At 71.5% G+C, this 98999-nt stretch carries 106 protein-coding genes and 3 pseudogenes; 63 read left to right on the forward strand and 46 right to left on the reverse strand.

Annotation, left to right across the window (positions count from 1 at the left end; translation table 11 throughout):
* The first annotated feature begins 170 nt into the window (after nt 1-170).
* Entirely contained in the window at nt 171-1055 is an 885-nt protein-coding gene (locus tag VQ03_RS06445; RefSeq protein WP_048450053.1) for a LysR family transcriptional regulator, read from the forward strand.
* 23 nt (nt 1056-1078) lie between these two features.
* Here the strand turns inward: VQ03_RS06445 and ftsY are convergent, their stop codons facing one another.
* A complete protein-coding gene (ftsY, locus tag VQ03_RS06450) occupies nt 1079-2509 on the reverse strand; it encodes a signal recognition particle-docking protein FtsY (RefSeq protein ID WP_048450054.1) in 1431 nt (476 codons plus the stop codon).
* A gap of 83 nt (nt 2510-2592) precedes the next feature.
* Between ftsY and VQ03_RS06455 the strand changes: the two genes are divergently transcribed.
* Entirely contained in the window at nt 2593-3285 is a 693-nt protein-coding gene (locus VQ03_RS06455) for an RluA family pseudouridine synthase (RefSeq protein ID WP_048450055.1), read from the forward strand.
* Nucleotides 3286-3462: 177 nt separating this feature from the next.
* Here VQ03_RS06455 and mtaB read toward each other — a convergent pair whose 3' ends face one another.
* A complete protein-coding gene (gene mtaB / locus VQ03_RS06460) occupies nt 3463-4695 on the reverse strand; it encodes a tRNA (N(6)-L-threonylcarbamoyladenosine(37)-C(2))-methylthiotransferase MtaB (RefSeq protein ID WP_048450056.1) in 1233 nt (410 codons plus the stop codon).
* On the reverse strand, nt 4695-5597 hold the full coding sequence (gene dapF / locus VQ03_RS06465) for a diaminopimelate epimerase (RefSeq protein ID WP_048450057.1): 903 nt from the start codon (nt 5595-5597) through the stop codon (nt 4695-4697). The genes mtaB and dapF overlap by 1 nt, the downstream gene beginning before the upstream one ends.
* Nucleotides 5598-5806: 209 nt before the next feature.
* Here dapF and VQ03_RS06470 point away from each other — a divergent pair, with 209 nt between their 5' ends.
* Complete coding sequence (locus tag VQ03_RS06470; protein WP_048450058.1) at nt 5807-6580, forward strand: GyrI-like domain-containing protein; 774 nt, start codon at nt 5807-5809, stop codon at nt 6578-6580.
* A gap of 25 nt (nt 6581-6605) precedes the next feature.
* Here VQ03_RS06470 and VQ03_RS06475 read toward each other — a convergent pair whose 3' ends face one another.
* The 3 genes from VQ03_RS06475 to VQ03_RS06485 are packed head-to-tail and all read right to left on the reverse strand — an operon-like array spanning nt 6606 to nt 8126.
* A complete protein-coding gene (locus VQ03_RS06475) occupies nt 6606-7205 on the reverse strand; it encodes a DsbE family thiol:disulfide interchange protein (protein WP_048450059.1) in 600 nt (199 codons plus the stop codon).
* The gene (gene ccmD, locus VQ03_RS06480) at nt 7202-7354 is read right to left on the reverse strand and encodes a heme exporter protein CcmD (protein ID WP_048450060.1); all 153 of its coding nucleotides are present in this window, start codon (nt 7352-7354) and stop codon (nt 7202-7204) included. Before ccmD ends, VQ03_RS06475 begins: the two co-directional genes overlap by 4 nt.
* 4 nt (nt 7355-7358) lie before the next feature.
* The gene (locus VQ03_RS06485) at nt 7359-8126 is read right to left on the reverse strand and encodes a heme ABC transporter permease (RefSeq protein ID WP_048450061.1); all 768 of its coding nucleotides are present in this window, start codon (nt 8124-8126) and stop codon (nt 7359-7361) included.
* A gap of 163 nt (nt 8127-8289) precedes the next feature.
* Here VQ03_RS06485 and VQ03_RS31610 point away from each other — a divergent pair, with 163 nt between their 5' ends.
* The 4 genes and pseudogenes from VQ03_RS31610 to VQ03_RS34985 all read left to right on the forward strand — a co-directional run bounded on the left by VQ03_RS31610 (nt 8290) and on the right by VQ03_RS34985 (nt 9633).
* Nucleotides 8290-8463 carry a DUF1328 domain-containing protein gene (locus VQ03_RS31610; protein ID WP_048450062.1) on the forward strand — a complete coding sequence of 58 codons (174 nt, stop codon included), beginning with the start codon at nt 8290-8292 and terminating at the stop codon, nt 8461-8463.
* Between the two features lie 46 nt (nt 8464-8509).
* Complete coding sequence (locus VQ03_RS06495) at nt 8510-8965, forward strand: GNAT family N-acetyltransferase (RefSeq protein ID WP_048450063.1); 456 nt, start codon at nt 8510-8512, stop codon at nt 8963-8965.
* Nucleotides 8966-9080: 115 nt separating this feature from the next.
* Nucleotides 9081-9326 (forward strand): annotated as a pseudogene (locus tag VQ03_RS06500) (BrnT family toxin); the annotation flags it as partial.
* Entirely contained in the window at nt 9313-9633 is a 321-nt protein-coding gene (locus VQ03_RS34985) for a BrnA antitoxin family protein (RefSeq protein ID WP_053078430.1), read from the forward strand. The pseudogene VQ03_RS06500 and the gene VQ03_RS34985, both read left to right, overlap by 14 nt.
* 3 nt (nt 9634-9636) lie before the next feature.
* Here VQ03_RS34985 and ccmB read toward each other — a convergent pair whose 3' ends face one another.
* Entirely contained in the window at nt 9637-10305 is a 669-nt protein-coding gene (gene ccmB / locus VQ03_RS06510) for a heme exporter protein CcmB (RefSeq protein WP_048450065.1), read from the reverse strand.
* A complete protein-coding gene (gene ccmA / locus VQ03_RS06515) occupies nt 10305-10952 on the reverse strand; it encodes a heme ABC exporter ATP-binding protein CcmA (RefSeq protein ID WP_048450066.1) in 648 nt (215 codons plus the stop codon). The genes ccmB and ccmA overlap by 1 nt, the downstream gene beginning before the upstream one ends.
* Before the next feature lie 367 nt (nt 10953-11319).
* Here ccmA and acnA point away from each other — a divergent pair, with 367 nt between their 5' ends.
* From acnA to VQ03_RS32775, 10 genes are all read left to right on the forward strand, one after another.
* Nucleotides 11320-14019, forward strand: coding sequence for an aconitate hydratase AcnA (gene acnA / locus VQ03_RS06520; RefSeq protein ID WP_048450067.1), 2700 nt, complete (start codon nt 11320-11322; stop codon nt 14017-14019).
* Nucleotides 14020-14165: 146 nt separating this feature from the next.
* Nucleotides 14166-14471, forward strand: coding sequence for a hypothetical protein (locus VQ03_RS06525; RefSeq protein WP_048450068.1), 306 nt, complete (start codon nt 14166-14168; stop codon nt 14469-14471).
* A 279-nt stretch (nt 14472-14750) separates the two neighbouring features.
* Nucleotides 14751-15449 carry a metal ABC transporter permease gene (locus tag VQ03_RS06530; RefSeq protein WP_245291988.1) on the forward strand — a complete coding sequence of 233 codons (699 nt, stop codon included), beginning with the start codon at nt 14751-14753 and terminating at the stop codon, nt 15447-15449.
* 271 nt (nt 15450-15720) lie between these two features.
* Nucleotides 15721-15933 (forward strand): NepR family anti-sigma factor, encoded by a 213-nt coding sequence (locus VQ03_RS06535; RefSeq protein WP_048450069.1) that lies wholly within the window; start codon nt 15721-15723, stop codon nt 15931-15933.
* Between the two features lie 171 nt (nt 15934-16104).
* Complete coding sequence (locus tag VQ03_RS06540) at nt 16105-17304, forward strand: dienelactone hydrolase family protein (protein WP_053078431.1); 1200 nt, start codon at nt 16105-16107, stop codon at nt 17302-17304.
* Between the two features lie 163 nt (nt 17305-17467).
* Nucleotides 17468-18073 (forward strand): glutathione S-transferase family protein, encoded by a 606-nt coding sequence (locus VQ03_RS06545; RefSeq protein ID WP_048450070.1) that lies wholly within the window; start codon nt 17468-17470, stop codon nt 18071-18073.
* Nucleotides 18074-18342: 269 nt separating this feature from the next.
* Nucleotides 18343-18549, forward strand: coding sequence for a hypothetical protein (locus tag VQ03_RS06550; RefSeq protein ID WP_048450071.1), 207 nt, complete (start codon nt 18343-18345; stop codon nt 18547-18549).
* Between the two features lie 119 nt (nt 18550-18668).
* Nucleotides 18669-19457: an SDR family NAD(P)-dependent oxidoreductase gene (locus tag VQ03_RS06555; RefSeq protein WP_048450072.1), complete on the forward strand. Its 789-nt coding sequence runs from the start codon at nt 18669-18671 to the stop codon at nt 19455-19457.
* 238 nt (nt 19458-19695) lie between these two features.
* Nucleotides 19696-20586, forward strand: a complete 891-nt coding sequence (locus VQ03_RS06560; protein WP_048450073.1) for a DUF3313 domain-containing protein — start codon at nt 19696-19698, stop codon at nt 20584-20586.
* A 344-nt stretch (nt 20587-20930) separates the two neighbouring features.
* Nucleotides 20931-21086, forward strand: coding sequence for a hypothetical protein (locus tag VQ03_RS32775; RefSeq protein WP_157063982.1), 156 nt, complete (start codon nt 20931-20933; stop codon nt 21084-21086).
* Nucleotides 21087-21291: 205 nt separating this feature from the next.
* Here the strand turns inward: VQ03_RS32775 and VQ03_RS06565 are convergent, their stop codons facing one another.
* Nucleotides 21292-22476: an amidinotransferase gene (locus VQ03_RS06565; RefSeq protein ID WP_048450074.1), complete on the reverse strand. Its 1185-nt coding sequence runs from the start codon at nt 22474-22476 to the stop codon at nt 21292-21294.
* A gap of 309 nt (nt 22477-22785) precedes the next feature.
* Here VQ03_RS06565 and VQ03_RS06570 point away from each other — a divergent pair, with 309 nt between their 5' ends.
* The 11 genes from VQ03_RS06570 (at nt 22786) to VQ03_RS06620 (ending at nt 33816) form a co-directional block, all read left to right on the forward strand.
* Nucleotides 22786-23874, forward strand: a complete 1089-nt coding sequence (locus tag VQ03_RS06570) for a lysylphosphatidylglycerol synthase domain-containing protein (RefSeq protein ID WP_048450075.1) — start codon at nt 22786-22788, stop codon at nt 23872-23874.
* A 4-nt stretch (nt 23875-23878) separates the two neighbouring features.
* The gene (locus VQ03_RS06575) at nt 23879-24529 is read left to right on the forward strand and encodes an MlaC/ttg2D family ABC transporter substrate-binding protein (protein WP_245291989.1); all 651 of its coding nucleotides are present in this window, start codon (nt 23879-23881) and stop codon (nt 24527-24529) included.
* 135 nt (nt 24530-24664) lie between these two features.
* Nucleotides 24665-25849, forward strand: coding sequence for a bacteriohopanetetrol glucosamine biosynthesis glycosyltransferase HpnI (gene hpnI / locus VQ03_RS06580; RefSeq protein WP_048450076.1), 1185 nt, complete (start codon nt 24665-24667; stop codon nt 25847-25849).
* Nucleotides 25850-25925: 76 nt separating this feature from the next.
* Nucleotides 25926-27362 (forward strand): hopanoid biosynthesis associated radical SAM protein HpnJ, encoded by a 1437-nt coding sequence (hpnJ, locus tag VQ03_RS06585; protein ID WP_048450151.1) that lies wholly within the window; start codon nt 25926-25928, stop codon nt 27360-27362.
* Nucleotides 27363-27453: 91 nt separating this feature from the next.
* Nucleotides 27454-28314: a hopanoid biosynthesis-associated protein HpnK gene (gene hpnK / locus VQ03_RS06590; RefSeq protein WP_048450077.1), complete on the forward strand. Its 861-nt coding sequence runs from the start codon at nt 27454-27456 to the stop codon at nt 28312-28314.
* A gap of 141 nt (nt 28315-28455) precedes the next feature.
* The gene (locus tag VQ03_RS06595) at nt 28456-28881 is read left to right on the forward strand and encodes a DUF2852 domain-containing protein (RefSeq protein WP_048450078.1); all 426 of its coding nucleotides are present in this window, start codon (nt 28456-28458) and stop codon (nt 28879-28881) included.
* Nucleotides 28882-29041: 160 nt separating this feature from the next.
* Entirely contained in the window at nt 29042-30292 is a 1251-nt protein-coding gene (locus VQ03_RS06600) for a GTP cyclohydrolase II (protein WP_048450079.1), read from the forward strand.
* Between the two features lie 33 nt (nt 30293-30325).
* On the forward strand, nt 30326-31561 hold the full coding sequence (locus tag VQ03_RS06605) for a URC4/urg3 family protein (RefSeq protein ID WP_048450080.1): 1236 nt from the start codon (nt 30326-30328) through the stop codon (nt 31559-31561).
* Nucleotides 31562-31599: 38 nt separating this feature from the next.
* Nucleotides 31600-32262 (forward strand): uracil phosphoribosyltransferase, encoded by a 663-nt coding sequence (gene upp / locus VQ03_RS06610; protein ID WP_048450081.1) that lies wholly within the window; start codon nt 31600-31602, stop codon nt 32260-32262.
* A gap of 108 nt (nt 32263-32370) precedes the next feature.
* The gene (locus VQ03_RS06615) at nt 32371-33378 is read left to right on the forward strand and encodes an NAD(P)H-quinone oxidoreductase (RefSeq protein WP_048450082.1); all 1008 of its coding nucleotides are present in this window, start codon (nt 32371-32373) and stop codon (nt 33376-33378) included.
* 111 nt (nt 33379-33489) lie between these two features.
* Nucleotides 33490-33816, forward strand: coding sequence for a hypothetical protein (locus VQ03_RS06620; RefSeq protein WP_048450083.1), 327 nt, complete (start codon nt 33490-33492; stop codon nt 33814-33816).
* A gap of 75 nt (nt 33817-33891) precedes the next feature.
* On the opposite strand, the gene VQ03_RS06625 is transcribed toward VQ03_RS06620, so the two are convergent.
* The 10 genes from VQ03_RS06625 to lptM form a co-directional block, all read right to left on the reverse strand.
* Entirely contained in the window at nt 33892-34773 is an 882-nt protein-coding gene (locus tag VQ03_RS06625; protein WP_048450084.1) for a 3-hydroxybutyryl-CoA dehydrogenase, read from the reverse strand.
* Between the two features lie 150 nt (nt 34774-34923).
* On the reverse strand, nt 34924-35874 hold the full coding sequence (locus VQ03_RS06630; protein WP_048450085.1) for an electron transfer flavoprotein subunit alpha/FixB family protein: 951 nt from the start codon (nt 35872-35874) through the stop codon (nt 34924-34926).
* 41 nt (nt 35875-35915) lie between these two features.
* On the reverse strand, nt 35916-36665 hold the full coding sequence (locus VQ03_RS06635; RefSeq protein WP_048450086.1) for an electron transfer flavoprotein subunit beta/FixA family protein: 750 nt from the start codon (nt 36663-36665) through the stop codon (nt 35916-35918).
* Between the two features lie 151 nt (nt 36666-36816).
* Nucleotides 36817-37392: a cob(I)yrinic acid a,c-diamide adenosyltransferase gene (locus VQ03_RS06640; RefSeq protein WP_048450087.1), complete on the reverse strand. Its 576-nt coding sequence runs from the start codon at nt 37390-37392 to the stop codon at nt 36817-36819.
* A gap of 164 nt (nt 37393-37556) precedes the next feature.
* Nucleotides 37557-38156 carry an acyloxyacyl hydrolase gene (locus VQ03_RS06645; RefSeq protein WP_048450088.1) on the reverse strand — a complete coding sequence of 200 codons (600 nt, stop codon included), beginning with the start codon at nt 38154-38156 and terminating at the stop codon, nt 37557-37559.
* Nucleotides 38157-38291: 135 nt separating this feature from the next.
* The gene (locus tag VQ03_RS06650; protein WP_048450089.1) at nt 38292-38477 is read right to left on the reverse strand and encodes a twin transmembrane helix small protein; all 186 of its coding nucleotides are present in this window, start codon (nt 38475-38477) and stop codon (nt 38292-38294) included.
* Between the two features lie 277 nt (nt 38478-38754).
* A complete protein-coding gene (locus VQ03_RS06655) occupies nt 38755-41367 on the reverse strand; it encodes a TIGR02302 family protein (protein ID WP_048450090.1) in 2613 nt (870 codons plus the stop codon).
* An 87-nt stretch (nt 41368-41454) separates the two neighbouring features.
* The gene (locus VQ03_RS06660; protein WP_048450091.1) at nt 41455-41652 is read right to left on the reverse strand and encodes a hypothetical protein; all 198 of its coding nucleotides are present in this window, start codon (nt 41650-41652) and stop codon (nt 41455-41457) included.
* 101 nt (nt 41653-41753) lie between these two features.
* The gene (gene lysA / locus VQ03_RS06665; protein WP_048450092.1) at nt 41754-43025 is read right to left on the reverse strand and encodes a diaminopimelate decarboxylase; all 1272 of its coding nucleotides are present in this window, start codon (nt 43023-43025) and stop codon (nt 41754-41756) included.
* A 213-nt stretch (nt 43026-43238) separates the two neighbouring features.
* Entirely contained in the window at nt 43239-43610 is a 372-nt protein-coding gene (gene lptM, locus VQ03_RS06670) for an LPS translocon maturation chaperone LptM (protein ID WP_053078432.1), read from the reverse strand.
* Nucleotides 43611-43924: 314 nt separating this feature from the next.
* On the opposite strand from lptM, the gene VQ03_RS06675 reads away from it, so the two are divergent.
* Nucleotides 43925-46033 (forward strand): hybrid sensor histidine kinase/response regulator, encoded by a 2109-nt coding sequence (locus VQ03_RS06675; RefSeq protein WP_048450094.1) that lies wholly within the window; start codon nt 43925-43927, stop codon nt 46031-46033.
* Nucleotides 46034-46067: 34 nt separating this feature from the next.
* Here VQ03_RS06675 and VQ03_RS06680 read toward each other — a convergent pair whose 3' ends face one another.
* The 3 genes from VQ03_RS06680 to VQ03_RS06690 form a co-directional block, all read right to left on the reverse strand.
* Nucleotides 46068-46316, reverse strand: a complete 249-nt coding sequence (locus tag VQ03_RS06680; RefSeq protein ID WP_048450095.1) for a hypothetical protein — start codon at nt 46314-46316, stop codon at nt 46068-46070.
* Between the two features lie 254 nt (nt 46317-46570).
* The gene (locus VQ03_RS06685) at nt 46571-47443 is read right to left on the reverse strand and encodes a hypothetical protein (RefSeq protein WP_048450096.1); all 873 of its coding nucleotides are present in this window, start codon (nt 47441-47443) and stop codon (nt 46571-46573) included.
* Nucleotides 47444-47603: 160 nt separating this feature from the next.
* Nucleotides 47604-48278 carry a DUF1134 domain-containing protein gene (locus tag VQ03_RS06690; protein ID WP_048450097.1) on the reverse strand — a complete coding sequence of 225 codons (675 nt, stop codon included), beginning with the start codon at nt 48276-48278 and terminating at the stop codon, nt 47604-47606.
* Nucleotides 48279-48380: 102 nt separating this feature from the next.
* Here VQ03_RS06690 and VQ03_RS06695 point away from each other — a divergent pair, with 102 nt between their 5' ends.
* Complete coding sequence (locus VQ03_RS06695) at nt 48381-48866, forward strand: hypothetical protein (protein ID WP_048450098.1); 486 nt, start codon at nt 48381-48383, stop codon at nt 48864-48866.
* A 6-nt stretch (nt 48867-48872) separates the two neighbouring features.
* Here the strand turns inward: VQ03_RS06695 and VQ03_RS06700 are convergent, their stop codons facing one another.
* Complete coding sequence (locus VQ03_RS06700) at nt 48873-49724, reverse strand: 3'(2'),5'-bisphosphate nucleotidase CysQ family protein (protein WP_048450099.1); 852 nt, start codon at nt 49722-49724, stop codon at nt 48873-48875.
* A gap of 200 nt (nt 49725-49924) precedes the next feature.
* Here VQ03_RS06700 and chpT point away from each other — a divergent pair, with 200 nt between their 5' ends.
* From chpT to VQ03_RS06730, 6 genes are all read left to right on the forward strand, one after another.
* Nucleotides 49925-50608, forward strand: coding sequence for a histidine phosphotransferase ChpT (gene chpT / locus VQ03_RS06705; protein WP_048450100.1), 684 nt, complete (start codon nt 49925-49927; stop codon nt 50606-50608).
* A 262-nt stretch (nt 50609-50870) separates the two neighbouring features.
* Entirely contained in the window at nt 50871-53639 is a 2769-nt protein-coding gene (locus tag VQ03_RS06710; protein ID WP_048450101.1) for a hybrid sensor histidine kinase/response regulator, read from the forward strand.
* A gap of 85 nt (nt 53640-53724) precedes the next feature.
* Entirely contained in the window at nt 53725-54225 is a 501-nt protein-coding gene (locus tag VQ03_RS06715) for a chemotaxis protein CheW (protein ID WP_048450102.1), read from the forward strand.
* Nucleotides 54226-54241: 16 nt separating this feature from the next.
* Nucleotides 54242-54607 carry a response regulator gene (locus tag VQ03_RS06720; RefSeq protein ID WP_048450103.1) on the forward strand — a complete coding sequence of 122 codons (366 nt, stop codon included), beginning with the start codon at nt 54242-54244 and terminating at the stop codon, nt 54605-54607.
* A gap of 156 nt (nt 54608-54763) precedes the next feature.
* Nucleotides 54764-55966, forward strand: a complete 1203-nt coding sequence (locus VQ03_RS06725; protein ID WP_048450104.1) for a protein-glutamate methylesterase/protein-glutamine glutaminase — start codon at nt 54764-54766, stop codon at nt 55964-55966.
* A 40-nt stretch (nt 55967-56006) separates the two neighbouring features.
* Nucleotides 56007-56930: a CheR family methyltransferase gene (locus tag VQ03_RS06730; RefSeq protein ID WP_083467817.1), complete on the forward strand. Its 924-nt coding sequence runs from the start codon at nt 56007-56009 to the stop codon at nt 56928-56930.
* Between the two features lie 608 nt (nt 56931-57538).
* On the opposite strand, the gene ctrA is transcribed toward VQ03_RS06730, so the two are convergent.
* The gene (gene ctrA / locus VQ03_RS06735; RefSeq protein ID WP_048450105.1) at nt 57539-58240 is read right to left on the reverse strand and encodes a response regulator transcription factor CtrA; all 702 of its coding nucleotides are present in this window, start codon (nt 58238-58240) and stop codon (nt 57539-57541) included.
* Between the two features lie 433 nt (nt 58241-58673).
* On the opposite strand from ctrA, the gene fliI reads away from it, so the two are divergent.
* Together fliI and fliJ are read left to right on the forward strand one after the other, a co-directional pair.
* Nucleotides 58674-60014 (forward strand): flagellar protein export ATPase FliI, encoded by a 1341-nt coding sequence (fliI, locus tag VQ03_RS06740; protein ID WP_048450106.1) that lies wholly within the window; start codon nt 58674-58676, stop codon nt 60012-60014.
* Between the two features lie 92 nt (nt 60015-60106).
* A complete protein-coding gene (gene fliJ / locus VQ03_RS06745; protein WP_048450107.1) occupies nt 60107-60514 on the forward strand; it encodes a flagellar export protein FliJ in 408 nt (135 codons plus the stop codon).
* 160 nt (nt 60515-60674) lie between these two features.
* Here the strand turns inward: fliJ and VQ03_RS06750 are convergent, their stop codons facing one another.
* Nucleotides 60675-61295 carry a GNAT family N-acetyltransferase gene (locus tag VQ03_RS06750; RefSeq protein ID WP_245291991.1) on the reverse strand — a complete coding sequence of 207 codons (621 nt, stop codon included), beginning with the start codon at nt 61293-61295 and terminating at the stop codon, nt 60675-60677.
* A 183-nt stretch (nt 61296-61478) separates the two neighbouring features.
* On the opposite strand from VQ03_RS06750, the gene VQ03_RS06755 reads away from it, so the two are divergent.
* The 5 genes from VQ03_RS06755 (at nt 61479) to VQ03_RS32780 (ending at nt 66113) form a co-directional block, all read left to right on the forward strand.
* A complete protein-coding gene (locus tag VQ03_RS06755; RefSeq protein ID WP_048450108.1) occupies nt 61479-62366 on the forward strand; it encodes an alpha/beta hydrolase in 888 nt (295 codons plus the stop codon).
* 140 nt (nt 62367-62506) lie between these two features.
* A complete protein-coding gene (locus tag VQ03_RS06760; RefSeq protein WP_048450109.1) occupies nt 62507-63556 on the forward strand; it encodes a lysylphosphatidylglycerol synthase domain-containing protein in 1050 nt (349 codons plus the stop codon).
* A complete protein-coding gene (locus VQ03_RS06765) occupies nt 63553-64398 on the forward strand; it encodes a class I SAM-dependent methyltransferase (RefSeq protein ID WP_048450110.1) in 846 nt (281 codons plus the stop codon). The genes VQ03_RS06760 and VQ03_RS06765 overlap by 4 nt, the downstream gene beginning before the upstream one ends.
* Nucleotides 64399-64808: 410 nt before the next feature.
* Nucleotides 64809-65705: an ATP-grasp domain-containing protein gene (locus tag VQ03_RS06770; RefSeq protein ID WP_157063983.1), complete on the forward strand. Its 897-nt coding sequence runs from the start codon at nt 64809-64811 to the stop codon at nt 65703-65705.
* 72 nt (nt 65706-65777) lie between these two features.
* Complete coding sequence (locus VQ03_RS32780) at nt 65778-66113, forward strand: hypothetical protein (RefSeq protein WP_157063984.1); 336 nt, start codon at nt 65778-65780, stop codon at nt 66111-66113.
* Here VQ03_RS32780 and VQ03_RS06775 read toward each other — a convergent pair.
* The 4 genes from VQ03_RS06775 to VQ03_RS06790 form a co-directional block, all read right to left on the reverse strand.
* Nucleotides 66106-66360, reverse strand: coding sequence for a hypothetical protein (locus VQ03_RS06775; RefSeq protein WP_048450112.1), 255 nt, complete (start codon nt 66358-66360; stop codon nt 66106-66108). The genes VQ03_RS32780 and VQ03_RS06775 overlap by 8 nt on opposite strands.
* Before the next feature lie 96 nt (nt 66361-66456).
* A complete protein-coding gene (locus VQ03_RS30890) occupies nt 66457-67359 on the reverse strand; it encodes a phasin family protein (protein WP_053078433.1) in 903 nt (300 codons plus the stop codon).
* 331 nt (nt 67360-67690) lie between these two features.
* The gene (locus tag VQ03_RS06785) at nt 67691-68077 is read right to left on the reverse strand and encodes a phasin (protein WP_048450113.1); all 387 of its coding nucleotides are present in this window, start codon (nt 68075-68077) and stop codon (nt 67691-67693) included.
* 133 nt (nt 68078-68210) lie between these two features.
* Entirely contained in the window at nt 68211-69461 is a 1251-nt protein-coding gene (locus tag VQ03_RS06790; RefSeq protein WP_048450114.1) for a pilus assembly protein, read from the reverse strand.
* Between the two features lie 255 nt (nt 69462-69716).
* On the opposite strand from VQ03_RS06790, the gene VQ03_RS06795 reads away from it, so the two are divergent.
* Nucleotides 69717-70127 (forward strand): hypothetical protein, encoded by a 411-nt coding sequence (locus VQ03_RS06795; RefSeq protein ID WP_048450115.1) that lies wholly within the window; start codon nt 69717-69719, stop codon nt 70125-70127.
* Between the two features lie 255 nt (nt 70128-70382).
* On the opposite strand, the gene VQ03_RS06800 is transcribed toward VQ03_RS06795, so the two are convergent.
* The 3 genes from VQ03_RS06800 to VQ03_RS06810 form a co-directional block, all read right to left on the reverse strand.
* On the reverse strand, nt 70383-70730 hold the full coding sequence (locus VQ03_RS06800; protein WP_048450155.1) for a hypothetical protein: 348 nt from the start codon (nt 70728-70730) through the stop codon (nt 70383-70385).
* A gap of 347 nt (nt 70731-71077) precedes the next feature.
* Complete coding sequence (locus VQ03_RS06805; RefSeq protein ID WP_048450116.1) at nt 71078-71962, reverse strand: HpcH/HpaI aldolase/citrate lyase family protein; 885 nt, start codon at nt 71960-71962, stop codon at nt 71078-71080.
* Between the two features lie 156 nt (nt 71963-72118).
* Nucleotides 72119-73009, reverse strand: a complete 891-nt coding sequence (locus VQ03_RS06810; protein ID WP_048450117.1) for an N-formylglutamate amidohydrolase — start codon at nt 73007-73009, stop codon at nt 72119-72121.
* Nucleotides 73010-73249: 240 nt separating this feature from the next.
* Here VQ03_RS06810 and cpdR point away from each other — a divergent pair, with 240 nt between their 5' ends.
* The 4 genes from cpdR to VQ03_RS06830 all read left to right on the forward strand — a co-directional run bounded on the left by cpdR (nt 73250) and on the right by VQ03_RS06830 (nt 75417).
* Nucleotides 73250-73606, forward strand: coding sequence for a cell cycle two-component system response regulator CpdR (cpdR, locus tag VQ03_RS06815; protein WP_048427828.1), 357 nt, complete (start codon nt 73250-73252; stop codon nt 73604-73606).
* 70 nt (nt 73607-73676) lie between these two features.
* Nucleotides 73677-73934 carry a glutaredoxin 3 gene (grxC, locus tag VQ03_RS06820; protein WP_048450118.1) on the forward strand — a complete coding sequence of 86 codons (258 nt, stop codon included), beginning with the start codon at nt 73677-73679 and terminating at the stop codon, nt 73932-73934.
* A 66-nt stretch (nt 73935-74000) separates the two neighbouring features.
* Nucleotides 74001-74840, forward strand: a complete 840-nt coding sequence (locus VQ03_RS06825) for a carbon-nitrogen hydrolase family protein (protein WP_048450119.1) — start codon at nt 74001-74003, stop codon at nt 74838-74840.
* Between the two features lie 97 nt (nt 74841-74937).
* Complete coding sequence (locus tag VQ03_RS06830) at nt 74938-75417, forward strand: DUF1178 family protein (RefSeq protein WP_048450120.1); 480 nt, start codon at nt 74938-74940, stop codon at nt 75415-75417.
* 21 nt (nt 75418-75438) lie between these two features.
* Here VQ03_RS06830 and VQ03_RS06835 read toward each other — a convergent pair whose 3' ends face one another.
* Together VQ03_RS06835 and VQ03_RS34500 are read right to left on the reverse strand one after the other, a co-directional pair.
* Nucleotides 75439-77616 carry a cation:proton antiporter domain-containing protein gene (locus tag VQ03_RS06835; RefSeq protein ID WP_048450121.1) on the reverse strand — a complete coding sequence of 726 codons (2178 nt, stop codon included), beginning with the start codon at nt 77614-77616 and terminating at the stop codon, nt 75439-75441.
* A 158-nt stretch (nt 77617-77774) separates the two neighbouring features.
* Nucleotides 77775-78068 (reverse strand): hypothetical protein, encoded by a 294-nt coding sequence (locus tag VQ03_RS34500; protein ID WP_048450122.1) that lies wholly within the window; start codon nt 78066-78068, stop codon nt 77775-77777.
* A 167-nt stretch (nt 78069-78235) separates the two neighbouring features.
* Here VQ03_RS34500 and VQ03_RS06845 point away from each other — a divergent pair, with 167 nt between their 5' ends.
* On the forward strand, nt 78236-78565 hold the full coding sequence (locus tag VQ03_RS06845) for a hypothetical protein (protein WP_048450123.1): 330 nt from the start codon (nt 78236-78238) through the stop codon (nt 78563-78565).
* 44 nt (nt 78566-78609) lie between these two features.
* Here the strand turns inward: VQ03_RS06845 and VQ03_RS06850 are convergent, their stop codons facing one another.
* A complete protein-coding gene (locus VQ03_RS06850; RefSeq protein ID WP_048450124.1) occupies nt 78610-79137 on the reverse strand; it encodes a disulfide bond formation protein B in 528 nt (175 codons plus the stop codon).
* 10 nt (nt 79138-79147) lie between these two features.
* On the reverse strand, nt 79148-79729 hold the full coding sequence (locus VQ03_RS06855) for a YqaA family protein (RefSeq protein ID WP_048450125.1): 582 nt from the start codon (nt 79727-79729) through the stop codon (nt 79148-79150).
* Nucleotides 79730-80044: 315 nt separating this feature from the next.
* Here VQ03_RS06855 and VQ03_RS06860 point away from each other — a divergent pair, with 315 nt between their 5' ends.
* Nucleotides 80045-80341: a hypothetical protein gene (locus VQ03_RS06860; RefSeq protein ID WP_048450126.1), complete on the forward strand. Its 297-nt coding sequence runs from the start codon at nt 80045-80047 to the stop codon at nt 80339-80341.
* A 265-nt stretch (nt 80342-80606) separates the two neighbouring features.
* On the opposite strand, the gene tyrS is transcribed toward VQ03_RS06860, so the two are convergent.
* Nucleotides 80607-81881, reverse strand: coding sequence for a tyrosine--tRNA ligase (gene tyrS, locus VQ03_RS06865; protein WP_048450127.1), 1275 nt, complete (start codon nt 81879-81881; stop codon nt 80607-80609).
* A 129-nt stretch (nt 81882-82010) separates the two neighbouring features.
* On the opposite strand from tyrS, the gene VQ03_RS06870 reads away from it, so the two are divergent.
* The 3 genes from VQ03_RS06870 to trhA all read left to right on the forward strand — a co-directional run bounded on the left by VQ03_RS06870 (nt 82011) and on the right by trhA (nt 85194).
* Nucleotides 82011-83150: an anhydro-N-acetylmuramic acid kinase gene (locus VQ03_RS06870; RefSeq protein ID WP_208605480.1), complete on the forward strand. Its 1140-nt coding sequence runs from the start codon at nt 82011-82013 to the stop codon at nt 83148-83150.
* A gap of 131 nt (nt 83151-83281) precedes the next feature.
* Entirely contained in the window at nt 83282-84376 is a 1095-nt protein-coding gene (locus VQ03_RS06875; RefSeq protein WP_048450128.1) for a COX15/CtaA family protein, read from the forward strand.
* Between the two features lie 92 nt (nt 84377-84468).
* A complete protein-coding gene (trhA, locus tag VQ03_RS06880; RefSeq protein WP_048450129.1) occupies nt 84469-85194 on the forward strand; it encodes a PAQR family membrane homeostasis protein TrhA in 726 nt (241 codons plus the stop codon).
* Between the two features lie 20 nt (nt 85195-85214).
* Here the strand turns inward: trhA and VQ03_RS31615 are convergent.
* Nucleotides 85215-85666 (reverse strand): annotated as a pseudogene (locus tag VQ03_RS31615) (GNAT family N-acetyltransferase).
* Nucleotides 85667-85681: 15 nt separating this feature from the next.
* Nucleotides 85682-85930, reverse strand: a complete 249-nt coding sequence (locus VQ03_RS06885; protein ID WP_048450130.1) for a hypothetical protein — start codon at nt 85928-85930, stop codon at nt 85682-85684.
* Between the two features lie 254 nt (nt 85931-86184).
* On the opposite strand from VQ03_RS06885, the gene VQ03_RS06890 reads away from it, so the two are divergent.
* Entirely contained in the window at nt 86185-86400 is a 216-nt protein-coding gene (locus VQ03_RS06890; protein WP_048450131.1) for a hypothetical protein, read from the forward strand.
* 33 nt (nt 86401-86433) lie between these two features.
* Here VQ03_RS06890 and VQ03_RS06895 read toward each other — a convergent pair whose 3' ends face one another.
* Nucleotides 86434-86925: a DUF192 domain-containing protein gene (locus VQ03_RS06895; protein ID WP_048450132.1), complete on the reverse strand. Its 492-nt coding sequence runs from the start codon at nt 86923-86925 to the stop codon at nt 86434-86436.
* Nucleotides 86926-87046: 121 nt separating this feature from the next.
* Nucleotides 87047-87685 carry a cold-shock protein gene (locus VQ03_RS06900; RefSeq protein WP_048450133.1) on the reverse strand — a complete coding sequence of 213 codons (639 nt, stop codon included), beginning with the start codon at nt 87683-87685 and terminating at the stop codon, nt 87047-87049.
* A 256-nt stretch (nt 87686-87941) separates the two neighbouring features.
* On the opposite strand from VQ03_RS06900, the gene VQ03_RS06905 reads away from it, so the two are divergent.
* Entirely contained in the window at nt 87942-88976 is a 1035-nt protein-coding gene (locus tag VQ03_RS06905) for a heparan-alpha-glucosaminide N-acetyltransferase (protein WP_048450134.1), read from the forward strand.
* 113 nt (nt 88977-89089) lie between these two features.
* Here the strand turns inward: VQ03_RS06905 and efp are convergent, their stop codons facing one another.
* On the reverse strand, nt 89090-89659 hold the full coding sequence (gene efp, locus VQ03_RS06910) for an elongation factor P (RefSeq protein ID WP_048427843.1): 570 nt from the start codon (nt 89657-89659) through the stop codon (nt 89090-89092).
* A gap of 154 nt (nt 89660-89813) precedes the next feature.
* On the opposite strand from efp, the gene epmA reads away from it, so the two are divergent.
* From epmA to VQ03_RS06935, 5 genes are all read left to right on the forward strand, one after another.
* Entirely contained in the window at nt 89814-90881 is a 1068-nt protein-coding gene (gene epmA, locus VQ03_RS06915) for an EF-P lysine aminoacylase EpmA (RefSeq protein WP_048450135.1), read from the forward strand.
* Nucleotides 90878-91948, forward strand: coding sequence for a lysine-2,3-aminomutase-like protein (locus tag VQ03_RS06920; RefSeq protein ID WP_048450136.1), 1071 nt, complete (start codon nt 90878-90880; stop codon nt 91946-91948). Before epmA ends, VQ03_RS06920 begins: the two co-directional genes overlap by 4 nt.
* Entirely contained in the window at nt 91924-92541 is a 618-nt protein-coding gene (locus VQ03_RS06925; RefSeq protein WP_048450137.1) for a glutathione S-transferase family protein, read from the forward strand. Before VQ03_RS06920 ends, VQ03_RS06925 begins: the two co-directional genes overlap by 25 nt.
* Before the next feature lie 91 nt (nt 92542-92632).
* A complete protein-coding gene (locus VQ03_RS06930; RefSeq protein WP_048450138.1) occupies nt 92633-93337 on the forward strand; it encodes a ribonuclease activity regulator RraA in 705 nt (234 codons plus the stop codon).
* 27 nt (nt 93338-93364) lie between these two features.
* Nucleotides 93365-94168, forward strand: coding sequence for a YdcF family protein (locus VQ03_RS06935; RefSeq protein ID WP_048450139.1), 804 nt, complete (start codon nt 93365-93367; stop codon nt 94166-94168).
* On the opposite strand, the gene VQ03_RS06940 is transcribed toward VQ03_RS06935, so the two are convergent.
* The 4 genes from VQ03_RS06940 to VQ03_RS06955 all read right to left on the reverse strand — a co-directional run bounded on the left by VQ03_RS06940 (nt 94138) and on the right by VQ03_RS06955 (nt 95937).
* Nucleotides 94138-94437: a DUF3253 domain-containing protein gene (locus tag VQ03_RS06940; RefSeq protein ID WP_208605481.1), complete on the reverse strand. Its 300-nt coding sequence runs from the start codon at nt 94435-94437 to the stop codon at nt 94138-94140. The genes VQ03_RS06935 and VQ03_RS06940 overlap by 31 nt on opposite strands.
* Nucleotides 94427-95134 (reverse strand): DUF599 domain-containing protein, encoded by a 708-nt coding sequence (locus VQ03_RS06945; protein ID WP_048450141.1) that lies wholly within the window; start codon nt 95132-95134, stop codon nt 94427-94429. The genes VQ03_RS06940 and VQ03_RS06945 overlap by 11 nt, the downstream gene beginning before the upstream one ends.
* A gap of 11 nt (nt 95135-95145) precedes the next feature.
* Nucleotides 95146-95442 carry an acylphosphatase gene (locus VQ03_RS06950; protein WP_048450142.1) on the reverse strand — a complete coding sequence of 99 codons (297 nt, stop codon included), beginning with the start codon at nt 95440-95442 and terminating at the stop codon, nt 95146-95148.
* Between the two features lie 84 nt (nt 95443-95526).
* Entirely contained in the window at nt 95527-95937 is a 411-nt protein-coding gene (locus VQ03_RS06955) for a hypothetical protein (RefSeq protein ID WP_048450143.1), read from the reverse strand.
* A 266-nt stretch (nt 95938-96203) separates the two neighbouring features.
* On the opposite strand from VQ03_RS06955, the gene VQ03_RS06960 reads away from it, so the two are divergent.
* From VQ03_RS06960 to VQ03_RS06970, 3 genes and pseudogenes are all read left to right on the forward strand, one after another.
* Complete coding sequence (locus tag VQ03_RS06960) at nt 96204-96515, forward strand: hypothetical protein (protein WP_048450144.1); 312 nt, start codon at nt 96204-96206, stop codon at nt 96513-96515.
* A 9-nt stretch (nt 96516-96524) separates the two neighbouring features.
* Nucleotides 96525-98459: an AAA family ATPase gene (locus VQ03_RS06965; RefSeq protein ID WP_048450145.1), complete on the forward strand. Its 1935-nt coding sequence runs from the start codon at nt 96525-96527 to the stop codon at nt 98457-98459.
* A pseudogene (locus VQ03_RS06970) lies at nt 98456-98999 on the forward strand (hypothetical protein); the annotation flags it as partial. The gene VQ03_RS06965 and the pseudogene VQ03_RS06970, both read left to right, overlap by 4 nt.

Genomic DNA, 98999 nt, shown 5'->3' on the forward strand with positions numbered 1-98999 from the left:
CCGGCGGCGAGGCGCCGCGCCACCGCACCGCCCACCCCGCCCGTCGCGCCCAGCACCAGGGCTGTCCTCGTCGTCATCGCGCTCTCCTCGGTCGGTGACGGCCGGAGATCTGCCAGGATGAGAGCATCGCGAAAATTGCCGAAGCGCGGCGATCGGCTATACGGTTTTGCATGACCGAACCGAGCTGGGACCATTACCGCGCCGCCCTGGCGGTGCTGGAGGAAGGCTCGCTCTCCGGCGCCGCGCGGGCGCTCGGCCTCACGCAGCCGACCCTCGGCCGGCAGATCGCGGCCCTGGAGCAGGTTCTGGGCGTCGCGCTGTTCACCCGCTCGCCCACCGGCCTCGCGCCGACCGAGGCCGCCCTGACCCTCGCGCCCTACGCGCGGTCCCTGAAGGCGACCGCGGACGCCCTGCGCCGGGCGGTGACGGCGGAAGCCGAGGGCCTCACCGGCCGGGTGCGGATCACCGCCTCCGAGGTGGTCGGCGCCGAGGTGCTGCCCGCGATCCTGGCCGCCCTCCACGCGCGCCATCCCGGCCTCGCCCTCGACGTGGTGCTCTCCGACCGTATGCAGGACCTCCTGCGGCGGGACGCCGACATCGCGGTGCGCATGGCGCCGCCGACGCAGGAGGCCTTGGTGGCGCGCCGGGTCGGCACCGTCCGCCTCGGATTGTATGGGCATCGCCGCTACCTCGACCGGCGCGGCATGCCGGAAGGCCCGGGGGACCTCGCCCGGCACAGCGTGATCGGCTTCGACGCCGAGACACCGTTCCTGCGAGCGATGATGCGGGCGGCGCCGGCCCTCTGCGAGGCGCCCTTCGCCTGGCGCAGCGACAGCACGCTGGCGCAGCTCGCGGCTCTCCGGGCCGGGTTCGGCCTCGGGGCCTGCCACACCGCCCTCGCCGCCCGCGACCCGGACCTGATCCGGGTGCTGCCGGACATCGTCTGGGAGCTGCCGACCTTCGTGGCGATGCACGAGGACCTGCGCGCCCTGCGCCGCTGCCAGGTGGTGCTCGACGCGCTGGCGGAGGGGATGGCGGCCTATTGCGCCGGGTGAGGGGGCCGGACGGCCCCCGGGCTTCAGCCCTTGTCGAGCCCCGCGATCGCCCGGGCGAAGTCCCTCGCCGCGAAGGGCTCGAGGTCGTCCACGCCCTCGCCGACGCCGATGAAGTGGACCGGCAGGCCGAACTTGGCGGCGAGCGCCACCAGGATGCCGCCGCGGGCGGTGCCGTCGAGCTTCGTCATCACCAGGCCGGTGACGCCGGCGGCCTTCTGGAAGATCTCGACCTGGCTCAGGGCGTTCTGGCCCACCGTGGCGTCGAGGACGAGGAGGACGGCGTGGGGCGCCTCCGCGTCGAGCTTGCGGATCACCCGGATCACCTTCTCCAGCTCGGCCATCAGCCCGGCCTTGTTCTGCAGCCGGCCGGCGGTGTCGATCATCAGGATGTCGGTGCCGGCGTCGCGGGCGGCCTGGAGGGCGTCGAAGGCGAGGCCGGCCGCGTCCGACCCTTGCGGGCGGGCCACCACCGGCGCGCCGGTGCGCTCGCCCCAGACCCGCAGCTGCTCGATCGCCGCGGCCCGGAAGGTGTCGCCGGCGGCCAGCATCACGCTGTGCCCCTGGGCCCGGAATTTTTGGGTCAGCTTGCCGATCGTCGTGGTCTTGCCGGCGCCGTTGACGCCGATCATCAGGATCACGAACGGCTTCTTCGTCGCGTCGACGACGAGCGGCTGGGCCACCGGATCGAGGGCGCGCTCGACCTCCGTCGCCAGGATGGCCCGGACCTCGTCGGGGGCGATGCCCTTCTCGTAGCGGCCCTTGCCGACGGCGTCCGCGATCCGGGCCGCGGTGTCGAGGCCGAAATCGGCCTGGATCAGCGCGTCCTCCAGCTCCTCCAGGGTGTCGGCGTCGAGCTTGCGCTTGGTGAACAGGCCGGTGACCCGGTCGGACAGGGCCGAGGAGGTGCGCTTGAGGCCGCCGGTCAGCCGGCTCCACCAGCCGCGCTTCTCGGCGGCCGCCTCGGGCTCCGCCGGGGGCTGGTAGACCACGAGCGGCGCTTCCTCCGCCGTCACCGCCTCGACGGGCTCCGCCTCGGCTTCCGCGACGGGCGCCGCCGGCTCGGATACGACGGGCTCGGGCTGCGCCGGCTCTGGCTCGGGCTCGGGCTGCGCCGGCTCGGGCTCGGGCGCCGCCGGCACCAGGCCTTCGGGCTGCACCCCCTCGACCGGCTCGAGGTCGGCCCCGGCCAGCTCGTCGGGCAGGTCTTGCTTCGGCTCGGTCTCGGGAGAGGCTTCCGTCACGGTCGGCGGGGCCGGAAGCACCTCGTCGGCGCCGGTGGCGAAGTCCGGCACACCCTCCGACAGGGTGCCGGTCGGCTCCGTCGGCATCGTCCCGGCGGGATCGGAGCTTGGTGCGGGAGCCTCGGCGGGCGTCTCGGCAGGGGTCTCCGTCGGCGTCTCGGCCTTCCGGCCGAACAGTCGGCCGAACCAGCCCGGCTGTTTCGTCTCACTCATCCGCACTTGCTCCAGACCCTGTGGACGATCTAGGGCGGCCTGCCCCGAACTTCGCCCGCATCCGCCGCCACCGCGACAGGCTCATGATCGTTGACGACATACTCTCGCGGCTCCTCTACCGCGATGCCCTCGTGCTCGTCATCGACAAGCCGGCGGGATTGCCGGTGCATCCGGGGCCGAAGGGCGGCGAGACGCTGACCCAGCACCTCGATGCCCTGCGCTTCGGCCTGCCGCGCCGGCCCGAGGCCGCTCACCGCCTCGACCGCGACACCTCGGGCTGCCTGGCGCTGGGGCGCCATGCCAAGGCGCTGGCCCGGCTGAACGCCCTGTTCGCGCAGGGCCGCGCCGAGAAGACCTACTGGGCCCTGGTCGAGGGCGGCCCCGCGGAGGAACTCGGCGAGATCGACCTGCCGTTGATGCGCCGCTCCGACGATCCCCGCAGCTGGTGGATGAAGACCGATCCCGCGGGCGACCCTTCGCTCAGCCGCTGGCGGGTGCTGGGGCGCGATCCCGCCTCCGGACGGACCTGGCTGGCCCTGACGCCGGTGACCGGGCGCACCCACCAGCTGCGCGTCCATTGCGCCGCCATGGGTTGGCCGATCCTCGGCGATCCGATCTACGGCAGCGCCCCGCGCCAGGGCGGGCCGGGACTGCATCTCCACGCCCGGGCGCTCGCCCTGCCGCTCTACCCGAAGAAGCCGGCGATCACCGTCGAGGCGCCGGCGCCCGGGCACATGCGGGAGGGGTTGCGGGCCTGCGGGATGGTGGAGGGGTGACGATGCGATCCACCCTCATCACCGCATCGCAAATTTGACTCGGAAGACGACTCATACCATCGGCCTAAGATGCTGACGCATCAGGCCGCTGACTCATCTCGAATTTTCGATGCCAAACCATAGGCCCGGCGAAAATTCGAGAACGGAACCAAAGGTCGTTTTCAACGACCGTTGGTATCACGCCGCCTGCAAGACCCGTCCGTCATGCGAGGCGATACGCAGATCGACGAGCGTCCCCGCCTCCACCCCCTCCGGCAGCCGAACCGGCAGGAACCCTTCCGTCCGCCCGATGCCGCCGCGCTCGGCCAGCACCCGGTGGGTCTCGCCGATCTCGCGGTCGAGGCGGCGGGCGAAGGCGGCGGCGCCGGCCTCGCGCAGGCGGGCGGCGCGCTCGCGGATCGCCGCGGGGGCGACCTGGGGCATCCGGGCGGCCGGCGTGCCGGGACGGGGCGAGTAGGGGAAGACGTGGAGCTGGGCGAGGCCGCATTCCTCGACGAGATCGAGGGAGCGGGCGAACTGCGCCTCGGTCTCGGTCGGGAAGCCGGCGATCAGGTCGGCGCCGAACACAGCATCCGGCCGCAAAGCGCGGATCTCGGCGCAGAACCGGATGGCGTCGTCGCGGCCGTGGCGGCGCTTCATGCGCTTGAGGATCAGGTCGTCCCCGGCCTGGAGCGAGAGGTGGAGATGCGGCATCAGCCGCGCCTCCTCGCCGAAAGCCGCCACCAGCTCCGGATCGGCCTCGACGGAATCGATCGAGGACAGGCGCAGGCGGTCGAGGGCCGGCACCTCGCGCAGGATCGCCCGCACCAGGGCGCCGAGGGTGGAGCCGCCGAGGTCGCGGCCATAGGCCGTGAGGTCGACGCCGGTCAGCACCACCTCGCGGGTGCCGGCCTCCACCAGGGCGCGGACCTGCGCCACGACGGCGGCGACGGGCACCGAGCGCGAGTTGCCGCGGCCGAACGGGATGACGCAGAACGTGCAGCGGTGGTCGCAGCCATTCTGCACCGGCAGGAAGGCGCGGGTGCGCGCCCGCATCGGCGTCGCGTCGGGCAGGGGATCGGCTTCCGGAGCCATCACGTCGTCGATCCGCACCCGCTCGGGAGACGGATCGGTCCAGATCCCCGGATCGAGCTTGCGGCGGTTGCCGAGGATCTCGGCCACTTCCGGCATGGCGGCGTAGGCGTCGGTTTCGACCTGCGCACCGCAGCCCGTCACCACGACCCGCGCCGCCGGGTTCGCCCGCGCGGCGGCCCGGATCGCCTTGCGCGCCTGCCGGCCGGCCTCCGCCGTGACCGCGCAGGTATTGACGAGGAGAAGGCCGGTCCGGCCCGCCCCTTCCGCCTGCCGGCGCATCGCCTCCGATTCGGCGGCGTTGAGGCGGCAGCCGAAGCTCAGGACCTCGACGCCCATCACGCCGCCCCGGGCGGGGCGCAGACGCCGAACAGCGACGGCGCGAAGGTGCCCTCGTGCTCCAGCTCGGTCGGGCCGGTCATGCGCACGTGGTCGTCCTCGCCCCAGGCGATGCGCAGGTCGCCGCCCGGCAGGGTCACGGTGGCCTCGCGGCCGGTGAGCCGCAGGCGCGCGGCCGCGACCAGGGCGGCGCAGGCGGCAGTGCCGCAGGCGCGCGTCAGGCCGGCGCCGCGCTCCCAGACCCGCAAACGGATGCGGGACCGGTCGATCACCTGGGCAAGCGAGATGTTGGCCCGGTCCGGGAAGATCGGGTGCGATTCGAGCAACGGGCCGATCCGGGCGAGGTCGTAGGTCTCCGGGTCGCGCTCGACGAAGAACACCGCGTGCGGGTTGCCCATGCTGACCGCGCCCGGCGAGTGCAGCACGGGATCGTCGATCGGCCCGACCTGCAACTCGATGCGGCGGGTATCGGGGAACGGCTCGGCGAGCGGGATCTCGTCCCACTTCAGGCGCGGCGCCCCCATGTCGACGGTGAAATCGACGGGGGACACGCGCACGACCTCGAGGAGACCGGGCCGGGTCTCGAGGGTCAGGTGCTCGCCCCGGACCGGGCGGGCCATGACCGGGTCGTCCAGCATCGCCCAGGCGACGCAGCGGGTGCCGTTGCCGCAGGCGCCGGCCTCCGAGCCGTCGGTGTTGTAGATCCGGACATAGGCGTCGGTGCCCGGGGTGACCGGATCGTGCAGCACCATCATCTGGTCGAAGCGCGAGGCCGGGTCGGCCGCGATGGCGCGGGCCTCCTCCGGCTGCACCCGCACGTCGCTCCCGCGCAGGTCCAGCACCACGATCTCGTTGCCGAGCCCGTTCATCTTCAGGAAGCGGCGATGGGCGAGGGGAGACACGGGCAGGATTCTCCGGGCCGGTACACGGTTCAGGTGGGGATCGGGCGGTGTATGGACCAGAACCGGCGCGCAGGCGAGCCGGCAGGGCGCCGAGACGAGAGCCGTGTCCTCACGCTCTCGCGATGGGCCCGCAACGGCTTTGCGCTTGACGCGTTCGATCCGGCCGGCGATGCCGGCCCTCGCTTGAAGCCCGGAGCGCTCCGCCCGTGATGAAGACCCGCCTCCCGACGATCGCGATCGGCCTCGCCGCGTCCCTGGCCTGCGGGGCCTCGGTCCTGGCGCAGCAGCCCGCCCCGGCACCATCGCCCGCACCCGCACCCTCACCGGCCGCGCCCCCGGCCGGCACGCCCTCGCCGGCGCAATCGACGCCGCTGCCGACCACCACGGCGCCGGGTCCCGGCCCGGGAGCGAACCAGGCGCCGATCCCGCCCGCGCCCGAGAAGGCGCTGCCGCCCGCGACCCCGGTTCCGCCGACCGCCGGGCGCGTGCCGCTCGTCGCCAATCCGGGCGATCCCTCGGATGTCGACGAGGTGACCCTGCCGGCCAAGCCCGCCGCGATCCTGTCCGGGACGGCGAAGTGGGATCAGGCGGTGCCGAGCCTCAAGGAGGCGATCGCCAAGGCCGAGGCGGCGCTCGCGCAGGCCGGCATCAAGGCGACCGGCAAGCCGATCTCGGTGTTCACCCGCACCGACGACGACGGCTTCCAGTACGAGGTGATGGTGCCGGTGGAGGCCGCCCCGAACCCGCGTCCCGCCGGCCTGCCGGATGACCTGCGCTTCGGCGCCACGCCGAGCGGCAAGGCCCTGCGCTTCACCCACAAGGGTCCCTACGAGAGCATCGACCAGACCTACGAGACGGTGACGGCCTATCTCGACGCCAAGGGCATCATCGTCCAGGACGCCTTCGTCGAGGAATACCTGACCCCGCTCAACAGCCCGTCCGACGAGGCGCTGGAGGTCAACATCTACGCGCTGCCGAAATAGGGTTTCGAGGCGTCAGCCTCGCCCCCTACTTCATCGCCCGGACCCGAGCCAGGAAGGCGTCGTAGTTCTCCGGCGTCAGGATGCCGACGAGCTTCTCGCGGATCCGCCCGTCCGGCCCGATCACGAAGGTCTCCGGCACGCCGTAGACCCCGAGATCGATGCCGACCCGGCCGGTCTCGTCGGCGCCGACGGCCTTGAACGGGTTGCCGTGGCGGCCGAGGAAGCGGCGGCCGTTCTCCGGCTGGTCCTTGTAGTCGATCCCGACGAGGTTCACGCCGTCGCGGGAGAGCCGCACCAGCATCGGGTGCTCGATCTGGCACGGGGCACACCACGACGCCCAGACGTTCAGCACCGTCACCTTGCCCTTGAAGTCGGCGGCGTTGAGGCCCGGCACCGCGACGCCGCCTTCCGTCAGGCCGGGCACCGGCGGCAGGGCGAAATCCGGCACCTGGCGGCCGATCAGCGCCGAGGGGATGGCGGAGGGGTCGTAGCCGGTGGTGAGGAGCTTGCCGAGGAAGATCCCGGCGAGGCCCGCGAAGGCGAGGAGCGGCAGCAGGAACAGGAGCCGGCTGCGGCGCGGCGCGTCCTCGGTCTCCTCGACCGGGTGAACGGGGGCGTCGCTCACCGACGGCCCCGCGGTTCCCGTGCGAGGCGGGCGAGCGCCCGCTCCTGCGCCCGCCGGTCGAGGATCGCGTGGGCGACGAGGCCGAGGATCACCAGGGCGGTGAAGCCGTAGGCGCCGAGGATGAAGGCGGCGTGGGGGCCGAGATCCATGATCTTACGCCGCCTGCGGGGCCAGCAGGGCGGCGTCGAGCCGCTCGGCTTCGAGGATGGTCAGGGTACGCACGCGCCGGCGCAGGATCTCGGTGCGCATCGCCTGGAGGTGGAGGGCGACGCCCAGCACCGAGGCGGCGGCGATCATCGCGAGCAGCGGATAGAGCATGGTCGGGTGGATGGTCGGCCCACCCATCCGCAGGATCGAGGCCGGCTGGTGCAGGGTCGACCACCAGTTCACCGAGAACTTGATGATCGGCAGGTTGACGGCGCCGACGAGGGTGAGGATCGCGACCGCCCGGGCGGCCCGGTTCGGGTCCTCGATGGTGCGCCACAGGGCGAGCAGCCCGCAATAGATCAGGAACAGCACCAGCATCGAGGTCAGGCGCGCGTCCCAGACCCAGTAGGTGCCCCACATCGGCTTGCCCCAGAGCGAGCCGGTGACGAGGCAGATCAGCGTGAAGGCGGCGCCGATCGGGGCCGCGGCGCGTTGCGCCACGTCGGCGAGGGGATGGCGCCAGATCAGGGTGCCGAGGGCCGAGACCGCCATGGCGCCGTAGAAGAACACAGCCATCCAGGCCGCCGGCACGTGGATGTACATGATCCGGACCGTCTCTCCCTGCTGGTAGTCGGGCGGGGCGACGAACCAGGTCAGGTACTGGCCGACGGCCAGCAGCACGAATGCGAGGCCCGCCACCCAGGGCAGGAGAGCCCCGGACCAGCGCATGAAATGGCCGGGCTGCGCCAGCCGCGTGAGACGACCCATCGACATGCCGCCGGTGTAGCGCGCGGGCGTCCCCCGGGGCAATGCGGACGAACGGCGCAGAGGGGCGCGGGCGACGGGGGCTGGCACGGGGGCTGTGGACCGGGCGGAACGAAGCGTGGCGGTGACGGTTATCGCTGCGACTTTTCGCGGCGACCGGAGTGCTCCCGCCATGTTGAAATGGGCGATCATCTTCTTCGTGATCTCGCTGGTGGCCGGTGCGCTGGGCTTCACCAACGTGGCGTCAGGCGCACGCGGTATCGCGCGGCTGCTGTTCGGCCTGTTCCTGGTGATCGCGGTGGTGATCGTGATCGCGGCGGTGCTGCTGGGTCAGGCGGTGTTCTAGGCGGCGAGCGGGCCTCCCCCGGCGCCGTGGGCCGGGGGAGGGGGTGATGAAGGGTACGATACGCTTGGCGACGAAGGACGATGCGGCGGAGGTCAGCCGCGTCGTCCTTTCGGCATTGCACGAGAGCAATGCCCGTGATTACGGCCCGGACACCATCGCCCGGGTCGCGCGGGGCTTCATGCCGGACGGGATCGCCGCGATGATCGCGGGGCGTCAGGTCTTCGTGGCGGTGGACGACGAGAGGATTCTCGGCACAGCGAGCCTGGACGGCGGTGTCGTGCGTGCCGTCTTCGTCGCGCCCGACGCACAGGGGCGCGGCATCGGCCGGGCCTTGATGGCCGAGATCGAGCGGACCGCGCAGGGGGCGGGCGTCGCGACGCTGACCTTGCAATCCTCTCTGACTGCCGTTGGCTTCCACGACAGGCTCGGGTTCCGGACGGTGCGGGAGCACCATCATGGCGATGAGCGGACGATCGTCATGGCACTGCAACTGGAGTCGTGACGGCCGGAACCCCGCGCATCCGGGTTTGCGCCGACTTGCCATCGTGCCATTACTGTATATACTCAAATCATGAGGTCATGAACCATGAGGTTCATGTGGGGGTGAGCCGAAACGGCAGGCAAACCTGAAGAAGCATGGCTTCGACTTGGCGGCTTTCGAGGAATATTTCAGCTTCGATCGGTTCATCACCCTCGATGCCGAACCGAGCAAGACGGGTCGAGCCCGGTTCAAGCTGATCGGCTCTTGGTGCGATGAAGTCGTTGTCGTCGCGATCGTCTCTCCGCTCGGATCGGAGGCGATCGACATCGTCAGCGTCCGTCGCGCCTACAAGAACGAAAGAGCTCTCTATGCCAGTCACTAAGCACGCGCCCGGATATGTCCCAAATCCGCTCTACTCCCAGGAAGATTGGGATGAAATCTCCGACAATCCACCCCTGACGGACGAGGAGTTGGCTCGCGCCCGTCCCGGAACCGGGAACATGCCCCCCGAGATGGCGGCCGCCTTTACGAGCCGCGCCGGCCGGCCGAAAGCGGACATGAAGCGCGTACCGATCTCGCTGCGGATCGACCCGGACGTTCTGGAGACCTTCAAGTCGACCGGACCCGGCTGGCAGACGCGCATGCACGATGTCCTGGCCGAGGCGGCGCGGAAGCTGAAGGCAGCCTGAGCCCTACTCCCCCCACCGCAACGCCGCCGCCGCCGCCAGCGTCCCGACCACCCCGGCCGCCAAGCTGAGTGCTCCCAGGATCGCCAGCGGCGTCGCGAACGGCACGGTGCCGCCGAGTGCCGCATCCGCCGCCGAGACGCCGAAGATGAGGGTCGGCACCATCAGGGGCAGCACCACCACGGCGAGGATCAGGCCGCCGCGGCGGATCGAGGCGGTGAGCGCCGCGCCGACGGCGCCGATGAAGGTGAGCGCCGGGGTGCCGACGAGGAGCGTCAGGCTGGTCGCCGCCATGCCGGTGGGACTCAAGGCGACGAGAAGCCCGAACAGCGGCGTGGCGAGCGCCAGCGGCAGGCCGGTGGTGAGCCAATGCGCCGTGACCTTGGCGAGCACCAGGAGTTCGAGCGGGGCGGGGGCGCCGGTGAGGAGATCGAGGGAGCCGTCCTCCTCGTCGGCCTGGAACAGCCGGTCGAGGCCGATCAAGGTCGCGAGCACGGCGGCGATCCACAGGATGCCGGGGCCGATCCGGGCGAGCAGGTTGAGATCGGGCCCGAGGCCGAACGGCACCAGGGCGACGATCATCAGGAAGAACACCAGGGACAGGGCGCCCGAGCCGCCGATGCGGCCGGCGAGCCGCAGGTCGCGGGCGACCACCGCCAGGAAGGCGCGGCCCATCAGACACTCTCCGCGAAGGGATCGGCCGCGGTCTCGGCCCGGGCGGTGCGGAAGGCCTCCACGGACAGCTCCCGGGCGTTCTCCAGCCCGAGGGCCTGGTGGGTCGCGGCGATGACGAGGCCGCCCCCTGCCAGATGCCCCCGCATCAGCCCGGCGAGCGCGGCTTGCGAGGCGACGTCGAGGGCGGCGGTCGGCTCGTCGAGGAGCCAGAGCGGCCGGCGGCAGACGAGCAGCCGGGCGAGCGCCACCCGCCGGCGCTGGCCGGCCGAGAGATAGGCCACCGGCAGCCCCGCCGCGTGGGCGAGGCCGAGGCGGGCGAGCGCCGCACGGGGTTCGAGGTCGGCATCTCCCAGGAGGTCGCGGGCGAAGATCAGGTTCTCCTCAGCCGTGAGCGCCCCTTTCAGCCCGTCGCGATGGCCGACGACGTGGAGGCATTCGGGGATCGTGCGCTCCCCCACATCCTCGGCCGCGAGGCGCCCGGCCTCGGGCCGCAGCCGCCCGGCGAGGATCGCCAGCAGCGACGACTTGCCGGCCCCGTTGCGGCCGGTGACGGTCAGCGCCTCCCCGGCCTCCAGGGTGAAGGAGAGCCCGGCGAAGATGCGGCGGCCGGAGCGCCGGCAGGCGAGGTCCTCGGCGATCAGGCGCAAGGGCAGGGGGTCTCCGCGGGGTCCAGGGGCGATGCCCGCGTTTACGCTATGCCTGCCCCGGCGAGAATGACCGAATCCGCGGCCACCAGACCCGTAGCGGCCAGTTTCGAAGTGTTCTATACGCATCCCCGGCTGCGCCGCGCGACCTTCAGAGGCGTCCAAACCGTCCTTCGCGCATCCCAGTCCGGGCACCCCCGGGGCGGCGCGCGCACCGTTCGATTCTCAGCCGGCAGGCGAGGACGGGCGGCAGACGGGCCCGTTCCTTGCGTCAAGCAGGACCGACCCCGCAGCGCATCCGGCCGAACACTTCGTAGTGGCGCAGGCGCTGCCTGTGCCGTGTTCGACAACCCCTCGCGAGGACCACGCCGTGGCATCGATCGACAGCTTCAAGGCCCGCCAGACGCTCCAGGCCGGGCAGAAGACCTACACCATCTACGCGATCCCCGAGGCCGAGAAGAACGGCCTGCCGGATGCGAGCCGCCTGCCCTTCTCGATGAAGGTGCTGCTCGAGAACCTGCTGCGCTACGAGGACGACCGGTCGGTCCGCAAGGCCGACATCGAGGCCGTGGTCGGCTGGCTCGAGAACCGCGGCAAGACCGAGGTCGAGATCGCCTTCCGCCCCGCCCGCGTGCTGATGCAGGACTTCACCGGCGTGCCGGCGGTGGTCGATCTGGCGGCGATGCGCGACGCCATGGTGGCGCTCGGCGGCGACCCGCAGAAGATCAACCCGCTGGTCCCGGTCGATCTCGTCATCGACCACTCGGTCATCGTCGACGAGTTCGGCACCCCGAAGGCGCTGGCCGACAACGTCGCCCTCGAATACGAGCGCAACGGCGAGCGCTACACCTTCCTGAAGTGGGGCCAGTCGGCCTTCGACAATTTCTCCGTCGTGCCCCCGGGCACCGGCATCTGCCACCAGGTCAACCTGGAATACCTGTCGCAGACCGTCTGGACCAAGCCCTTCGAGGGCTCCGAGGTGGCGTATCCGGATTCGCTGGTCGGCACCGACTCGCACACCACGATGGTCAACGGCCTCGCCGTGCTCGGCTGGGGCGTCGGCGGCATCGAGGCCGAGGCCGCGATGCTCGGCCAGCCGCTGTCGATGCTGATCCCCGAGGTCGTCGGCTTCAAGCTGTCGGGCAAGCTGCCCGAGGGCACCACCGCCACCGACCTCGTGCTCACCGTCACCCAGATGCTGCGCAAGAAGGGCGTGGTCGGCAAGTTCGTGGAGTTCTACGGCCCCGGCCTCGACGACATGTCGGTCGCCGACCGCGCCACGATCTCCAACATGGCGCCGGAATACGGCGCGACCTGCGGCTTCTTCCCGGTCGACCAGAAGACCATCGACTTCCTCAAGGTCACGGGCCGCGCCGACGACCGCATCGCCCTCGTCGAGGCCTATGCCAAGGCGCAGGGCATGTGGCGCGACGCGAAGACCCCGGACCCGGTCTTCACCGACACGCTCGAGCTCGACATGGGCGACGTGAAGCCGTCCCTCGCCGGTCCGAAGCGTCCCCAGGACCGGGTGCTGCTCGACGGCGCCAAGACCGGCTTCGCCCAGTCGATGGAGACCGAGTTCAAGAAGGCGGCCGACATCGCCAAGCGCTATCCCGTAGAGGGCGCGAACTTCGACATCGGCCACGGCGACGTGGTGATCGCCGCGATCACGAGCTGTACCAACACCTCGAACCCGAGCGTGATGATCGGCGCGGGTCTCCTCGCCCGCAACGCCGTCGCCAAGGGCCTGCGCTCGAAGCCGTGGGTGAAGACCTCGCTCGCCCCCGGTAGCCAGGTGGTGGCCGAGTACCTGGAGAAGGCCGGCCTGCAATCGAGCCTCGATGCGCTGGGCTTCAACCTCGTCGGCTTCGGCTGCACCACCTGCATCGGCAATTCCGGCCCGCTGCCGGCGCCGATCTCGAAGGCGATCAACGACAACGACGTGGTCGCCGCCGCGGTGCTCTCGGGCAACCGCAACTTCGAGGGCCGGGTGAACCCCGACGTGCGGGCGAACTACCTCGCCTCGCCGCCGCTCGTCGTCGCCTACGCGCTCGCCGGCTCGCTCCAGGTCGACATCACCTCGGAGCCGCTCGGCACCGGCTCGGACGGCAAGCCGGTCTACCTGAAGGACATCTGGCCCTCGACCGCCGAGGTGCAGGAGTTCATCGAGGCCAACATCACCTCGGCCCTGTTCAAGTCGCGCTACGCCGACGTGTTCGGCGGCGACCAGAACTGGAAGGACGTCGAGGTCACCGAGGCCGAGACCTTCGCGTGGAACGGCGGCTCGACCTACGTCCAGAACCCGCCCTACTTCGTCGGCATGGAGAAGACCCCGAAGCCGGTGGAGGACGTGGTCAATGCCCGCATCCTCGGCCTGTTCCTCGACTCCATCACCACCGACCACATCTCGCCCGCCGGCAACATCCGGGCGGCCTCGCCGGCCGGCAAGTACCTGCAGGACCACCAGGTCCGCGTGCAGGACTTCAACCAGTACGGCACCCGCCGCGGCAACCACGAAGTCATGATGCGGGGCACCTTCGCCAACATCCGCATCAAGAACCAGATGGTGAAGGACGAGTCCGGCAACGTGGTCGAGGGCGGCTACACCCTCTACCAGCCGTCGGGCGAGCGGATGTTCATCTACGACGCGGCGATGCGCTACGAGCAGGAGGGCACCCCACTGGTGGTGTTCGCCGGCAAGGAATACGGCACCGGCTCGTCGCGCGACTGGGCGGCGAAGGGCACCAAGCTGCTCGGCGTCCGCGCGGTGATCGCCGAGAGCTTCGAGCGCATCCACCGCTCGAACCTGGTCGGCATGGGCGTGGTGCCGCTGGTGTTCCAGGGCGACACCTCCTGGGCCTCCCTCGGCCTGAAGGGCGACGAGACCGTGACGATCGAGGGCCTGGCCGGCGAGCTGAAGCCGCGCCAGACGCTCGTCGCCAAGATCACCTCGGCCGACGGCTCGGTGAAGGAGGTCCCGCTGACCTGCCGCATCGATACGCTCGACGAGCTCGAATACTTCCGCAACGGCGGCATCCTGCCCTACGTGCTGCGCCAGCTCGCGGCGTAAGGCACCGGAACGGCCTCACCCTCCGGGCATCCTCGGAGGGCGGGGTTTCGGAACACCGGGAGTCCTGACAGGCTCCCGGGAACCGCCAGCATCATGGGGGCCTTTCCGGCGGGAAGGGCCCCCTTCCTGTTCTCGGGAGACGCGCGATGAGCCCGGACGACAAGATCAACGGCCTGACCACGCTCTCGGCCCGCCACGGCGAGATGATCGCCCGGCTCTCCGAGGCGCAGTCCGACGTCGCCGCCAAGCAGGTGGCGCTGCAGATGGCGGTGCGCTTCCTCGCCGGCATCCTGCGGGGGATCGATTCCGACCATTACCGCCACCAGCTCGGCGGCTTCCTGGCCATGCTGGAGGATGCCCTGACCCGCGAGGACCCGGATTCCGACCTCGCCCGGCGGGTGCTCGACACGGTCAAGGCGACCCTGGAGCCGGAGGAGGAGGAAGACGCCTGAGACCGACGGTCGAAAGACAACGACCTTTGGCTCCGTTCTCGATTTTTGCCAAGGCTCTGGCTTAGCATCGACAATTCGAGATGAATCCATGGCACCGTGCGCAAGCATCTTGGGCCACGGGCGAGCATCTTGGGCCATGGGCAAGCATCTTGGGCCATTGGTACGACGCACGGCGTCCCGCGCGATCACGTGTGCGCGAGACGATTGGCCGGCATCTCGGGCATGGACCATAACGGCCGGGGCGCCTCCGATCCTGGAGGCGCCGATCCGGAGTCGCCCATGCCCCTTCTCAGGACGATGTCCCGCCTCAGGACGATCGCGGCTGCCAGCGTGACCCTCGCGGCCGGCATCGCGGCCGTCGGCACCGCCTGGGCCGCGCCGCAGGTCGAGCGCCTGCGCGGCACGATCGAGCGCGTCGAGGCGGACACCGTCACCATTCGCACCCGCGCCGGCACGGTGGAGGCCATCCGTCTCGGACCCGGCACCCGGGTGGCGCAGCTCGCTCCGGCGAGCCTCGATCAGGTCAAGGATGGCAGCTTCATCGGCACCGCCGCCAAGGCCGGCGAGAAGCCCGGGGATCCGCCGGTCGCCCTGGAGGTGCTGATCTTCCCCGAGGCGATGCGCGGCACCGGAGAGGGCCACTACCCTTGGGACCGGCTGCCCGACGGCGCCGGCCCGGTCGAGACCAGCATGACCAACGGCACGGTCAAGGTTCCCGAGGTCGAGACCAGCATGACGAACGGCACCGTCGCGGGCGGTTCCAGCGTCGGTGGCGGGCGCACCCTCACGGTCTCCTACAAGGGCCAGAGCCTCGCGGTCGCAGTGCGGCCGGGCACGCCGATCGTGATGCTGGAGCCGGCTGACCGGACGGTGCTGGTGCCGGGTGCCAAGGTCTTCGCCTCGGCGGTCCGGGACGGGGAGCGGCTCGACGCGCGCAGCATCTCGGTCGGCAAGGACGGCCTGACGCCGCCGATGTAGGCGGGCCTTCGCCGCGCCCGGTCGGGCCGCGTGGCGTAGCAGGACATCGAAGGCGGCCCCGTGCGCCAGCGCACAGGGCCGTACTGGTTCCGGGGATGTGCCCGAAAATCGGGCGCAACTGCCCCCCCGGAAGCGCGTTGTTCATGTCGAGGCGGCGATCCGACGCGAATCGTCGCCCGCAAGTTCATCGACCCCGTGGGCGCCTTTCCGCGCCGCAAACCCGAACCCTCGTCTTGTCGGAGCCGGGAACCCCCGTTCCCGTAATCGTGCCATGAAGCTGATCCCGAGCAATCACGCCGCGAGCTTCGGCCAGACGCATTCCAACGCGTCGTCGCTGGCCGATGCGCTGCTGCTCGCCAAGCTCGGGCACGATCTGCGGGCGATGTATACTGACGTGACCGACGAGCCGGTGCCACAGGAACTCGACGCCCTGGTCACCCAGCTGCATGCCGTGCTGGGGACCGATCCGGAGGGGCGCAGCTAGACCTTGCCCGGGACCGCCCCAGTCTCGACCTCTGCCCCCGAATGCGGCAGCGTGACTGTACCGCGGAAGTGACAAGCCGGGCGAACGGATTCGCGCGCGCGCGATCATGCCTTGAGTGCAGGCGAGAAACAGTGTGGGGTGCGCCTCCCGAGCCGCCAGCCCCCCAGCCTCATGCCTTCGCTCTCCCGCACCCGCCTCGCCCTTCCGCTCGCCCTGGCCCTCGCGGTCTTCGGCGGCGCGCCCGGCGCGGGGGCCGCCACGCCGCCCGCCCAGCCGAAGGAGGGACCGGGCGGCCAAGCCTACATGGCCGCGAGCGTGGTGAAGCGGGTCCTGGGCCGGGCCGGCGCAGTGACCCTGGCCTATTACGGCAACGGCGCCGCCCCTGCCCAGGGACGGCCGGTGGCGGTTTTGCTGCATGCCTGGGGCGCCGTGAACCCGCAGGCCTACGGCGCCTGGATCGAGCACCTCGCGCGCTCCGGCTACCTCGTCCTGTTCCCGCGGTTCCAGGAGGTGGGCCGCACCCGGCCGGCGGATGCGAGCGGCCTCGCCGCGACCCTGATCAAGGACGCCCTCGCGGAGCTCGCCGGCGACCAGGAGGCCAAGCCCGATACGAGCCGGGTGGCGCTGATCGGCCATCTCGCCGGGGTTCCCCTGGCGGCGAACCTCGCGGCCCATGCCAAGGAAACCGGCCTGCCGGTGCCGCGGCTGATCTTCGGCGCGATGCCGGGGGGCATCGCCCGGGACGACAAGTCCCGCGGCATCGCCCTGCACGACCTCAACGACATCGATCCGGCCACGCTGATCGTCACGGTGATCGGCGACCGGGACGCCCGCGCCGCCGACATCGCCGCCCGGCGCGTGATGCGGGATGCGAGCGCGGTGCCGACCGACCACAAGCTGATGGTCCGCGCACTCTCCGACGACCACGGCTTCCCGGCCCTCTCCGCCACCCTGGCCTCGCCCGCCGGCGGCAACCCGGCCTACGATATAGGCCAGCTGAAGCTGCCGACCCCGGACCCGAAGCAGAAGCCGGCCCCGTTCAAATGGTCGGCCGACATGACCCTCACCGGCGAGCAGACCGTCCTCGTCGGCCAGATCAATGCCGCCGGCACCGACAGCCTCGACTATCTCGCCTTCTGGAAGACCTTCGACATGGCGGCGACGGCGGCGTTCTCGGGCCAGACCGCCTCGAGCCTGAAGAGCAACCCGCGTTTCATCGACATGGAGCGCTGGAGCGACGGCTGGCCGGTGCGGCGGCTCTCCGTCGAGACCCCGCGTCCGCCGGCCCCGCCCAAGCCGGTGGCACCGGGCGCCGCGCCGGCGGCTGCAAAGCCGGCTGCCAAGCCGGCGGCGTCCGGGCGGGTGCAGTGATCGGCCAGGCGGGGCCGCGTGCCGGGGTGCCGCCTGCGGCCACGCTCCACCACCGTTGTACCGGGGCCACGCCTGGCGGCGAACCCGGGTGACGACCAGCGTATGAATCCGGCGTTCGGATCGAAAAACCTCACGCCATAATCAATATAATCGGAGGAACCCCATGAAGCTCTTCTACGCCAAGACCTCACCTTTCGTGCGCAAGGTTCTGGTCGTCGCCCACGAGCTCGGGATGTTCGAGCGGCTGGAGCTGCTGCCGGCGGCCGCCCACCCGATCAACCGCGACGCGAGCATCCGGGCGCAGAACCCCCTCGCGCAGGTGCCGACCCTGATCCTCGACGACGGCACGGTGCTCGCCGACAGCCGGGTGATCTGCGAATACCTCGACCATCTGGGGCAGGGCGGGTTCTTCCCGGCTCCCGGCCCGGCGCGCTGGGCGGCGCTCGCCGCGCAATCGACCGGTGACGGCTTGCTCGATGCGGCCTTGCTCTGCGTCTACGAGACCCGGGTGCGCCAGGAGAACGAGCGCTCGCCGGCATGGGTCGCCGGCCAGCGGGAGAAGATCGTGGATGCGCTGGCGCGGATCGAGGCGGCGGCGCCCGGCTTCGGCGAGCGGGTCGACATCGCCACGATCACGTATGGCTGCGCGCTCGGCTATCTCGACCTGCGCCTGCCCGACCTCGGCTGGCGCGAGCGCGCTCCGGCGGCGGCGGACTGGTATGCGCGCTTCGGGGAGCGTCCCTCGATGCAGGCGACGCGGCCGGAGTAAGACCAACGGTCGACAGGAAACGACCTTTGGTTCCGTTCTCGAACCGTCGTGAAGCCTGCAGCATGGCACCGACGGATCGGGATGCATCGACGGTCGATGCGTCAGAATCCCAGGCTGTCGGCGCACGGCGCCGCCGACCTGGCGCGACTCTTGCTCCGCTCGGGGCAGGCCGGCCTCGGGCAAGCCTGCTCAGGCTCCATGATCGCGCCTCGCTCCGCCGCCCGGCGGGACGGGGCGGTCGCGGCCTCGCCCGCGGGGGGTTCTCGCTCATGAACGACTTCGTCGCACTCCTCCTCGCCGCCCTGGCCTTCTGCCTCGGCTACGGTGCGGCGGGTCTCGCCGTGCGGTTCGCCGTGCAGCTCGGGCTCGGCCACGCCCATCTGAGCGAGGGCAGCCTGGCTCAGGTCGCCCTTGCGCTGGCGGTGGGGCTGGCGACCTGGCGCTGGGCGAGGAGCCCCGGGCCCGCCCGGGCCTGAAGCCGCAGGGGAAGCCGCCTGCCTGATCCATGCGGGCGAATAATGGCGGCCCTGCTTCCCCGCCCGTTGCGCGGTCGGGGCATTTGTCGCGAGTCTCCTCCGAGCACGGAGGCCGGGCCATGTCGACACGCCTGCTAAGCAAGACCGCGATCGTGTTCGGGGCGGGCTCCGCCGGGACCGGCTGGGGCAACGGCAAGGCGGTGGCGGTCGCCTTCGCCCGCGAGGGTGCCCGGGTGATCTGCGTCGACCGCCTGCTGGCCGCCGCCGAGGAGACGGCGCAGATCATCGCGGAGGAGGGCAACGAGGCCGAGGCGCTCCGCGCCGACGTCACCGATTACGACGCGGTGGCGCAGGCGGTCGCCACCGGCGAGGCGCGCTTCGGCCGCATCGACATCCTGCACAACAATGTCGGCCTGCCGGAGGCCGGCGGGCCGGAGGATCTCGACGAGGAGAGCTGGCGGCGGGCGATCGAGGTCAATGTCGGCGGGGTCTGGCGCACCTGCAAGGCGGTGCTGCCGGGGATGCGGGCGCGGCGGTCCGGCGCCGTGGTCAACATCTCGTCGGTCGCCTCCCGGCGCTGGACCGGGTCGCCGGCCTTCGCCTACGCGGCCGCGAAGGCGGCGGTGAACCAGGCGACCCTCTCCGTAGCGATGCAGTATGCCCGCGACGGCATCCGGGCCAACGCGATCCTGCCGGGCCTGCTCGACACCACCGTGGCCGACGAGTGCCGCGGCGCCGGCACCCTGGAATCCGGCCGGGACCGCCGGGTGCCGCTCGGCCGCCTCGGCGAGGCCTGGGACATCGCCCATGCGGCGGTCTTCCTCGCCTCCGACGAGGCCCGCTTCATCACCGGCGTCTGCCTGCCTGTGGATGGCGGCCAGAGCTGCAGCATGGCGGCCCTGGCCTGAAAGGTCGCGTTAGGTGCTCACCGTTAGAAACAATGTGGCCGAAGCGTTACAGCCAGGGCCGAAGCGCCGCTCAAGGCCAAGCTCGGCTTTCCCGGCCGTGCGGCGACGGTTAGGCTTGTTGGCATAACGGCGCGGCGAGCCCGGACAGGCCCGCCCTTGCGCCGCCGGAAGCCGGCCTCCGGGAGCCCTCGCAGGGCTTCCGTGGGTGCGGTTTCGCGCGATCCGGGAAAGCGACCGAATGCGGACGACACTCGAGGCTGCCTTGAACGCGCGGGCCGCCCGCCGCGTCGCGGCCGTGGCAACCTTGGCCCTCCTCGCCGGCTGCGCCACGCCGGTGCTGACCCAGACCGGCCTGCTGACACGCTACGACCACCTGACGCCGAGCGAGGCCACCGCCACGAAGTCGCGGATCTTCATCGACAAGGCGGCGATGGCCGGGGTGCGGACCGTCCGCATCATCCCGACCACCTTCTCGGCGGCGGTCTCGGGCCCCGGCGTGACCGAGCAGGAGCGCCGGGTCGTCGCCAACGCGGCGGACCGGGCGCTCTGCTACGAGCTGTCGCTGCGCTACGACGTGGTCTCGTCCGGCCCGGCCGACCTGACCGTGAGGGCGAACATCACCCGCGCCGGCCTCACCAACGTGCCGGCCTCCGGCGTCGCGGTCGGCGCGTCGGCGGCGATCACGATCGCCGCGCAGGTCGGCGTCGGCTTCGCCGATACCGTCGGCAAGGTGCCGGTGCCGCGGCTGCCGATCGGGCTGGGCGACCTCACGGTGGAGGCCGAGGCCCTCGACGCCCGCCGCCAGCAGCGCGCCGCGATGGTGTGGGCCGGTGGCGCCAACTCCTTCACGAACCAGGCCCGCTTCTCGCCCGTCGCGGACATCTACGATCTCGCCGGCGATTTCGGCCAGGATTTCGGCTCCTATCTCGCGACCGGCCAGGACCCGTTCGAGTCCGAGCTCACCATCCCGACCTACGACCGCGTCCGCGTGACCGTGCTGGGCGAGATGCCTCGCGATCCCGACTGCCAGGCCTTCGGCCGCGCCCCGGGCGTCGACGGCATCATCGGCGATTCCCTCGGCCTGCCGCCGGACTGGAGCGACAAGGGGGCGACGGCCGGGCGGCCGTGAGGTTCAGCCCAGGGACGGCTCGGCGATCGTGAGGCAGTGGACCGCCACATCGTTCCAAGAGTCGGCCAGCCGCGGGCGAACCAGATCTGACAAGATCCGGTCGTAGGCCGCCGCGTCTCAGCGGCGGCTGCCCGTGCGAGATCGCGCATCCGCAGTTGGATCGCCATCACCAGCCGTCAGACGGAAAAGATCCGATCGAGGCAAGGAGACAGCCCTCGCCCTGTGGCCCGTCGACGAGGCGGGCGAGGGCGAGCCGGTCGATGGCTGCGCCACGGCGGCAGCGAACCCAGCATCGGCGATCACCATCGATGCCGGCCACCTGCGCGACGGGACCCGGATCGCGGATGCAGCGCGCCACCCTCCATGAGGACGGCGCGGCCCGCGCCGGTGGCGACGCGCCATCGGCATTCCGGCGCTACGATCGCAAGATTTGGATCGATGATGTCAGGCGTAAAGCCCTGACGCTCTCAGGTGCCGCGTCTATTCAGCGACAGCCTTGACAGCCGTCACGTCGTACCAGGGCGCGCAGCGGCGCCAGGAACCTCGACGCTCAGGCGGGAGGGAATGAAGCGGAAACGCCATCCGCCGATTTTTTATATCACCACCGGATCGGGATCCCGGGCTCTCGCATGCGGCGAGCCTCGGGACACCGCGATGCGGCGGTCGCGTCAGCGACCGCCGGACCGATCTCGTGCGACCGAGATCCTAGAAATACGACTTCAGCGGGCCACGCCGGCGCACGTCGAGCGTGGCGCAGTGGAAGGAGCCGCCGAACGGTCCGTAGGACAGGAACGGCGTCGGGATCGGGTCGAAGCCCCAATCCTTGAGCGCCTTGATCAGCGTCGGCTGGCTCGAATCGACCACGATCTTCTTCTCGTCGATGGCGAGCACGTTGATCGAGGTCCAGGGCGAGCACATCGAGATCTTGCTCATGAAGCCCTCGACGGGGTCGGGGCGGGGCGCGATCAGCACGTCCCACTTCTTGAGCACCGCCGGCAGCTTCTCGACGTCGATGTAGTCGGGGTTGACCAGCACCTTGCCGGGGGCGAGCGGCATGAACGACGAATCGATGTGCATCGGCTGCGGGCAGCGGCTCTCGATCTCGTGGATGCGGAAGCCCGGCCCGAGGTGGCGGCGCAGCCACTCGATGCCCATCAGGTTCGTCACGTTGGAGCGGGTGACGAACAGGTCGCGGCCGCAGCGCACGAAGTCGGCCGCGTCGAAGACGGGCTCGAACTCGTTGACGGTGAACTGCATCGGCTCGCCGGCCTTCAGGTTCGGCACCCGGTAGTCGTAGTTGTAGAGCTCGTCGGTGAGCTGCGGCCGCGGCGCCGAGGTCCAGCGGGCGCCGGCCCGGAAGTACTCCTTGAACAGCGAGCGATAGGCGTCGCCCTCGAAGTAGCGCGAGCGCCAGCACATCGGGCTCTCGATGATCTCGTCGCCGATCACCAGGTACGGATCGCGCGGGCAGGCGACGCAGAAGCCGCGCGAGGACCAGCGCGGCGCCTTGAACTTCTTCGAGAAGTCGACCGAATCCGGGCGGCGGATCTTCACGCCCTCGCCGGCCAGGATCTTGATGAAGCCGTCCAGCTCCTGCTGGGCGAGCTTCTTCATGAATTTCGGGTATTTCCAGCCGGAGGCGAGCCGGTAGAACGGCTGGGCGGCCCGCGGCAGGTTGAAGATCACCGTCAGGTGATGGGTCGGGATCGTGGCGCCGTCGAGCGAGCCGACGATCACCTCCTCCAGCGGATCCCACTCGTTCCAGGCCATGACGGGCGATTGCGGCGCCGGCGCGCGGCCGGGCGCGTCGCCCCCGAACGCCGTCAGGTCGTGCGCAGCCGTCTCGTCGAGCGCGCCACGCTCGGCCTCGAAGGTCGTCTCCCGGTCCATGCTGTTCATCCCCTGACGGCCGTCACGAGCGGCCTTCTTTCGCGGTCCCGGCCCCCGCCGGCCGAATCGGGGCGGGGAGGAAGGTGCGCCGTAACATAGGCTTGCGGCGATGCTTGGGTTGCCATGCTTTGGGCGGGCCCGCCGCGCCGGTGGAGCGTGCCGGTTTCGCCGGCACTGTGTCCGGGCGGTGATAGACAGGGCCCATCAAAGCTGCAACGTGCCGAGACGCAACGGCGCTGCTTTGTTTCGACTCCGTTGCCGGAATGGCGCGCCCCCTAGGGCCGCCTCCGCTGCGACAGAAAGAGGGTCATGAAGCGACTGACGACACTGGGCCTGATCGCCGGCCTGTGCACCGTGATCGGCCTGTTCGTCTCTTCGGGGCCGGAGGCGGTCGCGGCGGCCCTGTGGGCGTCCGGCTGGGGCGCCGTGCTGGTCGTGGCGGCGCGCTTCGTGGCCGTCGCCTGGGCGGGCTTCGGCTGGTGGATCGTGTTTCCCCGCGGCGAGAGGCCGCTGCTGCGCGCCTGCATCGGCGTGCGCTTCGTGCGCGAGGGGGTGAACACCCTCCTCCCCGTCGCGCAGGTCGGCGGCGACCTGATCGGCGCCCGGCTCCTGACGCTGCACCGCGTGCCGGGCGCGCTGTCGGGCGCCAGCACCCTCGTCGACCTGATGGTCCAGGCGCTCACCCAGTTCCTGTTCACCGTCGCCGGCCTCGGCATCCTGGTGGCTCTCGGCGGCGACGGACCGATCGTTCATTATGTCGGCCTGGGCCTCGTGGTGGCGGCCCCGGCGCTCCTGGCCTTCTACCTGGTGCAGCGCCGCTTCGGCCAGAGCCTGCTCCAGGCGGCGATCAACCGCTTCGCCGGCGGACGCGAGTGGCGGATCTTCGGCGCCGTCGACGTGCTGTTCGAGCGCCTGCGCGGCCTCTACGCCGCCCGCGGCCGCATTCTCACCGCCATCGGCACGCATCTCTTCGGCTGGGTGATCGGCACCCTCGAGGTCTGGATCGCCCTGCGTTTCATGGGCTACGAGGTCGGCTTCCTCGAGGCGATCGTGATCGAGAGCCTGGCGCAGGCCGTGCGCGGCGCCGCCTTCGCGGTGCCCGGCGCGCTCGGCGCCCAGGAGGGCGGCCTGATCGCGCTCTGCGCGGTGTTCGGCATCCCGGCCGAGGCGGCGCTGGCCCTGTCCTTGATCAAGCGCCTCGCCGACCTCGCGGTCGGGCTGCCGAGCCTGATGCTCTGGCACGCCATGGAGAACGACGCCGATCGGAGCCGCAACCCGGCGGCCGGGATCGGCGCGGCCCTGCGGGCGTGGCTGCGTCCGCGCCAGGCCCCGTTGGGCCAGGCCCACATGCCGGCCTACGGCTACGCCGCGGCGCCCGTCGACGGCAAAGGAGAGTAACCTGGTGCAGACCCGACGCGACACCCTGCGCAGCCTGATGATCGTCGGCCTCCTGACGGCCGCGCTGCCGGCGCTGGCCCAGACAGCCGCCGCACCCGCGGCCGGGGAGGGCGACCCGGCGGTCGCCACCGTGCGGCGCATGACCGACGCCCTCGAAGCCGCGCTCAAGGCCGGCGACGTGCGCGCCCGCTCCGAGATCCTCGCCGGCCCGATGAAGGAGAACTTCGACCTGCCGGCGATGCTGCGCCTCGGCGTCGGCACCCGCTGGAAGGAGATCCCGGCCGACAAGCAGGAAGCCCTGGTCGCCGCCTTCGGACCCTACCTGACGGCGACCTACGCCACCCGGCTCAGCGCCGCGGCCGGCAGCAAGTTCGCCATCGACCCGAAGAGCGAGCCCCGCGGCAACGGCCGCATCGTGCACGTCACCGTGACCGATTCGGGCGGCGACACCTCCCCGGTCGACTACGTGCTGAACGGCGAGAACCGGATCACCGACGTCTTCCTGCAGGGCACGGTGAGCGAAGCCGGGACCCTGCGCACCGGCTTCTCCGAGCCGCTCCAGGAGGGCGGCGCCGACGGCCTGCTCGCCCACCTGCGCAAGTCCACCGAGACGATGCTGGCGGCGCCGGCCCCCAAGGCGCCTGCGGCCAAATAGTCGAAGACGGCGCTGCCGCCGGCCTCCGACGGCCGGCGGTAACGAAAAGCCCATCCTCCGCCCGCAGCCTCAACCCACAACACAACCCGCCGCGCCCCCGCGCGGCCAACTCCTCCCAGGGATCGCCGCCCCGCCATGGAATGGACCTGGATCTCCGCCCTACTGCTCGTCCTGGCGCTCGCCGGCTGCGTGTACGGCCTGACCACCGCGTGGCTGGCCGGGCGCCTCGCCCGGCGCCCGGCGCCGTGCCTCCCCGCCGGCGCCGCCCGCCCCTCCGTGACCCTGCTCAAGCCGCTCTGCGGCGACGAGCCGAACCTCTACCTGAACCTCACCACCTTCTGCACCCAGGCCTATGCGGGTGCCGTGCAGGTGATCTTCGGGGTGCAGACCGCGACCGACCCGGCGATCGCCGTGGTGCACCGGCTCCAGGCCGAGCATCCCGGCTTGCGCATCGACCTCGTCATCGATGCACGCCAGCACGGCTCGAACCGCAAGGTCTCGAACCTCATCAACATGGCCGGCCTGATCGCCCACGAGGTCGTGGTGCTCGCCGACAGCGACATGGTGGTGGCGCCCGACTATCTCGAGCGCCTCGTCGCCGAGCTGAGCCAGCCGGGTGTCTCGGGGGTCACCTGCCTCTATCATGGCGTCCCGGCGAACCGGGGCGTGTGGGCGCATCTCTCGGCGCTCGCCATCGACACCCAGTTCCTGCCCAACGTCTTGATGGGGACGGGGCTCGGGCTCGCCGATCCGTGCTTCGGCTCCACCATCGCGTTCCGCACCGAGATGCTCGCCCGCATCGGCGGCTTCGAGGCGATCCGCAACGATCTGGCCGACGACTACACCCTCGGGGCGGCGTTGCGCGCGCAGGGCGGCATCGTGGCGATCCCGAACTTCACCATCGGGCACACCTGCGTCGATACCTCCCTCGCCGGCCTGTGGCGGCACGAGACCCGCTGGAACCGCACGATCCGCAACGTCGACCCGGTCGGCTATGCCGGCACGCTCGTCACCCACGCCTTCCCGCTGGCGCTGATCGCGGCGCTCCTGCCCGATTCGGGCCCCTACACGCTCGCCGCCGCCGCCCTGGCGCTGGCCTGCCGGATCGTGCTGTGCATGCGGGTCGAGCGGGCCTTCGGCCTCGAGCCGCATCCCTACTGGCTGCTGCCGATCCGCGACCTCCTGTCCTTCGCCGGCTTCGTCTGGTGCTTCATGTCCGGCGCCGTGACTTGGAAAGGTCATGATTATCGGGTCGTTGCGGACGGTACGCTGATCCCGGAATCCGGCCTCGCCCGCGAGTCCGGCGCTCCCTCGACTTGAAAACTCATCGGGCCGCCCGGCGGCCTCACCGGCCGCGTCCGCGGCCTCCTCTCCTCAAGAGACGATCCTCCCGATGATGCGGACCCTCTTCCTCCAGGCCCCCACCTTCGACGGCTTCGACGGCGGCGCCGGCTCGCGCTACCAGGCCAAGCGCGAGATCAAGTCGTTCTGGTACCCGACCTGGCTCGCCCAGCCGGCCGCCCTGGTGCCGAACTCCAAGCTGATCGACGCGCCGCCGCACGACATCAAGCTGCCGGAGATCGTGGCCCAGGCCAACGACTTCGACCTCGTGGTGCTGCACACCTCGGTCCCGTCGTTCAAGTCGGACGTGAAGACGATCGAGGCGCTGAAGGCCAAGAACCCGAAGCTGATCGCCGGCCTGATCGGCGCCAAGGTGGCGGTGGACGCCGCGGGCTCGATGGCCCAGGCGCCGGCGGTCGATTTCTGTGCCCGCAACGAGTTCGACTTCACCGTCAAGGAGGTCGCCGAGGGCGTGCCGATGGCGGAGATCAAGGGTCTCTCCTACCGGAACGCCGAGGGTGTCGTGGTCCATAACGAGGACCGCGAGATCATGACCGACATGGACCAGCTGCCGTTCGTGACCTCGGTCTACAAGCGCGACCTGGAGATGGAGAAGTACTTCATCGGGTACCTGAAGCACCCCTACATCTCGTTCTATTCGGGCCGGGGCTGCAAGTCGCGCTGCACCTTCTGCCTGTGGCCGCAGACGGTCGGCGGCCATACCTACCGCACCCGCTCGGTCGCGCACGTGATCGAGGAGATCAAGTACTGCCTGAAGGAATTCCCGCAGACCAAGGAATTCTTCTTCGACGACGACACCTTCACCGACAACCTGCCGCGCGCGGAGGAGATCGCCCGCGAGCTCGGCAAGCTCGGCGTGACCTGGTCGTGCAACGCCAAGGCCAACGTCCCGCGCAAGACCCTCGAGGTGCTCAAGGCCAACGGCCTGCGCCTGCTGCTCGTCGGCTACGAGTCCGGCAACCAGCAGATCCTGAACAACATCAAGAAGGGAATGCGGGTCGAGGTGGCCGAGCGGTTCACCAAGGATTGCCACGAGCTCGGCATCGCCATCCACGGCACCTTCATCCTCGGCCTGCCGGGCGAGACCAAGGAGACGATCCAGGAGACGATCGCCTTCGCCAAGCGGATCAACCCGCACACCATCCAGGTCTCGCTCGCCGCGCCGTATCCGGGCACCTTCCTGTACAAGCAGGCGGTGGAGAACGGCTGGCTCGACAAGGACAACGCGGAACTGGTCGACGAGAACGGCGTGCAGATCGCGCCGTTGCACTACCCGCACCTGTCTCACACCGAGATCTTCAACTCGGTGGAAGAATTCTACAAGAAGTTCTACTTCCGCGCCCCGAAGATCGCCTCGATCGTCAGCGAGATGGTGCGCTCGCCCGACATGATGAAGCGGCGCCTGCGCGAGGGCGTCGAGTTCTGGCACTTCCTGCGCGAGCGCCAGGGCGTCGCCAAGAAGGCGGCGTAAGCTTTTACGCCTGACATTCCCGCCTGAAGCGCGGGTGCGAGCCTCCCCGTCCGGCCGGACGGGGAGGCTCTTTCACGTCACGAGACAGACCATGACCCCAGTCGCTCCCCGGAAACGCCTCGTCGTCACCTCCGACGATTTCGGCCTCTCGACCGAGGTGAACGAGGCGGTCGAGCGGGCGCACCGCGACGGCATCCTCACCGCCGCGAGCCTGATGGTCTCCGCGCCCGGCGCCGCCGACGCCGTGGCCCGCGCCCGCGCCCTGCCGTCCTTGCGGGTGGGCCTGCATCTCGTGATGGTCGAGGCGTGGCCGACCCTGCCGGCCTCCGACCTGCCGGATCTCGTGGATGACGCCGGGCTGCTGCGGGCCGACCAGGCGAAGCTCGGGCTCGACCTGGCGCTCAAAGGCAGCGCCCGGCGCCAGCTCGAAGCCGAGATCCGGGCGCAGTTCGAGGCGTTTCGCGCGACCGGGCTGCCCCTCGACCACGTCAACGCGCACAAGCACTTCCACGTCCATCCGATCATCGCCGGGATGGTGCTGGGAATCGGGCGCGACTACGGGATGCGGGCGATCCGGGTGCCGCGGGAATCGCGCGAGGCGTTGCGCCGCGCCGAGCCGGGGGCGAAGACCGGCCTCGCCCTCGACACCGCCCCCTGGGCGGCCCTGCTGCGCGCCCGGGCCCGGCGCGCCGGCCTCCTTACCCCCGATGGCGTGCTCGGCCTCGCTTGGTCGGGTGCCATGACGCCTGCCCGGGTCGCAGGCCTGCTGCGCCACCTGCCGGACGGGCTGACCGAACTCTACCTGCATCCCGCGACGGGTGGCGGCTTCCCCGGCGAGGCGCCGGGCTACGCCTATGCGGATGAACTGGCCGCCCTGGTGGCGCCGGAGAGCAGGGCGGCGCTGTCGGCGTCGGGGGCGGCGTCCGGCGGCTTCTCGGACTTCCTGCGTTGAGGCCCGGCCGGATCGGCGACCGATGGGGGCGGGACGCGGCGGCGTCCCGCCCCTTTTTCTGCACCGTCCCCTCCTTGAAACCGCCCGGTCGACCCCGCATGTAAATGTCGTTCACATTCACATCCTGCGGGAGATCGTGACGTGTCGTATTCCTCTGCCCCCTGGTCGAGCGGCCGCGCCTGCCGCAACGGGCCGTTCCCGCGCCGTTCCATCGAGATCGGCGCGATCGTCCTCGGTTTCATCTATGCGTGGCCGTTGGCCGCGGCCTACGTGGTGTGGAAGCTCATGGGTTATCCGGCTCTGAACGAGATGAAGTCCTTCGCCGAGCGGTCCTTCCGGAATGGCTTCTCGGGCTTCTCGGGCTTCGGCGCCGCCCGGCACGACAGCGGCAACTGGGCCTTCGAAGAGTATCGCCGCAAGGAGATCGAGCGTCTCGAAGAGGAGCGCCGCCGCCTCGAGGAGGAGAGCCGCGCCTTCACCGAATTCGTCGACGAGCTCAAGCGCGCCCGCGACCGCGAGCAGTTCGACGCCTTCATGGCCCGCCGCCGCGCCGGCTCGAACTTCTGAGTGGGGGTTGTCCCGCTGCCCCGACAATGGGCGGCGGGCGCCTCCGGCTTGAGCTTGACGGGCCGAATCGCACGGGGATACGCTCCACCCAGTCAAGCACTCGACAGGCTCTCCGCGGCCCCCGCGGGGAGCCTTCTCCGTTGAAGGACGGCGCGGCCGCATGAGCAGTTCCAACCGCTCGACGCATATCCGGCTCACCTCGCATCCGGAGCCGGGCGCCGCCCGCTGGCCGATCCGCTGGGGCGCCGCCGACCCGCGCGAGCGGGGGCCGATCATCGGCACCGTGACCAACCCGGCCGACCGCAACGTGATCGGCGCCAATGGCGGCGCCTACTCGCTCTACCGGGCGCTGGCCATCGCCGGCCGGGCGATGAACCCCCTGGCGCGGCCGGACCTCACCAACACCCATCCGGTGGTCGCGATCGGCCCGCACCCGCAATGGGCGGACCCGGACACGATCGTCTCCCTCGATCCCTGGGGGCACATGCCCGGCGAGGTCTTTCGCGAGGCGATCACCTCCGGCACCGACATCCGGCCGACCATCGCGGTCACCAAGGCGCGGTTGAGCCTGCCCGAGATCCTGGCGGCGATGGGCGCCCATCGGCTGGCCGCCGACGGCACGGTGCTGCACACGACCGGCGACATCTCGGTCACCAAGATCGCGGTCGATCCGGTCTGGTACCTGCCGGGCGTCGCCGCCCGCTTCGGCACCAGCGAGACGGCGCTCCGGCGCACGCTGTTCGAGCAGACCGGCGGCATGTTCCCGGAACTGGTCACCCGGCCCGACCTCCAGGTCTTCCTGCCGCCGATCGGCGGCTGCACCGTCTACGTCATGGGCGACGTGGCCGGCCTGTCCGATCCGCGCCGGCGCATCGCCTGCCGCGTCCACGACGAGTGCAACGGCTCGGACGTGTTCGGCTCCGACATCTGCACCTGCCGGCCCTACCTCACCCACGGCATCGAGGAATGCGTGCGCGAGGCGCAGGCCGGGGGCACCGGCGTCATCGTCTACAACCGCAAGGAGGGGCGGGCGCTCGGCGAGGTGACCAAGTTCCTCGTCTACAACGCCCGCAAGCGCCAGGAGGGCGGCGATTCCGCCGCCACCTATTTCGAGCGCACCGAATGCGTCGCCGGCGTCCAGGATGCCCGCTTCCAGCAATTGATGCCCGACGTGCTGCACTGGCTCGGCATCCGCCGCATCGACCGGCTGATGTCGATGTCGAACATGAAGTACGACGCCATCACCGGCTCGGGCATCGAGGTCGGCGAGCGGGTGCCGATCCCGCCGGAGCTGATCCCGCCGGACGCCTCGGTGGAGATGGAGGCCAAGAAGGCCGCTGGCTACTACGCGCCGGACGGCGTCACCGAATCCCTCGACGCCGTGAAGGGCCGCGACCTCGAGCGGTTCTGACACCCCACGCCGCGCCGCGAACGACCCTTGGAGATGCCCGTGCCTGAGTTCTCGACCGCCAGCAGCCTGCTCTCGGCCCGGGCGGTGCGCGCCCGCGCCGAAACCCTGCTCGAGGCCGGGCTCGACGGGCGCCTCGACCATTTCGTCGTCGACCTCAAGCGCCTCGAGCCTTGCGCCGATGCGGTGGTGGAGACCATCCGCGAGGCCTATCCGGACCTCGCGATTCCCTATCATGCCCGCTGGCGCCACTTCTCGGTCGGCGGGTTCGAACGCTGGGGCTCGCTCGTCCACGCCGCGCCCTTCGAGGACCCGGCCGAGCAGGCCCGGGCCGCCTTCGACCTCGTGGTGGTGAGCGTGCTCCTCGATGCCGGCGCAGGCCCGACCTGGCGCTACGAGGAGGGCCGCACCGGGGAGACCTATGCCCGCTCTGAGGGGCTGGCGGTGGCGAGCTTCGACATGTTCGTGTCGGGCCTGTTCTCGTCCGAGCCCGAGGACCCGTTCCGCGCCGATGCGCGGGCGCTGGCGAGCCTGACCGAAGCGGAACTCGCCGACGGCTTCCAGGCCTCGCCGACGAATCCCCTCGTCGGCCTGTCCGGACGCACCGCGCTCCTCAACCGCCTCGGCCAGGTCGCGGCGGCGGATCCCGAAGGGTTCGGGCCGCAGGCGCGGCCGGGCGGCCTGTTCGACCGCATCAAGGCCAGGGCTCAGGACGGCGAGGTCTCGGCGGAGGCGGTGCTGGAGGTCCTGCTGACCCATCTCGGGCCGATCTGGCCCAGCCGCATCGTCCTCGACGGCGTCGATCTCGGCGATACCTGGCGTCACCCGCTCGCCGGCGGCACCGGTCCGACGGAGGGTCTGGTGCCGTTCCACAAGCTGTCGCAATGGCTGGCCTACTCGCTGCTGGAGCCGCTGGAGGAGGCGGGCCTGACCGTGACCGGCCTCGACGCCCTGACCGGCCTGCCCGAATATCGCAATGGCGGCCTCTTCCTCGATACCGGCGTGCTGGCCCTGCGCCGGCCCGAGGAGGCCGCGCAGGCCCACCCGGTGGACTCGCGCCTCGTCGTCGAGTGGCGGGCGCTCACCGTGGCGCTCCTCGACCGGCTGGCGCCGCTGGTGCGCGCGCGCCTGGGGATCACGGACCCGGCCGACCTGCCGCTCGCCAAGGTGCTGGAGGGCGGCACCTGGGCCACGGGCCGGCGCCTGGCCAGATCCTTGCGGCCGGAAGGCGCGCCGCCGCTGGCCATCGCGAGCGACGGCACCGTATTCTGACGATATCTGAGAGCGTGATCGTGAGCGGGGAGACAGCGATGCAGGGTGCGGGTGCGCGCGGGGAGACGGGGGTGGCGCCGGTCACGGTGGTCGATCACCCGCTGGTGCAGCACAAGCTGACCCTGATGCGGGACAAGGCCCGCTCCACCAAGGGCTTCCGCCAGCTCCTGAACGAGATCGGGACGCTGCTCGCCTACGAGGTCACCCGCGACCTGCCGCTGGAGCCGGTCGAGATCGAGACGCCGCTGGTCAAGATGCAGGGCGCGCAGATCGCCGGCAAGAAGCTCGTCCTGGCCCCGATCCTGCGGGCCGGCGTCGGCTTCCTCGACGGGATGCTGTCGCTCCTGCCCTCCGCACGCGTCGCCCATGTCGGGCTCTACCGCGACCCGGACTCGCTGGAGGCGGTGGAGTACTACTTCAAGGCCCCGTCCGACCTCGCCGACCGCACCGTGCTGGTCCTCGACCCGATGCTGGCGACGGCGAATTCGGCGGTCGCCGCGGTGGACCGGCTGAAGGAGCGCGGCGCCCGCGACCTGCGCTTCGTCTGCCTGCTGGCCGCCCCGGAGGGGATCGCCAAGTTCCAGGGCTCCCACCCGGACGTGCCGGTCTGGACCGCCTCGATCGACAGCCACCTGAACGAGCACGGCTACATCCTTCCGGGCCTCGGCGATGCCGGCGACCGGATGTACGGGACGCGGTGACCTCTTTGCAGGTCACCCCTTGCAGGTCACCCCATGCCAGTGGCCCCTTGCCGGTGACGCTCCCGCGCGGCAGGTAAGGGCGCTCACCCGCTACCCCGGAGCCGTCCCATGCCGTCGATCCCCGCCACCATGCGCCAGGTCCGCTTCAACGGGGCCGGCGGGCCGGAGGTCATCGGGATCGAGACCGTGCCGGTGCCGCGGCCGGGCCCGAACCAGGTGCTGGTCGAGGTCGTGGCGGCGGGCGTGAACCGGCCCGATTGCCAGCAGCGCGCCGGCAAGTACCCGCCGCCGCCCGGCGCCACCGAGGTGCCGGGACTCGAGATCGCCGGCCGCGTCGTCGCCGTCGGGGAGGGCGTCACGGCCTTGCGCGAAGGCCAGGAGGTCTGCGCCCTGACGATCAGCGGCGGCTATGCCGAATACTGCGTCGCCGACGCGGCGCTCTGCCTGCCCAAGCCCGGACCGCTCTCGCTGGTCGAGGCGGCCGGCCTGCCGGAGAATTACTGGACGGTCTGGACCAACGTGTTCGAGCGCGGCCGCCTCCGACAGGGCGAGCGCTTCCTGGTCCATGGCGGGTCGAGCGGCATCGGCTCGACGGCGATCCAGCTCGCCAAGCAGTTCGGCGCCACGGTCTACGCCACCGCCGGCTCGGCCGAGAAATGCGCGTTCTGCGAATCTCTCGGCGCCGACCACGCCATCAACTACCGCGAAGCCGATTTCGCCGCGGAGGTGAAGCGCCTGACCGACGGGCAGGGGCTCGACGTGATCCTCGACATGGTCGGGGCCGCCTATCTTGAGCGCAACCTGAAGTCGCTGGCCCTCGAAGGCAGGCTCGTCATCATCGCCTTCCTGCAGGGCTTCCTGGCGGAGAACGTCAACCTGACCCCGGTGATGATCCGGCGCCTCACCGTGACCGGCTCCACCCTGCGACCCCGCACCGTGGCTCAGAAGGCCGCCATCGCCGAGGGTCTGCGCCGGGAGGTCTGGCCGCTCCTCGAAGCGGGCACCGTCAAGCCGGTGATCCACGCCACCTTCCCGCTGGAAGAGGCGCGGGCGGCGCACGCGCTGATGGAATCGAGCGCCCATCTCGGCAAGATCATGTTGCTGACCGGCAAGTAGAGCCCCTGCCTCGGGGGCGGCCCGGAACCTCGGCCGATCGGTGACGTTGCCCGACACGACGATCACCGCTCGGCGCGACCCGCCGTCGAGCCGCAACCCGAGGGCTCCCTCATGGAAACCAACCGCCCCGTCGAGACCCCGACCGCGGCCCGCCAGGGCGCGAAGGGCCGTCCCGTCCTCTACGTGCTGCTCGGCAGCCTCGCCCTCCTCGCCGTCGCCATGGTGGCGCTCCTCGGCTGGAACGGTGCCAACGCCCCGAAGGACTACGCCAGCCAGAGCCAGGACGCCTCGCGCCAGCAGATCACCGGATCGCCCAATGGCAGCGGCGGCACCTCGTCGGCGAACAGCTCGGGCGTGCCGGCCGGCAACCCGGCCTATCCGGCCCCGGCCGAGCCGAAGTCGACGGGTTCGACGAACAGCTCGACCACCAACAAGTAAGCAACCCGGCAGACGCGCGAAGGGCCGCCCCTCGGTCGAGGGGCGGCCCTTCGTCGCTTGGACCGGCACCTGCGATCAGCGGGTCGGCACCGGCTCCGCGCCGCGGTAATCGTAGAAGCCGCGCTTGGTCTTACGGCCGAGCCAGCCGGCCTCGACGTATTTCACCAGGAGCGGGCAGGGGCGGTACTTCGAATCGGCCAGGCCCTCGTAGAGCACCTGCATGATGGACAGGCAGGTATCGAGGCCGATGAAGTCGGCCAGCTGGAGCGGGCCCATCGGGTGGTTGGCGCCGAGCCGCATCGCGGTGTCGATCGAATCGACCGAGCCGACGCCCTCGTAGAGGGTATAGATCGCCTCGTTGATCATCGGCAGCAGGATGCGGTTGACGATGAAGGCCGGGAAATCCTCCGACACCGTCACGATCTTGCCGAGACGCTTCACGAACGCCTTGGCCGATTCGTAGGTCGGATCCTCGGTGGCGATGCCGCGGATCAGCTCGACGAGCTGCATCACCGGCACCGGATTCATGAAGTGGATGCCGATGAAGCGCTCCGGCCGGTCGGTCGAGGCGGCGAGCCGCGTGATCGAGATCGACGACGTGTTGGTCGCCACCATCGTCTCGGGCCGCAGCGACGGGCACAGCGCGCTGAAGATGCTGCGCTTGATCGCCTCGTCCTCGGTCGCGGCCTCGATCACGAGGTCGCAGGGGCCGAAATCGTCGAAGGAATCGACCGGCAGGACCCGCTCGATCGCCGAGCGGCGCTGATCCTCGGTGATCGCGCCCTTCGAGACCTGACGCTGCAGGTTGCCGTTCACGGTCGCCAGGCCGTTCTTCAGGCGCTCGGGATCGCGGTCGTTCATCCGCACGTCGAGCCCGGCCAGGGAGCAGACATGCGCGATGCCGCTGCCCATCTGACCGGCTCCGATGATGCCGACCGTCTTGATCTCGATGCCCATCACACCCTGCCTTCCCGCCTCGCCGTCCCGAGCGTTCTTATCACCGCGCCTTCGCGGATGCGAAGAGTTCCGGCGGAGCCCGGATGGTTCTCTATGCCGCCCCTCGCGCGGCCTCGCGCGAGGGGCGGACCGCCGTCAGCCCTTGGCCCGTCAGCCCTTGGCCTTGGCGATTTCCTGCTGCAGGTCCGGCACGACCTGGAACAGGTCGCCAACCAGGCCGTAATCGGCGACCTGGAAGATCGGCGCTTCCTCATCCTTGTTGATCGCGACGATGACCTTCGAGTCCTTCATGCCGGCGAGGTGCTGGATCGCCCCCGAGATGCCGACCGCGACGTAGAGGTCCGGCGCCACCACCTTGCCGGTCTGGCCGACCTGCCAGTCGTTCGGCGCGTAGCCCGCATCCACCGCGGCCCGCGAGGCGCCGACCGCGGCACCGAGCGAATCCGCCAGCGGCTCGATCAGCTCCTTGAACTTCTCGGCCGAGCCGAGCGAACGGCCGCCCGACACGATGATTCGCGCGCCGGCCAGCTCCGGCCGGTCGGACTTGGCGATCTCCTCGCCCTTGAACGACGACTTCGCCTCGGGGGCCGCGCCGGCCGACACCGCCTCGACCGGGGCGGCGGACCCGCCCTCGGGGGTGGCCTGGAAGGCGGCGGTGCGCACCGTGATCACCTTCTTGGCGTCGGTGGCCTGCACGGTCTGGATCGCGTTGCCGGCGTAGATCGGCCGCTCGAAGGTGTCGGGGCCCGCCACCTTGATGATGTCCGAGACCTGGGCGACGTCCAGGAGGGCGGCGACGCGCGGCAGCACGTTCTTGCCCTCGGTGGAGGCGGCGGCGACGACCGCGTCGTAGGAGGCGGCGAGCTCCGCCACCAGGGCGGCGGTCGGCTCGGCGAGCAGGTGGTCGAAGGCGGCGTCGGAAGCCACCAGCACCTTCTCGATCCCGTCGAGCTTGGCGGCGGCCTCGGCCGCCCCTTGCGCGTCGGCGCCGACCACGAGGGCATGGACCGGGGCGCCGAGCTGCTTGGCGGCCGTCAGGGCCTTGGTGCTGGCGTCCTTGACGGCGCCGCCGGCATGCTCGACCAGCAGGAGGGTGGTCATGGCGTAAATATCCTTCCGTTCGAGGGAAGCCTGAGGTCTCGTCAGAGAACCCCGGCCTCGACCTTCAGCTTGTTGACGAGCTCGGCGGCGCTGGCGACCTTGACGCCGGCCTTGCGGCCGCCCGGCTCGACGGTCTTGAGCACCTTCAGGCGCGGCGCGACATCGACGCCGAGCGCCTCCGGCTCGACCGTGTCGAGGGGCTTCTTCTTCGCCTTCATGATGTTGGGGAGCGACGCGTAGCGCGGCTCGTTGAGGCGCAGGTCGGTGGTGACGATCGCCGGCAGCTTCAGGTTCAGGGTCTGAAGGCCGCCATCGATCTCGCGGGTGACGTCGAGGCTGCCCTCGGACACCTCAAGCTTGAACGCGAAGGTGCCCTGCGGCCAGCCGAGCAAAGCGGCGAGCATCTGACCGGTCTGGTTCGAGTCGTCGTCGATCGCCTGCTTGCCGAGGATGACGAGGTCCGGGCTCTCCTTCTCGACCAGCGCCTTGAGGAGCTTGGCGACGGCGAGGGGCTCGACGGCGGCGTCGGTCTTGACCAGGATGCCGCGGTCGGCGCCCATGGCGAGCGCAGTACGGATGGTCTCCTGGGCCTGCTGCGGACCGATCGAGACGGCGACGATCTCGGTGACCTTGCCCTTCTCCTTGAGGCGGATCGCCTGCTCGACGGCGATCTCGTCGAAGGGGTTCATCGACATCTTGACGTTGGCGAGCTCGACGCCCGAGCCGTCCGGCTTGACCCGGATCTTGACGTTGTAGTCGACCACCCGCTTGACGGGCACCAGGACCTTCATGATCGTCGCTTCCTTCAGAGGCGAAGGGACGATCGTGGTCGGGCCCTCCCACGGCCGGCCCGCGATCATCCCCGATGGAGCAAGGTGGCGCGGACCGTAGCGGCCGATTTTCCAGATTGTCAACGCGCGCCGAAAGCCCGCCGCCCCACCGTTAGGTGCGGGTCTTGCCCGGCACCCACAGCACGTCCGCGCTGCCGCCGTCATTGGCGACCCGGGCGGCGACGAAAAGGAAGTCGGACAGGCGGTTCAGGTACTGGATCGCCACCGGCGAGACGGTCTCGCCCGGGGTCCCGGCCAGCGCCACCGCCAGGCGCTCGGCCCGGCGGCAGACCGTGCGGGAGAGGTGGAGCGCCGCCGCCGCCGGCGAGCCGCCGGGCAGCACGAAGGAGCGCAAGGGGGTGAGCCCGGCATTGAGCGCATCGATCTCGCGCTCCACCCGCTCGACCTGTGCGGCGACGATGCGCAGCGGCTCGTAGGCCAGGGGCTCGCCGGTCTCCGGCGTCGCGAGGTCGGCGCCGAGATCGAACAGGTCGTTCTGCATGCGCCCCAGCATCGCGTCGAGCTCGCCCGTCGTGTGCAGGCGGGCCAGCCCCAGGCAGGCATTGGTCTCGTCGACGGTGCCGTAGGTCTCGACGCGGAGATCCGCCTTCGAGCGCCGCTCGCCGCTCGCGAGCGCGGTGGTGCCGGAATCGCCGGTGCGGGTGTAGATACGGTTGAGGACGACCACGGGCAGGCTCCCTTGAGGCAGGCTCCTCGGGCAAGGATCCCTTCACGAAGGACCCTCTGGCAAAGGATCCTCTGGCAATGAGCCGATCCGCCCGGGCCCGCCTCGACGGCGATGTTCTAGCGGCCCCGGGCCGAAGCGCCAGACCCGCCGCCGTCAGGCAGCCGTCAGAACGTGTACGCGATCTTGCCGCCGTAATTGGTCAGGCCGCGATTCTCGACGCACAGGCCGGCATTCGACATGTGCTCGATCGTCGCCATGACGCTCCAGTGCTCGTTGATCCGGAAGCCGATGCCGGCCGCCTCGCGGAACAGCGGCGAGCAGCCGAGGGCGTTGTAGGTCTTCGGGACGAAGAGCTTCGGGCCTGTATAGCCGTCGTGGAAGCCGGCGCCGAAGAAGCCCTCGACGAAGATCCGGTCGGTGATGTCGAAGGTCCAGGTCGCGCCGAGATAGGCGTAGCTGGTGCGGCCGTCGAAGTTGTAGCTGCCGCCGACGGTCGGGCGGGGCACGAAGGCGGCCCAGAATCGGTCGAGGCCGGTGACCGGCTTGGCGAACAGCAATTCGCCGTTAATGTTGCCGGTGTTCTTCTCGTTGCTGCCGGGATCCTGGGCGGAGCCGCCGATGCGGAACTCCGAGACGATGCTGAGGGGCTGAACCGGCGGCCGGTAGGACGGGACCAGGGCCGACGGATCGGCGGCCTGGGCGGCCGGTGCGGCCGGTGCGGCCAGGACGACCACCGCGGCGAGGCTCGGAAGGGTTACGCGCATCTGTCGAACGGTCCACCGCCCCGTTGCTGGGGCGGGGTTTATCCTATCCACATGGCTCGCGGTCCGTCTCGCCGCGCAATCCGTCTCGCGGCGGTTTTCCACCCCGTGCGGCCACCTCGCCACAGTCTCGCTGCGTCAGGCGCCCCGCCACCACAGCACCCCCATGATGACCAGGATGGCGACGAACTGGAGCAGCACCCGCAATCGCATCAGGCGTTGCGAGACGTTGGCGCTGCCGCCGCGCAGCATGTTGGCGAGGCCGAACAGCAGCACCACGGCGACCGCGAGGCAGGCGATGAGGACGAGGGTGTTGCCGGACATTCGGGAAGGCTCGCGAGGTGGAACGGCCTGATAGGGCGGATCAGGACCGTGCGGGGAGGCGGCCCCGCGACGCAGGAGGCCGCTTTCCCCTCACGCGATGTCCGATCGACCGCCCCGGACGTTCCCTGCGGGACCGCATCGCGACGCGACGCTCGGCGCCGCTCCAGCGCGCGGAGCGCCGCTCCGCCGCTGCGGGTCGATGGAACAGGATCCGGAAGCGATCGTCCGGATCCCGTGGCGCATCCGGTCCGCGGAGGCCGCGTCGCCTCCGTCGAGTTCAGTTCCGCCGCAGCAGGCGCTCGAAGTAGTCCAGCTCCTCCGCCGGGCGGCTCGGGTCGCCGAGCTTGCGCCGCAGCTCCTCCAGGATGCGCCGGGCCCGCTCGACGCCGGACTCCTCGGCGGTCGGCACGCGCACGCGGCCGTCCGAGAAGTCGCGGCTGCGGGTCGGGCGGCCGAGGGGATCGTTGTCGCGCGCGCCCTGACGGCCGGGCTGGTTGGGGTTGCCCTGGCCCTGCTGCCCGTCCGCGGATTGCTGGCCCTCGCCCTCCTGGCCCATCTGCTGCATCTGCTGGGCCATGCCCTGCGCACCGCGCTGGAGCCCTTCGAGGGCGCGCCCCTGCGCGTCGACGGCGGAGCCGTCCTGCCCCTGGCCGATCGCGTTCTCGGCGTCGCGCATCGCCTGCTCGGCGTCGGACAGGCCCTGCTCGCCCTGCATGCCGAGCTCCTTCATCCGCCGCTGCAGATCCTCGAGGCGCTGGCGCAGGGCCTGCTGGCGGTCACCCAGGCCTCCCTGCTTCTCGCCCTGCTGGCCGCGCTGACCCGGCTGCTGGCCGTCCTGTCCCTGCGGGTCGCCGCCGGGCTGGCCCTGCTGGCCGCGCTGGCGCTGCCCCTGCTGGCCCGGCTGCTGCGGCTGGCCGCGATTGCCGAAGCGGCGCTCCTGGCCCTGGCGGAAGGTCTCGTCGCGCAGGCCCTGCTGCTCGCGCGCCATGGCCTCCAGGTCCTGCATCTGGCGGTTCATCTCGCGCGCCGTCGGGTCGCTCATGCGCGAGCCGGGCTGGGCGGTCTGAAGGTTCTCCAGGATGCCGCGAAGCTGGTCGAGCAGGCGCTGGGCCTCGGCGACGTCGCCGCGCTTCATCGCCTCCTGCATCTGGTCGAGCATCTTGGAGAGGTCGTCCGGCGTCACCGTACGGTCGGCCTGCTGGCTGTTCTGGCCGGGATTCTGCGGATTCTGCTGCTGGCGCTGGGCGAACTCCTTCAGGAAGCGGTCCATGGCCTGGCGCAGCTCCTCGGTGAGCTTGGCGATCTCCTGGTCGGAGGCGCCCCGGTCGAGGGCGTCCTTGAGCCGGTCCTGGGCGGCGCGCAGAGCCTTCTCGGCGTCCGAGAGGTCGCCCTCCTCGATCTGCAGCGCCATGGTCCAGAGAAGGTCGGCGACCTCGGTCAGGGCCTCGTCGGTCCTGGCCGCGCGCAGGCGCCGCGACGCCTCCTTGAGGCCGAGGAAGACGCCCCATTGCGGCGTGAAGCGCTCGGGCGCGATCAGCAGCGCGTCGAGGGCAGTCTCGACCCGGGTCCGGCCCCCGTCCGGATCGAGGACGAGGCGGCGGCGCTCCTCGGCGAGGGAGCGCGCCAGGGGCTTGGTGAAGAACCGGCCCGGCAGGGTGAAGGCGAGGGGGGCCGAGCGCCCCTCCTGCCCGGCCTCGTCCTTGGCCACCAGGGTCAGCAGCACCTTGGCGCCAGCCCAAGGGTTGTCGGTGAGGTCGATCAGGGTGCGGGTGTCGCTGGTGCCCTGCGCGTCGGACGGCAGGCTCAGAGTCAGGCGGGGCGGCGGCACCAGGCTGCGCCCTTTCGTCTGCGGCTCGACCACGCCCTCCGCCGAAGCCAGGCCGTAATCGTCCTTGGCCCGGTAGACGAGGGTGAAGGTGCCGCGCCCGTTGGTCTCCGGCTGGCCCGCGAAGGCGATCTCCGGCGGCCGGTCGGGGATCGTCTCGACGGTGAGGCGGTGGGTGCTGGCGAAGCCCGTCTGCACCGCGAGCTCGGCGGTGCCGCCGGTCAGGGTGAAGCGCTCCTCGCGCAGGTCGGGCCGGGCCGGGGTCGTGGCGGGCAGCGCCTTCAGCCCGGCGCCGGGCGTCACCGTCGCGTCGCTGGCGCCGGCGATGCGCACGACGAGCGTCGCGTTCACCGGCGCCCGCAGACGCTGGCCCGCTTCCGCGAGGGTGACGATGAGGGGCGGCATCCGGGTGTAGAGCGGCGGGTCGATCCAGCCGTCGACCCGGAACGCGGGCGCGGCCGAGACGGGCCCGCGCCAGTCGAAGGCCGCGCGCAGCCGGTCACCGGCCTCGGGGCCCGCCACGAAGGCGCCGGCCACGGCGGCCAGGATCGCGCCGGCCCGCAGCGCGAAGGGGTCGCGCCCGGCCATCCCGGGACGCGGACCGGACACCGTGAGGCGCGCCAGCGTCGCCGCCGCGCGGCGGCGGTGCAGGGCCCAGAGGGCCTGGGTGCCGGGATCGTCCCGGCCCAAAGCCAGATTGTCCTCGAGCGCCCGGGCCGGGCGGTGACCGAGACCCGCATCGCGGTCGATGCGTGCGAGGGCCTGCGTGCGGGCGATCCGCCGCAGGCGCAGGAGCGGCAGCAGCACGGCCACGAGGGCGAGCCCGAAGAGCCCCACCCCGGCCATGCGCAAGGTGGGCCCGGCATCGAGCCACAGCCCGAGCCATGACGCGGCGAGGAAGACCAGCACGACCGCGAGGCCGCGCCACAGGATCGGCCAGGCCTGCTCCCACAGGGTCACCCGCGAGGCGCGAATCACCAGCCGGTCGAGCCCGGCGCGCACCGGATCGGCCCGGCCCTCCGAGGCGGACGGGCTCCGCGCGGTGTCCGGCTCGGCCTTGCTCATGCCCTGCTCCCGCTGGCACCCGTCCGGGGACGGGCGAAGAGGGCAGGCTAGCATGCCGGCCCGGCCGGGCCAGCGGGTCAAATCGGCTCAGGCCGACCGGTCCTGCCGCGGCCGGTTCGCGTCGTGCGGGTGAGGCACGCCCCCGCTGGTCCGCGCCGCCGCTTCGTGCAGGGGCTGCACGGCCTTGCGGGCCTGGGCCAGGGTCGCCTGGTGCTCGGCGGCGATGCGGAACGCGCGCTCGACCACGGCCTCGGCGCGGGCGAGGAGATTGCCTTGGGGCGCCATCGCTTGGGTTACTCCCGGTGACAGAGCCGCACGCTATCCCGGGAGGACTGGCCGCCTCGTTCGGAAATCCCGTCGAACTTTAACGATCGGCGCGAAAAGGCTCAGATTGCGAGCCAGTCCGGCACCCGATCGAGCCCGATCAGCTCCTCGTAGCTCTGCCTCGGCCGGATCACCGCGTGGTCGGCCCCGCGCACCAGCACCTCGGGCACCAGCGGCCGCGTGTTGTAGGTGCAGGCCTGCACGGCGCCGTAGGCCCCGGCCGACATCACGGCGATCAGGTCGCCGGGCTTGACCTCCGGCATCTCGCGGGCGAGCGCCAGGTAGTCGCCGCTCTCGCAGACCGGGCCGACCACGTCGGCGGTGAGGCGGCCCGCCTCGGGCGTCGGCTCCGCCACCGGCCGCAGGGCGTGGTAGGCCTCGTAGAGCGTCGGGCGGATCAGGTCGTTCATGCCCGCGTCGACGATCACGAAGGTGCGGCCCTCGCCGTGCTTCACGTACAGCACGCGGGTGACGAGCACGCCGGCATTGCCGGCGATCATCCGGCCGATCTCGAAGACGGGCTTGAGGCCGAGCGGCCGGAAATGAGGGCGCAGCACCGACGCGAAGGCGGCCGGGTCCGGCGGGGGCGCGTTGTCGTCGCGGTAGGGGATGCCGAGGCCGCCGCCGAAATCGACGTGGTGGAGCTTGTGCCCCGCCGCCATCAGGTCGCGGGCGAGGCCGCAGAGCAGGGCGGCGGCGTTGTCGTAGGGCGCGAGGTCGGTGATCTGGCTGCCGATATGCATGTCGACGCCGACCAGCGACAGGCCGGGCAGGGCGGCCGCCCGGGCATAGACCTCGCGGGCCCGGGAGATCGGGATGCCGAACTTGTTCTCCGACTTGCCGGTCGAGATCTTGGCGTGGGTGCGGGCATCGACGTCCGGGTTGACCCGGATCGAGACCGGTGCCGTCGCGCCCCTGGCGGCCGCGACGCGGGAGAGCTGCTCCAGCTCCGGCTCGCTCTCGACGTTGAAGCACAGGATGCCGGCGTCGAGCGCCGCCGCCATCTCGCCCTCGGTCTTGCCGACGCCGGAGAAGACGATCCGCTCGCCCGGCACCCCGGCGGCGAGCGCCCGGCGCAGTTCGCCCTCCGAGACGATGTCCATGCCGGCGCCGAGGCGCGCCAGGGTGGCGAGCACCGCCTGGTTGGAATTCGCCTTCATGGCGTAGCAGACGAGGGCGTCGTCGCCCGAGAACGCCTCCGCGAAGACCCGGTAGTGCCGCTCCAGGGTGGCGGAGGCGTAGCAGTAGAACGGGGTGCCGACCGCGTCCGCGAGCCGTGCCAGGTCGACGTCCTCGGCGTGGAGCACGCCGTCGCGATAGGTGAAGTGGTGCATGGCAAGGTGACCTGGGAGGTGACCGACGTCCGGGCGCTGGCCGCGCGCGGCTCGGGCGCGAGACGCGCCTCTACACGAAACCGATCAGCCTTTGCACCCTCGCGGGCTCAGCCAAGCCGATCTCGCGACAGGGGCCGCCGGTTTCGCGGCGAAAATCTGCGTCGAATCGAGACCCTGAGCGGACGAAGCGTCGGCCTGCCAACGCAAGTCTGCTCAGAGCAGCGGGTCGAGGGGAAAGGGCTCCTTGGGGATCACGTAGCCCTTGCGCCGCCGGGAGGAGGATTCGGTCGGGGCCGGGATCCCCGTCGGCGCCGCGACCGCCGAGGCCGGCAACTCGTCACCGTCGTCCGGGGCGGATCCGCCCGCCGAGAGCCCGACCCCGGCCGGCAGCGTGTTGACCGCGGCCGCCCCGGTGAGCGGCCGCGCGGTGCTCGTACCCGCAGGTCCCACACCCGCAGGTCCGTTCGCTTGCGGCTGCACCGCCGGTGCCGCCGCGGATGGCGGCTCGAGGGGCCCGCGCCGGCCGCAGGCGGCGGCCGAAAGGGCGATCAGGCCGAGGAGGACGAGGGTACGGGTACGGAACACGGGCGAGATCCAGGCACAAGCGTGGCGGCGGCACCATAGCGGCCCGGAACCCGCGAGGCGAGCCCGGCCCTCGCGGCCCTTGTGCGCCGGATGCGCGGCATTCGAGCGTGGCCGTTAAGGAGGTATTGGAGCGGGGCCCCGAAGAGTGCGCTAACAGCCTCCGAGGTCCCGCCGATGCCCGCGCGACACACTGCCCGCACAAAGGCGGCGCGGGAGCGACGAAGAGGTGATCGTTTCGCTCGCCAATCCGTTAACGAACGGTTAAGCTTTCAGCCGATCGCCGCGTCGGCTTCCGTCGCGTTTGTGAGTGTCCCGTGAGCCTTTCGACGGTGCGGCTGCACCAGCTCCTCGTCGCCGCGGCTTTCCTGGTGCCGTGCGTCGTCCTGGTGGGCGCGGCGTGGTGGAACCGGGCCGAGGTCCTGCGCGAAGAGGACAGCGCCGTGGTGCGGACCGCGGCGGTGATGCACGAGCACGCCTCGAAGGTGTTCGACACCGCCGAGCTGGCGATGGACCGGGTCGACGACTACATCTTCGATCGCAGCTGGAGCCAGATCGCCGCCCCCGCCACCGGCGGATTCCTGGCGAGCCTGAAGGCGCCGCTCGCCCAGGCCCGGGCGGTCTGGGTGGTCGACCCGCAGGGGCGGATCCAGGCCTCGAGCCGCGAGGGCGATCTCGGCCGCGAGGTCGCGGAGCGGGACGTCTTCTCGGTCCATCGCCCGCGGGACATCGGCATCTATGTCAGCCCCGCCGTGCGCGAGGCGGACGGGGCCACCGCCTTCATGGTCAGCCGCCGGCGCTCGACCGATGACGGGCGCTTCGACGGCGTGATCGTGATCGCCCTCGGCACCGAGTACTTCGCCCGCTTCTACGCCGAGATCGCCGCCCCGACCGACCACCGGGCGATGCTCCTGCGCGCCGACGGCGCGGTGCTGGTGCGCGAGCCGCCGGGCCCCGAGGTCGACGAGCGTCTGGCCCCGGGCGATCCCCTGCTGCGGGCGATCCGCGCGCGGCCGCAGGGGGGCGCGGCCACCGGCACCCCGCCCGCCGAGGCCGAGCGGCTCTATGCCTGGCGCCGCATCGGCGACTATCCGGTCGAGGTGGCGTTCTCGGTCGAGACCGCGGTCGCTCTCGACCGCTGGTACGACAACCTGCGGGTCTACGGCCTCGTCGCCACCGTCTCGGCCCTCACCCTGGTGCTGATGGCCTGGCTGGCGCTCGCCCGGGCCCGGGCCGAGCAGCAGGCCTTGTCCGATCTCAAGCGCGAGCACGCGCAGCGGCTCTCCGCCGAGAACCAGCTGCGCCAGTCGCAGAAGATGGAGGCGGTGGGCCAGCTGACGGGAGGCATCGCCCACGACTTCAACAACCTCCTGGCGGTGATCACCGGCTCCCTCGAACTGGTGCAGCGCCGCATCGCCCGGGGCGACACCGATGTCGGCCGCTTCATCGCCGGCGCCCTCGACGGCACCGACCGGGCGGCGAAGCTCACCCACCGGCTCCTCGCCTTCGCCCGCCAGCAGCCCCTGGAACCGCGCCCGACCGATCCGAACCGCCTCGTCGGCGGCATGATCGACCTGCTGCGGCGCACCCTCGGCGAGACCGTCCGGGTCGAGACCCGCCTGATGGCCGATCCCCCGGCGATCTTCGTCGACCAGAACCAGCTTGAGAACGCGATCCTGAACCTCGCGGTGAATGCCCGCGACGCGATGCCGGGCGGCGGGACGCTGGCGCTGGAGACCGCCCACGGCGCCCTCGACGACGGCACGAAGGCGGTTTCGGTCACGGTGCGCGATACCGGCACCGGCATGCCGCCCGACGTGGTGGCCCGGGCCTTCGAGCCGTTCTTCACCACCAAGCCGCAAGGGAGAGGCACGGGCCTGGGCCTGAGCCAGGTCTACGGCTTCGTCACCCAGTCGGGCGGGCGCGTTCGCATCGATAGCCAGCCGGGGCGGGGCACCGCCATCGAGCTGACGCTGCCGGTGAGCGCGGACGGCGTGCCGGCCGAGACCGCCGGGCGGTCGCGCCTCGCGACGGCGGCGCCCGGACGGGCCCGGCAGACGGTGCTGGTGGTGGAGGACGACGCCGCCGTGCGGCTGGCCAGCGCCGAGACGATCGGCGAGCTCGGCTATCGCACCCTGACGGCGCCGGACGGGGCGGCGGCGCTCGCGGCCCTCGACACCGAGCGGGACGTCGCCGTGCTGTTCACCGACGTGGTGATGCCGGGCATCGACGGGCCGACGCTCGCGGCGGAGGCACGGCGGCGGCGGCCCGATCTGCGGGTGATCTTCGCCACCGGCCACCCGCGGGACGATGCGCAGGAGGGCCCGCGCCCGGCCCCCGGCGAGACGGTGTTGCGCAAGCCTTTCACCATCGAGGCCCTGGCCGAGGCCCTCGAGGCTGCGAGCCGCGCCGAAGCCTCGGCGTGAACGGGGCCCGTGGGCCCCGCCTTCTGCGGAAGGCTTACTTCTTGTGCGTCTGCTCGTAGTAGTCGATCGCCCGCTTGCAGTTGACCGAGATCTTCTTCATGTTCTTCTCGAAGCAGCGATCGACCTCGGGGCTTTCCGGCGGCAGGTTACCGCAATAGGTCATGTAGTCGCCGGTGCAGTACTTCTTCAGGTTGGGGTCGTCTCGCTGGGCGAGGGCCGGTCCGGCGAGCAGCATCAGGCTGCCGGCGGTCAGGAGGGCGAGCGACATCGGCCTGAGCGTCATATCTGTCAAAGCCTTGCAGAGCGTGGAAGTCGCAGCGACATGGCCCGAAACCCGCAGCCTGACAAGGGCTGCGGGGCGATGCCGGATCGGGCGGCGAACCGGCCGGAATCGACCGAAGGCGCCCTCGGGCGTGAGAAAGCCGAGCGCCGGCAAGCCCTTGGGCCACGTTTCCGAATTGTTTCCCGTCCGGCGCGTCGCATCCGCGGGCGGGGGCGCCGGTAGCGATGTGCCGCAGAGCACACCGCGCCCCCCGGTCAACCGGCCGCGGCGGGGGTCGGCAGCGGCGTGGCCTGCGGCATGCGCGGCTCGGGCCGGCCCTGTGCCTGCATCAGGGCGTCGGCCACCTCGGCGATCCGGCGCTCCAGGGCCGCGTTCTCGGCGGCGATGCGCTCGGGAGGAGGGGGCGCACCATGCCGGGCTGCCTCCTGCAGCCGGGCGATCTCCGCCCGCGCCGCCTCGATCTCGGCGGCGTGGCGGACATTGAGGTCGGCGAGCGCGTCTTCGAGGACCTGGATCTGCTCGCGAGCGGCGCTGGCGACGCTCTCGCCCGCCTCGGCCACGCGGCCGCGGGCCGCCCGCGCCTGCTCCTCGGCGACGCCACGCGCCGCCTCGGCCTCGGCCCGGCCGCTCCGGCTCGCCTCGACCTCGCCGCGCAGGGCGGCAAGCTCGGCCAGAGCCCGCTGGTAGGGTCCCTCCAGCGCCCGCATCGCCTCCTCGGCCGCGGCCCGGGCGGTACGAGCCTCGGCCAGCTCGCCCTGAACCTGGGCGAGGCCGCCGCGGGCCTCGGCGAGGTCACGCTCGATCTCGGCGAGGCGGGCGTCCCGGCGCTCGATCTCCTGGGTGAGCGCCCCGATGCGCACGGCACGCCGGCCCATCTCCTCCATCTCGGCCTGGCGGGTGGCCTGCGCCTCCTCGACCCGGCGCTCGAGCTGACGCTCGCGCACCGCGAACTCGGCCCGCAGATGGTCCTTCTCGGCGGTCAGCTCGACGATCGACATCGGGTAGAGCGCCTCGAGCCGGCGGCGCGTCAGGCGCTCGGCCCGGGCATTGAGCGCCGGCAGGATCAGAAGGGCGCACAAGCTGGCGGCGAGGAACCCCAGCGCCGCGAACATCAGGGACTCGATCACCCGGGCGATACTCTCTCGGCGGCCGGGCGGACGCTCCCGCACGGACGGTTGATACGGTCGGCATGCCCGCCCGGGCTGGGTATCCGGGCGCGGGCGGCGCGGCCGGACCCTGCCACGGGAATGCCGTCAGGACCAGCGCGGCCGCGCGGGGCCGGTTCCCTCAGAACGGGTTCCAGGTCGGCGAATCGGTGAACTTCAGGTAGCCGACATTGATCCCGACACGCGCGCCGACGCCGGCGCGGATCGGCACCACCACGATGTTGTCGGCGGTGACCGCCGACATGCCGAAGCCGCCGACGACGTAGGCCGAGCCGTCCATGCCGACGAAGCGGTTATAGAGCGCGTCGACCCGCGGCAGGTTGTAGATCAGCATCATCGTGCGGGCGCCGTCGCCGCCGACGTCGAAGCCGAGGGACGGGCCCTGCCAGAAGACCTTGCGCTGGCCGGCGTTGCGGGTGAACAGCGTGCCCTCGCCGAAGCGCAGGCCGCCGAAGATGGCGCCGGAGGCCTCCTGGCCGAGGATGTAGCCGTTGGGCTCGCCCCATCGGCGCGTCGCCTCCTGCACCGTCAGGGCGAGGCCGCGCGACACCGAGCCGAAGAACTGGTGGCCCGAATCGACGATCTCCCGCGGCTGGAAGGTGCCCGGGTCGCCGGGCCCGCGCGCTTGCGCCGCGGCAGGGCCGGAGAGGGCGGCGAGCCCCAGGGGTGCGGCGAGCGCCAAGGGTGCGGCGGCCAGAATGGCCGCGAGGGCGCGCCGGCGCGACACTCCGGAGGCCTGCCGAGCCGAGGAGGCGGAGGTCCGCTGAGCCGCGGAGGCGGAGGAGGCTGACAGCATTCGTTAGGCGTCCCGGCTTAAGGAGGTCGTGGCCGGCTCTCCCCGGCCCGGACCGGGGGAGCCGGCGCGGACGGGCGGCGGGATGCCACAGATGCTGCGGATATGGGTAAGATCTGGTTAACGCGGCGCGGCGCGCTGTCGCTCCTGCCCGCGGCGATGGTCCGGCCGGCCCGCGGCGAGACGCCGCTCGGGGTGCCGGAGCTCTACGCCGCCGATCCCCTGACCGGGCTCGCGCTGCGCGGCTTCGACCCGGTCTCCTACCGGCTCGGACCCGCGCCGCTGCCCGGCTCGGGCGAGCACGAATTCACCTGGTCGGGCCTAGTCTGGCGCTTCACCGGGGCGGCCAATCGCGGCGCCTTCGCGCGGGCGCCGGAGGCCTATGCTCCACGCCTCGGCGGCTACGACCCGGAGGGCGTCGCCGCCGGCCGCCTCGTCGAGGCCGATCCCCTGGTGACGGCGCTGCGCGACGACGGCCGGCTCTACCTGTTCCGCGACCCGGAGCGCCGCGCGCAGGCAGGAACCGCGCTGATCGACGCCGCCGAGGCGCGCTGGCCGCAGCTCAAGGGCATCGCGGCGATCGGCGGCTGATCCCGCTCAGGCCCGGGCCGGGCTCGCCTGCGGCAGTACGGCGCGGCGGGCCTGGGACGGGTCGCCGAAGGCCGCGAAGGGGCCGTTGCGGTAATGGCCGGGCCGGCGGCCGTAGCCGAAGGGCCGGCCGTCGGGACCGACGAGGCAGCCGCCGGCCTGGGTGAGGATGTGGTCGCCGGCGGCCGTGTCCCACTCCATCGTCGGGCCGCAGCGGACGTAGACATCGCCCTCGCCGCAGGCGATCAGCCCGAACTTGAGCGCCGAGGACACCCCGCGCCTGCGCCCGATGGGCAGGCCCGCCAGGCAGGCCTCGTCCGCCGCCTCGCCGTGGCTGCGGCTGACCAGGGCCGTCATTCCCTCCGGCGGGACGGGCCGCGCCGCGACCCTCCCGAAGGCGCCCGGCTGTCCCTCGACGATCGGCGCCTCCACGGCATGCATGCCGGCGGCCCAGACGCGGCCGAGGGCGGGCGCGGCGAGCGCCGCCGCGACCGGCCGCTCGCCGGCGACCAGCGCGATGTTGACCGAGTACTCGCCGGTGCCCTTGAGGAAGTCCTTGGTTCCGTCGAGGGGGTCGACCAGGAAGAAGAGGGGGCCCGGGGCGGCCTCGGCCGCGGTCTCCTCGGCGATCACCGGGATGCCGGGCCAGGCCTGCGCGAGGTCGGCGACGATCTGCGCCTCGGCGGCGAGATCGGCCTGGCTCGTCGGCGACCCGTCGGCCTTGAGGTGGTGGCGGCAGCCGCCGAGCTCGAAGCGGCGCAGGATCACGCCCGCGGACGCGGCGATCTCGGCGAGCCGGAGCGCGATGGCGTCGCGCTCGGGCGGCGTGGGCACGGTATCGGGTGCCAGGATCGGTGTCATGACTCCGTCATGCCCGGCGCGACCGGGTTTGTCGATCGGGTGGAGTGCCTTGCCGTTGCGGCAGCCTTCCCCGGCCTCGACCGCAGCGGGCCGCCGACACGCGCGATCGCCTTTTCAAACCGGCGCGCGGCAGCTATCCGTGCCGGCAAACCGTGGCGGGAGCCGCCGCGACTCTTCCTTCGGCCCCGCGGAGCGCACCCATGACCACCGTCACCCTCGACGCCCTCGACCTCTCGGCGCTGCTCTGCTCGCGGGTCTGCCACGACGTCATCAGCCCGGTCGGTGCCATCGTGAACGGCCTCGAGGTGCTCGAGGACGAGGACAGCGCCGAGATGCGCGACTTCGCCCTCGACCTGATCCGCAAGAGCGCCAGGCAAGCCTCGGCCCGGCTGCAATTCGCCCGCATCGCCTTCGGGGCGGCGGGCTCGGCCGGAGCCAGCATCGACCTCGCCGATGCCGAGAACGTCGCCCGCGGCATGTTCGGCGACGACAAGACCCAGCTGACCTGGAGCGCACCGCGGGCGCTGTTTCCCAAGAACAAGGTCAAGCTGCTCCTGAACCTGGTGGTCATCGCCGTGACGGCGATCCCCCGCGGCGGCGTGATCGACGTCGCGGTCACCGGCGAGGCCGAGGCGCCGGTCTTCGTCCTCACCGCCAAGGGCGCCTATGCGCGCATCCCGCCCCATGTCGAGAAGCTGATCGCCGGCACGCCGGACAGCGGCACGGTCGACGCCCACGCGATCCAGCCGTTCTATGCCGGCCTGGTCGCCCGGGCCGCCGAGATGGGCGTGACATTCTCGATCGAGGGCGACACCGTCACGATTCGGGCCGAGCCGGCCGCCGCCGGCCGGGAGCAGGACGTGGCAGGCGATCACGGCATTTAGTGCACCTCACGAAACTCCCGCTGCGCCGACGCGGCCAGAGCGAGCCACGACAGCGATCGGGAGTTTCGCGAGAGACACTTAACCCTGCGGCACGGCCCCGGGGCGGACCGGATCGTCCGCCTCAGCCCGCGGTTTTTCCAGGGGCCGGGCACATTATGACCAGGCTAACCCGAGTGTGAGGATTTCCGGCAACGGATCATAAAGGCTCCCATGGCAGCCTGACTCTGCGCAGAGATCCTGCGTGGATCGACGAGTGGCTGCGATGGACGATTTGTTGCGTGAGTTCCTGACAGAGACCGGCGAGCACCTGGACACTGTCGACCTCGAGCTCGTCCGGTTCGAGCAGGATCCGAACAACCAGACGATCCTGCGGAATATCTTCCGGCTGGTTCACACCATCAAGGGAACCTGCGGGTTCCTCGGCCTGCCGCGCCTGGAGGCGCTGGCGCACGCCGCCGAGACCCTGATGGGCAAGTTCCGCGACGGCATGCCGGTGACGAGCCCCGCCGTCAGCCTGATCCTGCAGACCCTCGACCGGATCAAGCTGATCGTGGCCGAGCTGGAGCGCACCGCCGCCGAGCCGGCCGGGATCGACGACGATCTGATCGGCGCCCTCGACCGCATGTCCGAGGAGCCGGTGGCGGCACCCGAGCCCGTCGCCGCGCCGGCGCCCGCCGCGGCCCCGATGACCGCCGGCAGTCTGGTGCTGCAGGTGCTCGAGCGGGCGCTGAAGCCCGGCGAGGTCTCCCTCGACGACCTCGAGCGGGCCTTCCGCGACACTCCCGGCCCCGAAGCCGAATTCGAGATGCCGGGCGCAATGCCGGCGGCCGAGCCTGTGCCGGTGCGCCAAGAGCCGGTGCGCCAAGAGCCGGCACGTCAGGAGCCGGTGCGTCAGGAGCCCGTCCGCCAGGAGGCGGCCCCGGTCGAGGCGCGCCGGGCCGAGCAGCCCGCCGCCGAGGCCGAGGGCACGCCGGTCAGCAAGGCGCAGACGATCCGGGTGAACGTCGACACCCTCGAGCACCTGATGACGATGGTCTCGGAGCTGGTGCTGACCCGCAACCAGCTCCTCGAGATCGCCCGCCGGCACGAGGACGGCAACTACAAGGTGCCGCTGCAGCGCCTCTCCCACGTCACCGCCGAGTTGCAGGAAGGGGTGATGAAGACCCGCATGCAGCCGATCGGCTCGGCCTGGCAGAAGCTGCCGCGGGTGGTGCGCGACCTCTCGTCGGAACTCGGCAAGAAGATCGACCTGGTGATGCAGGGCGCCGAGACCGAGCTGGACCGCCAGGTCCTCGAGGTCATCAAGGACCCGCTCACCCACATGGTGCGCAACTCGGCCGATCACGGCATCGAGGCGGGCGCGGACCGCAAGGCCGCCGGCAAGCCGGAGAAGGGGACGATCCGCCTCAACGCCTTCCACGAGGGCGGCACGATCACGATCGAGATCGCCGACGACGGCAAGGGCCTCGACCTGCAGGCGATCCGCCGCAAGGCGGTCGAGCGCGGCGTCGCCACGGAGGCCGAGGTCGAGCGGATGACCGACGCCCAGGTGGCGAAGTTCATCTTCCACGCCGGCTTCTCCACCGCCAAGGCGGTCACCTCGGTCTCTGGCCGCGGCGTCGGCATGGACGTGGTGAAGACCAATATCGAGCTGATCGGCGGCACGATCGACATCCAGACCCAGCTCGGCCGCGGCACCACCTTCACGATCAAGATCCCGCTGACGCTCGCGATCGTCGCGGCGCTGATCGTCTCGGCCCGCGAGCACCGCTTCGCGATCCCGCAGGTCTCGGTCCTCGAACTGGTGCGGGTGCAGCCCGGCACCGACCACGCCGTCGAGCGCATCAACGGCTCGCCGGTCCTGCGCCTGCGCGACCGCCTGCTGCCGATCGTGCCGGTGGCGGCGATGCTCGGCCTCGACGCGCCGGACGCCCCGGCCTCGAGCGACGAGGGCTTCGTCGTGGTGAGCCAGGTCGGGCGCCAGCGCTTCGGCATCCTGGTCGACGGCGTCTTCCACACGGAGGAGATCGTCGTGAAGCCGATGTCCTCGAAGCTGCGGCACATCCCGCTCTTCTCGGGCAACACCATCCTGGGCGACGGGGCGGTGGTGCTGATCATCGACCCGAACGGCGTCGCCCGGATGGTCGGCTCCGGCACGGCGAGCGGCCAGCCCGGCGAGGTCGAGGCCGAGGCGGAGAGCGAGGAGAACGGTGCCGACCAGGCGGTGACGCTCCTGGTGTTCAAGGGCGGCGGCGATTCGCTCAAGGCGGTTCCCCTCTCGCTGGTCACGCGCCTGGAGGAGATCGACGCGGCGAAGATCGAGTGGGTCGGCGGGCGCCCGCTGATCCAGTACCGCGGCAGGCTGATGCCGCTCGTGCCGGCCGACCCCGCCCAGGCGATGAAGCGCGAGGGCGCCCAGGCCCTGGTGGTGTTCTCGGACGGCGAGCGCTCGATGGGTCTCGTGGTCGACGAGATCGTCGACATCGTCGACGAGGTGCTGGACGTCGAGCTGGTGACCGAGCGCTCCGACCTGATCGGCTCGGCGGTGGTGCGCAACCGGGCGACCGAGATCGTCAACATCGCCCATTACCTGCCGCTCGCCCACGACGATTGGGGCCAGACGACGCACCGCGCGGTGCCGAAGGCGCCGAGCCTGCTCCTCGTCGACGACTCGGCCTTCTTCCGCGAGATGCTCACCCCGGTGCTGAAGGCGGCGGGCTTCCGCGTCACCCAGGCCGGCGATGCGGAGGAGGCCCTGCGCCATCTCGGCGGCGAGGCCCGCTTCGACCTCGTGGTCTGTGACCTCGAGATGCCGGGCCGCTCGGGGTTCGACCTGATCGAGGCGATGCGCAAGGTCGGCGGACGGCTCGCCACGATGCCGGTGGTGGCGCTCGCCGGCACGATGGCGCCGGACTCGCTCGCCCGCGCCCGGGCGCTCGGCGTCGCCGATTGCGTGGCGAAGTTCGACCGCTCCGGCCTGGTGGCGGCCGTGAACGAGATCACCAGCGCCCCCCTCGACGCGGCGGCCTGAGCCGAGCCGCCAAGGCCCCGGGCGCTTCGGCGTCCGGAGCCGGACAACCGCCCGTCACGCCCTCACACGTCTTCGAGTCCCGCCCATGATGGCCGCCAACACCAACACCGCCGGCACCTCTGCGCCGTCCACCGGCGAGACCACCGACTACGTGACCGTGCTCCTCGGCGACGAGCTGTTCGGCCTGCCGATCGACCGCGTGCACGACGTCTTCATCGCCACCAACCTGACCGACGTCCCGCTGGCGCCGCCGGAGATCAAGGGCCTGCTCAACCTGCGCGGCCGGGTGGTCACGGCGCTGTGCCTGCGCCGCCGCCTCGGCCTGCCCGACCGCACCGGCGACGGCCGCAACATGGCGGTGGGCCTGGAGCATGGCGGCGAGGCCTACGGGCTGCTCGTCGACCAGGTCGGCGAGGTGATGAAGCTCGCGACCGACACCTACGAGCCGAACCCGGTCCACCTCGACAATCGCTGGCGGGCGGTCTCGCGCGGGGTGCACCGCCTCGACGGCCGCCTGCTGATCATCCTCGACGTCGAGGCGGTCCTCGCCTTCGGCGACGAGCGCCAAGCGGCCAGCGCGGCGTGAGCCTAAGGACCGCTGGATGAGAACCTTCCTGATCGTCGACGACTCGGCGGTGATCCGCAAGGTGGCCCGCCGGATCATCGAGGGCCTCGGCTTCCGGGTGGCGGAGGCCGAGGACGGCCGCCAGGCGGTCGAGCAGTGCCGGTCGGCGATGCCGGACGCCATCCTGCTCGACTGGAACATGCCCCACATGGACGGCTACGACTTCCTGCGGGCCCTGCGGCGGCTACCGGAGGGCAGCCATCCCAAGGTGCTGTTCTGCACCATCGAGAACGACGTCGCGTCGATCGCCCGGGCCCTGCATGCCGGCGCCGACGAGTACATCATGAAGCCCTTCGACAAGGACATCATGACCGCCAAGCTGCAGGCGGTCGGTCTCGCCTGAGACCGACCGCGCCGTCGACCTCGCCTGAGGCCGACGGCACCGTGGGCCTCGCCCGAGGTCCGCCGCGCCATCGATCCGACGCCCCGAGACGTCCCGGCTTTGTACCGGGGCCCGATTCCCCTGGCCCGCCCCGCGGCGCGCCGACCGAGATACGCCATGGCCGCATCCGCCGCGCCCTCCATCCCATCCCCGAGCGCCGGTCCGCGCATCCGCGTCCTCGTCGCCGACGATTCCGTCGTGGTGCGCGGGCTGGTCTCGCGCTGGCTCGAAGAGGCCGGCTGCGAGATCGTCGGAACCGCCGCGAACGGCCGCATCGCGCTCGACGCCCTCGACCGGGTGCAGCCCGACATCGTGCTCCTCGACATCGAGATGCCGGAGCTCGACGGCACCCAGGCGCTGCCCAAGATGCTGGCCAAGCGCCCCGGGCTCCAGGTCGTGATGATGTCGACCCTGACCCAGCGCAATGCGGAGATCTCGCTCCGCTGCCTGGCGCTCGGCGCCATCGACTACCTGCCCAAGCCCGAGGGCAACCGCGGGGTCACCACCCAGGCAAGCTTCCGCGAGGACCTGGTCCAGAAGATCAGGATGCTCGGGGCCGACCTGCGCAACCGGCCGCGGGCGCGCCCGATCGGGCTCCCCGAGCGGCCCGGCCCGGCCGGCCTGCCGGAGCGCCCGGCCGCGGCCGCTGCGCCAGCCCCGGCACCGCGCCCGGCCGCCGCCCCGGTGAGCGTGCGCCCGCGCCCGCTGCGCACCGCACCGCCGCGCTGCCTGCTCGTCGGCGCCTCGACCGGCGGCCCCCGCGCGGTGGGGGAGGTGCTCGAAGGCATCGGTGCCGCGACCCTGCGGCGCCTGCCGATCCTGATCGTCCAGCACATGCCGCCGGTCTTCACCGCCGTCTTCGCCGAGCATCTCGGCGCCCGGATCGGCCTGCCGGCGGCCGAGGCCAAGCACGGCGAGCCGGTGCGCCCCGGCATCGTCTACGTCGCCCCGGGCGGGCGCCATATGGGCCTCTCGGGCACCGCGACGGAGGCCGTGATCCAGCTCAACGACGGCCCGCCGGTCAATTTCTGCCGGCCTGCGGTGGACGTGATGTTCCGCGACGCGGCCGAGGTCTATGGTGCGGCCACCCTGTCGGTGGTGCTCACCGGCATGGGCTCGGACGGCACCAAGGGCGCCAAGGCCCTGGTCGAGGCCGGCGGCACCATGCTCGCCCAGGACGAGGCGAGCTCGACCGTCTGGGGCATGCCCGGCAGCCTGGTACGGGCCGGCTATGCCCACGAGATCCTGCCGCTCTCAGCGATCGGCCCGGCCCTGCGCACCGCCATCGGCGGCCCGAATGCCGGCCTGAGCGGTCACTGATGCGCGCCCTGCCACGGATCCCGGGGAGGATGCCGCGTCGATGACCGAGACCGAGTTCGATTTCCTCCGCCTCTACCTCAAGCAGCGCTCCGGCCTCGCCCTGACGGCGGAGAAGCGCTACCTGGTCGAGAGCCGCCTGTCGCCGGTCTGCCGGCGCTTCAACCTCGCCGGGCTCACCGAGCTGATCGGCTGCCTGCGGCTCGCCCGCGACAGCGCGATCGAGCGTGCCGTGGTCGAGGCGATGACCACCAACGAGACCTTCTTCTTCCGCGACCGCACGCCGTTCGACCTCTTCCGCGACGTGCTGCTGCCCGGGGCGCTGGCGGCGCGGGCGAACCAGCGCCGCCTGCGGATCTGGTGCGCCGCCGCCTCGACCGGCCAGGAGCCGTACTCGCTGGCGATGCTGCTGGCGGAAGCCGCGCCGCGGCTCGCCGGCTGGCGGATCGAGATCGTCGCCACCGATCTCTCGACCGAGGTGCTGGAGAAGGCCAAGCTCGGCCTCTACAACCAGTTCGAGGTCCAGCGCGGCCTGCCCGTCCAGCTGATGCTCAAGCACTTCACCCAGGTGGGCGAGCAGTGGCGCATCGCGGAAGCCTTGCGCCAGATGGTCGATTTCCGGCCGCTCAACCTGCTGCAGCCGTTCGAGCAGCTCGGCACCTTCGACATCGTCTATTGCCGCAACGTGCTGATCTACTTCGACACGGTGACCAAAGCCGACGTGCTGCGCCGCATCGCCGACCAGCTCGCCCCGGACGGCGCGGTGCTGCTCGGCGCCGCCGAGACGGTGATCGGCATCACCGAGTCGCTGATGCCGGACCCCGAGCATCGTGGCCTCTACCGCCACGCCAAGGCGGGCGCGAACCCGGCCTTGACGACACCGGGCTTCGCGGCGCCGAGCACCGGGACGCCCGCAACCCCGGCCGCCGCCGCGTCGGTGGCCGGCCTGCGATGGGCCACGCGCTGAGGCCCTGAGCCGACGATCGTACCGAGCCCCGCTCGGCCGGCCGTCCCGGGCTTACCGTCCGGGGCATGCCCCGTCCGAGCGGCGGCGAAGCTGCGCGCCGTTCCCCGGGTTGCACAGCCCCGCGCAAGGCGGGCGAGGGAGGATGCTGCCGGTCCCGGGCTGCGCCCCGGTGCTCGGGACCCCTGACATCCCGCCAAGCTCAGCGCCCGCCTGATCCGCGTCGACCCGGTCGACGTCGTTCCAGCCGTTCCGTGGCTGCCGGGCGACGCCTGGGCCCGTAGGAGCCCGGCACCGGGCGACGCGGCATGCCTGCATCCTCGGCGCCGGGTTCGAGCCCGACGGGCGGATCGGACAGTCGCGCGAGACCGGCCGTGCCCGATCCCACTCGGACGCCCCGCCGCTGGTCCCGGCATTACGGCCCTTGCGAGCCTCGGCCTCGGCCATCCCGAGAGCCGGGTAGAATCCGGGCCGCCGAGCGCCCCGCCACGATCCCGGGGACCACAATCACCGCCAAGCCGGCTCGACCAATCCTCGGTCACGGCCGCCAACGAAAAAACCCCGCCGAAGCGGGGTTCTTTCGTCCGTCCGGACCCGAGAGGGGCCGGTCGTCAGACCGCGATGCGGTCCTCGTCCTCGGTCGGCTCGCGCAGCACGTAGCCGCGGCCCCAGACCGTCTCGATGTAGTTCTTGCCCTGGCTGGCATTCGCGAGCTTCTTGCGGAGCTTGCAGATGAACACGTCGATGATCTTCAGCTCGGGCTCGTCCATGCCGCCGTAGAGATGGTTCAGGAACATCTCCTTGGTCAGCGTGGTGCCCTTGCGCAGGCTGAGGAGCTCCAGCATCTGGTACTCCTTGCCGGTGAGGTGCACCCGGGCGCCCGACACCTCGACGGTCTTCTGGTCGAGGTTCACGATCAAGTCGCCGGTGGTGATCACCGACTGCGCGTGGCCCTTCGACCGGCGCACGATCGCGTGGATTCTCGCGACCAGTTCATCTTTGTGGAAAGGTTTGGTGAGGTAATCATCGGCTCCGAAGCCGAGGCCCTTCACCTTGTCCTCGATCCCGGCCATGCCGGAGAGGATCAGGATCGGGGTCTTGACCTTCGCCACCCGCAGCGAACGCAGAACCTCGTAGCCCGACATGTCGGGCAGGTTCAGGTCGAGCAGGATGATGTCGTAGTCGTACAGCTTGCCGAGATCGACACCCTCCTCGCCGAGGTCGGTCGTGTAGGTGTTGAAGTTCTCGGACTTGAGCATCAGCTCGATGCTCTGCGCCGTCGCGCTATCGTCCTCGATCAGAAGTACCCGCATCTCAGGTCCCCAAGCCCTGGCCCTCAAGGGTTAAGGCAAGCCCCCGCCGCCCGTCTCCCACCGGCCCGTGGGGGACGCCCGTTATCTTCCGAACCGCGACGCTATGCCCGAACGGTTAACAAACCCTGCTCCGGTCCCGCAAGCGGTTAGAAAACCGCCTTCGGGCCGGCCCCTTGCGGGTTGGCCTTCCGTTCCGGCCGAATCGCAGTAGCATACCTGCATCCCGCCCGTGCCGCGCCTGCCTAAATGACTCGCATCATTGAGGCCTGCCCGAGATGTTGCGCCCGCGCCACGCCCCCGGAGAACCTCCGGGAACCCGCCGCGGATCCCATCTGCCTCAGTGTTAAGGAGAGGGGTAAATGGATCGTTGATGGAATCCGGCAATGGCAGCTTCACGGTTCGGGAAACCACCGCGTATCAACAGGATGCTGCCGTGACCGGGGCAGGGCGCTTCGAGGCCGCCCGGGCCGCGCTCGCCGGCGTGGAGGAGGTCGAGACCTTCGGCCGGGTCGTGGCGGTGCGCGGCCTCCTGATCGAGGTCGCCGGCCCGGTGGCGGCGATGCGCCTCGGCGGCCGCCTCGACGTGGTGGTGAACGAGGCCGCCGGCACCGCCGTCCCGTGCGAGATCATCGGCTTCTCCGGCCCCCACGCGCTGGCGATGCCGTTCGGCTCGCTCCAGGGGGTGCGCCGGGGTTGCCCGGCCCGGGTGCGGGCGGAGGGGGCGGGCGCGATCCGCCCGAGCCGGGCCTGGCTCGGCCGGGTCGTCGACGCGCTGGGCCGCCCGATCGACGGCCTGGGCCCGCTGCCGCCCGGGCCCGTCCCGTACGGCCTCCAGGCCGATCCGCCCTCCGCCCATGCCAGGCGCCGGGTCGGCCCGCCGCTCGACCTCGGGGTGCGCTGCATCAACACCTTCCTGACGATGTGCGCCGGCCAGCGCATGGGCATCTTCGCCGGGTCCGGCGTCGGCAAGTCGGTGCTCCTGTCGATGCTGGCGCGCTACACCGCCGCCGACGTCGCGGTGATCGGCCTCGTCGGCGAGCGCGGCCGCGAGGTGCAGGAATTCCTCCAGGACGATCTCGGGCCGGAGGGCCTCGCCCGCTCGGTGGTGGTGGTGGCGACCTCCGACGAGCCGGCGCTCATGCGCCGCAACGCCGCCTACGTCACCTTCGCGCTCGCCGAGTACTTTCGCGACCAGGGCGCGCAGGTGCTGTGCATGGTCGATTCGATCACCCGCTTCGCCATGGCCCAGCGCGACATCGGGCTCGCCGCCGGCGAGCCGCCGACCGCCAAGGGCTACACGCCCACCGTCTTCTCCGAGTTGCCGCGCCTCCTCGAACGGGCCGGGCCGGGGACCGGGGAGGGGGCGATCACCGGCCTGTTCACCGTGCTGGTCGAGGGCGACGACCACAACGAGCCCGTCGCCGACGCGGTGCGGGGCATCCTCGACGGGCACATCGTGATGGAGCGCGCCATCGCCGAGCGCGGGCGCTACCCGGCGATCAACGTCCTGCGCTCGGTCTCGCGCACCATGCCGCGCTCCTGCGACCCGGCCTATCTGCCGGTGGTGCGCCGCGCCCGCCGGGTGCTCTCGACCTATGCCGACATGGAGGAGCTGATTCGCCTCGGCGCCTACCGCCCCGGCAGCTCGCCGGAGGTCGACGAGGCGATCGGCCTGATGCCGGATCTGGAGGCTTTTCTGGGGCAGGGTAAGGAAGAAGCAACCTCCATCCGCGAGGGTTACGAACGCCTCGCCGCGATCGTCGGCGAGCCGTGAGGGCCGGTCGCGCGGCCCGCCGACGCGGCCGCGTGACGGCGCGTGGCGGGCTCTGAGCTCGGCCGCAAGCCGCTGGCGGGAGTGGAGTAACAATGAAGTCGCGGGACACGCTCATCCGGCTGCGCCGTTTCCAGGCCGACGAGAAGCGCCGCAAAGTCGCGCAAATCGAAGCGATGATCGCCGATTTCGCGCGTATGGCCGCCGATCTCGACCGTGAGATCGGCCAGGAGGAGCAGCGGGCCGGGATCTCCGATCCGGCCCATTTCGCCTACCCGACCTACGCCCGCGCCGCGGCGCAACGCCGCGACAACATCCGCCGCTCGGTCGAGGACCTCGACGTCCAGCTCGCCGCGGCCAAGGCGGCCCTCGCCGAAGCCTTCGAGGAGCTGAAGAAGGTCGAGATCCTCGACGACCGCGAGCGGTCGGGCGAGCGCGCCGCCGAGAATGCCCGCGACCAGGCCAGCATGGACGCGATCGGCCTCGGCCGCGCCCGCGCCTGACGAGTCGTATCCACGGCCCAGGACGCCGACGCATCGATATCGATCGACGAGGCCGTCGACCCATCTCGACTCGTCGGTGCCGGGACCGGAGGTCCGGGACCTCGGGCCTGGCGACCATTCCAGAATGGAACCAAGGGCCGTCGTCGTCCGACCGTCGGCATCACTCTCCCAGGAGCGGGATCTGCCCGGCCGCGTCGCGGGGCATGTCCCCGGCGAGCCGCGGATCCGGCGTGACCTCGATCGCCCGGGCGTAAGGCCGGAAGCCCGAGCGCCGGTAGAAATCGACCGCACCCGGATGATCGAAGGTGCAGGTATGCACCCAGAACCGCCGGATCGGGCGCGCGAAGGCCCGGCGCAGGGCCTCGTCCATCAGACGCCGCCCGCGGCCCCGCCCGACCGCCTCCGGCACGAGGCCGAAATAGCCGAGCTCCACCTCGCCCGGCTGCCGCCGGTCGAGCTCGAGGAGGCCGATGTCGCGCCCGTCCTCGGTGAGAGCCAGCGCCTCGACCTCCGGATCGCCCAGGATGGCCAGGAGCGCGTCGTCGCTCATCCGCGCGCGGCCGAACCACAGCCAGGACGTCCCGATGGCGGCGTAGAGCGCCCGGTAGCGGGCGATGTCCGTCCCGATGGCGGCGAGCGGCAGAGGCTCCGTGTCCCGCGGCCGCGGGGGAGGGGGCTCCCGCATCTCCAGGTAGGTCACCACGGCGGCGACGTGGGTCGGCGGGATCGGGGTGTAGCCGTCGAGGCACAGGCGCGGTTCGTCGGTCGGGTGATCGCTCACGGTGGCTTCGTCTCCTCGCGGACAGGCGGGCCGGGAGGGGGCCGACCCGTTTCCCCTCTGTCAAGCTTTCCCGTGCGACGCTGCCGCGATGCGGGATCTCCGCCGTTCGGACGACTGGGCGGACGGGGCGTGGCCGTTAGATTCCCCGCGTGACCCGCCAGACCGTTCGAGAGGCACGACCCCATGCATGACGCCCACGCGCGGGACCGGCGCCGCTTCACCGTCGTCACCGAGCCCCGCGCCCAGGTGTCGCGCCGCATGATCGAGCGCCGCGACGGCCCGGCCCTCGAATGGATCGAGGCGGAGCCCGCCGGCGAGCCTCGCGGCGCGCCGCTCCTGTTCGTGCACGGCGCCTTCGGGGGGGCCTGGATGTTCGAGGAGATCTTCCTGCCCCACCTCGCCCGGCGCGGCCGCCGCGCCGCGGCGGTGAGCCTGCGCGGACACGGCCGCAGCGAGGGCGGGCGCGACCTGCGCGCCGCCTCGCTGAGCGATTACCTCGCCGACGTGGCTTTGGCCCTGGCCCAGTGGGGCGAGCCGCCGGTCCTGGTCGGGCACTCGCTCGGCGGGCTCCTGGCCCAGCGCATCCTCGGCCGGGTGCCGCTGCGCGCCCTGGTGCTCATGGCTTCCCTGCCGCCCGAAGGCCTCGGCGTCGTCGGCCCGCGCATCGCGATGACCGATGCGGGCTTCTGGGTCGAGGCCCTGGCGGGCTCGCTGCTGCCCGGCCGTGAGCCGGCGGTGGCGCTGGCCCGGCACTGGCTGTTCTCGGAAGGCCTGCCGCTGGAGCGGGCGCAAGCCTACGCCGCCCGGATGTCGGCGGAGAGCCCGGTGGCGCTCGCCGAGGCCCATTGGCCTTCCCTGCCGCTCTCGGCGGCCTTCGCGGGCGTGCCGGCCCTGGTGCTCGGCGGTGCCGACGACCGCATGATCTGGCCGGCGACGACGTGGCGCACGGCCCTCTATCACGGCGCCGAGCACCGCACCGTGCCGGGCATCGCCCACTTCCTCCAGCTCGACCTCGGCTCGGAGGGCGTCACCCGCCTGCTCCTCGACTGGCTCGACGCCCGCGGCGCCTGAAGCCGGCTCCGTCCCCCCGACCGGCACGAAAGCGTCACGATCCCGTGAAAGGACGGGCCCGCCGGCGCGGGGCCGTCCTTGCGGTCGCCCGCAGGGTCAGGCAGAAGCGCGCGCGAGATTGGGGACACGACGGGACCGCGATGAAGAAGATCAAAGAGTTCATCTGGCCGGTCATCGGCCTCGGGGCCGTCGTCGTGTCGGTCTACCTGCTGTGGCACCTGCTGAAGGGCCTGTCCTTCGCCGACGTGAAGGCGAGCTTGGCGGCGATCCCGCCGCACCGCTACGCCCTCGCCGTGGCCTCGACCCTGGTCGCCTACGGCGCGCTCGCCTGGTACGACCGGATCGCGCTGCTGCATCTGGGCGTGAAGGGCATCTCCTGGCTCTTCGTCTCGGTCTGCTCCTTCACCACCTACGCGCTGTCGCACAATATCGGCGCCTCGGTGTTCTCCGGCGCCGTGGTGCGCTACCGCGCCTACACCTCCAAGGGCCTCACCGCGCCGCAGGTCGCGGTGCTGGTGGCTTTGTGCTCCTTCACCTTCGGCCTCGGCACCGCCTTCCTCGGCGGCCTGGTGCTGGTGCTCGAGCCCGAGCTGCTGCAGCGCGTGGCGAGCCTCCTGCCGCCGGTGCTCGCGAGCCCGACCACCGCCCGCCTCGTCGGCTTCGGCCTGCTCGGCTTCGTCGCCCTCTACGTCGTCGGCTCGATCCTGCACTTCCGGCCGCTGCACGTCCGCTCGTTCAAGATCGAGTATCCGCGCCCCAATATCATGGGCCGCCAGCTGATCGCCGCTCCGCTCGAGCTCCTGGGCGCCGCCGGCATCATCTACTTCGCCCTGCCGGAAGCCGGGAACCCGGGCTTCCTCGTCGTGCTGGCGGTGTTCCTCGCCTCGTTCTCGGTGGCGCTGGTCTCCAACGCGCCCGGCGGCATCGGGGTGTTCGAGCTCGTCTTCATCACGGCGATGCCGGACCTGCCGAAGACCGACGTGCTCGCCGCCGTGCTGATCTTCCGCCTGTTCTACCTGCTCATCCCCTTCGCCCTGGCGATCGGCGTGGTGCTGCTGTTCGAGCGCGGCCGCCTGGCCGACGCCCTGCGGGGCAAGGCGCAGAGCCCCGGCAACGTGCCGCCGCCGCCCGTCGACGGCCCCGGCATCACCCCGAACCTCACCGACGTGAAGGTGCGCAAGGCGGTATGAACCGGGCTCGCCTGCGCCGCGCCGGGCTCGGTCTCAGCACCCTGCTCGGCATCCGGCCGGGCGGCTTCCTGATCCCGTACCGGCATGCCGGTTCGGCACGGGCGGAGGGCTACCCGGCCCTCCGCCCGATCTTTTCCGCCGCCGAGCCCGAGTTCCGGGCGGTCCTGGCGGCGATCGAGGCGCATGCCGCGGGGCTCGACCGTATCCTGGCCGGCGGCCCCGGCCTCGTCGGCGAGCGGCCGGCGCGCTTCACCCAGGACTGGTTCCCGCGCCTCGACGCGGCCGCCGCCTACGCCCTGGTGCGACGCGAGCGGCCCCGCCGCATCGTCGAGATCGGCTCGGGCCACTCGACCCGCTTCCTCGCCCAGGCCGTCCGCGATGGCGGGCTCGCGACCGCGATCACCTGCATCGACCCGGCGCCCCGCGCGCCCTTGTCAGGCCTCGGCCTGCACCACGAGGCGCGGCTGTTCGGGCCCGAAGACGCGGAGCGGGCGGCCACTCTCGAACCCGGCGACGCGCTGTTCATCGATTCGAGCCACGTCGCGATGCCGGGCACCGACGTCGACCGGCTGCTCCTCGACGTGATGCCGCGCCTGAAGCCCGGCGTGCTGGTGCACCTGCACGACATCTTCCTGCCCGACGCCTATCCGCCGGATTGGGCGTGGCGCGGCTATAACGAGCAGCTCCTTGTCGGCGCGCTGCTCCAGGGTAGCGGCTACACCCCGCTCTTCGCCAGCCACTACGTCGCGTCCTGCTCCGGCTGGCCGCCGGCCGGCATCCTGGCGCGCCTGCCCCTGCTGCCTGAGGCCCGCGAGAGCAGCCTGTGGCTGCGCAAGCGCTGAGCGTCGCGCGACCCGTCCCCCCGGTGCGGGGCAGGGTCGAAAACCCGAGATCCGAAAATCGGCCGCACGACGCACGTGGCGCCTGCCGCAATCCCGGCCGCACTCCCAGGTGGGATTCTCGCCGGTATGAATTTCAGCCTATCGGATGAAAGATCCGGCAGAGTCAGTCAGATCTTGATGTTGCATGAGTTGGATCTTCGGTTGCGCGACATTGGACAGGGCGGAGAGGTGATGATAACCGAACGGGCTCGCACCCGTCTTCCCTGCGGGAGCATGGTCGCGCTTGCTGCACCTCACGACAGTCGCGCTGCGCCGCCGCGAGAGCGGGCTCTGACGACGACCGGGAGTTCGGCGAGGAGCGCTCACGCGCGAAATCCCTTGACGCCCACCTCGATCAATTCGGAAGCACGATGGCAGGCGCCGTAGCAGTCACGATCTTCGGTCATCACACTGAAGGATGGATGCGCGCGCTGGAGCCGGCCTCTCCCGTTTGGTCGCGCGTCCCGAACGTGCGGAGCGTGCGGGTCCTTCATCCCCAGCGCGACTTCGGACGCCTCATGCCGGACAGCACCGGCGGATCCCCGGTTCTCATCCCCCTCCTCGTCCCGCATATCCGGGACAGGCCGCGAGGCTACGTCACCGCCTGCCCGAGCCTGAAGGCCCTGGCGGTGCTCGGCGACAAAGGCCGATTCTCGAGGTTCGTGACTCGCCACGGCCTGGCAGAAGCATGCCCCGTCACTTACGACACGATCGAGGCCGCCGTGTTTCCCGTGATCGCGAAGCCCGTCGGCGGCGGCTCCGGTTGCGGCATCGCTCTGCTGCGCAACATGAAACAATATGAATTATTTATAGATACCTATCTCTGGAAGCAAAATAAATATATTCTCCAAGAATTTATTGATCAAGACGACGATTACTGCCTCTACATGTTTTGCTCGAGAGGCAAGATTGTATGGCATCAGGCCTTTCGATACCCGCTCACGTCCGATTGGCGGATCCGCGGGATCGTCACAGCCATGGGTGAGGTCTGCACTATTGGGAGTCGACAGATCGCTCAAATCGCCAAATTCATGGAAATACTCAACTATACAGGTCCGTGCAACGCCGATTTCAAGGTATTGCCGGATGGCTCGATCCGCATCCTGGAATTCAATCCGCGCCTCGGTGGCACATTGATGGTGCCGGAGGGAATCGATTTCCTGGCGGAGAACTTGCGGCTGGCGATCACCCACGGGGTAATGGAGCCCCGTCTGAGCATTCGCAAGAATGCACCGCCAGCCAATGAGGAACGATTAACCCTGGATTGAACGACCGGCGACGAGCCGCTTGCCATCGGCCGGCCGAACCGGCTCTCGTCTGACTGGCGACGGGGGCGAGTGATGCGGGCAGTTCTTGTCATCGGGATCGCGGCCATCGCCGCGGCGGGCCAGGCCGAGGCCGGAGGCGGGCGCGACGCCCCTGGCCTGGCGAAGCCCGATCGCGTGGCGGTCGCGCCTGCCGCGGATGCTCCAGTGACCGACGCCGAAGCCCGGCCTGAGATCCGGACCTCGTCGGCCGCTCAGGACGCTCCCGAACCGATGATGACCGGGAGCACCACGCCGGCGGCGCCGCGCGGTGCGGTTCCCGGAGCGGCCAAGCCCGTACCGGCCGCGGCAAAACCCTGGTGCACCGGCCGCATCTTCGGAACCGGTGTGGGCTTCTGCGCGCTCAACTGAGCGGGGCCGACAGCCGCTCGACGTTGTTGCGCACGTGCTCCCGGTAGCGATCGATCACGGCCTCGGGCGTGCCGCCCGCCAGGAGGGTGCCGGTGGCCTCGAGGGCCGCGCCGATCTTCTCGCTGACCATCCGCTGCGCCTCGACCTGCCCGGCGAGCCCGCCCCAGGCGAGCTTGACCATCCGCAGCTCGATGACCTTTTGGGACTCCATGGCGAGCATTGCCGTCGCGTACCAAGCGTCGAACATCCCGGTCTCCTTTTGCGTGTGCGATGGACGGTTCCGAGGCGGCGGACCCCGGGGTTGGGCGGCCGGCACCGATGAGGATGCCGGCCGGGAGCGAGGTCAGGCGGCGCGGGCCCGGGGCGGCACGAAGGCCGGCAGGCGTCCCATCCGCTTCGCGAGGTCGCTCCAGCACGCGAAGGCGGCGTCGAGGGCCCGCGTCACCTCGGCGGCCTGAAGCTGCGCGAGGTCGCCCGGCGAGCGGACCGTCAGCGCGGCCTTCCAGAATGCCAGGGCCGCCTGGCTCTCGCCCTGCAGGAAGGCCACCACCCGGCCGTTGATCTCGATGAAGCCCTGCATGGCAGCGAGCGGGATGTCCTCCCGGCCCGTCGGGTCGGGCTGCTCCGGCGCCGGGAGGGAGGCCTCGGGAGCCTCGTCGGCGGCGGCCGCCGGGATGGCGGCTTCGGCCGGGGTGTCAGCGGCGGTGGCGGCTTCGGCTGCCGGCGGCTCCTCGGCGACCGCCTCTTGAACGACCGGCTCGCCGGCGATCGGCTCGTCGGTCGAGGACGGCTCGGTCGAGGCGTCCTCGGTCTCAGCCGTCTCCGTCGCGGCAACCGGCGGCTCGGCCGGCGGCTCGGCCGGCTCCTGGGCCGGCTCCTCGATCACGGGCGCCTGCTCCGTCTCGGCGGTATCCGTCGGCGCGACCTCGGCCTCGACGGCCGTCGCGGTGACGGGCTGCTCGGCCTCGCCCTCTTGCGGCACGACCGGAGTCTCGGAGGCCTCGGCCAGGACCGGCGCGGCCGCAGGGGACTCGGCCGCCAGCAGCGCAGCCGGAGAGGTCTCGGTCAGAAGCGGCGCAGCCGCGGCGATCTCGAACACGTCCGGCGCGGCGGTGATCGCCTCGGCGGGCGCCGTCCCGCCGGACATCGTCTCGCTGGATTTGGCGGGGCCATCGGTCCGCGCTGCCGTCCGGACGGCGGGGCGACGGGGCGGCTTGCGGGTCTTGTCGATGCGGCGGATGGTCATGGCTCGGCCTCCTCGAAGTAGCGGGCGGCGCGTCCCTGGCGCGTCACCCGGCGGGCGACCGCCCTCACCCGATGCGGGGGCGGACGCGCGGAGCCGGAGCGCCGGCAGGCTCGCCCGGGGCACCGGCAGGTCGGCGCGGGCGATGCCGCGCGGCCATCGGCGGCGCGAGGCGACGCGCCGCCGGTCTCGTCCTCTCGGCCCGCGGAGATGGGGAGCCTTGCCCCCAGGGCGGAATGCGCCGGAGCGGCGCCGACCGGCAGGGCCGAGATGGCCCGGCCGGGTCAGGGCGCCTGCAGGTCAAGGGCGAGGCAGGCCTCGCCACGACACGGGCTCAGGCCTTGGCCTGCGCCTTGGTGAGGTCCGCCTTGATCGACTCGGACAGGGTGGCGAACTCCTTCGCCTGGCTCTGCAGCGCGCTCATCTGGTTGCGCATGTACTCGCCCTGCAGCTCCAGCGCCTCCTTGACGTCGCGGGTGCGCACGAGCTTCTCGGCGAGGTCGAAGGTCGCGCTGGCGTGCTGCTCGGTATAGTCGAAGCCGCGGGCCACGGCCGCGCCCATGCCGGTCTGCGAGGTGCTGGTCGAGGACTGCACGGTCTCGGCGAGCTTGCGGGCGGAGCCCAGGAAGGTGCCGAACGCCGTGCGGACGTTCTGGACGCCCTTCTCGGCGAAGTCGCGCATCTCGGTCGGGATCTCGAAGGGCTTCTGGGTGCTGCTCATGGGCGTTGGCTCTGGCTCGTCGCTACGCGCGCCGCCCGCGATGATTTGTGCGACGCAGCAATCACGATGCTGCAATGCAACGCGCGAGTCAACCGCCGGCTCCGGCTCCGCCTTGCGGACGAGCGGGGCAGGGCTACTGCGTGAGCCTGAACTGGGCGATCGAGCTGCCGATGCTCTGGAACGCCGGCTTGAGGTCATTCGCCGAGATGACATTGTAGAAGAAGCCGTCCTTCGTCGCACACGACTTCAGCATGCTTGTATTCCCATCGATCACGCGCACCGTATAGATGGTGATCCCGGCACTCTTGGCGGCACTGCAGGCGGCGATCGTGCGGGCATCGATGCAGCTGGAGCTGCGCTCGAGCCGCCCTTTGCCCATGCAGACGCCGTCCCAGCGGTTGTCCGTATTCAAGCCGTCGGTCAGCACGATCATGATCTTGCTGACGCGGTCATCCGTGAGGCTCGCTGCGGCCTTGAGCGGACCGTAGGGCGTGAGGGCCTCCATGCCCCAGGCCACCCCGATGGTGACGTTGGTGTCGCCGCCCGCCGTCATGCTGTCGATGGCGGAAGCGAGCGCGGGATAGTTGGTGCTGAGCGGGCGGATCGCCGTCAGGGTCGGCTTGCCGTTCAATACGGAGACGCACTTGTCCGCCGGATAGGCGCCGGCGCCGCTGGGCTCGGCGTTGGGCAGCTGGACGTCGTAGGGCTGGTCGCGATCGATGATGCAGCCCTTCCACGTCTTCTCCGTGACGGTGCCGATCGCCTTGTAGCTGAGCCAGCTCGCGTCGGTGACGTCGGTGCCGAGGTTGACCTGGGTCGAGAAGGGGATCAGGGCGACCTTGGCGTCGTCGCGGTTCACCACGACCTTGTCGAGATAGCTCAGAAAGTCCTTCGCCGCCTGCTTCAGCGCCGGCAGCTTGCCGGAGCTGTTCATCGAGCCGGTATTGTCGAGCACCAGCGCGATCTCAAGCCGCTTGCCGCCGGACATCGCCTGCGACGAGCCGCTGACCTGGAGGGGGCCCGGATGCATCAGGCGCCCGAGGGTCATGTCCACCTGCGCGGTCGCGTTCACCGTCACCTGCGTGCCGGCACGGACCGGCGTGAAGCTCGTCACGATGACGCCCTTCTGGGTCGGGAAGCTCGCGTCGAAGAAGGCCCGGGCGCGGAGCCGGAAGTCGGCGTCGGTCTTCAGAGCCGGCAACTCGCGGATCACCGCCAGCACCGCCGCGTCGGTGGCGGTCTGGAGCTTCGCCCGAATTCCGGCGCTGCGGGCGTAATCCACGCCGGCCCCCACCAGGAAGGTCAGGGGGATCATCGCCAGGGCCAGGATCACCGCGACGCTGCCGCTTCGGTCGCGCCGGAACCGGTCGAACAGCCGCGTCATCGAAGGTCCGCCATCCCTTGCCGCTCGGCTTGCTCTAACGGGCAAGATTTAACAAAGCGGAGGTTAAGACTTCGCCGCCTGCATCCCGCGCCGTGCGGCCGGACAGGTCACAATCCGTTAAGGTTTCCGGCGACGAATCGCGGCAAGGAGGCGTTAACGAAGCCTCGGCATACTCGCAGGCAGTCGTGTTCCCGGGTTCGGGACATCCTCGGCCGCCCGTGAAGCGGCCCTACGAGTACCTGACGAGGACTGCCGATGCGCGCCCTGCGGTTCCGCCCCCATCCCGCCGCCCTCGCGGTCGGCATCCTCGGCCTCGGCACCCTGTCGGGCTGGGGCGCCTACGCCGTCTCCTCCTCGGACAAGACCGCCTTACGGGCCCAGATGGCGGCGGTCGAGGGCGAGCGCGACGCGCTCGCCGCACGCTTCAAGCAATTCCAGGACGTCGAGGCCGAGCTGCGCGACCGCCAGGCCAAGATCGCCGCGGCACGGGACGAGATCGCCCAGCTCGGCGCGACCCGCGACAAGGCCAAGGCGCAGCTGGCCACCACGCAGCGCGACCTCGCCTCCCTGACCAAGCGCCTCGACCAGGCGAAGGACAAGGTGACCCAGACCGGCAGCATCACGCCGGCGGCCACCGCCGAGGCGGCCAAGAAGCCCGCCCGCTAGAGCATCGTCCGACGAAGTGGATACCGGTTCGTCGTAGGAAATGCGGCACAATCGAAGGCCTAGAGCACTTCGCGATGGCAACGCGGTCGTGAAGTGCTCTGGAGGACGTCCGCTCACAGAGCCGGCGTGCCCGTGCCGCTCTCGATCTCTCCTTGAGATGCTGGAGATGACGGCGACCGAGGCCCTCCAGGCCTTCGAGGAAGGCGTCTTGGTCCGGCCGGCCGATCTTGAGACGGGCGACCCGTCCACGCAGGCTCAGGCCGGGACGAGTTCCGCCTCGTGCCGCGGATGCTGCAGCGCCGACTCGGCCTCGCGGCGCGACAGGCTCTCGACCAGGGCGGCCCAGCGCATGCCGACCTCGTGCCCGAGGGTGAGGCGGCCTGCCTCGTCGTAGCGGCGCCAGCCGCAGCGCGGCGCGCCGTCCGCCCCGACCTCGTCATAGGTCTCGTAGCGCGCCACCAAGCGGTCGAGCCGGTCGTATTCCCGGTGGAACCAGCAGATCCCGAAGACCCGGCCGCCGCGGCCGAGCATGCCGGCGCTCTCCAGCCGGTGCTCGCCCGGGATGCGGAAGATGGTCTCGAAGGCAGGAGGCGCGCAACGCATCGGGATCTCCATCGCGGGACTGTCGAGGGAGTGGCGCCGAGAAGCGGGAGGGCGCCAAGTCGAGGACGCGAACAAGTCGAGGACGCGAACAAGTCGAGGACGCGAACAAGTCGAGGACGCGAACAAGTCGAGGACGCGAACAAGTCGAGGACGCGAACAAGTCGAGGACGCGAGAACGAGGTCGCCGGGCGGAGCCGGAGGCCGGCGCGATCCGGGAGAGTGTCCCCGGAGATCGCGCAACGGTTATTTCTATACAATTTGTGCGCTGCAACCGCCCGGAGGTCAAGCCCGGGGCGGTGCGCAGGACCCCAGGCGGATTGACGGCTCCGGTCGGCCGGCGGCGCCGATCACTGACCCCGGGCGGCGATCGCCTCGGCCCAGGCGACGGAGCGGCGGGCCATCGGGATGTGCTGGCGCTCGAACATGCGGCCGTTGATCTGGATCGCACCGCGCTTGGCGTTCTCGGGCCGCTCGAAGGCCTCGATCACGCTGCGGGCGACCGCGACCTCGTCCTCGGTCGGCGCGAAGGCGGCGTTGGCGAGCGGCACCTGGCTCGGATGGATCAGCGTCTTGCCGTCGAAGCCGAGGATGCGGGCCTGCTCGCATTCCTGGCGGCAGCCGTCGAGGTCGGAGAAGTTGTTGTAGACGCCGTCCAGGATCGTCAGGCCCTCGGAGCGAGCCCCGGCGAGGGCTGTCATCAGCCAGGGCATCATCGGGGCCCGGCCGGGCACGATCTGCGTCCAGGTGTCCTTGGCGAGGTCGTTGGTGCCCAGCACGAAGCAGCTGAGCCGGGTGCCCGGGTTGCGCCGGGCCGCGGCGATCGCCTGGATGTTGAGGATCGCCGCCGGGGTCTCGATCATCGCCCAGATCCTGATCTCCGGCGGCGCGTCGAGGGCCTCCAGCCGGTCGGCGATGTTCTCGAGCACCGCCGGGGAGGAGACCTTCGGCATCAGGATCGCGTCGGGCCGGGCCTCGATCGCCGCCCGCAGGTCGGCCTCGCCCCAGGGCGTCTGGGGGGCGTTGACCCGGATGATCAGCTCGCGCTCGCCGTAACCGCCCTGGCGCACCGCGGCGCAGACCTGCTCGCGCGCCACCTCCTTGGCGTCGGGGGCGACCGCGTCCTCGAGGTCGAGGATCAGCGCGTCCGCCGCGAGCGTGCGCGCCTTCTCGAGGGCGCGCTGGTTGGAGCCCGGCATGTAGAGCACGCTGCGGCGGAGGCGGAGGTCGATCATCGCGGGGTTCCCTTGCGGTTGCCTCCTGCTTACGGCAGCGCGCAATTGCGTTGCAACATACGAAGCGGCAGGCGTCGGGCAAAGGCTTGGGCCGTGATGTCCCGGCCCCGCTCTCCCCGGTCCGGACCCGGACCGGGGGAGGGAGCGTCCCGCGGCCTACTCGGCGGCGATGCGCCGGGGGCCGAGGTCGAGGGCGGCGTGGCCGAGGGTCTCCGCCACCGCCGTCAGGATGCGCGACAACGCCTCGAAGCCGGGCCGGGGCAGGAGCTTGCGCTCGTCCATGTAGAGGGCCCGGTTGACCTCGATCTGGAGGGCGTGCCGGCCGAGCGCCGGCTCGCCGTAATGCTCGGTGATGAAGCCGCCCGCATAGGGCTTGTTGCGCACCACCCGCAGGCCGTGGCCGCGGAACGCGGCTTCCGCGCAGTCGATCAGGTCCGGCCCGCAGGCGGTGCCGAAGCGGTCGCCGAGCACCACGTCGACGGTCGGGCCGTCGTCCCGGGCGAGGCTGGTCGATGGCATCGAGTGGCAGTCGATCAGGACCGCGTGGCCGAAGGTCCGAGCGGTGCGCGCCACCAGCTCCTTCAGGGTGCGGTGGTAGGGCTTGTACAGGTCCTCGACCCGCGCCAGCGCCTCCTCGACGGGCAGGCGGGTGCGATAGATCTCCTGGCCGTCCGCGACCACCCGCGGCACCGTGCCGAGACCGCCCGCGACCCGCATCGAGCGGACATTGGCGAAGGGCGGCAGGCGCCCGTCGAACATCCGCGGGTCGAGCTCGTAGGGCTCGCGGTTCACGTCGAGATAGGCCCGCGGGAAGGTGGCCTGCATCAGCGGCGCGCCCAGGGAGACGACCGGGGCGTAGAGCCGGTCGACGAAGGCATCCTCCGAGCGGCGCAGGGCCACCGCGTCGAGCCGGGAGGCCGCGACGAACGAGGCCGGGTAGACCGCCCCCGAATGGCCGGTGTTGTAGACGAACGGCAGGGTCTGCCGCTCCGGCTCGTCCACCCGGAAGGGCGGCGTGAACAGGCTGGCGGGGGGAACCTGGCTCATCCGGTCGCCCGGGGAAGGGGGGCGGCAGCTGAAACGGGACGCGATCGCACCTTCATCCGGCTAATCTGGCGCCCCGGCCCGGACCTGTCCACTGCCGCGAGGGGGTCGGCGCGCCCGAGAATCCGGGGAGCGGGAATCCCGTGGGGAAACCGCTCCGGCCCCGGCGGCGTCAACCCTCTGTTTACCACGCGGCCGCTTTATGGAATGAACGCTCCGAATCGATATCCGGGACTTTCGTTCATGAAGATCCTCCTCGCGGAAGACGACAACGACATGCGTCGCTTCCTCGCCAAGGCGCTCCAGAACGCGGGCTACGACGTGGCCTCGTTCGATAACGGGCTTTCGGCCTACAATCGCCTGCGCGAGGAGCCGTTCGAGCTCCTCCTCACCGACATCGTGATGCCCGAGATGGACGGCATCGAGCTGGCGCGCCGCGCCACCGAGCTCGACCCCGACATCAAGGTGATGTTCATCACCGGCTTCGCCGCGGTGGCGCTCAACCCGGATTCGAAGGCCCCGAAGGACGCCAAGGTCCTGTCGAAGCCGTTCCACCTGCGTGAGCTCGTCACGGAAGTCGAGAAGCTGATGGCGGCCTGAAGGCCGCCGCTGGCGCGACCGCCTCCGGACACCTATATCGGGCCCTCCCGAGCGTTGCGCGAGCCGACGGATGCAGCCGGTCACGATCTACACCACCAGCTGGTGCCCCTACTGCGCCGCGGCCAAGTCGCTGCTGCAGGAGAAGGGCGCCGCCTTCACCGAGATCGACGTCGAGGCCAAGGCGGGCGCGCGCCGCGAGATGATCGACAAGGCCGGCGGGCGCACCAGCGTGCCGCAGATCTTCGTCGGCGCGACCCATGTCGGCGGCTGCGACGACCTCTACGCCCTCGACCGCGCCGGCCGCCTCGACCCGCTGCTGGCCGGCTGACCTCTGGCGGGGCCCGGCCGTTCCGGCGTAAGCTCGCGTGAGTTCGCGCCCGGAGTCCCGACGCCCATGACCGCCTCCCGCTTCGTCGCCGCCTGCGTGCAGATGCGCTCCGGCCGCGACCCTGCGCGCAACCGCGACGCCGCCGTGGCGGGTATCCGCGAGGCGGCGGAACGCGGGGCGCATTACGTCCAGACGCCCGAGATGACCTCGCTCCTCGAGCGCGACCGGGCGAGCCTGTTCGAGAAGATCCGCGCGCCCGAGGACGATTCGACCCTCGGCGCCCTGCGCGACGTCGCCCGCGAGCGCGGCGTCGTCGTCCATGTCGGGTCGCTGGCCGTGAAGAACGGCGACAAGGTCGCCAACCGCGCCTTCGTGATCGACCGCGACGGCGCGATCACGGCGGCCTACGACAAGCTCCACCTCTACGACGTGGATCTTCCGAACGGCGAGAGCTACCGGGAATCGGCCACCTATACGGGCGGCGCCCGGGCCGTCGTCACCGACCTGCCCTGGGGCCGGCTCGGCGTCGCGATCTGCTACGACGTGCGCTTCCCGGCCCTCTACCGGGCTCTCGCCGAGGCCGGGGCCGAGATCCTGTCGGCGCCCGCCGCCTTCACCCGCCAGACCGGCGAGGCGCATTGGCACGTGCTGCAGCGCGCCCGGGCGATCGAGACCGGCTCGTTCATGATCTCGGCCGCGCAGGGCGGCCGGCACGAGGACGGGCGCGAGACCTACGGCCATTCCCTCATCGTCGATCCCTGGGGGCGGGTGCTGGCCGAAGCCGACGGCAACGAGCCGGGGGTGATCGTGGCGGAGATCGACATGGCCCTCGTGACCGATGCGCGGGCCCGCATCCCGGCCCTGCGCCACGCCCGCCCGGTGGTGGTCGAGGCCGCCCGCGCCTGAGGGGCGGCATTCCCGCAGGTCAGAATTTCCGTCACAACGGGGTCCGCGGCGTCGGAGCCTCTCGCAACGGCGCCCGAGCCCACCGATATCCATCCTCATGATCCGCTACGCCCTCTCCTGCGATTCCGGCCACAGCTTCGAGAGCTGGTTCCCGTCGAGCGACTCCTACGACGAGCAGGCGAAGGCCGGGCTCGTGACCTGCCCGTTCTGCAACAGCCCGAAAGTGGCCAAGCAGATCATGGCGCCGTCGCTGGGTCGTACCGCGGCCCTGCCGGCCCCGGTCGAGGCGCCCGGCACCCCGGCGCCCGCGGCACCGGCTCCCGCCGAGGCGCCGGTCAGCCTGGTCTCCGAGCCCGAGCGGCAGCTGCGCGCGATGATCCGCGCCCTGCACGAGCACGTCGCCCGAACCGCCGACCATGTCGGCGAGAACTTCGCGGCGGAAGCGCGGCGAATGCATTACGGCGAGATCGAGCAGCGGGCGATCTACGGCGAGGCGAGCCTCAACGACGCGCGCGCGCTCCTGGAGGAGGGCATCGCGGTGCAGCCGCTGCCGTCCTTGCCCGACGACCGCAACTGATCGTCAGCTCGCCAGAAATCGTCAGCTCGCCAGGAACAACACCGAGCGGTCCGCGGCCTCCAGCACCGTCTCGGCCAGCGGCCCGAACGCCGCGCCCCCGCCGGCGCGGCGGGTGACCCCCATCACGATCAGGTCGTGGTCGCCGGCCCGGGCCTGGTGCAGGATTTCCCGCTCCGGCATCCGCGCGGCGCGCACCTCCGTCCGAACCCGCAGCCCGGCCTGCTCGGCGAGGTCGAGCACCTCGCGCAGGGCGCTCGCATCGGCCTGGCGCAGGCCCGAGAGGCGGTGCCGCGTAACCGCCGTCTCGGCCAGGAACAGCACCGTCAGCGGCGCACCCGCGCCGCGGGCCAGGGTGACGGCGACCTCGGCGCCGCGGCGGGCGGCCCGGGTGCCGTCGACCACCGCCAGGACCGAGAGGGCGGCGCGCTCAGGGTCTGTGCGGTGCGCGCCCCGCGCCGCCGCGATGGCGAGCGGCCCGTCGAACCGCTTCGCCGCACCGGCCACCGCGTCGGCGAGGCCGCCCTCCGGCGCCACGGTGGGGTCGATCCCGACGATGAGGAGGTCGTAGCCCTTGGCGGCCTCCTCGCCCACGGCCTCGGCGGCCGGTGCCTCGCGGGCGAGTTCGGTGACGTCCACGGCGCCGGCCTCTCCCGCCCGCGCGCCCTCCGCCGCCTCCGTCACCGCACCCGACAGCACGGCCTCGTCCGTCGCCGGCCCGAGCCGGACCACCGTCACCGGCATGCCACGCGACCCGGCGACGAGACCGGCGATCCGGGCGGCGAAGCGACCCTTCGGGCCGTCATCGGCGGCGACGAGCAGGCGCTCGAGATGGGCGACGAAGCCCTGCTCCTCCGCCGCCTCGCGCTCCAGCCGCTCCTTCTCCTCGCCCTTCAGGGGCAGGCGGTGCAGCGCCCAGCGCAAGCTCGGCGGCATCGCCAGGGTGGTGATCAGCGCCATCGCGACGATCATGGTGAACAGGTCCTGGCTCAGCGCCCCCATGCCGAGCCCGATCGAGGCGACGATCACCTCGGTCGAGCCGCGGGCGTTCATGCCGCAGGCGAGCGCCAGGGATTCCGCCCGCCGCAAGCCGCCGATCCGCCCGCCCGCGAAGGCGCCGGCGAACTTGCCGAGGCTCGCGATGGCGATGAGCCCGAAGGTGAGGAGCAGCAGGCGCGGGTCGCGCAGGATGGTGAGGTCGGCGCTGAGACCCGCGAGCCCGAAGAAGATCGGCGCGAACAGCGCGGTGACGACGCCGCGCAGCTGCTCGTCGATGCGCCGCGTCAGGATCGGCGACTGGCCGACGAGAAGGCCGGCCACGAAGGCGCCGAGCACCGTGTGCACGCCGATACCCTGCGTGATCAGCGCCAGCACGCCCATCAGCACCAGGATCGCGGTGATCACCGCGGCCTCGCTGCGCAGCGAGTCGTTGGCCCAGCGGATCAGCCAGAAGACGAGGCGGCGTCCGACCGTGAGGCTGACGCCCAGGAAGACCAGGGTGCCGGCGAGGCTGCGGCCGAGTTCCCAGGGGTCGATGGTGCCGGCCTGCGCGAGGCTGAGGATGACCGCGATGATCACCCAGCCGATCGTGTCGTCGATGATCGCCGAAGCGACGATCACCTGGCCGACATTGCGGCGCAGGAAATTCATCTCGCGCACCACCATTGCGACGATCTTGACCGAGGAGATCGCCAGCGCCGTGCCGAGGAAGAGCGAGGTGACGAGGCGCAGGTCCGGCCGCGGCAGCATCGCATCGGGCAGGAACTCGCCGAGGAGGAAGCCGCAGGCGAACGGCACCGCGACGCCGGTGACCGAGACACTGAGCGCCGCGCGCCGGACCTTGCGCACCAGGGCGAGGTCGGTCTCCATCCCGGTCATCAGCAGGAGGAGCAGGATGCCGAGCTGGGCGATGCCGTCGAGCAGCGCCTTCTGATCGCGCCCGGGCGGGAACAGCCAATGCTGTGCCTCAGGCCACAGCGCGCCGAGGAAGGAGGGTCCGAGCAGGATGCCGGCGAGAAGCTGGCCCATCACCGCGGGCTGCCCGATCCGCAGCATGGCCTCGCCGAGCAGGCGCCCGACGGCGAGAAGCAGCACGATCTGGACGAGGAGCACGACCTCGGACGGGCCTCCGCCGGAACCGATCCCGGCGGCCTGCGCGGCGCCGGCGGCGAGGAGCGCCAGGGCGATGAGCGCGGGCCTCACGCGATGGGCCCGCCGGACCGGTCCTGGGGGGAGGGCGCCATGGCGCGGGTATCGGATCCTCTCGCTGCGTGCGAGCGACAACCGGGGGGCGCTGGTCGGGTTCCTGCGCGCCGGATTTTCGCATGCCGGGCGCTTGAAACGGTCGAAGATCGGAACGATCACAGAGCGGGGGCGAGCGGGCGTCCGGGCCGGCGGCGGCGAAGGGGCGGACAGGATCCGGCGCTCCGTCGGCGCGGCAGGCGCGGCCGCTCGTCGATGACGGGCTCCGCCTCGACCTCCGGGCCGGCCGCCCGCGTCCGGCGATCGAGCCGGACCACGACTTGCGCCGCCACCCCGGCGCTCGTCAGGCCGACGATCATCGCGGCGAGCCCCGCCGCCGCGATGCCGGCCTGGCTGAGCCAGATCCCCGCCATCATCGCCCCGCCGATCGCCGCCGTCATGGTCAAGAACATCCATCGTCTCCCGCGTGCCGGGGGGAAGTCGTCAAGCCCTGCCAGGTTCGCGCCGCTCGGCGGGTTTGGTGTGCAGATCCTGAACGGCATCATCGAAAAGCCGAGGGGATCATTAAGGGATCGGCGCCTAGGCTCCGCGATGGTCAACCGTTCCTGAGTATCCGACCGTGTCCCTGCGTTCCCATCTCACCCTCGCGACGATCGGTGCCCTCGGCTTCGCCACGGTGTGCGCCGTCTGCTCGGCGCAGCTCGAGCGCGAGCCGCCCCGCCCGCAGGTCCTCGTCGCCGCGGCGAAGCCCGCGCCCCTCGACGAGCCGGTCACCACCGGCTCGATCGTACCGACGCCGCCCGCCGCGAAGGTCGCCCGGCTGGCGAAGGTCGAGCCCAAGCCCGAGCCGAAGAAGGAAGCGAAGGCGAAGAAGGCCGATCCGGCCCTCGATTCCGAGCGCCTGGCCGCGCTGCTCGCCGAGCCGACGGTGCTGAAGCCGAAGCGCTGATCCGTCGTGCGGTGTCCGAACGACCGCTCGGGAACCGGCTCGACTCAGGCGCCGCGCGGGCTCGCGACGCGGCGCAGCGCCCGCACGGCGGCGGTGCCGGCGAGGCCCGCGAGCGCGAGGGCGATCAAGGCGTTGTAGCCGGCGAGCGAGATCCCGAGGAAGCGCCAGGCCGCCGCGGTGCAATCCACCGGGCGGGTGGTCTCGAGGGACTTGAGGAAGTCGTTGACGCCGGCCGGCGCCGGACCGGCGCCACCGCCGCAATCGCTCGGGCCGGGCCAGAAGCCCCATTCGGCCCCGGCATGGTAGGCACCGAGCCCGGCTCCGACCAGGAAGATCAGCGCCACCAGCCCCAGCAGCCCGCCCGCGAGGCGGCGCGGCAGCAGCAAGGCGGCGGCGAGCAGCGGAAGGGCGAGGTAGTAGGGCTGGCGCTCGGTCAGGCAGAGCTTGCACGGCACGTAGCCGAAGACGTGCTGGAAGATCAGCGCACCGCCCACCGTGGCGGCCGCCCCGACGAGCGCCAGCAGGGCGGCCGGCCGAGGCGCCGTGAGCCGTGCGGCGAGGGCGTGAGCCATGGTCATGCCTTCAGAACAGGTAGCGGAAGCCGACGAAGCCGAGCACGCCGACCGCCACGAAGACCGCCGCCACCGCGTTCAGGTGCCGGTCGAGGACGGTGCGGATGCCGACACCGTAGCGGCCGACGAGCCCGGCCAGGATGAAGAACCGGGCGCCGCGGGTGATCAGCGACAGCACGATGAACCAGAACAGGTCGTAGCCGGCGAAGCCCGACGTGATGGTGACGAGCTTGTAGGGGATCGGGGTGAGGCCCTTCAGCAGGATCACCCAGTGGCCGTAATGCGCATAGGCCTCCCGGAAGGCGTCGGCCCCCTTGTCGAGCCCGTAGAGGTGGAACAGCCAGGCGCCGACCGAATCGTACAGCAACGCCCCGATGGCGTAGCCGGCGATGCCGCCCGCCACCGAGGTCAGCGTCGCGATGAGGGCGTAGGTCCAGGCCTTCTCGGGCCGGGTCACCGCCATCGGCACCAGCATCACGTCCGGCGGGATGGGGAAGAAGGAACTCTCCGCGAAGGAGACCGCGCCGAGCGCGTAGGGGGCCGAGGGGCGCGCGGCGAGCGCGAGGATCCACTCGTAGAGGCGGCGCAGCATTGGTCTGGGAGAGCCCGTCTGGGATGAGGTCCGCGCCCTTTGAGCACAGGATTGCGGCGCTGGCGAGGGCGCCGACGGCACAGCGCCGAAGGGCTGGAGGCTCCGTCGCCGGGATCATGCACGACGCAGAGATCTCGGCCGATCCGCCTCATCCCGGTCTGGGTGCATAGTCCGGATGAGAGGAGAAACCCGGCCGAAAGGATTAAGCCTCATCACCGAGACGGGTTTCTGCTTGACGACACTGCCCGGTTCCGTCCGATCCGCGCCACGATTGCCGATCATGATTCGAACCGCATTCCACCGAGGCCCCGCGTGATGTCGCCCCTGCATTCGTCCTTCATCCTCGCCCTGCTGCTCGCCGGTACCGCCCCGGCCGCCGCGGACGACCTCGTCGCGCGCTGGCAGCGGGCCGATGCGGCCTGCGCCCTTCCGGCTTCGCCGCTCGCCGACCAGGCCTGCGAGGACCGCGCCCGCTACGCCACGGCCCTGAGCCGCCAGGGCTGGTGCGAGTCGCGCGCCGGGGGCGCCTACGAGCATTGGGGCTGGCAGCGCTGCGCCCCCACCGCGACGGCGCGGGCAATGCCGCGGCGCCGGCCCCGGCCGCACGCCTGATCTTTCCCGCAAATGGAGGATGCGCCGCCCTCCGGGGCGGTTGTAGGCTCCGGATCTCTGGACCTCGACTTCGCGCCCCGCCCGGCCCCCGCCGCGGCGGGGCTTCTCTCGTGGGCACCTCCCAACCCTCCCCCTCTGCGGGGGAGGGCGGCCTGCGGAGCAGGCCGGGAGAGGGGCGCCGCGTCCGGAGAGGTCGCGACCCTTCTGAAAGGGCGCCACGTCCGGCGCCGTCGCGCCGCCCTCCGAAGCGAGCGGTAGGACTTCCCTACACCACCCGCAGCAGCACGTGCTTCTTGCGGCCGAAGGACAGCTTCACCACGCCCTCCGGCGTCACGTCGCCGGTGCCGATCACCGCGCGCTCGTCGGTGACGGGCGCGTCGTTGACCTTGAGGCCTCCGCTCTTCACCTGGCGCCGCGCCTCGCTGGTCGAGGGGACGAGCGCGGCATGATCGGGCCCGAAGGCCGAGAGCACGCCGAGGCCGGACTCGATCACCGCGCGCGGGACCTCGACGCTCGGCAGGCTCTGGGCGAGCGCCCCCTCCTCGAAGGTGCGCCGCGCCGTCTCGGCGGCGCCCGAAGCCGCCTCGCGGCCGTGCAGCAGGGCGGTGGCCTCCGTCGCCAGCACCTTCTTGGCCTCGTTGATCTCCTGGCCGCCCAAGGCTTCGAGCCGCGCCACCTCGTCGAGGGGCATCAGGGTGAACAGGCGCAGGAAGCGGCCGACATCCGCATCCTCGGTGTTGCGCCAGAACTGCCAGTAATCGTAGGGGCTGAGCATGTCCGGGTTGAGCCAGACCGCGCCCGAGGCGGTCTTGCCCATCTTGGCGCCGGACGCCGTGGTCATCAGCGGGCAGGTCAGGGCGTGGAGCTGCGGCGTGCCGAGGCGCCGGCCGAGATCGATGCCGGTGACGATGTTGCCCCACTGGTCCGAGCCGCCCATCTGCAGCGTCACGCCGTAGCGGCGGTTCAGCTCGACGAAGTCGTAGGCCTGCAGGATCATGTAGTTGAATTCCAGGAACGACAACTCCTGGTCGCGCTCCAGCCGCAGCCGCACGCTGTCCATCGACAGCATCCGGTTGACCGAGAAGTGCCGGCCGATCTCACGCAGCATCTCGATGTAGTTGAGCGTGGTCAGCCACTCGGCGTTGTCGGCCATCAGCGCGGCGTTGGCGCCCGTGCCGAAGTCGAGGAAGCGCGAGAACGTCTTGCCGATCTCGGTCTTGTTGGCCTCGATCTGGTCGAGCGTCAGGATCTTGCGGCTCTCGTCGCGGCCCGACGGATCGCCGACCCGGGTGGTGCCGCCGCCCATCAGCGCCACCGGCTTGCCGCCGGTCGCCTGGAGCCAGTGCAGCATCATGATCGAGAGCAGGTGGCCGATATGCAGCGACGGCGCCGTGCAATCGTAGCCGACATAGGCCGTCAGCCGGCCCTCGCGGGCGGCCTCGTCCACGCCCGCGAAATCGGAGCATTGATGGACGTAGCCGCGCTCGATGAGGACGCGGAGGAAGTCGGAACGCGGCGCGAAGTCGGTGGGCGCGGCCATGGAACTCTCGATCAGTCTCGCGGGTGGGCGACAGCGCGACAGCGCGGCGCCGCCATGCTAGCTCCGTCGGATTCGGAACGGGTCGGTCCATAGCAAAGCCGGCCCCGAAAGGCACGGGGGCGATTCGGGATGACGATGCGGCGGGCGATCGGGCTGATGAGCGGCACCTCCCTCGACGGCGTCGATGTCGCCTTGATCGAGACCGACGGCGAGACGATCCGGGTCGAGCGCAGCCATAACGGCTACCTCGAGCCGCTGGGGCCGACGGGCTACCGCGCCTATTCCGACGACGACCGGGCGCTGCTGCGCCAGGCCCTGATCGATGCCGAGGCGGTGACCGAGCGCAGCGAGCGCCCGGGCTGCTTGAGGGAGGCCGAGGAGCTGGTGACCCGGCTCCACGCCGAGGCGGTCGAGAACTTCCTCTCCGAGAACGGCCTGACCGCCGCCGATATCGACGTGATCGGCTTCCACGGCCAGACCGTGGTGCACCGACCCGACCAGAAGATGAGCGTGCAGATCGGCGACGGCCGGGCGCTCAGTCGCCGCCTCGGCATCAAGGTCGTGTCGGACCTGCGCCACGCCGACATCGAGGCGGGCGGGCAGGGGGCGCCGCTGGTGCCGGTCTTCCACCGGGCGCTGGCCCAGGCCTCGGGCTTCGCCGACAGCCTCGGCATCCTCAATATCGGGGGCGTGGCCAACGCCACGCTGATCGCCCGCGACGGCCGGATCCTCGCCTTCGATACCGGGCCCGGCAACGCGCTGATCGACGACTGGATGCGCGAGCGCACCGGCCACGCCCTCGACGATAACGGCCGCACCGCGGCCCGCGGCCGGCCCGACGAGCCGCTGCTGGCCTGGCTGCTGATCCACCCGTTCTTCTCGCGCCGACCGCCGAAATCGCTCGACCGGAACTGGTTCTCGCACAAGCTCGCCGGCCAGCTCTCGACCGAGGACGGCGCCGCGACCCTCACCGCCTTCACCGCCCGGGCCGTCGCCCGCGCCCTCGACCACGCCTCCGACCCGCCGACCCGCTGGATCGTCGCCGGGGGCGGGGCCCGCAACGGCGAGTTGCTGCGCCAGCTCAACTACCATCTGCGCGCCGAGATCACGACCGCCGACGCGATCGGCTGGTCCTCCGCCTTCCTGGAGGCGCAGGCCTTCGCCTACCTGGCGGTGCGCTCACTGGAGGGCCTGCCGATCACCTTCCCGTCGACAACGGGCGTGAGCCAGGCGATCAGCGGCGGCGTGCTGGCGCATCCGGGGGAGTGACTTCCGCAGCGCCGCGTGACGCGAAGGCAAGCCCGAACGGGCGCCAGCAGGGCGGAGGATGCCGGCCCAACGGGCCGGTGCGGCACCGCAGGGCGTTGCATGACGCCTGCCACCGCCGCTAAGCGGGCGCCATGAGCAGCACGTCCACCCTCAGCCTCGCCCCCGCCACGGCGCCCACCACCGCGGCGTCCCGGTCCCGCCGCGCCGTGCGGACCTGGCTCTTCGTCATGGCCGCCCTGGTGGTGGCGATGGTGGCGGTCGGCGGTGCGACCCGGCTGACCGGCTCCGGACTGTCGATCACCGAATGGAAGCCGGTGACCGGCGCGATCCCGCCGCTCTCAGGTCAAGCCTGGGCGCAGGAATTCGCCAAGTACCAGGCGACGCCGCAATACAAGCTGCTCAACCAGGGCATGACCCTGTCGGAGTTCCAGTTCATCTATGCTTGGGAATGGGGCCATCGCCTGCTCGGCCGGCTGATCGGCCTGGCGTTCTTCCTGCCGCTGCTGGTCTTCTGGTGGCGCGGCCAGCTCGACCGGCGCCTGTCCCTGAGCCTCCTCGGCCTCGGCGTGCTCGGTGGGCTGCAGGGGGCGGTGGGCTGGATCATGGTCGCCTCCGGCCTCCAGCCCGGCATGACCGCGGTGGCGCCGGTCAAGCTCGCCCTGCACCTGACGCTGGCGAGCGCGATCTATGCGGGCCTCGTCTGGCTCGCCACCGGCCTCGATCGCAAGCGCGACGAGATCGTGCCGGCGCGGCTCTCGCGGACCGCCCTCGTCCTGATGGCCCTGGTGCTGGTGCAGATCGCGCTGGGCGGCCTCGTCGCCGGCTCGAAGGCGGGGCTGACCTACAACACCTGGCCGCTGATGGATGGTGGACTCGTTCCCGGCGGGCTGTTCGCCGGCACGCCCTGGATCGAGAACTTCGTCGACAACGTCGCCCTGGTGCAGTTCAACCACAGGCTGACCGCCTACGCGCTCCTGGCGCTCGCGGCGTTCCACGCCGTCGATGCGCGTCGCACCCTGCCGGGCACCGGCGCGGCGCGGCGGGCCACCGCGCTCCTCGGCCTCGTCGCCGCCCAGGCGGCGCTCGGCATCGTCACGCTGTTGCTGGTGGTGCCGCTCTGGGCCGGTCTCGCCCATCAGGTCGCCGCCATGCTGGTGCTCGGCATGGCGAGCGCCCATGCCCGGCTCTGCCGGGCGCCCGCTCGGGCGGGTTTACGGGCGACCTGAGTGTCGCGGGAACGTTCGTCCCACGTTCATGCTTCCGCTTTAACCTCGATCAACCGGGAGGCCGTCTCCCGGAGTCGCGGAGCGGAGGCCCGATGTCTGTGCAGGAGCCGGCCCTGGACGTGCCCTCAGCCCTGAACGCGCAGTTCGCGCCCGACGGGCGTCCCTTGAGCCTCGCCTGGACCTACACGCCCCGAGAATTGATGGCGGACGGCGTCGTCCACGTGGTCGGCGTGAGCCTGGGCGTGGTTGGCGCCCTGGCGCTGACGATCAGCGCCGCCCTCTCGAACCTCGCCGTCGCCGAGAAGGTCGCGGTCGGCGTCTACGCCGCCGGCCTCGTGGCGATGCTGAGCACGTCGGCGGCCTACAACATGTGGCCGGTCGGCCGGCTGAAATGGCGCCTGCGCCGGGCCGACCACGCCACCATCTTCCTGATGATCGCCGGCACCTACACGCCGCTCGTCACCCTCGTCGGCACCGACAGCTTCGCCTTCGGGCTCCTCGCCGGGATCTGGCTCGTGGCGGTGGCGGGCGCCGCCGTGAAGCTGACGCTCCCCGGGCGCTTCGACCGGCTGGCGATCGCGCTCTACCTCGCGCTGGGCTGGAGCGGCATCATGGCCTACGAGTCGGTCATCGCCGCCCTGTCGCCGCCGGCCCTGTGGCTGCTCGGCGCCGGCGGCCTGCTCTACTCGCTGGGTGTCATCTTCCACGTCTGGCGGCAACTCCCGTTCCAGAACGCGATCTGGCACGGCTTCGTGCTGGCCGCCGCCGCCTGCCATTACGGCGCGGTGTTCCGCAGCGTGCTCGACGTGGGGGCATGACGGTAAGGGGGCCCGAGCGATCAGCCTCCCGGCGGCACCGGGATATCGAAGTGTGCACGTCCTCGCGCATGCCGAGCCCGGCATAGAGCGCGAGGGCGGCCTCGTCGCCCGGATCGGCCTGGACGAAGATCACGGATCCGCCGCAGATGGTCCCGAGATGCGCGATCAGAGCCGTGGCGATGCCCTGGCGCCGGTGCGGCGCATCGACGGCGAGGTCGTAGATGTACACCTCGCGGCGCGCCTGCTCGATCTTGTCGAGGGCATAGGCCACGAGACCGCCCAAAACCGCCTCCTCCGCGAGGGCGGCCAGCACGAAGACGTGCTCCTTCGCCAGCAGGTCCGCCAGGTACGCGTCGCCGGGCGGCGCATCGCCATAGGTGCCGGGATCCCCGAAGGCCCGGCCGAACAGCCGGTTGAGGTCACGCAGCAGGGCGATGTCGGCGGGGGCGAGGCGGCGAACGGAGACGGCCATCGACGGCGGCGCAGGTCAGAACGGCGTATAATCCCCGCCATCCGTGATGGTGTCCAGCGCCCGCTCGATCGACGTCACGGCATCCAGAACCATCTGCACCGTGCGCTCGGCCTCCGTGCGCGGCCGGCCGAGGGCGGCGGCGCGGGCGCCGATGTCGTGCAGCTGCTCGGCGATCGTCACCAGGTCGGAGACGACCGCCGCGGTGGCGCGGGCGGCGGCATCGGGCGCCGGGCGCGGGCGCAGCAGGGGAACGACGTTGCTCATCGGCCCGGACTGTCGCGCAAAGCTCGGGACTCCGCCAGCCGGAGAATCGCAGCCCTCCACACATTCCGCACGGCGCGGCGCGGGAGGCACAGGGACGGGGTCTTCACGGCAGGGCGCCCGTCCCAGGACACGCCTCCCAGGACACGCCTCCCAGGACACACTTGGCCGGGAACCGACCGGCGGCGGCGTCACCGCCTTGACGGGCGGGTGGGAGCCGGGCACCCCGGCTCGATTGTCAGAGCCAGGATCTCCCCATGCGTCTCCTTCGTGTCGCCGCGGCGCTCACCCTCGCGGGCCTCGCCGCCGCCTGCACCAGCAGCAACGACCCGCGCGGCAGCGGCCTCGCCGAGACCTTCGACACCAAGAACTACGTGCGCTCGAACGACACCAACGGGACGCAGCGCCGGCCCGACGTGAACCGCGCCTTCACCCAGCCGTCGATCCCGAGCATCTCGAATCGCGGCTTCTGAGGCGGTGTCCCGGCGGCGTGCGCCGCCGGGCCTTCAGCGCCCGCGGAACAGCGGGTGCTCGACCTTGTCGCCCGGATGCAGCCCCAGGCGCGCGGCCGTGCCGGCATTGAGTTCGAGCACGCCGAGCACCGGCTCCCCGGACGGGATGGTGCGGGTCGAGAGCGGCTCGGTATCCGTGGCGATGCGCGCCACCGTGCCGTCGGCACGGATGAACAGCATGTCGAGCGGCAGGTAGGTGTTCTTCATCCACATCGCCACCGGGGCGGTGCGCTCGAAGTCGAACAGCATACCGCGATCCGGCGCCATCTTGCGGCGGAACATCAGGCCTTGGGCGCGCCCGGCATCGTCGCGCATCACCTCGACCTGGAAGGTGTGGCGGCCGGAGCGCGAGGCGATGGTCAGCGGTTCGAACGGGCCGTCGGCGAAAGCGGGCGAGGACGCCAGCGCCGGCAGGATCAGGACGACGAGCGCGGCGAGGAGCCGGCGGGATGGGGCCGCAAGGGGCCGTGCGAAGCGGAGCGACATGAGGCTGAGCTAGCGCATTCTGCGGCGAAAGGGATGGGGGCGCCGCCGCCGGAAACACAGGCGAATCGAAAATGCCGCGGCGCGCCGAACACCGGGGCGCGCCGCCCCCGGCGGCGGGCTTCTAGTGGGAGGAGGGCGGTCCCGCGCCGACGCTCGCCTCGGTCAGGAGGCGCACCTCGGCCGCCATCAGGCCCTTGGAGCCGTCGCCGTAGCGCACCATGACGTGCTCGCCGGGCTTCAGCTCGGCGATGCCGTAGCGCCGCAGCGTCTCCATGTGGACGAAGATGTCCGGCGTGCCGTCGCCGCGGCTCAGGAAGCCGAAGCCGCGCAGGCGGTTGAACCACTTCACCACCGCAGTCTCGAGCCCGCTGGTCGGCACCACGGTGACATGGGTGCGCGGCATCGGCAGCTCGGCCGGATGGGTCGCGGTCGATTGGTCGAGGGAGATCACCCGGAAGGCCTGCCAGCCGCGCGGACGCTGCACCGCCTCGACCACGATCCGGGCACCCTCGCTGGCGCTCTGGTGACCGTCGCGGCGCAGGCAGGTGACATGAAGCAGCACGTCGGGCGCGCCGCTATCCGGCACGATGAAGCCGAAGCCCTTCGCGACGTCGAACCACTTGATCCGGCCGCTGACCTCGACGAGCTCGGTCGGGCGTTCCGCCGCCGCGTCGAGCCCGGGCCGGGAGTCGCGCGCGCTCTCCACGAACGCGCCCACCGGTCGTTCCCCGGCGAGGCCTGAACCGAACTCGTCCGACATCGTAAGCAACCCACTCGAATCGCGTCGCGCGCTTCACCGGCAGATTAACAAAGTCATGACTTCGGGGAAGCCCAAATCGGCCGAGTTGAGACGGTCGACCCGCCTGTCCTGGCCGATTTCGCCGGTTCGGCGCGCATTCTGCAATCCGGAGAGGCATCCATCGAGGAAAACCGCCGAGGGTTGCAGCTTCGACGGCGATCCTTCTCGCCTCTGCGCGTTTTCGCCGCAGATGCGGGCATGGGCGCCGGGCTCGGCTATGACGGCGCCTCAGCACCGCTCCGGAGATCCCGCGATTCAGAACCCGCCCCCTCCCACCGCGCCGGCCCGGCGCCTCGCGGTCATCGATCTCGCCCGCGGCGTCGCGCTCCTGGCGATGGCGCTCTATCACCTGACCTGGGACCTCGGCTTCCTGCGTCTGACGCCCGAGAACGCCGCCCTGTCGCCCCTGGGCCGGGCCGCGGCGCACGGCATCGCGGCGAGCTTCCTGATGCTGGTCGGGGTGAGCCTCGTCCTGGCGCAGGGCCGGAAGTCGGGGTGGTGGCGTTCCTACCTGGCCCGGCTCGGGCGCATCGCCCTGGCGGCGGGGGCGATCTCGCTCGCCACCTCCTGGCTGTTCCCCGATTCGTGGATCTTCTTCGGCATCCTGCACTGCATCGCCTTGTCGAGCGTGCTGGCGCTGCCGGCGCTGAAGGCGCCCCTGCCGCTGGTGGGCCTCGCCGCCGCCCTCGTCCTCGCCGGGCCGACCCTGGCCGCCCGCGCGGGATCGCCGGGTTTCCTCGATGCGCCGGGGCTGCTCTTCCTCGGGCTCGGCGCGACCGTGCCGACGACGAACGACTATGTGCCGCTCTTTCCCTGGTTCGGCTTCGTGCTCGCGGGAATAGGGCTCGGCCGGATCGGGCTGCCGCGTCTCGCGGCCTCGCGGGCGGGCGCCTGGGCGCCGCGCGGTGGTGCCGGGCGGCTCGCGACGGCGGCCGGGCGGCACAGCCTCGCGGTCTACCTCCTGCATCAGCCGCTGCTGCTCGGGCTGCTCTACGGGGTGGCGGCCGTCACAGGGCCGCATCCGCGGGCGGGGGAGGGGCAGTTCCTGCGCGAGTATCGGGCGAATTGCGAGTCTTATGCAATGCAGCCTGCAATTTGCCGCATCGCGGCGCGCTGTTCTCTCGTGCGGTTGCACGACCAAGGGCTGTGGCAGCGGAACCTGCGCGGATCCTTGACTCTGCCAGACCAAGCCACGGCGACCGGCATCTACCAAGAATGCTTGAAGGCTGCTCTCGGCGAGCAAGGCCGGTGAGCCGTTCACCGTCTCTGTCCTATCCACGACCTCATCCTGAGGCCGTGGATAGGGCACAAGGAATGCGGGAAGCCGGCGGCCATCGGTGAGGGCCCCGGCCTCGACCCGTCAGATCAGTCCTTGGCGCGCTCGACGTAGGAGCCGTCCGCCGTCATCACGACGATGCGGGTGCCGGTGCCGATATGCGGCGGGACCAGGGTGCGCACGCCGTTCGAGAGCGTGGCGGGCTTGTAGGACGACGAGGCGGTCTGGCCCTTGGTGACCGGCTCGGTATCCGTCACTTCGAGGGTGACGCGCTGGGGCAGCTCGAGCGCCAGCGGCACGCCGTTATGGGTCGAGAGCATCACGGCCATACCCTCCTGGAGATAGGGCGCCATGTCGCCGATCACGTCCTCCGGCACGGCGAGCTGCTCGTAGGATTCCGGGTTCATGAAGTGGAACCCTTCGCCGTCGCTGTACAGGAAGGTGTGCTCCCGGTCCTCGACATAGGCGCGCTCGACCTGCTCGGTGGTGCGGTAGCGCTCCGAGACCTTCACGCCGTCGGTGATCCGGCGCATGTCGAGCTGGGTGACCGGGGTGCCCTTGCCGGGATGGATGTTCTCGGCGGAGAGGATCACGTAGAGCCGGCCGTCCTTGTCGACGACGTTGCCTTTGCGGAGAGAACTGGCGATGACCTTCGGCACGGGGCGAATCCTGGACTGGAAGCGTTGACAGAGAGCGGCGGCGTCCGCCAAGCCGCGGGCGTCGCGCGCCGCGCCGGCAGAGGATGCCTTCGGCCCGCCCTATCGCATCTCAGGCGCGACCGCCAGTCGCCCGCCACCCGATGACACTCGACCCATGACCTCTGCCTCGCCCTGGTGGGCCCCCCACGTCCATGCCGACCGCCGGCCGCGGCTGATCGTCCGCAACCGCATCGCCGCCGCCCTGCGCGGCTGGTTCGCCGCCCGCGATTTCGTCGAGGTCGGGGCCGCCATCCTCCAGGTCTCGCCCGGCAACGAGGCGCATCTCTCGGCCTTCGCCACCACGGCGATCGGGCCGGACGGGGCGGAACACCCGCTCTACCTGCACACCTCGCCGGAATTCGCCTGCAAGAAGCTGCTCGCGGCGGGCGAGACGCGGCTGTTCAGCCTCGGGCCGGTCTACCGCAACCGCGAGCGCGGCGCGCTGCACCACCCGGAATTCACCATGCTCGAATGGTACCGGGCGGGGGAGACCTATGACAGCCTGATGCGGGACTGCGCCGCCTTCCTGGCGCTCGCCGCCGAGACGGCCGGCACCAAGACCTTCACCTGGCGCGGGATCGAGGCCGACCCCTTCGCCGAGCCGGAGCGGCTGACCGTGGCGGAGGCCTTCCAGCGCCATGCCGGCATCGACCTCCTGGCGACGGTGGCGCCGGACGCGGGCACGGACCGGGCGGGGCTCGCCGCCGCGCTGAGCGAGGCCGGCATCCGCACCGCGCCGGACGACACCTGGGCCGACCTGTTCAGCCGGGTCATGGTCGAGCGGGTCGAGCCGGCCCTCGGCCGCGGCCGGGCGACGATCCTGTGCGAGTACCCGATCCCGGAAGCCGCCTTGGCCCGGCCGAGCCCCGCCGATCCGCGGGTGGCGGAGCGGTTCGAGTTCTATTGCTGCGGCGTCGAGCTCGCCAACGCCTTCGGCGAACTGACCGATCCGGCCGAGCAGCGCCGCCGCTTCTCCGCCGAGATGGACGAGAAGGAGCGCGTCTACGGCGAGCGCTACCCCCTCGACGAGGATTTCTTGAGCGCCCTCGGGCAGATGCCCGAGGCGAGCGGCATCGCCCTCGGCTTCGACCGCCTCGTCGTGCTGGCGACCGGCGCCCGGCGGATCGAGGACGTGATCTGGACGCCCGTCGCCGAGTATCCCCGTGGCGAGGGAATGCGGTGAGCGGGGCGATCCGCAATGCGGGCGATCTCGCGGCGCGCAGGCTCGTGCCGGCGGAGCGGCTGCCGGCCCTCGAACGGGTGGCGGCGCGCTACGCCGTCGCGATCACCCCGGACATCGCCGAGCTGATCGCCGATCCGGATGACGCCATTGGCCGGCAATTCGTGCCGCGGGCCGAGGAGCTGGTCACCAGCCCGGAAGAGCGGGCCGACCCGATCGGCGACGAGGCGCACGCGCCGGTCCCCGGCATCGTCCACCGCTACCCCGACCGGGTGCTGCTGAAGCCCCTCCACGTCTGCCCGGTCTATTGCCGCTTCTGCTTCCGCCGCGAGGTGGTGGGGCCGGACGGGCAGGGCAGCCTCACGGAGTCCGAACTCGACGCGGCCCTCGCCTACATCGCCGGCCATCCGGAGATCTGGGAGGTGGTGGTCACCGGCGGCGATCCGCTGGTGCTCTCGCCCCGGCGCCTCGGCCGCATCGCCGCCGCGCTGAAGGACATCCCGCATGTGCGGGTGCTGCGGCTCCATACCCGCGTGCCGGTGGTCGATCCGGGCCGAGTCGATGCCGCGCTGGTCGCGGCGCTGAAAAGCTTCGAGGGCGCGGTGTTCGTGGCGCTCCACGCCAACCATCCGCGGGAATTCTCTGGAAGCGCCCGCGCGGCGATCGCGCGCCTCGTCGATGCCGGCATCCCGATGGTGAGCCAGTCGGTGCTGCTGGCCGGAATCAACGACGATCCCGAGACCCTCGCCGCCCTGATGCGGGCCTTCGTCGAGAACCGGATCAAGCCCTATTACCTGCATCACGGCGACCTCGCCCCGGGCACCGGCCACCTGCGCACCACCCTCGATCACGGCCAGGACCTGATGCGCGGGTTGCGCGGCCGGGTGTCCGGCCTGGCGCAGCCGACCTACGTCCTCGACATCCCGGGCGGATACGGCAAGGTGCCGGTGGGACCCGGCTACCTGGCGGGCGGGCCCGCGGGCTGGACCGTCACCGACCCGCAGGGCGCGACCCACGCCTACCCGCCGAAACAGGAGGACACGCCATGCGCAGGCTCTGGGGACGGCTGAGTTCCGTCAACGTGCAGAAGGCGGTGTGGGGCCTGGAGGAACTGGACCTGCCTTACGAGCGGGTCGAGGCCGGCGGCGCCTTCGGGCGGGTACGCGAGCCGGATTACCTGGTTCTCAACCCCAACGGCCTCGTGCCGGTGATGGAGGAGGACGGCTTCGTCCTCTGGGAATCCAACGCGATCCTGCGCTACCTCGCCCGCGGCCATGGGGCGGGCGGCCTATGGCCGGAGGATCCGCGCGAGGCGGCCCTGGTCGACCAGTGGCTCGACTGGCAGGCGACCCGCTTCACGCCCGCGACCCGGGACGCGTTCTGGCAGACCGTCCGCACCCCGCCGGAGCAACGCGACCAGGCGGTGATCGACCGGTCGGTCGCGGCCTCGGAGGAATGCGCGGCGATCCTCGACGCGCATCTGATGGGCCGCGCCTACGCGGTCGGCGACCGCTTCACCGCCGCCGACATCGCCCTCGGCGCCGCCACCCACCGCTGGCTCCACCTCGACGTGCCCCGCATCGAGCGGCCGGCCCTGCGGGCCTGGTACGACCGGCTCGGGGCGCGGCCGGCGGCCGCGGTGGCGCTGCCGGCCCTGAGCTGAGCCGCAGGGCCATGCGCTGGCGGCGTGGCCGCCCGGCCCCGGATCGGCTAGGTCTCGATTCGTCCGATTTTCCCATGCCCCCGAAGGCCCGATGCCGCTCGACAAGACGCTCCTCGACGCCCTGCAGGCCGTCACCACCGCCACCCTCACCACCGTGCTCCTGAAGAAGGGCATCCGCCGCTGCTGGATGCGCGGGCCGATGCCGCGCTTCGCCGCCGGGCAGCGGGTGGTCGGCCCGGCCTTCACCCTGCGCTTCGTGCCGGCCCGCGAGGACCTGGCGACCCCCGAATCCTGGTCGAGCCCGACCTCGACCCGCGCGGCGATCGAGGCGATGCCCGAGGGCTGCATCGCGGTGGTCGATGCGATGGGGGTGCAGGATGCCGGCATCTTCGGCGACATCCTGTGCGCCCGGATGAAGAAGCGCGGCGTCGCGGCGCTCGTCACCGACGGCGTCGTGCGCGACGGCGAGGGCGTCGACGGCACCGGCCTGCCCGTCTGGTGCTCCGGCGTCGCGGCCCCGGCCTCGGTGTCGGGCCTGACCTTCGTCGGCTGGGGCGAGCCGGTCGGCTGCGGCGGCGTCGCGGTCTATCCCGACGACATCGTGGTGGCCGATGGCGACGGCGCGGTGCTGATCCCGGCGGCTTTGGCCGAGGAGGTGGCGCTCGCCGCCGTCGAGCAGGAGCGCCTCGAACTCTGGATCATGCGCGAGGTCGACAAGGGTCTGCCCCTGCCGGGCCTCTACCCGCCGAACGCCGAGACCCGCGCCCGCTACGAGGCGGAGACGGCTAAGGCCTGAACCCTCGCCTGAGCCGGGATCCTCCCGGTGTTCTTCGTGCTCTCGAAGGTGCTGTGGTTCCTCACGGCACCGTCGAACCTGCTCCTGCTCCTGGTTCTCGCCGGGGCAGGGCTCGCGGGTTCAAGACTCTCCTTGCGCTGGCGGCGCCTCGGCCTCGGCCTCGTCGCCACCGCCGGCCTCATTCTCCTGGTCGGCGGCGTCTCGCCGCTGGCCTCCCTGGTCTTCGGCCCGCTCGAGAACCGCTTCCCGGAATTCCGCGACGACGGCGTGCCGGTCACCGGCATCGTGGTTCTGGGCGGCGCAGTCGAGACCGGGCTGTCATCCGCCCGCGACCAGCTCGTCGTCAACGATGCCGGCGAGCGCATGATCGCGCTCGGCGACCTCGCGCGGCGCTACCCTAAGGCCACGCTCGTCTTCGCCGGGGGCTCCGGCCGGCTCACCGGCGACGGCGCGGTGTCCGAATCCGCGGTTCTGCGCCGCCACGCCGCGTCGCTCGGCGTCCCGCCGGAGCGGATCACCTACGACGACCGCTCCCGCAACACCCACGAGAACGCCGCCTTCAGCGCCGAACTGGTCAAGCCGAAGCCGGGCGAGCGCTGGCTCCTCGTCACCTCGGCCTGGCACATGCCGCGGGCGATGGGCTGCTTCCGGCGCGCCGGCTTCACGGTCACGGCCTATCCGGTCGATTACCGCACCGGCCCCGGCGCCGTCGCGCTCCATTCGACGGCCGGGGACGGCCTGTTCGAGCTGGACGTCGCGGCGCGCGAATGGCTCGGCCTCCTGGCCTACCGGGCCTCGGGCTACACGGAATCGGTGTTTCCGGGACCATGATCGGCGGAGCGCGGCAACGAGAGCCGGTAGACGCCGCGAAAGTCGTCCGGATCCGCCACCACCTTGCCCTTGCGCAGGATCGCGATGCGGCCCTGCTTCATCAGCCGCACCGCCTGGCGCCGGACCGGCTGCATCAGGGGGCCCCAGCCGTCCGGGTGGGGGCCTCCCAGGGCCCGGGCGACCTCGGAGGGGCAGACCGTCTTGTCGGGCCCGCGATCGGTGACGAGGCGCACCAGGGTGAGTTCGATCTCGTAATCGTCAGGGATCATCGTAATCCTGCAGGGCCCGGCGGGCGTCGGAGGCGAACTGGCGCTGCCACATCACGGTGAGCACCATCGCGGTGGTGGCGAACAGCACGGTGGCGCTGACGAACCACCCGAGATAGGCCAGCGCGAAGAAGAACGCACGCTGCCCGCGGTTGAAATGGCCGCCCGCCACCACGTTCATGGCCGCCGCCCGCCGCGCCGCGCGCTCGATCCGGACCGGGTCGCCCTCCCGCGGCGGCACCGCGCCGATCAGGATGGCGCCGTAATTGAACAGCCGGTAGGCCCAGGCGAACTTGAAGAAGGCGTAGACGAAGATCAGGGCGAGGCCCGCCACCTTGATCTCCCACACCGTCCGGGTCATCGGCGCGCCGAAGGGCAGGGTGGAGAACAGGGTCAGGGCGTCGTCGGCGGAGCGCGACAGGGTGAGGGCGCTGCCCAAGGCGATCAGCGCCGTCGAGGCGAAGAAGGCGGTGCCGTTCTGGAGCGAGGCGTTGATGGTGGTGTCGACCACCCGGTTCTCGCGCACGATCTGCTGGTCGGCCCAGGCGTGGCGGTAGCGGTTCATCATGCCGTTGAGGCTGCGCTTGCCGCCGGACAGATGCTCGACCGCGTAGGAATAGCCCCACCAGGCCGAGAGGAAGCAGAGGAGGGCCGCGAGGTCGAGGAGCGAGAAGCTGCTGAAGCCCAGATCCGGGTGCATGCCGGACCTCGTCAGGCGGTCGGCAGGATCTGAACGCCGCGCATCGGCGCGGGCTGCGGCTCGGCGTCGCGATCACGGACCGCGAGATCCTGCACCCGCGCCCCGGGCGGGCCCTGGCGACAGGCCTCGATCACCGCCGCGACAGCCTCCTCCGGCCCCGCGAGGACGGCTTCCACGCTGCCGTCGTGCCGGTTGCGCACGGTGCCGGAGAGGCCGCGCGCCTCCGCGACGCCCTTGGTCCAGGCCCGGTAGCCGACGCCCTGGACCCGGCCCCAGACGATGATCTCCACGCTGCGGTGCCCGCTCACGACCGTCCACTCCCCGCATACCCGTGGAGGCGGGCTCTAGAGCATTTCCGGGCGCCAGGGGAGAGTGTTCGCGGGGAAGAGCCGTCAGGCGCTCGCCGCCACCAGCGGGCGGACCGAGACGCTCGTGCGCGGCGCGGGCGCCCGGAAGCGCACGAGCTCGCCGAGCGGCACGAAGGCGTCCGGCGCGGCGCCGCCGACCCGGGTGCCGAAGCCCAGCGCGAAGGAGAGGGTGAGCTTGCGGTCGGGCGCGATGCCGAAGGCGTCGAGGGCGGCGGAGAACGCCTCGCGGAAGCTGCGCACGCCGCACCAGCTCTTCTCCGAGAGGTGGAGCGGCCATTCCCAGTAGCCGTCCGGCCGCCGGGCGTTCAGGCTGTCGCGGTCGATGAAGTAGCCGGTCTCCCGGTGCTCCAGGCCGTCCGCGTGGAGGCGCCAGTCCCGGTTCTCGAACAGCGGGGCAGCCTCGGCCGCTTCGTCGTCCAGGCGGGTGGTCTCCATGCGGGTCTCCCAAGGTTCCGCCGCGACGCCGCGCCGCCTCCCGGACCGGCTCGTCGTGTGGAACATTTCCGGAACACTGGGCTGATTTGCACAGGTCGTCAACAGGGATCGATGAACATTTCTCGAAGGCCGGCGCGTTGCCAAAGCGGGGGCGGAATGCCACCTCGCTCTCTGGACGATCCGGCGCATGCGCGCCGGCGCCCGGCCGGGCCTGCCGGGCGTCCGCATGCAGCTGCGGCCGTCCGGAGATGAACGCGAGGAGCCAGATGGAGCGCAGCCGCAAGGGACAGGAGCCGGGGCCCGACCTCGAGGCCCTGCGCCGCCTCGAGGCGCTGCAGCCGGCCTATGAGCGCCTGCGCGCCGACCGGATCCGGGCCGAGAGCGACGTCGAGCGCCTGACCGCCGAGCTGGCCGCCGCCCGGGCCCAGGCCCGCGAGGAGCTGGGCACCGACGACGAGGCCGAGATCCGCCGGATGATCGATGAGGCCAGGGCCGAGAATGCCCGCCGGGTCGAGGCCTTCGCGCAGGCCCTGCGATCGGTCCAGGTCCGCCTCGACGCCCTCGATGCGGGCCGCTGAGACGCGCCCGTGACCCCGGCCGACATCCAGGACGCGCTGACCCGCGCCGACCGCCTGCTCTCCCGCCTGGAGGCGACCCGCGACGGCGACCGCAAGGCCCTCGCGACGAAGACCAGGGCGGTGGCCGCCGCCAAGGGACGGCTCGCCCAGCGCGACGCCGTCGACACCTACCTGCGCGAGTTGCAGCAGGACGCCAACCGGCGCAGCGTCGCGACCTTCGAGACCCTGCTCACCGCCCTCGTCCAGGAGGTGTTGCCCGGCGAGAAGCCGGTGCGCCTGGACCTGACCACCGAGCGCGGCCTGCCGGCCCTCGACATCGCGGTCGAGCGCCCGGATGGCGGCCGCGAGGACGTGCTGGAGGACAATGGCGGCGCGATGACCAACGTGGTCGGCATGGCGCTCCGCCTGATCGCGGTGGTGAAGGCCGGCGTCGGCCGCTTCCTCGCCCTCGACGAGGCCGATTGCTGGATCGCGCCGGACCGCGTGCCGGCCTTCTACCGGGTGCTCGACGACGGCGCCGCCCGGCTCGGTGTGCAGTGCCTGGCGATCTCCCACCACGACGTGGCCGGGTTCGATGCCGGCCTGACGGTCAGCCGGATCGCCGGGCGGCCCGGGACCGGGGTCGCGATCGAGGGGCCGGCGGCGTCCTGCGCGGCGCAGTGGCGCCCTGAGATGCCGGGCTTCCGCTTCATCCGCCTCATCGACGTCCAGGGCTTCGCCGACGCGACCCTGCCGCTCTCGCCCGGGGTCAACGCCCTGGTCGGGCCGAACAACCACGGCAAGTCGACGGTGATCCGGGCCTTGCGGGCGGTGTTCTACGGCGAGGTGCGCGACAGCCTGGTGCGGGCGGGGGCGAGCGCGGGCCGGGTCGAGATCGGCGTCGCCGGGGGCCGGGTGCTCCGCTACGTGCGCCAGCCGAAGCGCACGCCGGTCAACCTGTGGTCGCTGCACGAGGCGGACGGGTCGCTGGTACAGGAGAACGGCACGACCTTCGAGACCGGCGGCCGCGACGTGCCGGCATGGGTCGAGCGGCTCTACGGCATCACCCGGGTCGAGGAGCTCGACGTCCACGTCGCGCACCAGAAATTCCCGGTCTTCCTCCTCGGCGAGAAGCCGGCGCGGCGCTCGGCGGTGCTGTCGATCGGCCGCGAGGCCGGGCTGATCCGCGACATGCAGGCGTTGCAGCGCGAGCGGGTCACCGAGGACCAGCGCACGATCCGCGAGGGCGAGCGCGAGATCGCCCGCCTGCGCGAGACCCTGGCCGCCCTCGACGGGCTCGACGCCCTGGCGGAGACGCTGCACGGGCTGCACGACCAGGCCGGCGCCCTCGCGGCCGAGGCGGCGCGCCTGCGCGACCGGTCGGCCCTGGCCGAGCGCCTCGCCCGCGCCTCCCGCCTCGCGGCCGGCGCCGCCGCCCGGGCGCGCGCCTTGGCGGACCTGCCGGGGCCGGAGGTCGGGGCCGAGCTGGGGCGCAGCCTCGCCGAGGCGCGCAACCGCGAGGCCCTGGGCCGACGGGTGCTCGCCGCCGCCACGGATCTCGCCGTGGCACGGGGCAGGGTGGCGGCGCTGGCGGACCTGCCGCCGGAGGCGCCGTCCCCTCAGGACTCGGCGCAGGCCGCCGCCCACGTCGCCCGGCTGCGCCGCCTGAGAGCCGGCCTCGCGGAGGCGGAAGAGCGGGCGGCGGCCCTGCGCGACCTCCCGGCACCGCCCGCGCTCCGGCCGGACGCCGCGGCGACGCGCCAGCGCCTCGCCGAGATCGGTCGCCGCCTCGCCGAGGCGGAAGACCGGAAGGCGGCGGCCCGGGACGGCCTTGCCGCCGCGGAGGCCGAGATGGCGGAGGTTCTGGCCTCGACCGGCGGACGCTGCCCCGCCTGCGGCACGCCCGCCGCGCCCGCCGCCCTCCTCGCCGGCCACCGCCACGCCCGGGCGGGGGAGGCGGCATGATCCTCGGACGCGAGCGGCTCGACGCCGCGCCGGTGTCGTGCGCCGGCCTCCTCGTCATCGGCGACCCCCACGTCTCGTCCCGCCGGCCGGGCCGGCGCAAGGATCCCGACTGGCCGGCGCCGGTTCTGGCCAAGCTCGAGCATTGCGTGGCGCTCGCCAACGGCCGCGACCTCGCGCCCCTGCTCCTCGGCGACCTGTTCGAGCGGCCGGTGGAGCCGGACGAGAGCCTGAAGTCGCGCCTGATCCGGATCCTCAAGGGGTTCCGGCACCGGCCGCTCGCCAATGTCGGCAACCACGACATCCGCCACACCCGCCTCTCCGACGGCGACAGCCTGGCGATGCTGGCGGTGAGCGACGTCCTCGACGCCGTGCCGGAATCCGGCCCGGCGGCGCATTACGCCGTGCAGGAGCGCCTGATCGGCCTCGGCGCCACGCCCTTCGGGCAGGCGATCCCGTCCGACGCGCGCGGGCTCTTCCCGGGGGCCGACCACACGATCTGGCTCACCCATCACGATCTCGCCTTCGGGGCAGGCTATCCCG

The sequence above is a fragment of the Methylobacterium tarhaniae genome (assembly GCF_001043955.1).
In the GTDB taxonomy this organism is placed as follows: Bacteria; Pseudomonadota; Alphaproteobacteria; order Rhizobiales; family Beijerinckiaceae; genus Methylobacterium; species Methylobacterium tarhaniae.

What these genes read in the sequence shown, in the direction of transcription:
- VQ03_RS06625 (WP_048450084.1), bottom strand. Translation starts at nt 34,773, where the DNA reads ATGGGCATCGAGATCAAGACGGTCGGCATCATCGGAGCCGGTCAGATG.
- hpnK (WP_048450077.1), top strand. Translation starts at nt 27,454, where the DNA reads ATGACCCCAGTCGCTCCCCGGAAACGCCTCGTCGTCACCTCCGACGAT.
- VQ03_RS06785 (WP_048450113.1), bottom strand. Translation starts at nt 68,077, where the DNA reads ATGAGCAGCACCCAGAAGCCCTTCGAGATCCCGACCGAGATGCGCGAC.
- VQ03_RS06800 (WP_048450155.1), bottom strand. Translation starts at nt 70,730, where the DNA reads ATGCGTTGCGCGCCTCCTGCCTTCGAGACCATCTTCCGCATCCCGGGC.
- VQ03_RS06930 (WP_048450138.1), top strand. Translation starts at nt 92,633, where the DNA reads ATGCCGCTCGACAAGACGCTCCTCGACGCCCTGCAGGCCGTCACCACC.
- VQ03_RS06870 (WP_208605480.1), top strand. Translation starts at nt 82,011, where the DNA reads ATGACGATGCGGCGGGCGATCGGGCTGATGAGCGGCACCTCCCTCGAC.
- VQ03_RS06795 (WP_048450115.1), top strand. Translation starts at nt 69,717, where the DNA reads ATGCGCGCCCTGCGGTTCCGCCCCCATCCCGCCGCCCTCGCGGTCGGC.
- VQ03_RS06600 (WP_048450079.1), top strand. Translation starts at nt 29,042, where the DNA reads ATGAGCAGTTCCAACCGCTCGACGCATATCCGGCTCACCTCGCATCCG.
- VQ03_RS06645 (WP_048450088.1), bottom strand. Translation starts at nt 38,156, where the DNA reads ATGCGCGTAACCCTTCCGAGCCTCGCCGCGGTGGTCGTCCTGGCCGCA.
- VQ03_RS06495 (WP_048450063.1), top strand. Translation starts at nt 8,510, where the DNA reads ATGAAGGGTACGATACGCTTGGCGACGAAGGACGATGCGGCGGAGGTC.
- VQ03_RS06885 (WP_048450130.1), bottom strand. Translation starts at nt 85,930, where the DNA reads ATGAGCAACGTCGTTCCCCTGCTGCGCCCGCGCCCGGCGCCCGATGCC.
- VQ03_RS06945 (WP_048450141.1), bottom strand. Translation starts at nt 95,134, where the DNA reads ATGCACCCGGATCTGGGCTTCAGCAGCTTCTCGCTCCTCGACCTCGCG.
- VQ03_RS06485 (WP_048450061.1), bottom strand. Translation starts at nt 8,126, where the DNA reads ATGTCGATGGGTCGTCTCACGCGGCTGGCGCAGCCCGGCCATTTCATG.
- VQ03_RS06615 (WP_048450082.1), top strand. Translation starts at nt 32,371, where the DNA reads ATGCCGTCGATCCCCGCCACCATGCGCCAGGTCCGCTTCAACGGGGCC.
- VQ03_RS06790 (WP_048450114.1), bottom strand. Translation starts at nt 69,461, where the DNA reads ATGACGCGGCTGTTCGACCGGTTCCGGCGCGACCGAAGCGGCAGCGTC.
- VQ03_RS06860 (WP_048450126.1), top strand. Translation starts at nt 80,045, where the DNA reads ATGTCGCCCCTGCATTCGTCCTTCATCCTCGCCCTGCTGCTCGCCGGT.
- VQ03_RS06455 (WP_048450055.1), top strand. Translation starts at nt 2,593, where the DNA reads ATGATCGTTGACGACATACTCTCGCGGCTCCTCTACCGCGATGCCCTC.
- VQ03_RS06715 (WP_048450102.1), top strand. Translation starts at nt 53,725, where the DNA reads ATGATGGCCGCCAACACCAACACCGCCGGCACCTCTGCGCCGTCCACC.
- VQ03_RS06550 (WP_048450071.1), top strand. Translation starts at nt 18,343, where the DNA reads ATGAACGACTTCGTCGCACTCCTCCTCGCCGCCCTGGCCTTCTGCCTC.
- VQ03_RS06755 (WP_048450108.1), top strand. Translation starts at nt 61,479, where the DNA reads ATGCATGACGCCCACGCGCGGGACCGGCGCCGCTTCACCGTCGTCACC.
- VQ03_RS30890 (WP_053078433.1), bottom strand. Translation starts at nt 67,359, where the DNA reads ATGACCATCCGCCGCATCGACAAGACCCGCAAGCCGCCCCGTCGCCCC.
- grxC (WP_048450118.1), top strand. Translation starts at nt 73,677, where the DNA reads ATGCAGCCGGTCACGATCTACACCACCAGCTGGTGCCCCTACTGCGCC.
- VQ03_RS06810 (WP_048450117.1), bottom strand. Translation starts at nt 73,009, where the DNA reads ATGAGCCAGGTTCCCCCCGCCAGCCTGTTCACGCCGCCCTTCCGGGTG.
- VQ03_RS06525 (WP_048450068.1), top strand. Translation starts at nt 14,166, where the DNA reads ATGAGCCCGGACGACAAGATCAACGGCCTGACCACGCTCTCGGCCCGC.
- VQ03_RS06765 (WP_048450110.1), top strand. Translation starts at nt 63,553, where the DNA reads ATGAACCGGGCTCGCCTGCGCCGCGCCGGGCTCGGTCTCAGCACCCTG.
- VQ03_RS06555 (WP_048450072.1), top strand. Translation starts at nt 18,669, where the DNA reads ATGTCGACACGCCTGCTAAGCAAGACCGCGATCGTGTTCGGGGCGGGC.
- VQ03_RS06565 (WP_048450074.1), bottom strand. Translation starts at nt 22,476, where the DNA reads ATGGACCGGGAGACGACCTTCGAGGCCGAGCGTGGCGCGCTCGACGAG.
- fliJ (WP_048450107.1), top strand. Translation starts at nt 60,107, where the DNA reads ATGAAGTCGCGGGACACGCTCATCCGGCTGCGCCGTTTCCAGGCCGAC.
- chpT (WP_048450100.1), top strand. Translation starts at nt 49,925, where the DNA reads ATGACCACCGTCACCCTCGACGCCCTCGACCTCTCGGCGCTGCTCTGC.
- VQ03_RS06535 (WP_048450069.1), top strand. Translation starts at nt 15,721, where the DNA reads ATGAAGCTGATCCCGAGCAATCACGCCGCGAGCTTCGGCCAGACGCAT.
- VQ03_RS34985 (WP_053078430.1), top strand. Translation starts at nt 9,313, where the DNA reads ATGCCAGTCACTAAGCACGCGCCCGGATATGTCCCAAATCCGCTCTAC.
- VQ03_RS06650 (WP_048450089.1), bottom strand. Translation starts at nt 38,477, where the DNA reads ATGTCCGGCAACACCCTCGTCCTCATCGCCTGCCTCGCGGTCGCCGTG.
- ctrA (WP_048450105.1), bottom strand. Translation starts at nt 58,240, where the DNA reads ATGCGGGTACTTCTGATCGAGGACGATAGCGCGACGGCGCAGAGCATC.
- cpdR (WP_048427828.1), top strand. Translation starts at nt 73,250, where the DNA reads ATGAAGATCCTCCTCGCGGAAGACGACAACGACATGCGTCGCTTCCTC.
- hpnI (WP_048450076.1), top strand. Translation starts at nt 24,665, where the DNA reads ATGGAATGGACCTGGATCTCCGCCCTACTGCTCGTCCTGGCGCTCGCC.
- VQ03_RS06680 (WP_048450095.1), bottom strand. Translation starts at nt 46,316, where the DNA reads ATGACGCTCAGGCCGATGTCGCTCGCCCTCCTGACCGCCGGCAGCCTG.
- VQ03_RS06630 (WP_048450085.1), bottom strand. Translation starts at nt 35,874, where the DNA reads ATGACCACCCTCCTGCTGGTCGAGCATGCCGGCGGCGCCGTCAAGGAC.
- VQ03_RS06895 (WP_048450132.1), bottom strand. Translation starts at nt 86,925, where the DNA reads ATGTCGCTCCGCTTCGCACGGCCCCTTGCGGCCCCATCCCGCCGGCTC.
- VQ03_RS32780 (WP_157063984.1), top strand. Translation starts at nt 65,778, where the DNA reads ATGCGGGCAGTTCTTGTCATCGGGATCGCGGCCATCGCCGCGGCGGGC.
- VQ03_RS06545 (WP_048450070.1), top strand. Translation starts at nt 17,468, where the DNA reads ATGAAGCTCTTCTACGCCAAGACCTCACCTTTCGTGCGCAAGGTTCTG.
- VQ03_RS06770 (WP_157063983.1), top strand. Translation starts at nt 64,809, where the DNA reads ATGGCAGGCGCCGTAGCAGTCACGATCTTCGGTCATCACACTGAAGGA.
- VQ03_RS06900 (WP_048450133.1), bottom strand. Translation starts at nt 87,685, where the DNA reads ATGTCGGACGAGTTCGGTTCAGGCCTCGCCGGGGAACGACCGGTGGGC.
- VQ03_RS06695 (WP_048450098.1), top strand. Translation starts at nt 48,381, where the DNA reads ATGGGTAAGATCTGGTTAACGCGGCGCGGCGCGCTGTCGCTCCTGCCC.
- VQ03_RS06530 (WP_245291988.1), top strand. Translation starts at nt 14,751, where the DNA reads ATGCCCCTTCTCAGGACGATGTCCCGCCTCAGGACGATCGCGGCTGCC.
- VQ03_RS06830 (WP_048450120.1), top strand. Translation starts at nt 74,938, where the DNA reads ATGATCCGCTACGCCCTCTCCTGCGATTCCGGCCACAGCTTCGAGAGC.
- VQ03_RS06825 (WP_048450119.1), top strand. Translation starts at nt 74,001, where the DNA reads ATGACCGCCTCCCGCTTCGTCGCCGCCTGCGTGCAGATGCGCTCCGGC.
- VQ03_RS06540 (WP_053078431.1), top strand. Translation starts at nt 16,105, where the DNA reads ATGCCTTCGCTCTCCCGCACCCGCCTCGCCCTTCCGCTCGCCCTGGCC.
- VQ03_RS06875 (WP_048450128.1), top strand. Translation starts at nt 83,282, where the DNA reads ATGAGCAGCACGTCCACCCTCAGCCTCGCCCCCGCCACGGCGCCCACC.
- VQ03_RS06855 (WP_048450125.1), bottom strand. Translation starts at nt 79,729, where the DNA reads ATGCTGCGCCGCCTCTACGAGTGGATCCTCGCGCTCGCCGCGCGCCCC.
- mtaB (WP_048450056.1), bottom strand. Translation starts at nt 4,695, where the DNA reads ATGGGCGTCGAGGTCCTGAGCTTCGGCTGCCGCCTCAACGCCGCCGAA.
- VQ03_RS06760 (WP_048450109.1), top strand. Translation starts at nt 62,507, where the DNA reads ATGAAGAAGATCAAAGAGTTCATCTGGCCGGTCATCGGCCTCGGGGCC.
- VQ03_RS06775 (WP_048450112.1), bottom strand. Translation starts at nt 66,360, where the DNA reads ATGTTCGACGCTTGGTACGCGACGGCAATGCTCGCCATGGAGTCCCAA.
- VQ03_RS06905 (WP_048450134.1), top strand. Translation starts at nt 87,942, where the DNA reads ATGACGGCGCCTCAGCACCGCTCCGGAGATCCCGCGATTCAGAACCCG.
- VQ03_RS06925 (WP_048450137.1), top strand. Translation starts at nt 91,924, where the DNA reads ATGCGCAGGCTCTGGGGACGGCTGAGTTCCGTCAACGTGCAGAAGGCG.
- VQ03_RS06655 (WP_048450090.1), bottom strand. Translation starts at nt 41,367, where the DNA reads ATGAGCAAGGCCGAGCCGGACACCGCGCGGAGCCCGTCCGCCTCGGAG.
- VQ03_RS06445 (WP_048450053.1), top strand. Translation starts at nt 171, where the DNA reads ATGACCGAACCGAGCTGGGACCATTACCGCGCCGCCCTGGCGGTGCTG.
- VQ03_RS06955 (WP_048450143.1), bottom strand. Translation starts at nt 95,937, where the DNA reads ATGGAGACCACCCGCCTGGACGACGAAGCGGCCGAGGCTGCCCCGCTG.
- upp (WP_048450081.1), top strand. Translation starts at nt 31,600, where the DNA reads ATGCAGGGTGCGGGTGCGCGCGGGGAGACGGGGGTGGCGCCGGTCACG.
- VQ03_RS06560 (WP_048450073.1), top strand. Translation starts at nt 19,696, where the DNA reads ATGCGGACGACACTCGAGGCTGCCTTGAACGCGCGGGCCGCCCGCCGC.
- ftsY (WP_048450054.1), bottom strand. Translation starts at nt 2,509, where the DNA reads ATGAGTGAGACGAAACAGCCGGGCTGGTTCGGCCGACTGTTCGGCCGG.
- epmA (WP_048450135.1), top strand. Translation starts at nt 89,814, where the DNA reads ATGACCTCTGCCTCGCCCTGGTGGGCCCCCCACGTCCATGCCGACCGC.
- VQ03_RS06720 (WP_048450103.1), top strand. Translation starts at nt 54,242, where the DNA reads ATGAGAACCTTCCTGATCGTCGACGACTCGGCGGTGATCCGCAAGGTG.
- VQ03_RS06660 (WP_048450091.1), bottom strand. Translation starts at nt 41,652, where the DNA reads ATGGCGCCCCAAGGCAATCTCCTCGCCCGCGCCGAGGCCGTGGTCGAG.
- VQ03_RS06890 (WP_048450131.1), top strand. Translation starts at nt 86,185, where the DNA reads ATGCGTCTCCTTCGTGTCGCCGCGGCGCTCACCCTCGCGGGCCTCGCC.
- VQ03_RS06725 (WP_048450104.1), top strand. Translation starts at nt 54,764, where the DNA reads ATGGCCGCATCCGCCGCGCCCTCCATCCCATCCCCGAGCGCCGGTCCG.
- VQ03_RS34500 (WP_048450122.1), bottom strand. Translation starts at nt 78,068, where the DNA reads ATGTTCTTGACCATGACGGCGGCGATCGGCGGGGCGATGATGGCGGGG.
- tyrS (WP_048450127.1), bottom strand. Translation starts at nt 81,881, where the DNA reads ATGGCCGCGCCCACCGACTTCGCGCCGCGTTCCGACTTCCTCCGCGTC.
- VQ03_RS06805 (WP_048450116.1), bottom strand. Translation starts at nt 71,962, where the DNA reads ATGATCGACCTCCGCCTCCGCCGCAGCGTGCTCTACATGCCGGGCTCC.
- VQ03_RS31610 (WP_048450062.1), top strand. Translation starts at nt 8,290, where the DNA reads ATGTTGAAATGGGCGATCATCTTCTTCGTGATCTCGCTGGTGGCCGGT.
- VQ03_RS06730 (WP_083467817.1), top strand. Translation starts at nt 56,007, where the DNA reads ATGACCGAGACCGAGTTCGATTTCCTCCGCCTCTACCTCAAGCAGCGC.
- VQ03_RS06690 (WP_048450097.1), bottom strand. Translation starts at nt 48,278, where the DNA reads ATGCTGTCAGCCTCCTCCGCCTCCGCGGCTCAGCGGACCTCCGCCTCC.
- hpnJ (WP_048450151.1), top strand. Translation starts at nt 25,926, where the DNA reads ATGCGGACCCTCTTCCTCCAGGCCCCCACCTTCGACGGCTTCGACGGC.
- lysA (WP_048450092.1), bottom strand. Translation starts at nt 43,025, where the DNA reads ATGCACCACTTCACCTATCGCGACGGCGTGCTCCACGCCGAGGACGTC.
- VQ03_RS32775 (WP_157063982.1), top strand. Translation starts at nt 20,931, where the DNA reads ATGCAGCGCGCCACCCTCCATGAGGACGGCGCGGCCCGCGCCGGTGGC.
- trhA (WP_048450129.1), top strand. Translation starts at nt 84,469, where the DNA reads ATGTCTGTGCAGGAGCCGGCCCTGGACGTGCCCTCAGCCCTGAACGCG.
- ccmD (WP_048450060.1), bottom strand. Translation starts at nt 7,354, where the DNA reads ATGGATCTCGGCCCCCACGCCGCCTTCATCCTCGGCGCCTACGGCTTC.
- VQ03_RS06710 (WP_048450101.1), top strand. Translation starts at nt 50,871, where the DNA reads ATGGACGATTTGTTGCGTGAGTTCCTGACAGAGACCGGCGAGCACCTG.
- VQ03_RS06940 (WP_208605481.1), bottom strand. Translation starts at nt 94,437, where the DNA reads ATGATCCCTGACGATTACGAGATCGAACTCACCCTGGTGCGCCTCGTC.
- VQ03_RS06700 (WP_048450099.1), bottom strand. Translation starts at nt 49,724, where the DNA reads ATGACACCGATCCTGGCACCCGATACCGTGCCCACGCCGCCCGAGCGC.
- VQ03_RS06635 (WP_048450086.1), bottom strand. Translation starts at nt 36,665, where the DNA reads ATGAAGGTCCTGGTGCCCGTCAAGCGGGTGGTCGACTACAACGTCAAG.
- VQ03_RS06960 (WP_048450144.1), top strand. Translation starts at nt 96,204, where the DNA reads ATGGAGCGCAGCCGCAAGGGACAGGAGCCGGGGCCCGACCTCGAGGCC.
- VQ03_RS06605 (WP_048450080.1), top strand. Translation starts at nt 30,326, where the DNA reads ATGCCCGTGCCTGAGTTCTCGACCGCCAGCAGCCTGCTCTCGGCCCGG.
- VQ03_RS06470 (WP_048450058.1), top strand. Translation starts at nt 5,807, where the DNA reads ATGAAGACCCGCCTCCCGACGATCGCGATCGGCCTCGCCGCGTCCCTG.
- VQ03_RS06620 (WP_048450083.1), top strand. Translation starts at nt 33,490, where the DNA reads ATGGAAACCAACCGCCCCGTCGAGACCCCGACCGCGGCCCGCCAGGGC.
- VQ03_RS06850 (WP_048450124.1), bottom strand. Translation starts at nt 79,137, where the DNA reads ATGGCTCACGCCCTCGCCGCACGGCTCACGGCGCCTCGGCCGGCCGCC.
- VQ03_RS06570 (WP_048450075.1), top strand. Translation starts at nt 22,786, where the DNA reads ATGAAGCGACTGACGACACTGGGCCTGATCGCCGGCCTGTGCACCGTG.
- ccmB (WP_048450065.1), bottom strand. Translation starts at nt 10,305, where the DNA reads ATGGGCCGCGCCTTCCTGGCGGTGGTCGCCCGCGACCTGCGGCTCGCC.